Genomic DNA, 115,343 nt, shown 5'->3' with positions numbered 1-115,343 from the left:
GTGCTTACGACAACGAATGAAAGGCGCACACTTCTGCGCCTTATCTTATGCGTTTATTTAACTGACCAGTTTACTGACAATGGTCGCCACGTGTTTACCCTGATGCACGGCAATCCGCAGCTCTTCTGCACTTGGCTGACGTGAACCGTCGCCACCGGCGATAGTGGTCGCGCCATAAGGCGTCCCGCCGCGGACCTGTGAAATATCGAACAATTCAGGGGTGGTGTAGCCGATTGGCACGATGATCATGCCGTGATGAGCAAGTGTGGTCCAGGTGGAGGTGATGGTCATTTCCTGGCCGCCGCCGGTGCCGGTGGAACTGAATACGCTGGCGACTTTGCCTGCCAGTGCGCCTTTGGCCCACAGGCCGCCCGTTTGATCGAGGAAAGTGCGCATCTGGCCGGTCATGTTGCCAAAGCGGGTTGGTGTGCCGAAAATGATGGCATCGTAATCGCCAAGTTCTGCGGGGGAGGCGACTTCCGCCGTCTGACCGATTTTGCCACCGGCAGCCTTAAAGGCTTCTTCTGGCATCGTTTCAGGAACGCGTTTTATCGTGACTTCAACACCTGGAACGCTGCGTGCGCCTTCTGCAACACTCTGCGCCATTGTTTCAATATGACCGTACATAGAATGATAAAGAACCAGTACTTTTGCCATTTTAAACTCCTCATGAGGTGATGTCTGTTCCGTACTTTGTTCCGGTTTCTGACCGGCAATACGGGCGAACAATCCGCTTAAAAATCCCACATTAACTCCTCCGCCAGCACGGCGGTTGTGGTGAGCAAGAGACTTCATCGTCTGCGCACAGGCAGTCAGTTACAAACGCAAATTTTTGAACAGGCTCATCAATTAATTAGGGCAATGAAGCTGGCAAGGCGTATTTCGCACCTCTACATTCTAGGATAGAAGTGCGGTTTTGGCAGGCGGAGGGAGGCATATAAAAGGTAGTCAGAGTGCATTATTCTCTTTCTTTTTCCCAGCTGACCAGTACTGAGACTTCATCCGGTTGAGCGATGAATTTACTGAGTGTGGCGGTATGACCATCTTTCATTATCACCGACACCGCAACGCCAGTGACACCGTGAGACAAGGGTGTTTCTTCAACACGTTGCAACATTTTCAGGCAAGTAAACTGCTGCTCGGGCGCAAGATGTTTGAACTGGTCGGTGTGGTGTTTTTTCATATCGGCGTCCTTCCGTAAATCTGTCCGTTACGCATTAAAACCAGCTTATGGGTACGCTTGTAATAAATCGCTGTGAAAATACCTTTGCGATAAACCTGAGCATCCGCGTTATCTTCATCAAGGTATGCGGCAGTCCCTTCGATGTACCCTTGTTTATCTGCGGGAAAGATTTTGACATCTATCCCCTTAATGCGGGCATGCACAATTTTCTTAGTGGCCTGAGCATATTGCTTCGCCGAGTTTTCCATCGCCTGCTTCAGCGCTGCACTCTGAATTGCGGTCTGACGGTTCTGTTCCGCCATATAACAGGTATCTTTAGATAGGCCTTGCGACTGACAGTCCGCCATTCTGGATGCCTGGGTGGAGCAGCCGGCGAGTAACAGAGTCAAAGTGATAAGTAATTTTTTCATCAAAGATCGCTCCCGTGACTTAGTGGAGTTTTACCCGCGTATAAAAATTCTGCATGTTCAAACCAGCTGCAGTTTTCAATTTCAATTTTCATGTTATCCCCCGTAATAAACCTGACCGTGTGAGTACTTCTTATTGTCAGTGATTTCAGAAAAGGCAGCCCGCAGACTGCCAGAATCACTCTTTTACCAACCGTAAGAAACACCGGCAGAAACACCAAAGTTCTGCTGTGTATCACCTGTCACCGCTGTCTTGGTAACGACGTGATCATTCACACGGGCGGAGAATCCAACTGCAACTGAGCTTTCGCCGTTATAAGAACCCGCGCCCGCACCTAGGGCGAAATGCTGTGAATCCGTGACTTGTGGGATACCGGTAGCGGCCAGTGCAGAGGCAGATCCTGCTGCGGCATCTTTTTTGTTGTCATCAACCTGAGATTTCAGGTCAGAGAATTTCTTATTGGTGTAGTCGTTCGCCTGATCCAGCGTATTAGCGTCACCTACCGCGCGACTGTGTGATTCGGCTAGTACTTCCGCGTGAGCCTGCCCGGCTTCATCATTAAGCGCGGTGATCTCCTTGTCGTAATACGTTGAGCGAACTTCTTGTTTGACCACCGGTTGTTGAGCAGGTGTTGAAGTGACTTGCTGTACAGTATCTTTGTCGGATGCATTCTGCTCGATAGCTTCATTGCGGGCTGACAACATACGTTGAGCATGTTCATTAGTTTGCTGGTCAAGAACCTTCGCTGTTCCTTCAGCAACCTTTAGAACATTTTTGTCGGTTTGTGCGGCATCATCAGTCACCGCAGATAGCAAAGCGACGTGCTGTTGTGCTGTACGGTCACGATTTGCCTGAGCTATTTCTTGCCCATGAATTTCATCAGCATTTTCTTGATTCAGCTTTTGGTCATGTTGCAAACCAAGAGTATTCGCCTCAATGGAATTATCTTGCTTGGCATCATGGGCGTACTGACCTTGTTTCTCTAAAGCGCCTGCATATTTGTTATCAGTTAACAGCCGCTGTTTTGCTTGTGCTTCGTCAGTCTGAGTATCCGGGACACTATTGTACCGGTCAGCGTGAGCCTTGAATTCTCTGGCCTGGGCAAATTTAATTCTCAGGTCATCCTGCTGGCGCTGCTTAACGTCGTATTTGTCAGCCGTCAGGGCAGCCTGAGCCTGTTCGGCTTGTCCCTGAGTTACGGCGTTATATTTTAAGCGGGTCAGAACACGCTCATGCGCGGCATTGGCGCGACCTTCAAAGGTTTCCGGGATAACAACATTGTACCGGGCAGCGTGAGCCTGGAATTCTCTTGCCTGGGCAAATTTAATTCTCAGGTCATCCTGCTGGTGAACATCATAGTTGGCAGCGTTCGGGGCAGCCTGTGGTGTCAGTTGCACGATCTGCGCCGGAACCGTCGGGATTTTTGTCGGTGCGAGTAGCGGTGTGGCCTGTGGTATCAGTTGCACGATCTGCGCCGGAACCACCGGGATTTTTGTCGGTGCGAGTAGCGGTGTGGCCTGTGGTGTCAGTTGCACGATCTGCGCCGGAACCGCCGGGTTTTTTGTCGGGGTGAATTGCGGTGTGGCCTGCGGTGTCAGTTGCACAATCTGCGCCGGAACCGCCGGGATTTTTGTCGGGGTGAGTTGCGGAGTGGCCTGCGGTATCAGTTGTGGGATCTGCGCCGGAACCGCCGGGTTTTTTGGCGGCGCAATTTGCTGTATGGCCTGTGGTGTCAGAACGGGTGTTTGATTGACCTGATATAACGCATCAGTTTTTAACCAAGGAAATTTGGCGATAATATTTTCCTGCGCAGTCCGGTCAAGCGTGCCCCAGTACTCTATTACCTGAGGGGAATTCACGCCTTTACTTGAAATTAATTGTTGGAAGTCTTGTGTTGCATCAGCATGTGCAGCTGAGGCTGCAGTCATTCCCATCACAATTCCCGCCAGAACTCTCCGTACTGTAGAAGCGGACACACCAAAGTATCGCGCCAATTCCGTTTTATTAATGTTCCCTGCTGTGTAAGCAGCAATGATTTGTGCGTTGCGTTCTGTTACCTGAGCGTTCATGAGTTTTTTCCGACATTGAAATAAGTATCTGTTAGCGACAATTAAGAAGCGTTAGCAGAACGCTGTTTTTGTCTCTTTTCGAAAATCATACATGCCGTGAATGTGACTTGCTTCACGCATTCACCGGTCATTTGACTTATGTCAAGAAACGTAAAGTTATAGCGCTACATGAAGATGTTTCACTTAGCGCGCTTATTTGTAGCTATTGGACACAAATCGGCGTATCTGAAATGTAAAAACATAGGAATTTTCGTAGCGAATAGCGACGGGATGAAATATCTACGGGATTCTTGTACAATGTTCGGGGTTTATAAAACGGGAGATAAGTGGATGGCAGATAACGCAAATGACTTCCTGGACTATGTTCAGCGGCTGGGAATCGAACAACCCGCGTTGTGTATTCTGCTGGGGTTGCCACGCAGCACTTTAAACAAGTGGATAAACGGCACAGTGACACAAATTCCTCAGGTGGCCGTAACGGCAATCAGAATGCTATGGTTTATGCGTGAAAGTGACCCTGAGATGTTTGAAAAGTGGGCCATGGTGCAGGATTTTGGTGTGACGGCGGAGTATGCGGTCAACGACAAGGCGCAGGTATTTTTACATACCATCAGGCGCGAACCGAGTGCTCCTATCAAACGGTTACTGACGAAGTAATTTCTGCTGAAGAAACTTGCGTTAAAACGCTCATAAAGACGGCCACTCTGACCGTCTTTATCAGTAAAAAAGGGTCAGGCACTTTTAGGGACTGTGGAAGGCATTTTGCGTAACTCTTCCATTAATTCGCGGATACTGTTCTTTAATTCGGCGATTTCAATATCTTTCATTGCATCTATTTTTTCATGCAGCGCATAGAGTTCAAGGTCAGTTTTAACGTTGACGTTGGATTCCATTTCGGCGCGGCGACTGTCGTTAATATTCTGGCGTTTCTGGCTCATCATAATTGCCGGAGCCGTATATGCCGCCTGGAATGACAGGAACAGGTTTAATAAAACGAACGGGTAGGGATCGAATCCAGTTTTTTTAATCGCAATATTATAAGTCGTCCAGCCGATGATAATAGCAGTCTGGATGAGTATGAAAGTCCAGGTAGCGATACCGCCGGTAATTGCATCGGCCATGCGCTGACCGAAAGTCTTCTCCTGCTCGCAGTCAGCGGGGTCTGCCAGCAGTTCTTCGTGTTCCTTCTTACTTTGTTTTCTTAATACAGTGAGCTGACGCCGCGATTTTGTATCCATGATGGTGCTTTCATACGGTGATTAGGTTATTTAATCGTAGTCAATAACACCGGATAAAATAGCGCGCAGCCCGCAAAAAAACTTTAATAAGCAGAATAAAGTTTTACAAGGTGTAACCTCTATTCTGACTTATTGTTTTATCGATAAACGTTGACGGCGCGAAGCGTTTTATGTGATGAAAAAATGCCGGTCAGACAACCACGTCAAAAATCATCTTCACCGCTTCGATATTGGTAAAGTTCGCCACGTCTGCCACGAAATCCTCCACATTTCCCTCCATGCCTTTAGCGAAATCTTCCATCGAATGGCAGTAAATATGGCAGGCAGCGATGAACGGGGTATCAGCAGGTGCGCCCGCCTGGATTTTATCGATAGAGTAAGAATGACAATATTCACCCATACGGCTTTTGATCAGCGGCAGATGCACGTCGCGATAGTAATCGTGATCAAAGTAGCCGTTTTCAATGTTTGGGTATAACACGCTGTATTTAATCAATTTCAGTGCAACCTTTTTTCAGGATAAAAATTCATTTTAGCGTACAGGTAACAGACGCGCCGCGCGATTTGTGCCCGATGCACTTTATCTGAAAAATCACCCAGTTGATGACATGTACTAAGCTTAAGAGATCAATACTTATTATGGGTTACGCATGGGATTTTTAGGTTGGACAGCGGCAGTCGGAGGATTGCTCTTGATTATGTCACTGGCGTCGGGATGGATTTCCCGCGGACCGGTGACGACTTTTGGATTGTATCTGGCGGCGGGGATTGTCTGCGGCCCCTGGGTTTTAGATTTACTTCATGTCGATCTGGTAGCGTATTCAACGCTCACCGCGCGCTTTACTGAAATCGCGATGGCGGCTTCGCTCTTTATTACCGGCCTCAAGCTCCGGTTGCCTTTCCGTTCGCAAAGCTGGCGCGTCGGCGCGGTGCTGGCGTTCCCCGCGATGCTGCTGACGGTGTTATGCGTGACCGTGATTACGCATTACATCACCGGAATGTCCTGGCCACTGGCGCTGGCGTTGGGGGCGATTATCGCGCCGACGGATCCGGTTCTGGCGAGCATGATTGCGGTCAACGATGCGAATGACGATGACGGCCTGCGGGTTGCATTGTCGAGCGAAGCAGGAATGAATGACGGCTCGGCGTTGCCGGTTCTGATGCTGGCGTTAATGCTGTTTACCGCGCACGAAGGGTTGTCATCAGAAGCCATCTGGCACTGGGCGTGGCGTGATGTTGTCTGGGCACTGCTCGGCGGGCTGGGGATTGGTTTTGCGATGGGGAAACTGGTCGGGCTGAGCGCCACACGTTTTCACAGCAGGCAGCGCACGGTTGCGCCGAGTGATTTTCTTGCGCTGGCGCTGATTGCGCTGAGCTATGCCGCCGCGCAAAGCCTTGATGCGTCAGGATTTTTGGCGGCTTTTGCCGCGGGTGTCGGTTTGCGCAGCGCCGAGGTGCGCGTGGTGTCGCAGCATCCGCCGGAAGATCTGGAAGAAGGGCGGCGTCCACCGCCAGCGGAAGGGATGGTGAATCCGCATCAGCGCCACAATATGCAGGCGGAAATGCCGCAAAATTCTATCGGGCTGATGGTTGGCGATGCACTCTCATTCGGCGATACCATCGAACGGTTGTTTGCCGCCGGGATTGTGATGGTGCTGGGGATTACGCTGGCGGAACACTGGGAACCAATGGGCCTGCTGATCGCCGCGATTTTGTTTATCGTTGTCCGCCCGCTGGCCGTTTATCTCACGACGCTTGGCATCCGCGTGCCGCACGGACGGCGGCTGATGATTGGCTGGTTTGGTATCCGTGGGATCGGCAGTATGAATTACATCGCTTACGCCTGGACGCACGGACTGCACGGCGCAGAAGCCAATTACATGACCAACATTGCCTTTACGGTGATTGTTGCCAGCGTGGTGATCCACGGACTGACGGTGTCGCCGGTGCTGCACTGGCGTCAGGCGAGGCAGGCGGCGAGGGCGCATAAAGAATAATAAAGAAGATACAAATGAAAACGGACGCTCAGGGCGTCCGTTTTTACAGGCGTTTCTGCAATGATGTTACCGTCAGGCAATCTGCTTTTTGCCGAGGCTGAGCATAAACAGCACGGCGGCGGAAAGCACCACGGACGGGCCCGCCGGTGTGTCGTAGAAAGCCGAAAACGTAAGCCCCGCGGTGACGGCAACAATGCCAATCACAATGGCGACTGACGCCATTTGTTCCGGCGTTTTCGCAAAGCGGCGCGCCGTGGCGGCAGGAATAATCAGCAGCGACGTGATGATCAGCGCACCGACAAACTTCATCGCCAGACCAATTGTCAGCGCTGTGACCAGCATCAGAATAATCCGCGAACGTTGCAGGTTTACGCCATCGACATGCGCCAGTTCCGGGCTGATGGTCATGGACAGTAACGCCCTCCATTGCCAGCAAAGTACCGCAATCACGATGGTAACGCCGGCGGCAATCATCCAGATATCGCTGTACGTTACCGAGAGCAAATCACCGAACAGATACGCCATCAGATCGACGCGAACGCCGGACATCAGGCTGACCACCACCAGACCGAGTGATAATGCGCTGTGCGCCATAATCCCCAGCAGGGTATCGACGGCCAGATGCGGTTTGCGTTCCAGCGCCACGAGTAAAACTGCCAGCAGTAAAGTCACAGCAATGACGGTGTAAAATGGATTAACGTTGAGCAGCAGCCCAAATGCGACGCCGAGCAGGGATGCGTGAGCCAGCGTATCGCCGAAATAGGACATACGGCGCCAGACGACGAAAGAGCCCAGCGGACCGGCGGCAATCGCCAGCAAAACACCGGCGATCCAGCCGGGTAATAACAGCGCGATCATGCGTCACGACCTCCGGTGTTGCGCAAAATAATCTTCCCTTTTAAGTCGTGGCGATGATTATGGTTGTGGCGGTAAATCGCCAGTTGCTCCGCGCCCCGGTTGCCGAACATGGCAATAAATTCAGGATGCGTGGACACCACTTCCGGCGAGCCGGAACAGCAAATATGCTGATTCAGGCACAAAACCTCGTCGGTTTTCGCCATCACCAGATGCAGGTCGTGCGACACCATCAGGACGGCGCAGCCAAGCTCACAGCGCAGGTTGTCGATAAGGTTGTACAGCGCAACCTGGCCGTTGACGTCCACACCTTGCGTCGGTTCATCTAGCACCAGAAGCTGCGGGCTGTTCAGAAGCGCACGCGCCAGTAAAACGCGCTGGTTTTCACCGCCGGACAGTTTTTGCATCGGCTGATCGAGAAGGTGCGCCGCCTGAACGCGCTTCAGCGCAGGCAAAATGTCGCTTTTCTTCACGCCCGGTTTCAGGCGCATAAACCGACTGACGGTCAGCGGCATCGTCGGATCAAGATGAATTTTTTGCGGAACGTAGCCGATCCGTAAACCCGGCTCGCAGGTCATCGTGCCTTCTGTTGGCGCAATCAGGCCAAGCACAACGCGCACTAACGTTGATTTCCCTGCGCCATTCGGGCCAAGCAGGGTCAGTATTTTTCCGGGTTGCAGGCTCAGCGATATGTTGGACAGCACGCGGCGAGAACCGAAAGTTACCGAGATATTTTGAAGCGTAGCTAATGTGGGCATGTCATAGGGTCTTGCAGAACAAATCGGATGTTATAATATTGCGTTTCGCGAAAAATAACCAGTTTTCCCCCAACACGAAGATGAGTTCACCCCGCATGATACAGAAAAAAAGCGTTAAACGGATGTTACTGGCAGCCGCAATCCTCAGTTCCGGTGCGGTTTACAGCGCTCAGGCCGCCGTTCTGGCCTCCGTTCGTCCGCTGGGATTTATTGCCGCCGCCATTGCCGACGGCGTAATGCCGACCGATGTATTATTGCCGGATGGCGCGTCGCCGCATGATTTTGCGCTGCGACCTTCGGATATTCAGCGTATGCGGACCGCGGATCTGGTGGTGTGGGTGGGGCCGGAAATGGAAGCGTTTATGACCAAATCGGTCGCGCAGTTGCCGCCGAACCGTCAGGTGGAAATCGCCGCGCTTCCGGCGGTGAAACCGATGCTGATCAAAGGCAGCGATGATGATGAACATGACCACGATCATGACGACGGGGACCATCATCACGGCGAATACAATATGCACGTCTGGCTGTCGCCGGAAATCGCCCGTGAGACCGCCATTGTCATCCATAACAAACTCGTGCAGCTCGTGCCGCAGAAAAAGCAACAATTAGATGCAAATTTGTCGCATTTTGAAGAGGGCTTGACAAAAGCTGACAAAAACCTTGGTAGTATTCTGCAACCTGTTCAGGGTAAGGGATATTTTGTTTTTCACGATGCCTATGGCTACTTTGAAAAACACTTCGGCCTTTCGCCACTTGGTCACTTCACGATCAATCCCGAAATACAACCTGGCGCACAGCGTTTACATCTCATTCGAACACAGTTGGTTGAGCAAAAAGCGACCTGCGTTTTTGCTGAGCCACAATTCAGGCCGGCCGTCATAACGGCTGTTGCCCAGGGAACAAAAGTGCGTATGGGCACATTGGATCCGCTGGGGAGCGGCATTGTACTGGGCGCGGACAGCTACGTGAACTTCCTGTCACAGCTGACGAACCAGTATTTGAGCTGCCTGAAGTAAGCTAAAAGGACAGAATTTAAGTGCAGCTGATAGCCCGATCTATCGCTCTGGCGTATAGCAACCTTCCACGGCCCCACCGCATTATGCTGGGGTCGCTGACCGTCGTCACACTGGCCGTCGCCGTCTGGAAACCGTTAGCCTATCACCCGGACAATGACCTTTCCGACACCAAACCGCTGGTTAAAAACATCACGTTAGATAACCAGCAATTGCGTTCGCTGCTTCCCGAAGCCAGTGAACCTATCGATCAGTCGCCTCCGGCTGACGATGATATTCCTCAGGACGATCTGGACGATAAAACCGCGAACGAAGCGGGCGTTCATGAATACGTGGTTTCTACCGGCGATACCCTCAGCAGCATTCTGAATCAGTACGGTATTGATATGTCTGAAATTGCTGCGCTTTCGGACGCTAACCGTGATTTGCGTAACCTGAAAATCGGCCAGCAATTGTCATGGACGTTAAACGATGCGGGCGATTTACAGCGCCTGACGTGGGAGAAATCCCGCCGCGAAACGTACACATTTGACCGCTCCGGCAATACCTTCAAATCTTCACTGGAAACCCTGAAAGGCGAGTGGAAAGACTCGGTCATTAAAGGCACGCTGAACGGCAGTTTCGTGACCAGCGCCAAAGCGGCCGGGCTCACCAGCGGTGAAGTCAGCGCGGTTATCAAAGCGCTCCAGTGGCAGCTCGATTTCCGTAAATTGCAGAAAGGCGATGATTTCGCGGTACTGATGTCCCATGAAGTGCTGGAAGGGAAAAACGAGCAGAGCGAATTGCAGGCTGTGCATATGCGCTCCGGCGGCAAAGATTATTACGCCGTGCGTGCCGAAGACGGTAAATTCTACGACCGCACCGGCAGCGGGCTGGCGAAAGGTTTCCTGCGTTTCCCGACCGGTAAACAGTATCGTGTTTCCTCTAACTTTAACCCGCGTCGTCTGAATCCGGTCACGGGCCGCGTGGCGCCACACCGTGGTGTCGATTTTGCGGTGCCTGTCGGCACGCCGGTGCTTGCGGTGGGCGACGGCGAAGTGGTGGTTGCGAAAAACGGGGGTGCGGCCGGTAACTATGTCGCTATCCGTCATGGTCGCCAGTACATGACCCGTTATATGCACCTGCGCAAACTGCTGGTGAAACCGGGCCAGAAAGTGAAACGTGGCGACCGCATTGCGCTTTCCGGTAATACCGGCCGTTCAACCGGCCCGCATCTGCATTTCGAAATGTGGATTAACCAGCTGGCCGTCAATCCTCTGACTGCCAAATTGCCTCGTACAGAAGGGCTGACAGGTAAAGATCGCAGTACTTACCTGGCAACCGTCCGCGAAGTCGTCCCTCAGCTGAAGCTGGACTGAACCTCAGGTTTTACTGATTCGCTGCCGTGATTTATTGCAAAATAACTCACGGCACTTATCATTGAACCAGAATTTGTCATAAGAGCCTGAGCATGCAGCCAGAAAAAGAAAAACGATCATCCGTAGAATTTATTCCGCAATTTCAGAAAGCCTTTTACCATCCGCGCTACTGGGGCGTCTGGCTGGGCGTCGGAGCGATGGCCGGTATGGCTTATCTGCCCGCGAAAGTCCGCGATCCGATTTTAGGCAGTCTGGGCCGTCTGGCCGGAAAGTTTGCCAAAGGCGCACGTCGTCGCGCGCAAATCAACCTGCTGTATTGCCTGCCTGAAACGCCGGAAGCGGAGCGCGAACATATCATTGACGAAATGTTTGCTACCGCGCCGCAGTCAATGGTGATGATGGCGGAGCTGGCACTCCGTGACCCCAAAAAAATCACCCAGCGTATCCACTGGCACGGCAAAGAAATTGTCGACCAGATGCAGCGCGAAGGCAAAAATGTGATTTTTTTGGTGCCACACGGCTGGGCTGTGGATATCCCGGCGATGCTGATGGCAGCCAGTGGTCAGCCTATGGCCGCCATGTTCCATAACCAGAAAAATCTGCTGACGGATTATCTGTGGAACAGCGTGCGTCGCCGCTATGGCGGGCGTTTGCATGCCCGAAATGACGGGATCAAACCGTTCATCAGCTCCGTGCGTCAGGGTTACTGGGGATATTATCTGCCGGATCAGGATCACGGCGCGGAACATAGCGAATTCGTTGATTTCTTTGGAACCTACAAGGCGACTTTGCCTGCGGTAGGGCGTCTGATGAAAGTCTGCCGCGCGCAGATTGTTCCGCTTTTCCCGGTGTATAATGGCAAAGAGCAACGTCTGGACATTTTTGTGCGGCCACCGATGGATGACCTGGCGACGGCTGACGATAACCAGATTGCGCGCCGGATGAATGAAGAGGTGGAATTGCTGGTCGGGCCTAACCCTGAGCAATACACCTGGATCCTGAAATTGCTGAAAACGCGCAAACCGGGTGAACCGGAGCCGTATTCCCGCAAAGAGCTTTTCCCGAAAAAGTAAGCGTCAAATATCGGACAGACAAAAGAGGCTGAGCAAATACTCAGCCTCTTTTGTATTTGTTATCCTGCTTTTACCGCGCGTTTCAGAAATAGCGCAATCAGCAGTGTTCCCGCTGTACCGGACAGCAAACCAGCCAGCATGAAAATGCCGTAGCCCTGTGCGAAATAAAGTTGTTTCGCCAGTTCAATCCCTGTCGCAAAAACCAAAATGGTGATCAGCCCGAGGGCCGCCGCTACCGTGCCTTTGCCCGTCGGGCTGGAGAACAGCGTCAGCCGGTAAAGCCCGGCATTGACCAGCCCCGAGCCCAGCGCATACAGGCTCAGCCCCGCCGTTATCCAATACCAGGCATGCACCATAAACAGCGCCGCATAAGCGCTGATGCAAAGCCCGAGCACAATCGGCAAAATTCCCAGCCAGACCGGCGTGCGGATATGCACTTTGCCACTGAGTTTACTCAGCGCAACGTTGCCGATGATAAGCCCTGTGAATACCGGAACCTGAAGCCAGCCGTATTGTAACGGCGTCATACCCGCGTCCTGAATAAGCAACACCGGCGACTGCGCCACCCAGGCCAGCAGCGGCAACGTGATCAGCCCGATCGATAACGAGCCGGTGACCACGCCAGTATTGGTGAACACCTCGCGGTAATCCGCCAGTAAGCGGCGCATCGAGAAACGCCCGTCACGACCTGACGCCGTTTCCGGCATGCCGCGCCACAGGCCCCAGAATGACAGTGCGGAGATCAGCGCAAAAAGCGCAAACATCGCTTTCCACGGCGCGTAGTGAATGAACGCCGCACCCGCCAGCGGCCCGAGCAGGGGCGCGATCAGCGTGATATTGGCCATCAGCGCCATCAGCTTTACGCTCAGGGCTTCGCTGTACGCTTCCTGAATGGCGGCGTAACCCACCGCGCCGATAAAGCACAGACTCATGCCCTGTAAAAAACGCATCAGAATAAATTGTTCGATGCTTTGCGTGAATACCGTGAGAAAGCAGGTGACGGTGAAAAAGGCCACGCCCGTCAGCAAAACCGGCCTGCGCCCCAGCCGGTCAGAGAGCGGCCCGAGCAGCCATTGCAGAAGAATTCCGCCACATAAGTAGGCGGTCAGCGAGGTGGAAACCCAGTCGGCGCTGGCGCTGAAGTCGCTGATCACCTGCAGCATACCCGGCTGAATCATATCGTGGGCAATATAGGTGGCGAATTCGAACATCACCAGCGACAGCGGAAACAGCCACTGACGCCAGCTCAGCTGAGAGGCGGGTTCAGAAACGGACGACATAGCAAGACTTCTCCATTGCTCAAAATCAGAAAAGCGCGACCCTCTCAGGCCGCGCTAAAAAACGTGCTTACGTGCGGGACTTAGTATTTATTCGCATAGGCCGCAATCGGGTTTTCCAGCGTCCCGGCAAACTTGAGGTTTTGCGCCGGATCCGACAGGTTGATCATCTGCTGGTTATTCGCCAGTTGCAGACGGTTCAGGCAGGAATGCGTGAACTCGGCGCCAAACATGTCGTAACGGGCAAATTTCTCTGCCAGCTCCGGATACTGAATCTGGTAATCGCGGACCACTTCCGCCACCACCTGCCAGAACTGACCGGCCGGATAATTGCCGTTTTCTTCCAGGATACGGGCGATAAAACGGAACACACCCGCAAACACGTCGGTGAAGATCGACAGGATTTTCAGCTCTTCCGGCACGTCAACGGCCAGTCGTTTGGCTTTTTCCGGCAGATGCGCATCCGGGTTCATCACGGCAATTTCTTCCGCGATATCTTTCATAAAAGCGTTAACCGGAATGTTGTTTTCGAAACGCAGGATCAGGTTTTCGCCGTGCGGCATAAAGACCAGATCGTACTGATAAAAACAGTGCAACAGCGGGCTGAGGTAAGCGTGCATGTAACGCTTTAGCCAGTCGCCGGTCGCCAGACCTGAGGATTTGATCATCTCAACAATCAGGGCGTCGCCGTGTTTGTCGGTATGTAAAAGCGCGGCCATGGTCATCAGACGCTGGTTCGGTTGCAACTGAGCCACCGGGTTCTGACGCCACAGCGCGGCAAACATTTTTTTATACGCGCTGTCGCCCTTAATCGCTTCTTCGAAATAGTGGTTGTGATAACCCAGTGAAGCCACTTCCTGAAGAATGCTGAAGCCGGTGGATTGCAGGTAGGAATCGTTTTCGACCAGCTCCGCCAGCCATTCGTTGATGCCCGGCGTGGTCGCCATGTAATACGGCGAAAGGCCGCGCATGAAGCCCATATTCAGAATCGACAGCGCGGTTTTCACATAGCGGGCTTTCGGGCGGCTGGCGTTATAGAAGGTGCGGATTGATTGCTGCGCGAGATAATTATCTTCGCCTTCACCGAGGTAAATCAGGAACTGGCGGGCGATGTCCGGCGCAAATACCGTCAGTAATTTATTCTGCCATTGCCACGGATGCACCGGCATGAAGTAGTAGTTTTTCGGATCCACACCTTTATCGACCAGATGCTGTGTGAACGCGCAAATCTGCGCATCGCCCAGTTCTTCGGCGATCAGTTTTTCGTAAGGCAAACCTTCCACGCTGGCGAAATGAGCTTTGCCGTGATGCACCGCGACCCAGACCAGTTGCAGCGGATTTGCCGCTTCCGGGGCATAACGCACGTAGTCACCGGCATCAAAACCGATACGGCCATTGTTGGCGATAAAGCTCGGATGGCCTTCGGTCATGCTGGTTTCCACCGTCTGGAAATCAGCTTCAGAAAGTTGTTTTGCGGTCGTGTGATTGTTCGCCAGTTTGTACGCGCTGCTGTAAAGCGTGCTGCTGATTTCTTCCATGTAGGTCGGCAACATCGCCTGTGAAATACCAATCTGACCGGCAAATTCAATGATGAATTTCAGCGCATCCAGCGGTTGCGGCGTGAAGTTATCCAGACGCTGAATGCTGTCGAGATCAATCATCCAGTCGTTCAGCGGTAACTGGCGTGCACGGAAGCGGTATTCAATTTCAGAAGCCGGAACGGCCAGCTGATAATCGGTCCAGGTGCCGCTATTTTGCAGCGCGACCGGCGCGAGCAGGCGTTCGTGCGTCAGCTCAGACAGGCATTTGCGTAACAGCAGGGCATTAGCTTTCGCCCAGATTTCCGGTTGCAGATGCTGGCCGGATTGCAGCTGAGATGAAGTCATGGTGTTTTTTTCCTTCTGGCGGGCCTGCAAAAAATCTTCGCGCTGGCAGAAAGCCAGCCACGCGGTTTTATGAGTCAGTTGAATTTGTTTCTGATAGCGGAAACCTGCACGCTTATTCAGTTTGTGGATCTTTTCGTTACGCACGTCCGGCTCAACCACCACGCGCTTCACGTCAGGCTGGCTGAACAGATATTCCATCACGGCTGAAAAGACCTGCCAGCTGAAACCGGAAACGGGTTTATCCGCCGGAGACAGCAAAATGTGCATGCCCATATCGCCGGGCTGAACGTCGTAGTGTTCGCGTAATGGATCATCCTGCACCGGATAGCATTCGATCAGAAAACGCGGCTGCCCGTCGATTTCGCCCATCAGCGCGGCCAGCGGTTTTCCGGCAGTCAGGTCGCGGTAGAAAACATCAACGTCGGCCACGCTGCTGTTCTGCATTCCCCAGAAATGCGCGTAAGGCTGCGTCATCCACGCATGCAGGATGGCGGCGTCATTTGCCAGATGCAGCGGGCGTAATGTGAGCTGCCCGGCGTCGCGATGGCAGGTGAACAGGGGGGCGGGTATAAGTTCAGACATGGGTTATTTCTCCGTTATCTGTCTGCAAGGCTGCGGGCGCAGAAAGTCTGGAAGGCGATGGATTTTTCCACCGGATAGACTTCCTCGCCGAGCATTTCGCGAATAATGGAACTGTTGCGGTAACACGCCATGCCCAGATCCGGCGTGACGAAACCGTGGGTATGCAGTTCGGCGTTCTGGACAAAAATCTGATTGTTTGCGTCGATGCTGTAATTGCGGTTGACGGCGTAACGGCCGGCGTCATCCCACTGAATCCGGTTGTAAATACCTTCGATAAACTGCGGCGGCTGATAACCGTAACCGGTGGCGAGCACCACGGATTCCGTCTGGTGACGATATTCCTGCTGCTGTTCGTGGTGAAGCAGCGTCATCTCCAGCTCGCCTTTGCGGTTACCCGTCAGCGCGGTCAGTTCCGAGTGCGTGTAGAGATTGACATTCAGCGGGCCGTCGAGGCGTTTGGTGTACATCAGATCGTAGATGTCATTGATCAGGCTGATGTTGATGCCTTTGTACAAGCCTTTTTGCTCGCGGTTCAGCTGGTCGCGCTTGCTCATCGGCAGGGCATGGAAGTAATCGATGTACTCCGGCGAGGTCATTTCCAGCGTCAGTTTGCTGTACTCCAGCGGATAGAAACGCGGCGCGCGGGTCACCCAGGTCAGGTGATAATCGTACTTGTCGATTTCTGAAAGCAGGTCGTAATAAATTTCCGCCGCACTCTGGCCGCTGCCGACCACGGTGATGGATTTCGAGCGCTGCATCCGCTCTTTGTTCGGCAGGTAGGCGCTGGAATGATGAACGTTGCTGCCCGCTTCCCGGGCACACGCCGGCATCCACGGCGACGGACCGGTGCCCAGCACCAGACGTTTGGTGCGGTAAATCTGTTTATCGCCGCCTTGGGTCGAACGCGCCTGCACCAGGTAACATTGCGTTGGCGCGTCCCACGTCACCAGCTCCACGCGCGTGGAAAATTGCAGGCTGGTCAGCTGTTCGCACGCCCACTGGCAATACTGGTTGAACTCTTTGCGCATCATGAAGAAATTTTCACGGATGTAAAAAGAGTACAGTTTTCCCTGCTGCTTCAGGTAGTTGAGGAAACTATAAGGGCTGGTCGGATCGGCCAGCGTCACCAGGTCGGCCATAAACGGCGTCTGCAAATGGGCGCTTTCCAGCATCATGCCGGTATGCCAGTCAAAGCCGTCATTTTGATCTAAAAACAGTCCGTTCAGCGCTTTTACTGGCTCCGTCAGACAGGCCAGACCGAGGTTGAACGGGCCGATGCCAATCGCAATAAAATCGTAGGTCTGTTTATCTGCATTCAGTTCAGGGGAATTAAGGCTCATGGTGCAACTCCTGTTAGCGGTTCTTCGCGGCGCTCAGCGCGGCGGCGGTCAGTTCTTTACCGTAATGCGTGATAAGGCTGATCACATCGGCGACATCTTCCGTGGTGGTGGTCGGGTTGAGCAGGGTGAATTTAAGGTACTGGCGCTGATGTACTTTGGTTCCGGCAATCACGGCGCTGCCGTCGCGGAAAATAGCTTTGCGGATGTCGGCGTTGATGGCGTCAATTTGCTCCTGACTCATCGACATGCGCGGGACAAAGCGGAACACCAGCGTGCTCAGTTCGGGTTTGTGCAACACTTCAATGTTCGGGTTTTGTTCCATCAGCTGATGGGTTTCGGTGGCGCGTTCCAGCAGCACATCGAAGGATTCACCCAGCGCCTGCTGGCCCATGATGCGCAGCGTCAGCCACATTTTCAGGGCGTCGAAACGTTTGGTGGTCTGGATGCTTTTGTTGACCAGATTCGGCGTGCCTTCCAGTTTTGCACTCAGCGGATTCAGGTATTCCGCGTGGTGAGTGACGTGTTCCAGATGGCGGTGGTCGTTGATCAGAAACGCACTGCAACTCACTGGCTGGAAGAAGGATTTGTGATAATCAACGGTCACGGAATCGGCCAGATGAATACCTTCGATACGCTGGCGATGCTGCGGGGAAACCAGTAAACCACAGCCGTAAGCGGCGTCGGCGTGCATCCAGATTTTCTCTTTGCGGCAGATTTCCGCGATTTCATGGAGCGGATCGATACTGCCGAAATCGGTGGTGCCCGCCGTGGCCACTATGGCAATCGGGATCAAACCTTCTGCGTGACAGCGTTCGATTTCCTGTTTCAGCGCGCTGATATCCATACGGAATTTGTCGTCACAGGCGACCGGCACCACGGCGTCATAGCCGAGGCCGAGCAGGGCGGCGGATTTCTGAATGCTGAAATGGCTGACCTGTGAACTGAAGATGCGCCAGCGGTTAGCTTCCGGCGGCAAACCCTGATATTTGATGCTGTGCTGAGGACGCGTGCGTTTGCAGTGGCTGTCGCGCGCCAGCAACATTGCCATCAGGTTTGATTGCGTGCCGCCGCTGGTAAAAATACCGTCCGACTGTGCGCCAAAGCCAATGCGTGCCAGCGTCCAGTCGATGACCTTTTGCTCAATAAGGGTGCCACCTGCGCTCTGATCCCAGGTATCCACAGAAGAGTTGATCGCACTGATAAAAAGTTCGGCCAGTTGCGACGGAACGACGGTCGGGCAGTTGAGATGTGCGAGGTATTTCGGGTGATGGAAATAAACAGCGTGCTGAAGATATAAATCATCCAGTTCTTCCAGCGCCAGCCGCGTTCCGTCTAATGGTTTGGTTAAATCAATATGGCGAAACTGTTCGGCTAATTCGGCAGGGGAGACACCCGAAAAAGGCTTTTCGGTGTGATTAATATGTGACTTAATTAATTCAATACCTTGCTCAATCTGTGCCTGCCAGTCCGGGGTGCTATTTTGATTAAAGATATAACCCTGATTTTTTCTTAATTTTTCCTGAGCAGGTGTAAGGTTATTCGCGCTATCCTGCATTAATTCCCAATTATTTATCTGGCTCATTCTGGATCCTTTTAATCTGACCTTTTCATCGGAAGCAGGCGCGGGGCGGCCTCCCGAATGTATTAAGGAAATTTCAGTGAACGTAAGCGTTAGCAGGCAGGGCTTATGCCCACGCCTGTTAGGTGTATGGTTAATTATTTTTCTTTATCAGAAATTAAAGGTTATTTGTCTTGTCTGATTTCCTTTGTGCGGATTTATACAAGGTTTTAACGATTGGGAATCATTATAAATGCAAATCATTATCATTCAATAACGACATTGAACATTTAGCAAATACCTGTGTTTTTGATGTTTTTATGTGATCTCTGTCACATAAAAATGTAAATTTGGCTTTGGATACTCTTAATCCTATGAGAGAAGTCTGTATTTGTTATTCAATTCCGTGCTCTCACCTGTGGCATTTAGGATACAAAAAGTTATATTTAGCCATAATAAGTGCAGGTGTAATTTGTTTTTATCACGAAGGTATTGTTGAGATGCAGGGGAGTATTTCCACCAGATGGCAAAATAATGATCAAATTAAGAACGTAAATGCCTTCGTACGGCAGGGGAATAAAAGGAGTCAATGCAGGGAAATAAAAAGGCCGATCATAACAATCGGCCATTACGTTATATTTTATTACATTTAGAGATTAATCAACACGCAACAGGCGGCTGGTATTGGTGGTGCCGATGGTGCTCATGACGTCGCCCTGAGTGATAATCACCAGGTCGCCTGAAAGCAGATAACCTTTATCACGCAGCAAATTCACCGCGTCCTGAGCGGCTGCGACGCCGTCGTTAACGCTGTCGAAGAAGACCGGCGTGACGCCACGATAAATGGCGGTCAGGTTAAGTGTGTGCTCATGGCGGGACATGGCAAAAATCGGCAGGCCGGAGCTGATACGTGACAACATCAGCGCGGTGCGGCCAGATTCAGTCATGGAGATAATCGCCGAGACGCCTTTCAGGTGGTTGGCGGCGTACATTGCAGACATGGCGATGGCTTCTTCGATGTTATCGAATTCCACGTCCAGACGGTGTTTGGAAACGTTGATGCTTGGGATTTTTTCCGCACCGAGACAAACACGCGCCATCGCAGCCACGGTTTCTGACGGATACTGTCCGGCAGCCGTTTCAGCAGAAAGCATCACGGCGTCGGTTCCGTCGAGCACGGCGTTCGCGACGTCCATGACTTCCGCACGGGTTGGCATCGGATTGGTGATCATCGATTCCATCATCTGCGTCGCGGTAATAACAGCGCGGTTAAGCTGACGGGCACGGCGGATCAGTTTTTTCTGAATACCCACCAGTTCCGGGTCACCGATTTCAACACCCAGGTCGCCACGGGCCACCATCACAACATCGGAAGCGAGAATGATGTCATCCATCGCCGCGTCGGACGCGACGGCTTCAGCACGTTCAACTTTAGACACGATTTGCGCATTACAGCCGGCATCGCGTGCCAGACGGCGTGCGTAGTTAAGATCTTCGCCCGTGCGTGGGAATGAAACTGCCAGATAATCTACGTCCATTTTGGCCGCAGTAATAATGTCTGCTTTATCTTTTTCGGTCAGGGCTTCAGCGGAAAGACCGCCGCCCAGCTTGTTGATGCCTTTGTTGTTGGACAGCGGGCCGCCAACGGTGACTTCGGTGAACACTTTCATGCCTTGGACTTCGAGCACTTTCAGCTGCACGCGGCCATCATCAAGCAGCAGAATGTCGCCCGGCACCACGTCGGCAGGCAGACCTTTGTAGTCGATACCCACTTTCTCTTTATCGCCTTCACCCTTGCTCATGTTGGCGTCGAGCAGGAATTTGTCGCCGACATTCAGGAACACTTTGCCTTCTTTAAAGGTCGATACGCGGATTTTTGGCCCTTGCAGATCGCCAAGAATAGCCACATGGCGGCCAAGACGGGCGGCGATTTCACGCACTTTGTTGGCGCGCAGAATGTGGTCTTCAGGGGTGCCGTGGGAGAAATTCATACGTACAACGTTTGCACCGGCGGCAATAATTTTTTCGAGGTTATTGTCGCGGTCAGTTGCAGGACCGAGGGTGGTAACAATCTTGGTTCTTCTGAGCCTTCTGGACATGCCTTACTCCGTTAACTGGTGAAGCAATTATTGTGCAAAAAAACAGCGGGTCCACATTGGGTCGAGGTGTAATTGTAATACAAAAGGGTTTCACCTGTGTGACCCGCTGACCTCATGTCTGACATTTGTCCTGCGCACTTTGCGCGTAGATTTTCCGCCAGACTCCCTATTAAATCGTTGGTGCTCAATTAATATGTTTAATGAATGATTTGCAGCCTGCCGCACAGGGTGATGTCATTCAGACAGGTTAGGGACGACAATCCCCTTATCAAAGCGCGATTCTTTCAACGCTTCTTTGACCCGCTTCAGGTTATCTCTGAATTTTGCGCCACGGCGCAAGGTAAAACCGGTGGCGAGCACGTCGATCAGCGTCAGTTGTGCAATTCGCGAGACCATCGGCATATAAACGTCGGTGTCTTCGGGCACATCGAGCAGCAGGGCGAGCGTGGCTTCGTGCGCCAGCGGCGTATTAAAAGAGGTGATAGCAATGACCGTGGCATCGTTTTCGCGGGCAAGGTGCGCGAGTTCCACCAGATTTTTGGTACGCCCGGTGTGAGAAATCAGCACAACGACGTCGCCTTCGCTGGAATTCATGCAACTCATGCGCTGCATAACGATGTCATCGAAATAGACCACGGGAATATTGAAGCGGAAAAATTTGTTCATGGCATCATGCGCGACGGCGGCGGAAGCTCCCAGCCCAAAGAAGGAAATCTTCTTCGCCTGTGTGAGTAAATCGACGGCGCGGTTGATGGCGGCGATGTCCAGGGTGTTTTTCACCTGATCGAGGCTTGCCATAGCAGATTCAAAGATTTTGCTGGTGTAAGCGCTGACGCTGTCGCTTTCATCCACGTTACGGTTCACATAAGGTGTACCGTTTGCCAGACTTTGTGCCAGATGCAGTTTAAAATCTGGAAACCCTTTTGTGTCGAGACGACGGCAAAAACGGTTTACAGTAGGTTCACTGACGTCGGCCATACGGGCGAGAGTGGCAATACTGGAATGAATAGCAATGTGCGGCGATGCGAGGATAACTTCTGCAACTTTGCGTTCTGACTTGCTCAGAATGTCAAGGCTGGTCTGGATTTTTTCCAATGTATTCATAAGCATGCCACTCATAGGTTTCAACGATTTCTTTGAAAAGAGGAAATCGTTCTGATTTGATGAAAATATACTACGCGCTTCAGGCCGTTGGCAGCGTCAGTCAGGCGAATTTACGGCTTTTTTTGTCAGAGTTTGACCGAGATCTAACTTTCAGTATGGTAAATTCTGTTCAGTTTTGTCATAAAATTACAGAATGTGGTCGGTTTTAAGCAGGTCTGGAATTCGTATGATAAAAACAGGGTTTTATCAGCAAGTTATCACGCTGTCAGATCAAGGTTTACGGCTTACGGGCAATCAGAGTACATTGTTGCTGAAATAAAATTACAATATGTACCCGAGATAATTCGAGTTGCAGCTCACGCAAAGGCAACCAGAAATAGATTAGGTATTCCTGCATTGAGGAGAAGAACATGGCGGTAACTCAGACAGCCCAGGCTTGTGATCTGGTAATTTTCGGTGCAAAAGGCGATCTTGCGCGTCGTAAGCTGTTGCCTTCCCTGTATCAGTTAGAGAAAGCAGGTCACATTCACCCTGACACCCGCATCATCGGTGTTGGTCGTGCGGAATGGGACAAAGCGGCCTATACCGAAGTGGTTAAAGAAGCACTGACCACCTTCATGAAAGAAAAAATTGATCCGGAACTGTGGGATAAACTCAGTGCCCGTCTTGATTTCTGTAACCTTGATGTCAATGATCTGAAGCATTTCAAAGTGCTGGGCAAAATGCTTGACCAGCAAAACCGCGCCACCATCAACTACTTTGCGATTGCGCCAAGCCACTTCGGTGCGATTTGCCGTGGTCTGGGTGAAGCCGGGCTGAACAAAGAACCTGCGCGCGTTGTGATGGAAAAACCACTGGGTCACTCTCTGGAGTCTTCTCAGGTCATCAATGATCAGGTTGCGGAATACTTCGCCGAATCTCAGGTTTACCGTATTGACCATTACCTGGGTAAAGAAACGGTACTGAACCTGCTGGCGCTGCGTTTTGCCAACAACCTGTTCGCCAGCAACTGGGATAACCGCACTATCGATCATGTGCAGATCACCGTTGCGGAAGAAGTGGGTATCGAAGGCCGCTGGGGTTATTTCGATGACGCGGGTCAGATGCGCGACATGATCCAGAACCACTTGCTGCAAATTCTGACCATGATTGCCATGTCGCCACCGGCGGATCTGAGCACCGACCGTATTCGTGATGAAAAAGTCAAAGTGCTGCGTTCCCTGCGCCGCATCGACCAGTCAAATGTGCGCGAAAATACAGTGCGTGGGCAGTACACAGCCGGTTTTGTACAAGGCAAAAAAGTGCCGGGCTATCTGGAAGAAGAAGGCGCGAAAAAAACCAGCAGCACCGAAACCTTTGTGTCTATCCGTGTGGATATCGACAACTGGCAGTGGGCTGGCGTGCCGTTCTACCTGCGTACCGGTAAGCGTCTGCCGACCAAATGTTCAGAAGTTGTGGTGTACTTCAAGAGCCCGGCGCTGAACCTGTTCCGTGATTCTTACCAGCAGTTGCCGCAGAACAAACTGACCATCCGTCTGCAACCGGACGAGGGTATTGAAATCGAAGTGCTGAACAAGGTTCCGGGTCTGGAACACAAACATCGTTTGCAGACAACCAAACTGGATCTGAGCTTCACCGAAACCTTCAACGAGCAACACATCGCTGATGCTTACGAGCGTCTGCTGCTGGAAACTATGCGTGGGATCCAGGCGCTGTTCGTGCGTCGTGATGAAGTGGAAGAAGCCTGGAAATGGGTCGACTCCATCATGAATGCGTGGGCAGCGGAAAGTGAAGCACCAAAACCGTATCAGTCCGGTACATGGGGACCGGTGGCTTCTGTGGCCATGATTACCCGTGACGGCCGTTCCTGGAACGAGTTCGAGTAACCGGTCATCCTTTAAAAACGCTGCCTGTGCAGCGTTTTTTTATGACACATCAATTCTTTTAGCAGTTAGGAATAGTAGTATCTCGTCCAATCGGGTGTGGTCGGTTTCTGGCAACGTTTTTTCTTTCTGAAAAGTTGCCAGACCCTGTGGCAGGGGCGCGCCATCAATCACAACGATGCCTGCGGGCATGAACGGAGAACAAGATGAAAAACTGGAAAACAAGCGCGGAACAAATTCTGACCTCAGGGCCGGTTGTTCCTGTGATTGTTATCAACAAACTGGAACACGCCGTTCCGTTGGCGAAAGCGCTGGTTGCCGGTGGTGTGCGAGTGCTGGAAGTGACGCTGCGTACCGCCTGTGCGATGGACGCAATCCGTGCGATTGCCAAAGAAGTGCCGGACGCCATTATTGGTGCGGGTACCGTTCTCAATCCTGAACAACTGGCCGAAGTCACCGAAGCGGGTGCACAGTTTGCGATTAGCCCAGGCCTGACAGACGCTTTGCTGAAAGCAGCCAACGCCGGTTCTATCCCGCTGATTCCGGGCATTTGCACCGTATCGGAACTGATGATGGGTCTGGATGCCGGTCTGCGTGAATTCAAATTCTTCCCGGCGGAAGCCAACGGCGGCGTGAAAGCGTTACAGGCGATTGCCGGTCCGTTCCCGCAAGTGCGTTTCTGCCCGACCGGCGGGATTTCACCGGCGAACTACCGGGATTATCTCGCGCTGAAAAGCGTGCTATGTATCGGTGGATCCTGGCTGGTGCCAGCCGATGCGCTGGAAAGCGGCGATTACGCGCGTATTACTGAACTGGCAAAAGAAGCCGTTGCGGGTGCTGGCGCCGCCGTCTGAATTGATGCGTAAAAACATAAAACCTCCCGCGGGAGGTTTTTTTATGTCTGAAATTCAGCGATTAACGTGCAGCGATAATCTTGATCTCAATTTTGTATTTCGGGTTCATCAGGTTTGCCTGCACGGTGCAGCGAACCGGCGCGTTACCCGGAGACACCCACGCATCCCAGGCTTCGTTCATTGCCGGGAAATCTTCCTTGTGAACCAGAAACAGCGTGGCATCGAGAATTTTGCTCTTGTCTGAACCGGCTTCTGTCAGTACGGCATCGATGATGGCCAGCGTTTCAGCGGTCTGATCTTTTGCATTGGCATCCAGATTTTCCGGCACTGCAGTGTAATAAATGGTGTCGTTGTGGATGACCACATCAGACATGCGCGGCTCAGGTCGGATCCGTTCGATAGTCATACTTTTGTGCTCCTGTTAGTCACTTTTTATTGATGGCGGTAAGGGTAACACAAAGGTTTGCTGCGTTGGATTGGCAGATGGCGGTGGCGGTGAGGGCGTTCGGTTGGCATAATCACTGCTGATCCGTACAGGTAGAGAGACAGAGTGACAGACGATTTCGCAACAGACGGCGCACTGGCGCAGAAAATTGAAGGTTTTAAACCCCGTGAACCTCAGCGTCTGATGGCGCAGGCCGTCAGTAAAGCCATCAGCGGTAAGCAAGGCCTGGTGGTGGAAGCCGGTACTGGTACCGGTAAAACGTATGCGTATCTGGCTCCGGCACTGCGTTCCGGCAAAAAAGTCATTATCTCAACCGGTTCGAAAAACTTACAGGATCAGCTGTATTCCCGCGATTTGCCCAAAGTGGCCAGTGCGCTGAATTTCAAAGGCCGTCTGGCGTTGCTCAAAGGGCGTTCTAACTATCTGTGTCTGGAACGCCTTGAGCAGCAATCACTTTCCGGCGGCGATCTCGCCAGTCAGGCACTCAGCGAACTTGCGCATCTGCGTCACTGGTCGAGCAGCACGGAAGAGGGCGATATCAGCACCTGTACCGTAGTGCCGGAAGACAGCTTTGTCTGGCCGCTGGTAACCAGCACCAACGATAACTGCCTGGGCAGCGACTGCCCGCTGTACAAAGAATGTTTCGTCGTCAAAGCCCGCCGTAAGGCGATGGACGCGGACGTCGTCGTTGTTAACCATCACCTTTTTATGGCTGATATGGTGGTCAAAGAGAGCGGCTTCGGTGAACTTATCCCGCAGGCCGACGTGATGATTTTCGACGAAGCCCATCAGATCCCCGATATCGCCAGCCAGTATTTTGGCCAGCAGGTAACCAGCCGTCAGTTGCTGGATATGGCGAAAGACATCACCATCGCTTACCGCACGGAAGTGCGTGATTCGGTGCAATTACAGAAAAGCGCTGACCGCCTGAGCCAGAGCACAATGGATTTTCGTCTGGCACTCGGTGAGCCGGGTTTTCGCGGTAATCTGCGCGACGTGCTCAATCAGCCCGCTATCCAGCGCGCGCTGTTGTTACTCGATGACGCGCTGGAGCTTTGTTATGACGTGGTGAAATTATCGCTCGGCAGATCTGCGCTTCTGGATGCGGCCTTTGAACGCGCAACGCTTTACCGTAACCGGCTGAAACGCCTGAAGGATGTTTCCATCCCCGGTTACAGTTACTGGTATGAATGTAACTCGCGTCATTTCGTGCTGGCGCTTACGCCATTGTCGGTTACCGATAAATTCAGCGAGATGATGAAAGAGAAGCCGGGCGCGTGGATTTTCACTTCGGCAACACTTTCAGTGAACGATCAGCTCCACCATTTTACCGAACGTCTCGGACTGGATGATGCCGAAACGTTGCTGCTGCCCAGCCCGTTTGATTACGCCAAACAGGCATTATTGTGTGTACCCCGTTTTCTGCCTGAATCGAACGTGAACGGCAGTTCGAAACAGCTGGCGCGTATGCTGCGTCCGCTGATCGAGGCCAATAAAGGCCGCTGTTTCTTCCTGTGTACGTCACACAAAATGATGCGTGAACTGGCCGAGGAGTTCAGGGCCAGCCTGACGCTGCCCGTTTTATTGCAGGGCGAAACCAGTAAAGGCCAGCTATTAGCGCAATTTGTCGAAGCCGGTAACGCCTTACTGGTCGCGACCAGCAGTTTCTGGGAAGGCGTGGATGTGCGCGGCGATGCGCTGTCCTGCGTCATCATTGATAAACTGCCGTTCACCTCGCCCGACGATCCGCTGCTCAAAGCCCGTATTGAAGACTGTCGCCTGCGCGGCGGTGATCCGTTCAATGACGTACAATTACCGGATGCGGTCATCACGCTGAAACAGGGGGTCGGACGTTTAATTCGTGATACTTCTGACCGGGGTGTGATGGTGATTTGCGACAACCGGCTGGTAATGCGCCCTTATGGCGAAGTTTTCCTCAACAGTTTGCCGCCAACACCGCGCACACGTGATTTGACACAAGCGATCCGCTTTTTACAGAGTGCCGAAGAGCAGAAATAGCCTTCGCGTTGTGTTAGGATAGCGCCCCGAAAAAAGGCCCTAACTTATTCATTTCCCCGCCTGAGGTTTGGCATGTCCACGCGAATTTTAGCAATTGATACGGCGACAGAAGCCTGTTCGGTTGCGCTATACAATGAGGGCGAGACGCTCGCTCATTTTGAACTCTGCTCCCGCGAACATACGCAGCGTATTTTGCCGCTGGTGCAGCAGATCCTCGCCGAAGCGGGCCTGACGCTGAATCAGCTCGATGCTCTGGCCTTTGGCCGCGGGCCGGGCAGTTTTACCGGCGTACGTATCGGTATCGGCATGGCGCAGGGATTGTCGCTGGGCGCTGAATTGCCTTTGCTGCCGGTTTCCACTTTACAGACCATGGCGCAGGGCGCTTACCGCCAGACTGGCGCTGAAAACGTGCTGGCCGCCATCGATGCGCGCATGGGCGAAGTGTACTGGGGCGAATTCTCCCGGAACGCTCAGGGTGACTGGAGTGGTGAAAACACCGAGAAAGTGATCAAACCTGAACAACTCATCGAACAGGCCGGCTCACTGACCGGCCGTTTTGCGACCGTCGGCACCGGCTGGGAAGCTTATCCACATTTGCTGGGTGAATCTCCGGTTGCAGAATTATTTGATGGCAAAATGTTACTACCGCACGCGGAAGATATGCTGCCGCTGGCGCTCCAGCTCTGGGAAAACGGCGTTCGCGTAAATCCTGAAGATGCTGAACCCACTTATCTGCGCAACGAAGTTACGTGGAAAAAGCTGCCGGGCCGGTAAGTTACCGCAACTTGTGTACTTAAAAGTGGTCAAAAAAAAGAGTATGCACAGGAGTCATCGCAATGCGTAAGTGGTCAGCAGTCCAGCAGTTTTCGGTTCAGACAGGTAAAAAATGGGCGTTGAGCGCTGTTGCGCTAAGCGTTCTGGTGTTGTCAGGATGTGTCACCGTTCCGGATGAAATCCGCGGGACCACGGCAACGCCGCAAATGAATTTACAGGCGGTGCAGGGCGCGCCGAGTCTGTATGTCGGTCAGGAATCACGTTTTGGTGGCAAGGTAGTGGCAGTCACCAATTTGCAAAATAAAACGCGACTCGAAATCGCTACAATGCCGCTTGATGACGGGGCACGACCTATTCTGGGCGCGGCGTCGCGTGGCCGCATCATGGCTTACATCAACGGTTTCGTCGATCCGGTGGATTACCGCAATCAGCTCGTGACCGTGGTTGGTCCGATTACCGGCGTTGAAAAAGGCACAGTAGGGCAGTCGTCCTATGATTTCGTGACTATCAGCGTAAACAGTTATAAACGCTGGCGCATCGAACAACAGGTGGTGATGCCGCCTCAGCCGATGGGGCCGTGGGGCTGGGGTTACGGGGGACCGTACGACAGCTGGGGGCGAGGGTTTGGGCCCGGTTGGGGGCCCGGCTGGTATGACATGGGGCCCGCACGGGTCCAGAGTGTCGTCACCGAATAACCGGCACAATCACGGCGCGCCGCCTCCGCACCGGGCTCCACCTCCGGCTGCGATGAGGCCGGCACCGGGACATCCGGTGCCACCGCCGCCGCCGAAAAAGTAAAGACAGACAAGATCGTTGTTAAGGCGGCTTAATTGCCGCCTTTTTCTTTTTAAGCCACGGACGGTTTGGCTAACGAAGGGCGCAGAAAAAGTGACCCGCCTCTCAACCTCGACATTGTTTGAAACACAACTGGTAAGCTGAGTTAAAATATTGTTAAAGACGTGATAAAACTCGTCGAATTGAGATGGCAACAGTACATGATTTCAGGAGTGATACCTTGGAAAAGGTTTGGCTAAAACGTTATCCGGCAGATGTTCCCGAGAACATCGATCCTGACCGCTACAGTTCGCTGGTCGAGATGTTTGAAAATGCCACGCTGCGTTATGCAGACAGTCCGGCGTTTATCAACATGGGCGAGGTCATGACGTTCCGTAAACTTGAGGAACGTAGTCGTGCTTTTGCGGCCTATCTGCAAAACCAGTTAGGGCTAAAAAAAGGCGACCGCGTGGCCCTGATGATGCCCAATCTGCTGCAATATCCGATTGCGCTGTTTGGCGTATTGCGTGCGGGCATGGTCGTGGTGAACGTCAATCCGCTGTATACGCCGCGCGAGCTGGAACATCAGCTCAATGACAGCGGTGCCAGCGCTATTGTGATTGTGTCCAACTTTGCCCACACGCTGGAAAAAGTGGTCTACAAAACACAGGTTAAGCATGTGATCCTGACCCGTATGGGCGATCAGCTTTCTGCGGCAAAAGGCACGCTGGTTAATTTTGTCGTCAAATATGTCAAAAGGCTGGTGCCTAAATATCACCTGCCGAATGCGATTTCCTTCCGCAGTGCCCTGCAATACGGGCGCCGTTTGCAATATATCAAACCCGATATCATCAATGACGATCTGGCGTTTTTGCAATACACCGGCGGAACTACCGGCGTTGCGAAAGGCGCGATGCTGACACACCGGAACATGCAGGCCAATCTGGAACAGGCAAAAGCAGCGTACGCACCGTTGCTGCAACCTGGCCACGAACTGGTGGTAACGGCGCTGCCGCTGTATCACATCTTTGCGCTGACAGTGAACTGTCTGCTGTTCCTCGATCTCGGGGGAAAAAGCCTGCTGATCACCAACCCGCGCGACGTGCCGGGCATGGTGAAAGAGCTGTCGAAATATCCGTTCACCGCTATCAGCGGGGTGAATACGTTGTTCAACGCGTTACTCAATAACGAAGATTTCCGTGAGCTGGACTTCTCGACGCTGCGCCTATCGGTTGGTGGCGGAATGTCAGTTCAAAAATCGGTTGCCGATAAATGGGAAAAACTGACCGGCAAGCATTTGCTGGAAGGTTATGGCCTGACGGAGTGTTCGCCGCTGGTCGCGGGCAACCCGTACGACCTGAAACATTACAGCGGTAGCATCGGTTTACCGGTGCCCTCTACGGAAGTGCGTCTGGTGGATGATAACGGCCAGGATGTTGCGCCGGGTAGCCCCGGAGAGCTCTGGGTGCGCGGGCCGCAGGTGATGCTGGGTTACTGGCAACGGCCTTCAGCGACCGATGAGGTGCTAAAAGATGGCTGGTTATCGACGGGCGATATCGTTACAGTGGACGAGCAGGGCTTTTTGCGGATTGTGGATCGCAAAAAAGACATGATTCTGGTTTCCGGTTTCAACGTTTACCCTAACGAAATTGAAGAGGTGGTTTCACAACATGACAAGGTGCTCGAAGTTGCCGCCATTGGTGTGCCAAACGAGTCGTCAGGTGAAATCGTCAAAATTTGCGTGGTGAAGAAAGACCCGTCACTGACCAGCGAAGAACTTCTGGCACATTGCCGCCGGTTATTAACCGGTTACAAAGTACCGAAGATTGTTGAATTTCGCGATGAGTTACCGAAGTCAAATGTCGGTAAGATCCTCAGACGCGAACTTCGCGATGAGCAGGCAAAACCGAAGGACGATCCTAAGCAGGATGCGGCGTAACGTTTGCCCGCTGCGCTGTGATGGTCACTCTCAACGCCGGATTTGTCCGGCGTTGTCACGTTATAACGCATTAATATTAAGAGAATTAAGATTTGAATTATCAGTTGATCACGACCAATGACGCGCTGGAGCAGGTTTGTCTTCAGGCCAAAGCGCACAGCAAAATTGCGCTGGATACCGAATTCGTCCGTACCCGCACTTATTACCCGCAACTCGGGCTCATCCAGCTGTTCGACGGTGAACGGCTGACGCTGATTGACCCGTTGCCGATTACCGCCTGGCAGCCTTTTATCGATTTGCTGGTCAATCCTGATGTCGTGAAATTTCTCCATGCCGGCAGCGAAGACCTGGAAGTTTTCCTGAACGCTTTTGGCGTGATGCCTTCTCCGCTAATTGATACGCAAATTCTTGCCGCCTTCAGCGGACGTCCGCTGTCTTGCGGGTTTGCCCGTCTGGTGGCAGAAACGACCGGCGTGGAGCTGGATAAAAGCGAATCGCGCACCGACTGGATTGCCCGGCCTCTGAGCGAAAAACAGTGTGTCTACGCTGCTGCCGATGTCTGGTATCTTCTGCCGCTGGCCGACAAGCTGATGCGTGAAACTGAAGAAGCTGGCTGGATGGATGCCGCGCGTGATGAATGTCTGGCGTTGTGCCGCCGTCGTAAAGAGGTTCTTCAACCTGAACTGGCTTATCTGGAAATCGGCAATGCGTTCCAGCTGCGTCCGCGTCAACTGGGTTGTCTGAAGTTGCTGGCCGCCTGGCGGCTCAATCAGGCACGTCAGCGTGACCTGGCCGTCAACTTTGTGGTGCGTGAAGAAAACCTCTGGCAGGTAGCCCGTTATCAGCCTAAATCGCTGGGTGAGCTTGAAGCGCTTGGCCTGAGCGGCCCCGAAATCCGTTACCATGGCCGCACGTTGCTGGCGCTGGTGGAAGAGTCTGAGGCATTGCCGGAAGACGATTTACCGGCTCCTATTTCGAATCTGATTGATCAGCCGGGTTATCGCAAAGTCTTCAAAGACATCAAAGCGCTGATCCAGACCGTGAGTGAAGAAAGCGGGTTAAGCGTCGAGTTACTGGCCTCACGTCGCCAGATCAATCAGTTATTAAGTCGTCACTGGAATTTAAAAGAGAAGGAATCACAGCCGGAATTAATCAGCGGCTGGAGAGGAAAACTTCTTGCTGAAAGGCTGAACGAAATTCTCAGTCAATATTGATGGGCTTACCGCGTTCAAAATAACTGAATACGAAAACTTAAATTAAAAGGCGGAGATTTTCTCCGCCTTTTTGTTTTGGTTAACCGCATATTAAAATAATAGCGCTCGGGTAATGTTCGCGGATGAAATCACATTAAGGATATTAACCGCCAGGCTAAATGGGATGAGTCTTAATCATAATTTCAGATAATAAATAGAGCAGAGCGCGGAACAATCTCGTTAGTGGGGATACATACAGTGGTGTTGCCAGGGGAAATAAGCAGGTGGGCGGAAATCAGGGAAAAAAATTGAGTAGCCCCCTGAGTAAACAGGGGGCGCTATGCTGAAAGAAACACCTGCAGGCAGACTGCTGTCATTTAGGCGCGTCTTCCGATTCTGACTCTGGCAAGGTGACGTTGAGTTCCAGTACGGAAATATCGTCACCTTTTTGCTCGAACTGAACCTGCAACATTTCGGGGTCAATCTTAATGTACTTACAGATGACCGCCAAAATATCACGTTTTAATTCAGGTAAATACGACGGTTCACTATCCCCTCGACGCCGTTCGGCTACGATGATCTGTAGCCGTTCCTTGGCTATATTGGCTGTCGATTTTTTGCGGGACAGAAAGAAATCTAACAATGCCATGGTTTATCCCCCAAAAAGGCGTTTCAGGAAACTCTTCTTCTCTTCCTCAATAAAACGGAACGCACGTTCTTCACCAAGCAGACGGCTAACGGTATCGTCGTACGCTTTCCCTGCATCAGATTCCTGATCCAGAATGACCGGTTCGCCCTGGTTGGACGCACGCAGTACGGACTGATCTTCAGGAATAACGCCGATCAGAGGAATACGCAGGATTTCCAGCACATCTTCCATGCTCAGCATGTCGCCACGGCTGACACGGCCCGGGTTGTAACGGGTGAGAAGCAGGTGTTCTTTAATAGGCTCTAAGCCTTGTTCCGCACGACGGGATTTTGAGGACAAAATGCCCAAAATGCGGTCGGAGTCACGCACGGAAGAGACTTCCGGGTTGGTCGTAATGACCGCTTCGTCGGCGAAATACAACGCCATTAATGCGCCGGTTTCAATGCCCGCAGGGGAATCGCAAACCACGAAGTCAAATTCCATTTCGGCAAGATCGTTAAGGATCTTTTCTACGCCTTCGCGGGTCAGTGCATCTTTATCACGGGTTTGCGAAGCCGGAAGAATGAACAGGTTTTCAGTGCGTTTATCTTTGATAAGCGCCTGGTTCAGCGTGGCATCACCCTGGATCACGTTGACGAAATCATAAACCACGCGGCGCTCACAGCCCATAATCAGATCGAGATTACGCAGACCGATATCGAAATCGATAACAACGGTCTTTTTACCTTTTTGAGCTAAACCGGTAGCAATGGCCGCGCTTGAAGTGGTCTTGCCAACGCCCCCTTTACCCGATGTAACAACTATGATGCGTGCCATGAATGGATTCCTTGTCGAAAGGGCTTAGTTTAAAGGTTGTATGGTTAACACATTATTTATCAGGCTGAGGCGCGCGGCCTGACCGAGATAATCGGTCGGGATTTGATCACTCAGCCAGTATTGCCCTGCGATAGAGACTAGTTCAGCGCCTAAATGGGTGCAAAAAATCTGACAATTTGCATCACCTGCTGCACCAGCCAGCGCTCTTCCTCGCATCATACCGTAGATGTGGATATTGCCATCGGCAATCAGTTCCGCACCTGCGCTGACACTACTGGTCACGATGAGGTCGCTGTTACGGGCGTAAATTTGTTGGCCGGATCTGACCGGAGAACTGACAATGCGGGTTTTCGCCGGAGCATTGTCGGGCACGACAGGAACCGGTGGTTCTGCGGCGATGCGCTGTGCACGGCCTTCACTCAGCAACGGCAAACCGGTGCGGGAAAGTGCGCGTTTCTGCCCTTCGTCTTTACAACCACTGATGCCCACAACGCGAAAACCTGCAGAAGCGACAGCCTGTTGAATGTCTTTCCAGTTTGCTTCGCCGCTCAGCGAGGCAACGTTGATAACAACAGGGGCATTTTTTAAAAAGGCCGGAGCTTGCTCCACTTTTTCCTGTAATGCCTGATAAATAACCTCCGGTTGTGAACTATGTAAATGAACAACCGATAAGGTAAAACTGCTGCCTTTTAGTTCTATTGGCGATTGTGACATCTATCCTGACTCAGTCTCAGCAACTCTAAATCCCCGGAATACCACTCGGGGGGCGATATTCCGATGTACGTTAAGCATGTTATAGTTACAGTTATATCTAGGCAAGCCACCGTTTCAATAAAATAGAGTTAAAAAAATGCTTTGTGTGATCTATAGAAGTACTAAACGCGACCAGACTTATCTGTATGTCGAAAAAAAAGACGATTTCTCTCGTGTACCTGAAGAATTACTCAAAGGTTTTGGCGTGCCGCAGTTCTCAATGATGCTCAATCTGACCGGACGTGAAAAATTAGCGTCTGCGGATATTTCAAAAGTGCGTCAGGCTCTCGAAGAGCAGGGTTATTATCTGCAGGTTCCACCGCCGGTCGAAAGTTTATTGAATATTCATCTGACTGACGCCAGTAAATAACGTATTCCTGACGTTTGTTTCGGCATTTCACGCACTTTCGGACGTCATGACTTGCAATCATCGCTGGAGTACTCAAAGCTTACAGCGATGATTCAATTGCAGATGTGATAAGGAAGAATTTGATGAAATTGTCGGCACTGGCCGTGTTAACACCGCTGATTATCCTCAGCGGTTGTGCAGCGCAGAAGGCAACCTCAGGACAAACCACGCCGCAGACTGCGGCAACGACACAACCTTCAGCCGCCGCGCCGGCTGCGACGCCCGGTAAAACATCGCTGGCCGAACAGGGAAGAGACCCCGCAGAGTTTCCCGCATATGTTGAAAAACTGAAAGCGCAGGCTCTGGCGCAGGGCATCAGCCAGCAAACAATCGACGCCACTTTCGCGAACATCCATTTTGTTGACCGCGTGATTAACTCCGATCGCAACCAGCTGGAAAAGAAAATCACGCTTGATGATTATCTGACCCGTGTCTTGCCAGAGTGGAAAATCAAACAGGGCCAGACCCAATATCAGAATAATTTGCCCGCGCTCCAGCAGGCCAGCGACCGTTACGGCGTTCAGCCGCAATACATCGTGGCGCTGTGGGCGATGGAAAGTAGCTTCGGCAAAATCCAGGGCAAGGAAGATGTGTTCTCCGCGCTGGCAACGCTGGCCTTCGAGGGCCGCCGTGAAGCGTTCTTCACCAAAGAATTTATGGCTGCTTTGAAAATTGTCGATTCCGGTCATGCCACCAGCGATATGATGAAAGGATCCTGGGCTGGCGCAATGGGGCAGTCGCAGTTTATGCCGACGTCCTATCTGAATTACGGTGCGGATGGCAATGGCGACGGCAAAATCGACATCTGGAAAAATACCGATGATGTCTTTGCATCTACCGCGAATTATCTGTCGAAAGAAGGCTGGAAACGCGATCAGGGCTGGGGGCAGGAAGTGAAATTGCCAGCAGGCTTTGACGGCAGTCTGGCGGGCCTGAAAAACAACCAGATGCATCCGGCTACCTATTGGCAGCAAATGGGCATCACGCAGGTAGACGGTAGCCCGCTGGCATCTGCGGCAACCCGCGCATGGATTATCACACCAGACGATACGCAAGGGCGCGCATTCCTGGTTTACGATAACTTCCGTACGATTATGCACTGGAACCGTTCAACCTATTTCGCACTGAGTATCGGAATGATGGCGGATGGCATTATGGGTTCGCAGGCGCCGGTTATTTCAGGTGAAACCGCACCGGCGGCCACCTCTGCGCCTTCCGTACCGTTAGCGCCAGCCCCGCGTAATCCGTTCAGCGGCTGATTTTTCCAAAAGGAGTGGCTGTATGTATCAACACAGAGACTGGCATGGCGCGTTACTGGATTTCCCGGTGAACAAAGTCGTGTGTGTGGGCAATAACTATGCCGATCACATCAAAGAAATGGGCAGTCAGATTTCCGCCGAACCGGTGGTGTTTATCAAACCGGAAACGGCGCTGTGTGATATCCGTCAGCCGCTCGCGATTCCGAAAGATCTGGGTGCGGTACATCACGAAGTTGAGCTGGCCGTGCTAATCGGCACGCCGCTCAAACAAGCCACGGAAGATCGCGTTGCCAATGCTATCGCCGGTTATGCGCTGGCGCTGGATTTAACGCTGCGTGATTTGCAGACGAAATTCAAAGCGGCGGGGCAGCCGTGGGAAAAAGCCAAAGGCTTCGACGGTTCCTGCCCTATCAGCGGATTTATTCCGGTGAGTGAATTTGGTGATGCGCAGCAGGCTGATTTGCAGCTGTTCGTTAACGGTGAAACACGGCAGGAAGGCAATACCCGTAACATGCTGACGCCGCTGTTGCCGCTGATTGCTTACATGAGCCGTTATTTCACGCTGCGCGCGGGCGATATCATTCTGACCGGCACGCCGCAAGGCGTCGGGCCGCTGAAAGCGGGTGACGAAATTGTAGCTACACTTAATGGTAAGTCTGTTTCAACCCGCGTGATCTGAAACAAACCCTCTCTCCGCCGGAGCAGCTTTCCGGCGGCTTTACTTGCATCTGCAGGCTAAAGCGTCTATATAAGCACCCTCATTTTATTTATACCGGATGCACATTATGACTGAACCCGCTTTTTGGCAGCAAAAAACGCTGTCTGAAATGACTGACGAAGAATGGGAAGCATTGTGCGACGGCTGCGGACAATGCTGCTTACATAAGCTGATTGATGAAGATACCGAAGAAATTTACTTCACCAACGTTGCCTGTAACCAGCTCAATATCAAATCCTGTCAGTGCCGTAACTACGAGCGTCGTTTTACGCTTGAAGAAGACTGCATCAAGCTGACCCGCGAAAATCTGACCACCTTTGACTGGCTGCCGCCGACGTGTGCTTATCGTCTGATTGGCGAAGGGCGCCCGCTGCTGCCGTGGCATCCGCTGCTGAATAAAGCCTCTAAATCAGCGATGCACACCGCACAAATCTCCGTTCGTTATATCGCGGTTCGCGAAGACGATGTGGAAGACTGGCAGGATCACATTATGAATAAGCCAAGCTGGGCGAGATAACCCGCTGATAGGAAATAAGAAAGGATTTCAGGCATGAGAGTGTGGGGCAGAGACGGGGTATGGCCCGCTACGTGGAGTTCAAAATCCTTCTGATTCCCTGCCTCTCCCGCGTAACCGGGATGCAATGATTTACTTGAAAATTCCGTAGACTACCATTCCTGCAATAACCCAGAACGCGACACAGGCTGTCACGCAGATTACCCAAACGGCCCAAACGGGGAGTTTGTTTAAACGTTCTAACCCCATATTTGCTATCACCTCTGATTTTAGACATAAAAAAGCCCCGGCGACCGCCAGGGCGTAATTCCTATCATACATTCATTTTTATATTTCTGAATCGGGTCTGACGCCATTTAATGCATTCAGCGCTTCCGCATCCAGTTCCGGATCGGCTTTATCGATCAGTCGCGTAATTTCAATCAGCGCCTGGAATTGTTCAAACAAAAGTGTGGCATCCGATTTAAGCACATCATCTGCGGAATCCAGCACGGAATTGATCGCTTTGTTCACGCTTTCGATGGCTTCCTGCGGACCGCCATTTTTGCCCACGGTAAGGAAAACAGCACTCAGCAAAAGCGACTGAGCCTCAACCTGTGCGGTCAGCTGCTTTGCATCCACCTCCATCCGGGAAATCTTTGCGACCATGCTTAAGATAATATTTTTCATTGCTACCCCTTCAGAGACAAATGTTGAATCGCCTCCACATTTCTACGCCAGGTTCGAAAATCTTCATAATGAAATTTGAAAAAAATGAGCGACCACACAGGCCGCTCACTGATAGGGGTAAACCGGTAGTCGTTTACGATGCGTTTTTATCCGCGTCCGGGTGGTTTTTCCCTTCTTCTATAAAGTCTTCGTCAATCATATCGGTATTATTCTGATGCTCACGCCCGGAAAGAATATTCCAGCAGGCGATGAACAGGGCAGCAATCAGCGGACCGATAACAAAGCCGTTGATACCATAAACTTCCATCCCGCCCAGCGTGGTGATCAGAATGAGATAATCCGGCATTTTGGTGTCTTTGCCGACCAGCAGCGGACGCAGAATATTATCGACCAGGCCGATAACCACCACGAAGAAGACGATGAGGAAAATCGCCTGCCACAACATTCCTGAGGCGAAGAAGTAGATCGTCGCCGGTACCCAAATGATCGCCGAACCGACCGCAGGAATAATCGACAGAAACGCCATCAGCGCGCCCCACAGCAGGCTGCCATCGATACCTGCAATGTAGAATGCCAGCCCGCCGAGCGCACCCTGAACGATCGCAACTACCACCGTGCCTTTCACCGTTGCGCGTGAAACGGCGGCAAACTTCATGAACAGATGATGTTTCACATGGCGGGAAAGCGGCAGGGCTTCCAGCGTCAGATTAACCAGATACGCGCCGTCTTTAATCAGGAAGAACAGGATATACAGCATGATGCCAAAACCGACAACAAAGCCGAACGTGCTCTTACCAATCACAAAAACGCTGCCCGCCAGATACTGACTTCCCTGTAATGCGACGTCTGAAAGTTTTTTCTGAATCTCAGCCGTGCTGTCTAAATTGTGATCGGCAAGGAAATGGCGCGCCCATCTTGGTAAATGGTGAATGGTGTCAGACACCAGCGTAGGCAGCTGCGATTCATTACCCTGAAGTTTGGTGTAAACCGTATTGAATTCTATGGCCAGTGAAGAAGTAATAGTCGCCAGCGGTGTGAAAACAATCAGACAAATAATCAGCACGGTCAGCAGTGAGATCAGGCCGTTGCGGTCACCGATAAATTGCTTCAGCCGGTTTTTCATCGGATTAAAAATTACCGCCAGAATGATCGCCCATAGAACGGAAGAATAATAAGGCCTTAATACATCCAGGAAGGCCAATGTCACAATAAAAAGGATCATAATGAAGAAACCCTTTGAAAACCCTTTAACCACCATATCTCTTCCTCTGTTGAGCGCATAAGCTCTCGTAGCATAGAACTCATTGACGTTTTTACAACTATCGCTCTTTTTTCGTGCGGCAGCTGTTTTAATTTCTGCTGAAAAACGCCATAAAAAAAAGCGCCCTGAGGCGCTTTTATCGTCGACATGTCTGGAATTAACGACCGAACAAATCACGACGTTTTGGTTTTACGAACTGGGCCAGTAACACCAGGATCCCGATGATCATAAAGACGCTGAAGATAACAACCAGCCACTGAGGCATACCCAGAGACAGAAATTCCCACTGTTTTTCAGCACAATCACCGCTGGCGATGAACATCCACGGGAACCATTTGTCCAGTGGCAACCAGGTCGGGAAGCGGGCTGCAAAATCGCAGGTGGCGAACGGAGATGGGTGCAACTGAATCATGGTATGTTCCCATGACAGGCGGATCCCTTCATACGCGCTGTAAAGCCAGATAAGGATACCGGCGTAACGCAACCAGGTCGCCGGGGCTATTGCGCCCACCAGACCCGCAGCCAGTATGCCCATCAGCGCACAACGTTCGTAGATACACATGACGCACGGTTTAAGTAACATCACGTGTTGGAAATACAACGCAACCAGCTCAAGCGCCAGAGCGGTCAGAGCCATCAGAAGCCATGCACCGCGGCCTTGCGAGCAACGGTTAAGATATTGCAACATAGAAATTTTTTCCCTGCAGTTAGCTACTGACACGCAGTGTAAACCAATTGGACCCCGCTGCCAGCCTGTCTCCATCAATATTCGATAAATAATTAATATAAATCGGACAATTCGACTTTAAATTCGGCTATTTTCTGAGTCAGAGCTTAGTCACATAATTACCGACGTGATCCTCGTGCTGATCAATGTAATGGGGAAAATGTCAGCCATCCCATGTCGGTGTACCACTGCGTCATTTCCGGCAGAAGGAATTGCACACAAAGCAGACCTGCGAGCGTCATCACTATTGTGTAAGGCAGTGCCATCCATACCATCCGGCCATACGAAAGGCGGATCAGCGGCGCAAGGGCGGACGTCAGCAGGAACAGAAATGCCGCCTGACCATTTGGTGTCGCGACGGAAGGCAGGTTTGTACCGGTATTAATGGCGACCGCCAGCATCTCAAACTGTTGCAGATTAATGGCACCGTTTTCCAGCGCGGATTTCGCTTCATTGATATAGACCGTGCCGACAAAGACATTATCGGAAACAGAAGAAAGCAACCCGTTGAACAGATAGAACAGCGAAAGCTGATTGGCTGGCGCAGATTGCAGAACGAAATTCACAATCGGGCTGAATAAGTGCTGATCGACAATCACTGCGACTACCGCAAAAAATACCACCAGTAGCGCGGTAAACGGCAGGGAATCCTGAAATGCTTTGCCGATCGCATGTTCGTCCGTCACGCCGCAAAATGCCGTTGCGAAGATAATTACGGACAGCCCGATCAGCCCGACTTCGGCCAGATGAAACGCGAGCGCGATAATCAGCCAGACGCCAATCAGCGCCTGCACGGCCAGTTTGATACGTTCCTGACGTGTGCTGTTTTCGGTGTTTTTCTGGTCGTACTTTTTGAGCACCTCGAAGACCGGTTGTGGCAACCGTGCGCCATAACCAAACAGGCGGAAACGTTCGACCAGGGCGCAGACGATAAAACCGCAAATGAACACCGGCACGCTGACCGGTGACATGCGGATCAGAAAATCAGTGAACTGCCATCCGGCGGCTTTCGCGATGATCAGGTTCTGTGGCTCGCCGACCATCGTCATGACGCCGCCCAGCGCGGTGCCGACGCCGGCATGCATCATCAGGCTGCGTAAAAAGGCGCGGAACTGTTCCAGAACGCCGCTGGTTTCGGCATTTCCGCCCTGAGCGGACGCGACGTTGTGATAAATCGAATAGAAACCTACGGAAACGCTGATGACCACGGCAATGACTGTCAGCGCATCCAGGAAGGCAGAAAGGAAAGCGGCGGCGAAACAAAACGCAAGCGAGAGGGCGATTTTATTGCGCAGATTCAGCAGGAGTTTGGTGAAAACTGTCAGAAGCAGCTGCTTCATAAAGTAGATACCGGCGACCATGAAAATCAGCAGCAAAATCACTTCCAGATTGCCCGCCACTTCTTCGCGAACTCTTTCAGCACTTGTCATACCTATCATCACGGCTTCAATGGCCAGCAAGCCGCCCGGTTGCAGCGGATAGCATTTGAGCGCCATGCCGAGCGTGAAGATGAATTCGATCATCAGTAACCAGCCCGCTAAGAAAGGACTGACCAGAAAGAACACCAGCGGGTTAATAATCAGAAAGGCCAGAATGGCTATTTTGTACCAGCCAGGGGATTGCCCGAGAAAGTTTTTAATAAATGCGTGGCGGAAAGTTGTATCCATAATTCCCAGCGGTCCTTTAGGGTTATTTTGCTGCGGTATCAGAAAGATAGAACAGTGTAATACTCCGGTGAAAAATTTTCTCCTGCAGCGGGGTAATATTAAGTCCTTAAAAAAAGGGAAATTCTGCCAACCCCTGCACAGTTTCAACATTAGTTCCGTCCGGGCGCTATAACCGCTGATTTTCATCTGGTATGATGAGCTCAACTATATCCCTGATAAATGCCTCACACGGAACGACAAACACATGGTTATTAAGGCACAAAGTCCTGCCGGTTTTGCCGAAGAGTACATCATCGAAAGTATCTGGAACAGCCGGTTTCCGCCGGGTTCAATCTTGCCTGCGGAGCGGGAACTTTCAGAACTCATTGGCGTAACCCGAACCACATTACGTGAGGTTTTACAACGTCTTGCCCGTGATGGCTGGCTGACCATTCAGCACGGTAAACCGACGAAAGTGAACAACTTCTGGGAAACTTCGGGGCTGAATATTCTGGAAACGCTGGCACGACTTGATCACGACAGCGTTCCGCAGCTCATCGACAATCTTCTGTCCGTGCGTACCAATATCGCGACCATTTTCATCCGCAAAGCGATGCGAACGAATCCCGAAGAAACACAAAAGGTGCTGGCGAAAGCGGCCGAAGTGGAAGATCAGGCCGAAGCTTTTACCGCGCTGGATTACGGTATTTTCCGCGGTCTGGCCTTTGCGTCCGGCAATCCGATTTACGGTCTGATCATTAATGGGTTACGCGGATTGTATACCCGCGTCGGACGCTATTACTTCTCCAATCCTGAAGCACGTAAACTGGCGATCACTTTCTATAAAAAGCTGTCTGACATCTGCCACGAAAAAAGCTACGAGCAGATTGTGGATTGCGTGCGTAATTATGGCCGTCAGAGTGGTGAGATCTGGCACAGCATGCAGGGTACAATGCCGGGTGATCTGACTGAACAGAAACGCTGATTTTTACGGGTTCTGCTGAAATGAGAAAGGGCGCTTAGCGCCCTTTTTTAATGCCTGAACTTGCCTGCTCTGAACGGTACGCCGGTCAGAGCGGCGTTGGCCGCGGCGGGCAACGTTCCAGCAGTTCCACGCTGCCGTCTTCGTTGAGTTGCTCGATAAACACATCGAAGCCCCACAGCCGGTGAACGTGTTTCATCACTTCACGACGGCTCTTGTCCAGCGGCGCGCGGTCTTGTGGGATATAGCGCAGCGTCAGCGAACGGTCACCGCGCAGATCGACATTCCAGACCTGAATGTTTGGTTCGTGGTTACTCAGGTTGTACTGCGCCGACAGTTCCTGACGGATGGCGCGATAACCCTCCTCATTATGGATCGCTGCGATTTCCAGATAGTTATTATGGTCGTCATCCAGCACGGTAAATAACCGGAAATCACGCATCACTTTCGGCGACAGAAACTGGCTGATAAAGCTTTCATCTTTGAAGTCCCGCATCGCGAAATGCAGCGTCGTCAGCCAGTCTGAACCGGCAATATCCGGGAACCAGTAACGATCTTCTTCGGTCGGTTCCTGACAGATACGTTTGATATCCTGGAACATCGCGAAGCCGAGCGCATACGGATTGATCCCGCTGTAATACGGGCTGTTATACGGCGGCTGATACACTACATTGGTGTGGCTGTGCAGAAACTCCAGAATGAAACGATCCGAGACTTTTCCTTCGTCATACAGATGATTCAAAATGGTGTAGTGCCAGAACGTCGCCCAGCCTTCGTTCATCACCTGAGTCTGTTTTTGCGGATAGAAATACTGGCTGATTTTACGCACAATGCGCAAGATTTCCCGTTGCCAGGATTCAAGCAGTGGCGCGTTTTTCTCCATGAAATACAGCAGGTTTTCCTGTGGCTCAGAAGGGAAGCGGCGCGCCTGTTCAGGGGCATCCACGCTGTCTTTGCGCGGCAGCGTTTTCCACAGCGAATTCACCTGACTTTGCAGATATTCTTCACGACTTTTCTGCCGCGCCAGTTCTTCCTGCAAAGAAATCTTCTGCGGGCGTTTATAGCGGTCCACGCCATAATTCATCAGCGCATGGCAGGAGTCGAGCAACCGTTCGACTTCATCGACGCCGTAGCGCTCTTCACATTCGCTGATATAGCGTTTGGCAAACAGCAGGTAATCGACAATCGAACTGGCGTCGGTCCAGCTTTTAAACAGGTAGTTATTTTTGAAGAAAGAGTTGTGGCCGTAACAGGCGTGCGCCATAACCAGCGCCTGCATCGTGATGGTGTTTTCTTCCATCAGATAGGCGATACACGGGTTGGAGTTGATGACGATTTCGTACGCCAGCCCTTGCTGTCCGTGTTTATACAGTTGCTCGGTTTCAATGAATTTCTTGCCGAACGACCAGTGTGTGTAATTGATAGGCATGCCGATGCTCGAATAAGCATCCATCATTTGTTCAGAAGTGATGATCTCGATTTGATGTGGATACGTCTCCAGCCGGTATGACTTGGCGACACGGTCAATTTCTTCGAGATAGGTTTGTAATAACTCAAACGTCCAGTCCGGTCCATCGCTAAGACGTTTGTCCTCAGTTTTTTTCTTTTGGGTCACTGTCGTCATAAGCCGCACCCTCATTCAGTTATGGACGCTACAGAGTGTTTGATTCACAACCTTTTCTTAAGACTTCGCACGTCCTTTGATAATCGTAGCTCAATCTGAGTGTGCTGCAGGATAAACACCATGAATCCATTCCTCATCAAATCTATATCCTGATGGAAAGAGGCTGTCAATCGGTGCGCGATGGAGACCCAAAGCCGCAAAGAACCGGGCTTTGGGTCAGTTTCAGACAGGTGAGGACGGGGTAAACCCGCTATTAACTGCGGATAAACTCTAATAAATCTTCATTAATCTGATCTTTATGTGTGCTGCATAAACCGTGGGATGCGCCCGGATAGACTTTGCCTTTTCCGTGTGGAAGAAGCTTGAGCGCGGCTTCGCTGGAAGAGGCCGGGGGCACAATCTGGTCATCGTCACCGTAGATGACCAGCGTCGGGATAGTCATTTTTTTCAGGTCTTCACGCTGGTCGGTTTCAGAAAAAGCTTTCACGCAATCATAAAGTGCTTTGATTGACGCCTGCATGCCCTGACGCCAGAAACTCTGACGCAAACCTTCTGAAACTTTCGTTCCTGCGCGGTTAAAGCCGAAAAAGGCATCTGGCAAATCCAGGAAAAACTGCGAACGGTCTTTTTGAACACCATCACGGATCCCGTCGAATACAGAAAGCGGCAGACCGGCCGGGTTGAAATCCGTTTTGACCATAATCGGCGGCACCGCACCAATCAGCACGGCTTTGGCAACGCGCGCCGTACCGTGGCGGCCAATATAACGCGCTACTTCGCCACCGCCGGTCGAATGCCCGATATGCACAGCGTCTTTCAAATCTAAATGGCCAGTGAGTTCGGCCAGGTCATCGCCGTACTGATCCATATTGTGCCCGTCCCACGGTTGCGAGGAACGCCCGTGTCCGCGGCGATCATGCGCAATCACACGGAAGCCTTTATCCGCCAGAAACAGCATCTGATCTTCAAATGCATCGCCGGACAACGGCCAGCCATGGCTGAAAACCACCGGCTGGCCGCTACCCCAGTCTTTGTAAAAGAGTTGAGTGCCATCTTTGAGCTTCAGAAAATTTGAGTTATTCACTGGTGACTCCTTATCGCTGAAATGAACGGTACAGTTTATGAAACTTTCGAAGTGTAGGTCACTACTTGAACGATTGCGATATTGCTCACATTTTGAGCTGGCAATGCAGGCGGACAGTTTTGCCAGAATAAACCTGATACTTAGCAGGGTTAAGATATTGAAACCCGGTTTTCAGAGGGGTAGCATTTATCCGCTATTGTTTGTTACTGATGCTGAGGAGGTCAAAAAATGGTAAATACGTTTACTTATGACAGATATAGAAACCGGATCGGCCAGGGCACCCGCGTCATGGATGCTGAAACAGGCGTAACGGGTAAAATTGCCGCGTTTCGTGTGCAAAACGGTTCTCCGGAAGAACTTCGCCGGGAAAATTGTGTGGAACTGGTAGGGCAAAAAGGCCTGTTTAAACCTGTTTCACTGATGAGACTCGAAGCCACAACAGCCTGAAAATATCTCTCCTGATGTTGTCCTGCACAGCCAAAGGCCACTGTTAAAAGTGGCCTTCATGTTTTCCGATGATGGGAAAAAATTATCCCACCCAGACCGTGCGTGAAAAACTCGCTTTATAAACTCCCTGCAAGCATTAAGCCCGTTTCATGTGCGGAATATCAGGTAATGTCACACACCGCCTTTATATTAGTGAATTGTGCTGAAATATTGCTTGTATACAAGAATAAAAGACCACGGCCAAACCCGGCGCGAAAGTGGAGGCGGCTGATGACATCAATGCAGTCATTGCTATCAAAAAACCATAACTTTCTCTCTGCAAAGCCGGAATGTTGCAAGATATCGTTATTTATTTGCAGCTGTTGAAAAAAATCCCGCCATGAACGATAAATAAATGTGAAACAACTCACGGTTATGAACGCCTGTGTTGGCGATTTTTCGCAGTCAGGTTAATTTCCTGTCATCAGAATATTATGCTTTGTTTTGTCGTGGAGTGGAGTCGATATGCGTGTGGTGATTTTAGGCAGTGGTGTGGTCGGTGTCGCCAGTGCATGGTATCTGGCTAAAGCGGGACATGATGTGACGGTTATCGATCGTCAGTCCGGGCCTGCGGAAGAAACCAGTGCGGGGAATGCGGGGCAGATCTCACCGGGCTATGCTGCACCGTGGGCGGCTCCGGGTGTTCCTGTTAAAGCAATCAAATGGATGTTCCAGAAGCATGCGCCGCTGGCAATTCGTCTGGACGGAACCCCGTTCCAGCTGAAATGGATGTGGCAAATGCTGCGTAACTGCGACATGAACCACTATCAGATCAACAAAAGCCGCATGGTCCGTCTGGCAGAATACAGCCGCGATTGCATGAAGGCGTTGCGCGAAGAAACGGGTATTCAGTACGAAGGCCGTCAGGGCGGTACGTTGCAGCTGTTCCGTACGGCGCAACAGTTTGAGAGCGCGGCGAAAGATATCGCAGTGCTCGAAGACGCCGGTGTGCCGTATCAGTTGCTGGAATCCAGCCAGCTGGCGACGGCGGAACCGGCTCTGGAGCAGGTCGCGCACAAGCTGACCGGCGGTCTGCGTTTACCTAATGATGAAACCGGCGACTGTCAGCTGTTCACCCGTACGCTGGCAAATATGGCGCGCCAGGCCGGCGTAAAATTCGAATTCAACCGGACGGTCGATAAGCTGCTTGTTGAAAACGGCGAGATTACCGGTGTGCAGTGTGGCGACGAACTGGTGAAAGCGGAGGCTTATGTGGTGGCATTCGGTTCTTATTCCACCGCGCTGCTTGCGGATTTGGTGTCTATACCGGTGTATCCGCTGAAAGGCTATTCACTGACAATTCCGATCACTGACCCGTCCTCTGCACCGGTTTCTACCGTGCTGGATGAGACTTATAAAATTGCGATTACGCGTTTTGATAATCGTATCCGTGTCGGCGGGATGGCGGAAATTGTTGGTTTTAACCTGAAGCTGGCGCAGGCGCGTCGTGAAACGCTGGAAATGGTGGTTAAAGATCTCTATCCGAACGGCGGCAACGTGGAGGCGGCGACTTTCTGGACAGGCTTGCGGCCGATGACGCCTGACGGCACGCCGATTGTGGGCCGTACGCGCATTAAAAATCTGTATCTGAATACCGGCCACGGCACGCTCGGCTGGACAATGGCCTGCGGTTCCGGTCAGCTGTTATCGGACATTATGTCCGGCGTGACACCGGCAATTCCTTCTGATGATTTATCGGTTGAGCGTTACAGCCCTGGTTTTATCGCCCGTCCGGCTGGCCCGCATAAAATGCATCCGGTGTCTTAAACCGGTTTTCCTCCCCCCGCACGGTGACTGACGCCGTGCGGGCGTTACTTTGCACTTTGCCGGAGCTGGTATGCCTCGCCCGATTTCAGCCACTTTATCTCTGTCTGCGTTATCCCAAAATCTCAATGTTATCCGCGGCTTTGCTCCTAACAGCAAAGTCTGGTCGGTGGTGAAAGCCAACGGATACGGCCACGGGATTTCCCGTATCTGGAAAAGCCTGTCAGCTACGGAGGGTTTCGCATTACTCGATTTCAACGAAGCGATATTACTGCGTGAATCTGGCTGGCAGGGGCCGATCCTGCTGCTGGAGGGTTTCTTTTCTCCCGCGGATTTAATCACGATAGATCACTATCGCCTGACGACGTCAGTACACAGCGACTGGCAAATTCAGGCATTGGCGCAGGCAAACCTCAGCCAGCCGGTGAAGGTTTATCTGAAAGTGAACAGCGGTATGAACCGTCTGGGATTTGCACCGGCGCGCGTCAGCGATGTCTGGCATCAGCTGCGTGAACTTAAGCAGGTCGGGGAAATCACGCTGATGAGTCACTTCGCCACGGCGGACAGCGTCGAAGGCGTGGATGCGCAGATGGTGGCCGTAAATCTGGCCGGGCAAAATATTTCCGGGCCGCGTTGTCTTGCCAATTCGGCGGCGACGCTCTGGCATCCGTCGACGCATTATGACTGGATCCGTCCGGGGATTATTTTGTACGGCGCGTCGCCGAGCGGGCAGTGGCAGGACATCGCCCAAACCGGGCTGCAACCGGTGATGACGCTGAAAAGTGAACTGATCGCCGTGCAGGCAGTTCATGCCGGTGATCGCGTCGGGTATGGCGGGCGTTATCGTGCCGGACAACCGCAGCGTGTGGGCGTGGTGGCCTGCGGTTATGCTGATGGCTATCCGCGGCATGCGCCTTCCGGCACACCGGTCTGGGTGGATGGCGTAAGAACAAAAACGGTAGGAACAGTTTCGATGGATATGCTGGCGGTGGATTTAACGCCGTGTCCGCAGGCACAAATCGGTGCGCCGGTTGAACTGTGGGGCAGTAATCTGCCGGTGGATGATGTGGCGACGGCTGCCGGTACGCTGGGCTACGAACTGCTGAGCGCGCTCGCGCCACGCGTACCGGTTATAACCGTCGGATAACGTTTTTTAGCTTTCCAGACGGGTCAGCTGACCCGTCGATTTCTTACTGGCACGACGCGCCAGCATCGCCAGACATCCTCCCGCCAGCATCACCAGCGCAAGGCTCAGCTTAGGTTGTAACGGCAACGCCATCGCAATAAAGCCCAGCAGCGCACCACCGGCCATCTGCACCGAACCGACCAGCGCAGACGCCACACCGGCTTCACTTGAGAACGGCTCCAGCGCATAGCTGGTGGCGGGCCCCATCAGGAACGCTAAACCCGCGCAGGCGCTGGCAACCGGCAGCATATACAGCCAGGTCGCGGTTTGTTCTGCCGGTGGCACCAGCGTGATCCCGGCAATCAGCCCCAGACAACCAGCAAACATCAGGATACCGCCGGCTTTCAGGCACACCGGCCGTCCCACTTTGCGGATAATACGGTTGGCAATAAAGCTCACCGCCATAATCCAGAAGCCGTTTGCGCCGAACACAATGGAAAATTCTAACGGTGTGAGGCCTGCCACGTTCATCAGCACGGTCGGCGCCAGCGAGACATAGGTCAGCGCCATGCCCATCGCCCCTGCGTTAACCGCGGCGAAAGTGACGAAACGGGGATCCGACAGAATCCGCGCGTACTGGCGAAACGGCAGCCCGGAGTTGGTTTGGGTGTCCGCCGGGCGGGTTTCCGGCAGTTTGAAAATGACCAGCAGCATGACCGCCACGGTGTAACCCGCCAGCGCCCAAAACGGTGCCCGCCAGCCATAATACTGCGCAATCAGGCCGCCAATGAGCGGTGCAAGCGCAGGGATAATATTGAGCGTCCCGTTGAGGAAACCGTAGGCACGGGCGGCGTCGTTGCCGCTCATGCGGTCACGCACACCGCTGAAAATCACCACCGACGTACAGCACACGGCCAACCCCTGAACCACACGGGATAACAGGAACATCCACGGCGCAACCGACATTGCCGCGATAATTGCGCCCGCCAGATAGACGACAATGCCGATAATCGCGATCGGGCGGCGTCCAAATTTATCCACCAGCGGACCGGCGACCAGTTGCCCTAATCCCATCACCAAAATGAATAGCGAAATCGAAGACTGAATTACCGCTTCGGTGCTTTGCAAGCCAAGGGCAATCGCCGGGATGGCGGGCAGGTACAGATCGATACCCAGAGGGCCGAGCAACACCAAGCTCAGCAGCAGAAAAAGGAATTTTTGCATTGGAAACATCACTGTCAGTCAGTCCGGAAGGGGACTAAGGGTAATGATTTCGTTAATGAATGGAAAGGAACTTGTGATTTCAAAGGCGAAAGGGAGAAGCCGGTAGAAAAAACGGACACGCAATACGTGCCCGTTACAGAGATTGCCGTCAGAAATTATTTTTTCTTCCAGAAATCATCGAACACCGTGATCGGTGGCTGACGTTTATGTTCGGTGCGCAGATACCAGCCTTCGATAATCGCCGCGACGCTGTCATCCACTTTTTTGCCTTCAAGATAATCGTCGATCACCTCGTAGGTCACGCCCAGCGCGACTTCATCCGGCAGAGAAGGGCGGTTTTCTTCCAAATCTGCCGTCGGCGCTTTGGTATACAGATGTTCCGGGCAGCCCAGCGTTTTGAGCAGCGCTTTACCCTGACGTTTGTTCAGGCGGAAAATCGGGTTGATATCCGTGCCGCCGTCGCCATATTTGGTGAAGAAACCGGTAACGGCTTCGGCTGCGTGATCCGTCCCGACGACAACCCCTTTTTTCATTCCGGCAATGCTGTACTGGGCTTTCATTCGCTCACGCGCTTTTTCATTACCTTTAATAAAATCGCTCAGCTCAATGCCAATTTCACGCAATGTCGCTTCGCTTGCCAGCACCGCATTTTTAATATTTACAGTCAGAACCTGATCGGGCTGAATAAAAGTGATGGCGTCCTGACAATCGGACTCGTCAGCCTGCACGCCGTAGGGCAAACGCACGGCGATGAACTGGTAATCATCTTCTTTCGTTTCTGCGCGTAATTCGCTAATTGCTGTTTGGCAAAGTTTGCCGGTAAGAGTAGAATCTTGCCCGCCGCTGATCCCCAGAACCAGTGTCCTGATGAACGGATGGGCCAGCAGATAACTTTTGAGAAAATCGACGCTGACGCGGATTTCCTGTGCGGCATCGATATGCGGTTTAACGTGCAATGCCTGAATAATCTCTTTTTGTAAAGCCATGACCACTCCTCCTGAAGGCTGCCTTCGAGGAACCCGAGGCAAAAAATAAGATGTTATCAGGATAAAACTACCCCGCATCGCTCAAAAGGACAAGATTCAGCGACGAGTTCGGCGGAAATCTGTACGTCGCCAGCTCGCAAGCTCTCTGACGAGAGCGGCAGGGCAAGAAGTCAGTTTGGCGCACCAGGAATGATTACAGAGCTGCATTGAAATAAAAATCAATGAAAGAGAACGTAATGATTTTGTATGTTTCTATTGCCGGAAATATATGTCATTCGGAACTATCTAAAAAAGCCGCTTTATTAAGATATCCCGTGCTGAGTGCGTTATATTTGTTGCGGTAAAAATATTTGTATGTATGTGCCATCGAAACGGAGTTGTCAGGCTTGATTAACGGATCCTAATTAATGGCATAAATCGTGTGGTCTACTCTCGTTATTTGCCTTAAGTCTTATTGGGGAAACAAAATGTTTTTTCGGGTTGTACGTCGTTTACCAGCTTGTGCCGTAATTTGCGGTGCAGCGCTGTTCAGTATTTCAAGCCTTGCAGACACTACCATTTTCACTGCGCTCGATGATCCTGCTCAGGCGAAGAAGCCCTTCGTAGGCAATGTGCAGGCGGGTTACAGTGCACAAACCGGTAACACCAGCAACTCCACGCTGAATGCTGATACCACCATGACCTGGTTTGATACCAACACGGCTTACAGCCTGTGGGGTTCTGCGCGTAATACCTCTTCTTCCGGTGTCCGTTCATCCGAGAAGTATCAGGCGGGCGGTCGTACCCGTTATAATCTGGATAACGCGAACTACGTCTTTGGTCAGGCGAGCTGGCTGAGCGACCGTTATAACGGCTATCGCGCGCGCGATGTCGCAACCATCGGTTACGGTCGTCAGATCTGGAGCGGTCCGGTTCATACGCTGAATCTGGAAGCCGGTCCTGGTGTTCGTCACGATGAATTCGAGCAGGGCGGCCACCAGACCCGTGCTCTGGCATACGGTTCAGGGACTTACGGTTATCAGATCAGCGATACCGCACGTTTCACGCAGGGCTTCTCCGTATTAGCCAACGATGAAACCACACTGAACTCAGAAACTGCGCTGACTGTAGCTATCAATAGCCACTTCTCGCTAAAAGTTGCGTATGACGTAACTTACAACACCAAACCACCAGCCAGTGCGCCGGATAAAACCGACACCGTCACTTCTGTGAATCTGGTTTACGGCATGTAATTTCATTCGCGAAATTGTCGAAAAAGCCAGGGGAGAGATCCTCTGGCTTTTTTTTATGCCGCGATTGGCGGCCGGTGAGTACAAAAAGTAGCAGAAGGAAAAAAACTCAAATGATAACCATTATCACTATTGATCAGAGTAATCCTAGCTGGTAGTCTCTGTATCGCCCCTCGTAGAGCTAACACCGCTTTCGGGTGAGTGCCGGAGATAAGCGCCGGAAGGGGTTGCTTCAGGATGTGTTTCAAAAATGCAGCGATACAAGGATGTACGCAATTTATATACCAGGCCCAATCCATAAAATAATGACCGGGCCTTATTTTGTATCTGCAAATTAACCTTAAATATAATGACTCACCTGAGTCTCAATCCTTGCTGCGGTAGTTTTAAATTCTTTTGCCAATAAAGCGATAAACGCATCGCGGTCGATATGCTCTAGCTTTCCCTCGTGATAACCCTCTGAATACAAAACATAAAGCCCGTCTTCAAACCCGATCTCTACAGGTTCATCTTCAATACGAATTTTTTCCATAATGTATTCCTCAACCCTTTGTTAAAAAAAGTGAAAGAAGTCAGCATCACAGGTGATTGGGGTCTTAAATTTATGGAAGATAGTGTGACGGCTGGCGGGAACGTAATCTGTGATCGTGGGCGAATAACCTTATACGTAGCAGGTTATTGTGAGGATGATTCCACAAAAAAGCCGGCGAGGATTTTGCCGGCTTTTTAATTAACGTCGAACATCAACTGTTCTCAGTTTGTTTGTGGAAGAGTTCCCGGAATACCGGATAAATATCTTCCTGTTCGCGGATATGCTGCATGGCGAAATTATCAAATCTCTCCTGCAACACTTCATATTCACGCCACAGCGTCTGGTGGGCACGGCGGGTGATTTCGATATAGCTGTAATAACGCACCATCGGCAGGATCTTCTGTGCCAGAAGCTGGTGGCACAGAGGGGAATCGTCAGCCCAGTTGTCGCCATCAGAGGCCTGCGCGGCATAAATATTCCACTGCGCTGGGTCGTAGCGTTCCTGAATGACTTCATCCATCAGTTTCAATGCGCTTGAAACGATGGTCCCGCCGGTTTCCTGCGAGTAGAAGAACTCCTGTTCATCCACTTCTTTGGCTTGTGTATGGTGACGGATATAGACCACGTCGACGTTTTTATACGTCCGGCTCAGGAACAGATAGAGCAGAATATAGAAACGTTTGGCCATGTCTTTGGTTGCCTGATCCATAGAACCGGAGACATCCATCAGACAGAACATCACGGCCTGGCTGGAAGGCTCAGGGCGACGCTCGTAGTTGCGATAACGTAAATCAAAGGTGTCGATGAACGGCGTTTTGGCGATTTTCGCCCGCAACTCGGCGATTTCCTTACGCAGCCGTTCTTCTTCCAGTAATTGTGCCGGTTCACTGTGTTCAACCTCGGTCAGCGTCGATTCCAGCTCACGCAGCTCCCGTTTTTTACCCGCGGTCATCGCCGTGCGGCGAGCCAGGGAGTTTTGCAAAGAGCGCACCACACTGATATTCGCCGGTACGCCGTTAGACGTATAACCGGAGCGGTGGGTTTTGAATTCAGTCAGCTGCTTATGCTGATTTTTTCTCAGGTTAGGAAGCGCCAAATCTTCAAACAGCAGATCGAGATATTCGTCTTTGGAGATCTGGAAAGAAAACTCGTCTTCGCCTTCACCGTCCTGACTGGCTTCGCCCTGGCCACTGCCGCCGCCACCGCCCCCTTGCGGTCGTTCGATACGGTCATTCTGCACAAAGTGGTCATTGCCGGGGTGAACACGGTGGCGTAAGCCACCGCGGCCCTGATGGAACATGGGTTCGTTGATATCTGCATTGGGGATCGAAACCGACTCCCCGCTGTCCACGTCGGTAACCGAACGCTTGTTGATGGCCTCGGCAATCGACTGTTTGATTTGCGACTTATAGCGACGCAAGAAGCGCTGGCGGTTCACCGCACTCTTGTTTTTGCCATTCAGCCGGCGGTCAATAAAATACGTCATATTTCCCCCAAACGACGTTGCCAACGATCCCCTGTTACGAGGATTTTCTTACGCGCAGATACCATTCACACAGCAGGCGAACCTGTTTGCGTGTATATCCTTTCTCCATCATTCTGTCGACAAAATCATCATGTTTCTTCTGTTCATCGGTCGACGTCTTGGCGTTAAACGAGATAACTGGCAGTAATTCCTCGGTATTTGAGAACATTTTTTTCTCGATCACCGTGCGCAGTTTTTCGTAACTGGTCCAGTTTGGATTGCGGCCGCTGTTATTGGCGCGGGCACGCAGCACGAAGTTGACAATTTCGTTACGGAAATCTTTTGGATTACTGATCCCGGCTGGTTTTTCAATTTTCTCCAGCTCTGCGTTCAGGGATTCACGGTCAAACAGCTGGCCGGTATCCGGGTCACGGTATTCCTGATCCTGGATCCAGAAGTCAGCGTAGGTGACATAACGGTCGAAAATGTTTTGTCCGTACTCTGAATAGGATTCCAGATAAGCGGTCTGGATCTCTTTACCGATGAATTCTGCGTATTTCGGGATCAGATAGCCTTTCAGGTGTTCCAGATATTTTTCAGCGATGTCCTGCGGGAATTGCTCGCGCTCGATTTGCTGTTCCAGAACATAGAACAGATGGACCGGGTTGGCGGCGACTTCCGCATGATCAAAGTTGAATACGCGGGACAGAATTTTAAACGCGAAACGCGTCGACAGCCCGTTCATCCCTTCGTCCACGCCCGCATAATCGCGGTATTCCTGATAAGACTTGGCTTTCGGATCGGTGTCTTTCAGGCTTTCGCCGTCATAGACGCGCATTTTGGAATAGCTGCTGGAGTTCTCCGGCGTTTTCAGACGCGAAAGAATGGAGAAGCGTGCCAGCGTTTCTAACGTACCCGGCGCGCAAGGAGCATGCGCCAGTTCACTGTTGCTGAGCAGTTTGTCGTAGATTTTCATCTCTTCGGAAACGCGCAGGCAGTAAGGCACTTTGACGATGTACACACGGTCAAGGAACGCTTCATTATTCTTGTTGTTGCGGAACGTCACCCACTCAGATTCGTTGGAGTGCGCCAGAATAATGCCGTTGAACGGCAGGGCAGAGATCCCCTCAGTCCCGTTATAATTACCTTCCTGTGTGGCGGTCAGCAGCGGATGCAGCACTTTAATCGGTGCCTTAAACATCTCGACGAACTCCATCACACCCTGGTTTGCACGGCAAAGTGCGCCGGAATAACCGTAAGCGTCCGGATCGTTCTGCGCGTGGTTCTCCAGTTTACGGATATCCACTTTCCCGACCAGCGCGGAGATGTCTTGGTTGTTTTCATCGCCAGGCTCAGTTTTGGCTATAGCAATTTGTTCGAGAATCGACGGCCAGACTTTCACGACTCTGAATTTCGTGATGTCACCGCCAAATTCGTGCAGACGTTTTGCCGCCCACGGCGACATGATGGTGCCCAGATAGCGCGGAGGAATGTTGTATTCTTTTTCGAGAATATGCGCATCTTCCTGCGGATTAAACAGGCACAGCGGATGATCGTTTACCGGGCTGCGTTCGCCGTTGGCGCTCAGCACATAAATCGGTACACGTTGCATCAGGGATTTCAGCCGTTCGGCCAGTGACGATTTACCGCCACCCACCGGACCCAGTAAATAGAGGATTTGTTTCTTTTCTTCCAAACCTTGCGCGGCGTGTTTCAGATAGGAGACGATCTGCTCGATGGCCTCTTCCATGCCGTAAAATTCTTCAAATGCAGGGTAGCGTGCAACAACACGGTTCGAGAATAAACGCGACAGGCGTGGTTCAAGCGCGGTATCTACCATCACTGGTTCACCGATTGCCATCAACAGACGTTCCGCCGCATTGACATAAGCACTGCGATCTTGCCGTGCAATGGTAAGAAATTCCTGCAGTGTGAACTCTTCGTCCTTGGCAGCCTCATAGCGCTGGCGATAATGGTCAAATATGTTCATACGATGCCCGTCCTTCGTTATTTTACCTTTCGTTTTGAAGCGTTAGCGCAACCTCAAAGACTTGGGTATAGCACAGGTTAATGAGAGCTAAGCCCCCGGAAGAAAGATCTCCCACCTGAATACAGCAACCCTTATGCCAACTTGCAGAACCCCTTTGACGCTGACAGTGGCGATGATTTGAAAACTGTCATAAATCGGTGGGACGGGCGACTGTTCAGGCTAAGTCTTTCATCTATTTATAAGCGTAGTTTGGCATTAGAAAAATTTCCTCTCTGGTTTTGCCGTTTTTTAAGTCATTTCAATGACTCAGTTGTCCGGAATGCTCTGAAAAGCCTTGCAGGACGTGCCTTGCAGACCGGAAGTTGTTTCTTTAGTCATTTTTATTTCATATTTTGCAGATAAATTGTGCGATCGCTTCGATTTTTCAGGTTAAGGTTTTTTAGAGAACGAGAAATGCTAAGCGGGATACTTACGCTTCATTTACACTACCGACGATTTTTTACTTAATGGAATTAAGACAATGAAGATTTTGAACCTCAAAACACTGTCCATCGTGGGCTCGGCAGTGCTTTTCAGTCATGCAGCTGTCGCAGGAACCTGGTCACTCGGCGCTTCGGCTCTGGCGGATGTCAACGCATACCGTGGTTATGACAATAAAATTTTACCCGTGCCGATCGTGTCTTACGACAGTGACGATTTCTATTTCAAATCACTGACTGCAGGCTACTATCTTTGGAAAGACAGCAGCAATAAATTCAGCGTCACTGCAACTTATATTCCATTCGGTTTTGACCCCGATGACTCTGACGATCACCAGATGAAACGTCTCAACAAACGCCGCGGTACGCTGATGGGCGGTCTGGCGTATTCACATGTTGAAGACTGGGGCACGCTGCGTGCAACGTTTAACGGTGATGTGCTCAATAACAGTAATGGCCTGGTCGCCGATGCGGCTTATCTGTATCCGATTCATCAGGACAACTGGGCACTGGTTCCTGGTTTTGGTGTTATGTGGAACAGCAGCAACCAGAACGATTACTACTATGGCGTCACCAAAGGAGAATCGCGTCGCAGTGGCCTGAACAGCTATTCTGCCGATGACAGCTTCAGTCCTTACGCCGAGATTTCCGCTCGTTATAACTTTACCCGCGACTGGCAGGGCTTCTTCACCGGCCGTTACATCCGTTTAGCGGACGAAGTGAAAGACAGTCCGATGGTGGATAAATCTTATAGCGCGATTGTCTGGACCGGTGTGACCTACAGCTTTTAATTAAGCGGGCACTTTTCCGGTGCATACTCTGCACATTCATGGGGCGTTTCGCCCCATTTGCACATTTATAGTTCATCACGAGTTCATCACTCATTTTTGCAGACCCGACAGGAGGAAACAGATGAAAGCGAAAACCGTGCAATTTCCTGATGGCACAAGCGTTCCCGCAATCGGACAAGGCACCTGGTTTATGGGAGAACAACGCAGTGAGCGGCGCGCCGAAGTGGATGCGCTGAAACAAGGGCTGGATGCCGGTATGACCCTGATCGACACCGCAGAAATGTACGCGGACGGCGAGGCGGAAAGAGTGGTCGGCGAGGCAATAGCCGGACGGCGTGATGAAGTGTATCTGGTCTCAAAAGTCTATCCACATCATGCCGGAGGGGAGAAGGCGATAACCGCCTGCGAACAAAGTCTCAAAAGATTGCAAACAGATTGTATAGACCTGTATCTGTTGCACTGGCGTGGTTCGATTCCGTTACATGACACCGTTGCGGCGATGGAAAAGTTGCAGCAGTCAGGCAAAATCCGGCGCTGGGGCGTATCCAATCTTGATACCGATGATATGCAGGAATTGTGGAAGATTCCCGGCGGCCAGGAATGTATGACCGATCAGGTTTTATATCACGCCGCTTCACGGGGCATCGAATTTGACCTTTTGCCGTGGTGCGAAGAACACGCTGTCCCGGTAATGGCGTATTGCCCGCTGGCACAGGCCGGAAAATTACGTCATGACGTGCTGGACAATCCGGTGATGCAGAAAATTGCCGCCGTGCGCGGCGTGAGCAGTTCGCAAATCGCGCTGGCTTGGGTAACGCGCACCCGCAACGTGATTGCGATTCCTAAAGCCGTTCAGCCGCAGCATGTCAAAGAGAATGCGGCAGCGTTGGCGCTGTTTCTGACGGATGAAGAAATTGCGATGATCAATGCTGCCTTTCCGGCACCACGCGGGAAAACCTCGCTGGATATGGTCTGAATTCGCTAAATCTGACGCAGACAAAAGGGGCCGGATGGCCCCTTAGTTTTTACGACGGGAAAACTCTGTCCGGTTATTTGCGGATTGAGAATGTCACTGCAAGACGTGCCGGTGCAGCGGCGGTCGAAACATGCTTGTCTGACACCTGCGCCGTTTCCACACAAACCATGGTTTTGTAACCGTCGTCTGGCATATCGGCCATGCTTACGGACAGCGCAGAACCCGGGTTCCACGCCACAACGTCTGCGTTGTTTTCATGCGCAACAACCAGCGTGCGTTTCAGCACCGGATCCACGATTTCACTGGTCGCCTGAGGCTGGGTGTAGATGCGGTCAGTCTGTCCGGTAAAGGTCAGGTCACCAGCTTCTTCTTTAAGTTTCGCGCCATCGACTTTATCAATGAAGCTGGCACCGAGCCCTTTAACGGTGACATCCGCGATATTGCCGATGTTGAAATAGGTGTGCAGGGCGCTGTTGGCTTCGAAGTCACCGGCAGATTCCAGCTCAATGTGGCAGCTTGCGCCGAGTGTGAAGCGCGCGGTCAGCACAAATTCGTGTGGCCACAATTCCAGACTTTCAGGTGTGCTTTTCAGCGTCAGCGTCAGAACAACGCCTTCAGCGCTTTCTTTGTGATCGGTCAGTGTCCAGGCGAAGTTACGCGCAAAGCCGTGAGACGGTTTACCCGCCGGGCCAAACCACGGCCAGCAAATTGGAATACCGCCACGAATTGCGACGCCTTCTTTGAAAGCGCTTGCGCTGCTCATCCACAGCACAGGCGCTTCGCCTTCAGGCTGCCAGGACAATAAATGTGCGCCTTGTAAGGCTACAGCCGCTTTTACTTTGGGATGAGAAACAACGATCACCGGCAGTTCGTCGATCTGACGCTGGCTGATGGTGGTTGAAATTTGGTTTACGACCGGAAGAGAAAAGAGTTGTTCTGTCATTATCTAAAGTCCTGTCAGGGTTTTAACAATTACGAAGATAAGAACCAAGACTACAGATGAACGTGATCATTCTGTTTGATCGCACTCATATGCCTGATAAAAATGTGCGACTGACAGAAAGCAAAAGGGCGACTTGCGTCGCCCTTCAATCAGTTCATCAACATCGCCAATTATTTGGAAACGTGAGAAATCAGATCCAGTACTTTGTTTGAGTAGCCAGTTTCGTTGTCGTACCAGGAAACCAGTTTCACAAAGTTGTCATTCAGCGCGATACCTGCTTTAGCATCGAATACTGAAGTCAGTTTTTCGCCGTTGAAATCGGTAGAAACAACGTCGTCTTCGGTGTAACCCAGAACGCCTTTCAGGTCGCCTGCTTCAGAAGCTGCTTTGATTACTGCGCAGATTTCTTTGTAGGTTGCTGGTTTTTCCAGACGTGCAGTCAGGTCAACAACAGAAACGTTAGGAGTAGGAACGCGGAACGCCATACCGGTCAGTTTACCGTTCAGAGCAGGGATAACTTTACCTACTGCTTTAGCTGCACCGGTAGAAGAAGGGATGATGTTCTGAGATGCGCCGCGGCCGCCGCGCCAGTCTTTGTGAGACGGGCCATCAACGGTTTTCTGAGTTGCGGTAGTTGCATGAACAGTGGTCATCAGCGCTTCAACGATACCGAAGTTGTCGTTGATAACTTTAGCCAGTGGTGCCAGGCAGTTAGTGGTGCAAGATGCGTTAGAAACGATTTCCTGACCTTTGTATTCTTTATGGTTAACGCCCATAACGAACATAGGGGTGTCATCTTTAGATGGACCAGTCAGAACAACTTTCTTAGCGCCTGCAGTGATGTGTTTACGTGCAGTTGCGTCGTCCAGGAACAGACCAGTCGCTTCAGCAACAACATCAACGTTAACTTCATTCCATTTCAGGTTAGCTGGGTCACGCTCAGCGGTAACACGGATGGTTTTGCCGTTAACAACCAGGTGACCGTCTTTAACTTCAACAGTACCGTTGAAACGACCATGAGTTGAGTCGTACTTCAGCATGTATGCCATGTAATCTGCGTCTAACAGATCGTTGATTGCTACGATCTCGATGTCAGAACGTTCCTGAGCAGCACGGAAAACAATGCGACCGATACGGCCAAAACCGTTGATACCTACTTTGATAGTCATATATTCCACCAGCTATTTTTTTAGTGAATAAAAGGTTGGTTGTAAAATTACAAAAACCTTGCTGAGCGTCAAGCGGAATCGTGTCAATTATTGCTGTAAGTCAAAGCGACGACCTACTGTTGCTCGCTTATTGCACGTTCCGTTTTTTTAATCGGCTCACAACAACATGGGGGCGAAAAACAGAATATAAAGGACAAGAAGATCAGGAGTGTGATCGCCATCACAAGTTGGAGCTGGCTAACGCTGATGCCATACAGTTTAGGACAAAACAGGCTGAATTGTTGTTAATTTTTTGTTATTATAAACTGTTAATTTAGTTGTAATTTAAATTCGTCAGAGAACGATAATCATGAGCAATTCATCCAAATCTGCTTCTGCACCCGAACAACTCACTGAAATTCAACGTTATGTCACCCAGGAACACGGAACCGAGCGCCCTTATACAGGAAAACTGCTGCACAACATTCGCCAGGGCATTTATCATTGCGTAGTGTGTAACGCGCCTCTGTTTTACTCCGAGACTAAGTATGAATCCGGCTGCGGATGGCCAAGTTTTTATCAACCTGTTGACCACGATGCGATAAAATATCTCACTGATAATACGCATAATATGGACCGCATTGAGATCCGCTGTTCCAGCTGCGAGGCACATTTAGGGCATGTTTTCCCGGATGGCCCGCAACCAACAGGTGAACGTTACTGCGTAAATTCTGCTTCGATGAGTTTTACCGACAGCAAAAATGGCGAAAAAACGGCCGGTTAGGCTGCGCTGTAATCTTACCGACAAAATCGATTCAGCTATTATTCAAAACCTTTTGAATAATCCTGTTGAACAGAGGTGCTCAGATGGAAATTAATCAACTCATTGATGTAATGACGCCGGAAATCTACGCACGTCTGGCGCTGGCCGTAGAGCTGGGGAAATGGCCCGACGGTGTGGCGCTGACGCCAGAACAAAAAGAGAACAGCCTGCAAGCGGTGATGCTGTATCAGTCACGTCACAACGTGGATGCCCAGCATATGAGCATCGGCACTGACGGGCAGATCGTTACCAAAAGCAAGCAAGAGCTGAAACAACAGTTCGCTCAGGATGCGCTGATTAGACTCAAACCGGAGTAATGGGAGGGGGTTTGTCTGAGGCATAAAAAAGGCGCATAACGCGCCTTTAAAAAATAATCGTCAGTGGGTTACGCAATCTGCTTGTAGATCAGGTTATCTGTGCGCTGGTTATAGACAACGCAATCATTAGGAACATTTTTATCTACGAAACTCATCGCACCGATGGTGACATTATTCCCGATGCTTATATCGCAACCAATAATGCAACTGTTCGCACCAATGATGACATTGTCCCCGATATAGATCTTGCCGCTCTGGTTGTCATATTTGATACCAATTGTCACATTTTGCTTAATGTTCAGGTTCGAGCCTATTTCGCAACAATCGGCAACCACAATACCAACGAAATGAGAAATCTTCATTCCGGGGCCAATATCAGCGCCCAGATTGATATCGGTACCATATTTATTTCTTAATCTTCTGTTTACCGAAATTGCATATTTTCTGGAAGCCTTGCCGCCGGTTTTATAAAGATAATTAGCGATTCGCCACCAGAAGTAGAATCGCCTGCCCGGGCATTTAATGGCGCGATGCAACGTGCGGAACCAGGAAAAGTCTTTCTCTGAATCCATCACTTCACGCTGAAGACAGCTTTTTAAAATTTGATATTGATATTCTTTCAATCTGATAATCCTTAAGGGTTAGCCTGCTCATCCTAAGCTTGAGTTATTCATTTAATAAAAAGCGGCGCCATCTTATTGGTACGGCCACGCATAGTCCATTCATTATTTATCGATAAAAAATAACGGACACATTGCAGAGTCATTAGCGTGGCATGCCAGTCGTAAAATTATCATGGAATACAGCCAGGTGATTAATGATAGTGTGCTATTTATAACGTATTACGCATACCCAAAACGAGATCTATTACGTGAAGTTTTGTAAAAAATGAATTTGTCCGGAATTGAACATCTTACGGCGGAGACATGGAGATAAGCAGTTTTTTACGCGAAATGTCAGGGAATAAAAAAGGCGCATACGCGCCTTTTTTGCCTCTGAAGAGCAGAGTAATCAGCCGTTCAGTGCGTCTGCCGTCCCGATTTGTGCGCCAGCCTCACGCATTGCTTCAACAGCTTCAGCACTGTCGTGAGGTTCGATGTTCACTCCGCGGCAGCCATCGGTCAGCAGCGTAACCTGATATCCCTGTGACAGCGCGTCCAGGACCGTGAACTTCACACAATAATCCGTCGCCAGACCCATGACATAAAGATGCGAAATCTTTGCGGCTTTCAGCCAGTCGTTCAGCACGGTAGCGGCGCGGTGGCCATTATCGAAGAATGCGCTGTAACTGTCGATTTCAGCGTCCGTGCCTTTTTGGACGACAAAATCTAAAAGACGCGTATTCAGTGACGGATGGAATTCCGCGCCGGGTTCGTGCTGAACGCAGTGAACCGGCCACCAGACCTGCGGCAGCCCGTTCAGTTCACCCGATGTCCAGGCATCCTGATGCGAGTTTGCGGCAAAACTTTTGTGTCCGGCAGGGTGCCAGTCTTGCGACGCCACCACGGGGATATCGCGGCTTTTACACCACAACATCATCTGATTGGCGACGGCAACGGTCGCATCCCCGTCATTAACGGCCAGCGCGCCACCGCGGCAAAAATCGTTTTGCAAATCGACCAGCAACAACGCAGATTTCATATCGCCTCTTATACGGTCAACTATTCCGTCAGTTCGCCACGCAGATTCTGCTGCATCAGTTCGCGGATTTCTTCCGGCGTATGTGACTGGCTGAGCAGGTAATGCAGCTTGGTCAGCGCGGCTTCCACCGTCATATCAAATCCGCTGATTACGCCGGAATGCGCAAGCGCATTACCCGTTGCATAACCCCCCATATTGACGCGTCCGGAGATACATTGCGTCAGATTCACGACCACAATGCCGCGCTCAGAGGCGTCCTTCAGCACTTTCAGCAAATCACCTTTTTGCGGGGCATTGCCGACTCCGTAAGAGCGCAGGATCAGCGCTTTCACTGGCTGCATCAGAAAGTTTTGCACAACTTCTGCGGAAATGCCGGGGTAAATAGTCACCACGCCGATAGGCTGCGGGGTGATGTGATGCACTTTCAGCGTCGAAGCAGGAACGACCGGCAGCGAAGGGGTGGACAGACGGCGGATGTGAATGCCCGCTTCCAGCAACGGAGAAAGGTTGGGTGACGCAAATGCATCAAAACCGTCGGCGTGGGCTTTAGTGCTGCGGTTACCGCGATAAAGACGGTTATTGAAAAACAGGGTGACTTCGTTAACCGGATGATTTGCCGCAATATACAGCGAGTTCAGCAGGTTAATCTGCCCGTCAGAGCGCAGGGCTTCCAGCGGGATTTGCGAACCCGTAACGATCACCGGCTTGCTCAGATTTTCCAGCATGAAAGACAGCGCAGAAGCCGTAAAGGCCATGGTGTCCGTGCCATGCAAAATCACAAAACCGTCGTAATCGTCGTAATGCGCCTGAATGTCGTCCGCGATGTGCTGCCAGTCTTCCGGCGTCATATCGGAAGAATCCATCAGTGGCGCGTATTCCTGAATCGTAAACTCAGGCATTTCAGGGCGGTGGAATTCTGGCATCAGCGCCAGCTGGCGTTGTAAATGGCCGGATACAGGAATGTAACCCTGCTCAGAACGCTGCATACCGATGGTGCCGCCGGTGTAGGCAACGTAAATAGATTTTTTAGTCATCGAAGATGTTCTTTTTTTAGAAAGGTGAAAGCAACTGCGCTAAGTATAAAGGCTTCGCCGCCGCTGTCCCACCAGAAAAGGGCGGTGCCATAAAAAAGCCCGGCGTTCTCTGGGAGAAGCGCCGGGCAGATTTTCATGCCGCAGGGGTTAACGCAATTACTTCACGTCACCACACGTCAGGCAAAGTGCGTAACGGTTTTGCGGATCGTTCATGTTGCTGAACAGGTCAGCTTGTGATTTCAGCTCCATCGCCATTTTGCTCACCGGCGCAGGCAGATAGGCCTGAATAGCGGCGGGCAGCATGGCGTGAACGGACACGCTGACCTGGGAGAACAACATATCGCTCAGACTTGGCTCGCTGACATACCAGTTCAACTGCCATTTCGGCAGTTTGGCCAGATCCGCAGCTTTCTTCACGGCGTCATCGAAATCACCCAGTTCATCCACCAGACCGTTGGCCTTGGCGTCAGAACCAATCCAGACGTGACCCTGTGCAATCTGATCAATCTGCTCCGGCGTTTTATGACGGGAATCCGCCACCAGGCCGAGGAAGGTTTTATACCCATTCTCGATGTTCAGCTGCATCATTTGCGAGAATTCCGGCGGCAACGCTTTGGTCGATGCGATATCGGCCAGCGGGGAAGTCGCCACGCCATCAGTATGCACACCGGCGTAATCAAGTGTGTTCTGATACGTATTGATCACACCAAAGATACCAATGGAGCCGGTCAGCGTGCTTGGGCTGGCAATAATGTAGTTCGCTGGCGTTGAAATCCAGTAACCCCCGGAAGCCGCCATGCCACCCATTGAAACTACCACCGGTTTACCTGCAGCTTTCGCGGCGGCCAGTTCAGAGCGGATCACTTCAGACGCGCTGACGCTGCCGCCAGGACTGTTGACGCGGAAGACAATCGCTTTCACTTTCGGATCCAGACGGGCATCGCGAATTTGCTGTGCGGTGGTATCGCCGCCCACCGCACCCGGTTGCTCTTCACCGTCGTTGATGGCACCGGTCGCGAAGATCACCGCGATTTGCGGATCATTATTATCCGGTTTTGGCTTCGGTGAATAATCGTAAATGCTGGTGTAGTTGAAGTCTTTGGTGGTTTTATTCCAGCCAAATGCTTTCACCATGTCATTGTCTGCGTCGGTCCGTGATGCCAGAGAATCCACCAGTTTGGCTTTCAGCGCGTACTGAGCCATGTCGCCGCCGGTGGCCTGCATTCCCGCAAGAATGCCCGCTGCACCCGGGAACAATTGCTCAGGCGTAATCTGACGGTTAGCTGAAACGGTATTGAGGTAGTTACTCCACAAGCCACCAATCCAGCGGCTATCCGCCTCGCGGGCCGCAGGCGACATATCATCACGGATCAGCGGTTCAACGGCAGATTTATACGTCCCGACGCGAAAGATGTTGGTGGTGACCTTCAGCTTATCCAGCAGAGATTTGTAGTACAGATTATTGGTCGCAAAACCGTGCAAATCGACCGCGCCCTGCGGCGACAGATAGATTTTATTGGCGTAGCTCGCCAGATAATATTGCGACTGATTGTAGCTGTCACCGATGGCGTAAATCGGTTTACCGGCATCACGGAATTCACGCAATGCTTTACCGATATATTGCATGGATGACTGATCGGTACCGGTGAAATCGGTCAGTTGCAACACGATACCGGTGACGTTTTTGTCATCTTTTGCTGAACGAAGGGTATCGACCAGATCAAACAGGGAGTTTTCCTGTAACCGGCTGCTGGATGTCCCCAGAAGCTCGCGGCCCCACTGGCGGACTTTATTGTTGACGGAAGGTTTGTCCACCACCGAGCCGCTAAGATCAACCAGCAGCGCGCCTTTGGTGGTTTCAACCGGCTTATCCTGCACGGCATACCAGATGCCGACGCCGGCCAGAATGATCAGAATAAGAAATACGTTGAGAATGAATTCTCTGACGAAATTAAGAAGACGCCAGGTCCACTTAAAAAAACCGGCGATAATTCGCCACAATGTGCGCATGGTCTCTCCAATAAGACGGTTAAGTCTCGCTATCCTAATGACCTGCCGGAGAAATGTCAGCTTTAAATCATTTCAGAATTTGGCGGTGACGCATTATCCGAAAGCCTGCCGGAGGTTGGAAAAATGCGTTGTGCCTATGTTAACGTAAGGTAAATAGCAATTATTCTCAGGAGATTAAAATGGACGCACTGGATTTGTTACTTAACCGCCGTTCTGCATCCCGTCTGGCGGCTCCCGCACCGGCAGGGCAAGCACTGCAAAATATCATCAACGCAGGGCTGCGTGCGCCAGACCACGGTGCGCTTCAGCCGTGGCGCTTCGTGATTGCAGAAAATGATGGTCTGACGCGTTTCAGTGAGCTGCTGCGCGCGGCGGCGATCAAAGACGGCGCGGACGAAAAAGCCATTGAGAAAGCCACGCAGGCTCCGCTTCGCGCGCCGCAAATCATCACCGTGATTGCGGCCTGCAAGGAAAGCCCGAAAGTGCCACAGTGGGAACAATTGTTGTCCGCCGGTTGTGCCGTGCAGGCGATGCAGATGGCAGCGCTGGCTCAGGGGTTCAACGGCATCTGGCGCACCGGCGCGTGGACCGATCATCCTGATGTCCGCAAAGCCTTCCATTGCGGCGAGAACGATAAAATCGTCGGTTTCCTGTATCTCGGCACGCCGCAGCTCAAAGCAAGTTTGCAGGTCATTCCGGTGGACAGCACACCTTTCGTGACGCATTTCTAAGCCATTTCCTCACGACGGACAGACCGGTTTTTCAGCAGAATATGTTCGGTTGATTCTGATAAACCGGTTTTTCGCTGCCTTTGTGAGCGACCGCCATCCCGGATGTCTCTATCCATCTTACTAATTGCGCCGCCAGCGGCTAACATAGCCACCCTGGATGATGAGGACGTTGTGAATGAAGGATGGGATGATGGAAATTCTTGTAGCGATCACACTCGCGGTCACACTTCAGGACGGTGCGATCTGATGCGTCTGTTTATTGCCGAAAAACCCAGCCTTGCCCGCGCTATTGCCGATGTCCTGCCAAAGCCTCATCGCCGCGGCGACGGATACATTGCCTGCGGTAACGACCAGGTGGTGACCTGGTGTGTCGGTCACTTACTGGAACAGGCCCAGCCGGATGCCTATGACAGCCGCTTCGCCCGCTGGGCACTGGCTGACTTACCGATCATTCCTAATAAATGGCAGCTTCAGCCGCGTCCTTCCGTCGCTAAACAGCTTAATGTCATCAAACGTCTGCTGCTTGAAGCCTCTCAGGTTGTCCACGCGGGTGACCCGGATCGCGAAGGGCAACTGCTGGTGGATGAAGTGCTGGATTATCTGGAACTGACGCCGGAAAAACGCCAGGCGACCCAGCGCTGTCTGATTAACGATCTCAATCCGCAGGCCGTCGAACGTGCCATTGAACGCCTGCGCGACAACCGTGATTTTATTCCGCTGTGCGTTTCTGCCCTGGCCCGCGCCCGCGCTGACTGGCTTTACGGCATCAACATGACCCGCGCCTATACTATTTTAGGGCGCAATGCAGGATACAACGGCGTGCTTTCCGTGGGCCGCGTGCAAACGCCGGTGCTCGGTCTGGTGGTGCGCCGTGATGAAGAAATCGAAAACTTCGTACCGAAAGATTTTTTTGAAGTGAAAGCGCATATCGTCACGCCTGCCGAAGAACGCTTCATCGCGCTCTGGCAACCGAGCGACTCCTGCGAGCCGTATCAGGATGAAGAAGGGCGTTTGCTGCACCGCCCGCTGGCCGATCACGTGGTGGCGCGCATTGCCGGGCAACCGGCGATGGTCACCGGGTATAACGACAAACGTGAAAATGACATCGCGCCGTTGCCGTTCTCGTTATCCACCTTGCAGATTGAAGGGTCAAAAGCTTTTGGCCTGAGCGCGCAGCAGATTCTGGATATTTGTCAGAAACTCTATGAAACGCACAAACTGATTACGTATCCGCGTTCGGATTGCCGATATCTGCCAGAAGAACATTTTGCTGGACGTCACGCCGTACTGAATGCCATCGGCGTTCACCGCCCGGATTTAATGCCGCAGCCGGTGGTTGATACCGATTTGCGAAACCGTTGCTGGGACGACAAAAAGGTCGATGCGCACCACGCGATTATCCCGACGGCGCGCAGCAGTAACGTCAACCTGAGCGATGACGAGCGCAAAATTTATGGTCTGGTAGCACGTCAGTATCTGATGCAATTCTGCCCCGACGCGGTATACCGCAAATGCGTTATCGATCTGGATATTGCAGGTGGCAAGTTTATCGCCAAAGCGCGTTTTCTGGCTGAAGCAGGCTGGCGAACACTGCTTGGCAGCAAAGAGCGTGACGAAGAAAACGAAGGTACGCCGTTGCCGGTCGTGGCGAAGGGCGATGAATTACTGTGCGAACGCGGAGAAGTGGTGGAGCGCCAGACGCAGCCGCCGCGCCCGTTCACCGATGCGACATTGCTTTCCGCGATGACCGGTATTGCGCGTTTTGTTCAGGATAAAGAACTGAAGAAAATTCTGCGCGCCACGGACGGATTGGGCACAGAAGCGACACGCGCCGGGATTATCGAACTCCTGTTCCGCCGCGAGTTTTTATACAAAAAAGGGCGTTATATTCATTCCAGCGACACTGGCCGCGCACTGATTCATTCACTGCCGGACATTGCCGCAAGGCCAGATATGACGGCTGACTGGGAATCCACGCTGACGCGTATCAGTGAAAAAAGCTGCCGCTACCAGGATTTCATGGAACCGCTGGTCGCCACGTTGCAGAACCTCATCATTCAGGCCAAAACGAACCGGGTGTCTTCGGCATTCCGCAGCCTGCCTTCTAAGCCCGCTGCGGCGGCGAAAGGCAAAAGCGCACCTAAACGGCGTAAAGCCAGTCCCAAAGGGAAGGAAGCAAGCAGTGATGAATAACGTACTGATGAATAAGAAGCTGATGCATAAAGCGCTGATGGCGTTACTGGTCAGTTCGTCATTGCTGTCGGCTCCGGCTATGGCGGAGCGTTACGGCAACGGCGCGGACGTCGTGGTACCGCTGCCGCCGCAAATCTGGGAAAACAGCGGCAACGGCAATAATAACAGTGCGCCGACCTGCCATAACTGCTGCATCTACAACAACCAGAGCTACAGTGAGGGCGCGGTGGTCACGGCAGACAGCGTGGTGCTGCAATGCTCGCGCGACCCGAACGTGGTCGGCACCAATGAACTGAAATGGGAAGTGCTGAAAAAATAACCCCGCTCTGAACAGCAAAAAGGCGCGGAAACAGTCACCTGTCCGCGCCTTTTTTATGGAGAAGCGTTAAGCGGCGCCGTGGCTACAAGGCCCGCAGATAGGCGTCAATCAGCGGAATATCCGCCGGTGCCAGTTCAAAGGAACGAACCTCCTGCGGCGCAACCCAGCAAACTTCCGAGTGACACTGTAACGAAATCGTTCCTGTAAAACTGCTGACGCGCCAGCCGTGAAGCCGGATCAGGCGTTCCGGCTGGTGCAGTTCGCTGGTCGCGACAAAACCGGCAACCTGCGCGGTGATGTTCATCTCTTCGCGTAACTCACGTATCAGCGCGGCGGGCTGACTTTCCCCGGCTTCGACCTTCCCGCCGGGGAATTCCCATAAACCGGCCTGATCGCTGCTGGCATCGCGCCGGGCGAGGAGTAATTTCCCCTCACATTCAATCAGCGCGGCAACCACATCAATCGTCTTCATCTGTATTACTTCAGGTCGAATGTTGCCCAGATTGGCGCATGGTCAGACGGTTTTTCCATTCCGCGAATTTCGTAATCGATACCGGTTGCTAAACAGCGTTCAGCCAGCGGATTGCTCGCCAGGATCAGATCGATGCGCAGGCCGCGGTTTTCGTCAAAGCCGCGTGAACGGTAGTCGAACCACGAGAATTTATCGGTCGCTTCCGGGTTAGCGGCGCGGAACGTATCAACGAGTCCCCAGCCTTTCAGGCGATCCATCCATTCGCGCTCTTCCGGCAGGAAAGAACATTTACCGGTGCGCAGCCAGCGTTTACGGCTGTCTTCGCCGATACCGATATCCAGATCGGTCGGGCTGATATTCACGTCGCCCATCACAACCACCGGATTATTCACTGACAAACTGGTGTTCAGGTAATCCTGCAAATCGCGGTAGAACTTCTCTTTGGCCGGGAATTTGGTCGGATGGTCGCGGCTTTCACCCTGCGGGAAATACCCGTTGATGACCGTCAGAATGCCCTGGGGCGTTTCAATGTCGGCCATAATGATACGGCGCTGGGAGTCTTCATCGTCTCCCGGGAAACCACGACGTACAGCTACCGGTTCCTGCTTAGTCAGCATAGCCACGCCATAATGGCCTTTCTGACCATGATAGAACACGTGATAGCCGTACTGGCTGACATCTTCCAGCGGGAACATGTCGTCATGAACCTTAGTTTCCTGCAGACCGATCACGTCAGGCTGATGCTGTTCAATAATGGCGGCAAGCTGGTGCGGGCGTGCGCGCAATCCGTTGATATTAAAGGAGACGAACTTCATAGTCGGGAACCATTTGGCGATGAAATCAGAAGGGCGATAGTAGCAGAAAAAGGGGGTGATGGCGAAGTCCGCGCACCCGAAAATAACAGCAAAAATCACTGCAAAAGCAAAACGCTTACCCGATCAGTGTGGCAAGCGGATTTCCATCCGGGAATTATTTTGTCAACTTTTCGTGACAGTCTCTTCTTCCCGTGTACATGAAAGAGTATTATCCCTCCAGCGATTTCCGCACCGGCAGAAAAAGGTCAACACTGATGCGTCTGGAAGTTTTTTGCGAAGACCGCCTGGGGCTCACCCGGGAACTACTCGATCTACTGGTTTTACGCAGTATTGATTTACGCGGTATCGAGATTGCCTCGATTGGCCGCATTTACCTTAATTTTTCCCAACTGGATTTTGATACTTTTCGCGCCCTGATGGCAGAAATCCGCCGTATCGACGGCGTGACGGATGTCCGTACTGTCACGTTCATGCCTTCTGAGCGTGAACACCGCGCCCTGCGTGCGCTGCTGGTTTCCATGCCGGAGCCGGTATTCTCCATTGATATGAAAGGTAAAATCGAGCAGGCCAACCCGGCAGCGATGGCATTGTTTGAACTCGATGAAGATAAAATCCGCAACGTCACGGCGGCGAACCTGATCACCGGTTACAACGTCACGCGATGGTTAGAAAGCGATAATGCTCAGCCGCATTCCGAGCGAATTGTCATCCGCAGTCAGGATTTCCTGATGGATCTCACCCCGATCCACATTGAGGATGAAAACGAAAAAGGCGGGATCGCCGGTGCCGTGGTCATGCTCAAATCAGCCGCCCGCATGGGTCGGCAGTTGCAGGATCTGACGGTCAACGACGACAGCGAGTTCGACCATATTGTCGCGGTCAGCAGCAAAATGCGCCACGTGCTGGATCAGGCCCGCAAACTGGCGATGCTGGATGCCCCGTTGCTGATCGTCGGTGATACCGGCACCGGCAAAGATTTGCTGGCACACGCCTGCCACCTGCGCAGCGCGCGCGGTAAAAAGCCGTTCCTTGGCCTCAACTGTGCTTCGCTGCCGGATGATGTCGTTGAAAGTGAACTGTTCGGTTATGCCGCTGGCGCCTATCCGAATGCCCTGGAAGGAAAAAAAGGCTTCTTCGAACAGGCCAACGGCGGTTCGGTATTGCTCGATGAAATCGGTGAAATGTCGCCGAGAATGCAGATCAAGTTGCTGCGTTTTCTCAATGATGGCACGTTCCGGCGCGTCGGCGAAGAGCATGAAGTGAAGGTGGATGTACGCGTGATGTGCGCCACGCAGAAGAATCTTGTGGAACTGGTTCAGCGTGGAGAATTCCGTGAAGACCTGTATTACCGTCTGAACGTGCTGAGCCTGACGCTGCCGCCGCTGCGCGATCGTCCGGCGGATGTCATGCCGCTGACCGAACTGTTTGTGGCGCGTTTCTCTGATGAACAGGGGATGCCGCGACCAAAACTGTCCTCGCAGCTGGCAAATTATCTGACGCATTACGGCTGGCCGGGCAATGTCCGTCAGCTCAAAAACGCCATTTATCGTGCGCTCACCCAGCTGGAAGGCGGCGAACTGCGCCCGCAGGACATCGTTCTGCCAGACTTTGATGCCGAAGTGACGATTGGAGAAGAAGCGCTAAACGGTTCGCTCGACGACATCAGCAAGCGTTTCGAACGCTCGGTGCTGACCCGTCTTTATCGCACTTATCCAAGCACGCGAAAACTGGCGAAACGTCTGGGCGTTTCACACACGGCGATTGCCAATAAACTGCGCGAATACGGCCTCAGCGCCCGTCGCGGTGAAACCGGCGAAAGCGAAGAGTAATGCCTGCTGGTCAGTAAATTTTTCATTAAATAAGAAGCAATAAAAAGCAACGGACTGAGCCGTTGCTTTTTTTTCGCCTGTCATCCGAAGATGACAAAACTCAGATCCTTATTTCAGGACAGCCAGCGCAGACTCATAGTCCGGTTCGGTGGTAATTTCGTTCACCAGCTCGCTGTACAGCACGTTGTCCTGACCATCCAGAACGATAACGGCACGCGCAGTCAGGCCAGCCAGTGCGCTGTCGGTGATCGCGACGCCGTATTCAGATTTGAAATCACCGCCACGTAGGGTGGACAGCGTGGTGACGTGGCTCAGGCCTTCAGCACCGCAGAAACGGGACTGTGCGAACGGCAGGTCAGCGGAGATACACAGAACCACAGTGTTCTCAATTTCGCCCGCCAGCTGGTTGAATTTACGCACTGACGTCGCACAAACACCGGTATCAATGCTTGGGAAAATGTTCAGGACTTTGCGTTTGCCCGCGAAGCTGCTCAGGCTGACATCAGAGAGATCTTTAGCGACCAGGCTGAACGGCTTGGCGACGTCGCCTTTTTGTGGGATTTTGCCGGCAACGGTGACCGGATTGCTCTGAAAGTGTACTGTCTGGGTCATGATTATTTCCTATGGACATTGGAGTCAAACGGCTTTCAGTTTAGGGGAACAATTGTAGGTTGGATATAGATTAAATGCTAAATACTTGTATATCTTATATATACCCGTTTGAGTATATACCGAGGAGCCGCTATGAGAAGTGTCCGCTTTTATCCGGAAGCCTGGCCGTTGCATACGACATTTGTGATCTCCCGCGGCAGCCGCACTGAAGCGCGCGTAGTCACAGTCGAAATCGAAGAAAAGGGCATTCGCGGCGTGGGAGAATGCACGCCGTATCCCCGCTATGACGAAAGCGAAACCTCGGTGATGGCGCAAATTGCCAGCGCCGTCACGGCGATTGAACAGGGCGCTACGCGCGAACAGTTGCAACATTTGCTTCCTGCCGGTGCCGCACGAAATGCGCTCGATTGCGCGTTGTGGAATCTTGAAACGCAACTCACCGGCCAGACTCTCTGGCAACTCACCGGCACTGAACCGCTGGCGTCAATCAGCATGGCGCAAACCGTCAGTATCGGCACGCCGGAAGAGATGGCGGAAGCCGCGCTCGCGCTGCAACAAAAGGGTGCAACGCTGCTGAAAATTAAACTCGATGACCGGCTGATAGCCGAACGTCTGGTGGCTATCCGCGCCGCCGTGCCCAAGGCGTCCCTGGTTGTGGATGCCAATGAAGCGTGGCAAAGCGACGGGCTGGCGGCACGCTGCCAGTTGCTGGCCGATCTCGGAATTTTGATGCTCGAACAACCGTTACCTGCGGGTGAAGATTCTGCGCTGGAGAATTTCATCCATCCCCTGCCAATTTGCGCCGACGAAAGTTGCCATACGATTGAAGGGCTTCCGGCGCTGAAAGGGCGTTATGAGATGGTGAATATCAAACTCGATAAAACCGGCGGCCTGACGGGCGCACTGCGGCTGGCACAGGCGGCGCGTGAGCAGGGGTTTGAAATCATGCTTGGCTGCATGTTATGCACCTCGCGCGCGGTGCGCGCGGCACTTCCGCTGGCGGCGGGCGCGAAGTTCATCGATCTTGATGGCCCGACCTGGCTGGCGCAGGACGTTGAACCCGCGATGAAGTTTCACTGCGGCGGAATTGACATCGCCGGTTCCGAATAATTTCTCGCTTGTGGCCGTTGTTTTGTGCGCGAAGGCAAATCTGTAACGATTTCCTGTAGGGGATTGCGGTAACAAATGATAAAACTCCTGAATATTTCAGGGCTCGCCCCTTATGTGTTCAGGAGAATTTATGCCGCAGGGAAAATCGTTTCCTCTCTTACCGTATTCCGCCTGTGCCGCGCTGGTGGCACTCATTTCCAGTCAGGCCATGGCCGCTCAGGTTCCCGCCGGTACGCAACTTGCCGCCAGACAGGAAATCGTCCGTCATATCAAAGATGAACCCGCTTCGCTCGACCCGGCGAAAGTCGTCGGCTTGCCTGAAGCGCAGGTGGCGCGTGATCTGTTCGAAGGTCTGGTGAATCAGGACGCTAACGGGAAAAATATTCCGGGCGTCGCCGAAAGCTGGCAGAACCAGAACAATCAGATTTTCCTGTTCACATTGCGTAAAGACGCCAAATGGTCGAACGGCGATCCGGTGACGGCGCAGGATTTCGTATACAGCTGGCAGCGTCTGGTTGATCCGAAAAGCTTATCAACCGGTTCATGGTTTGCGGCGCTGGCCGGTATTGCTAACGCTGATGCGATCATTGCCGGGAAAATGCCGGTTGATAAGCTCGGTGTTACCGCCATCAGCCCGACGCAACTGCGCGTCACGCTCGACCGTCCGGTGCCGTTTTTTGTCAGCCTGCTGGCGAATTTCAGCCTGTTCCCCGTGCATAAAGCCACGGTGGAAAAATTTGGCGATGACTGGACCAAGCCTGGCAATCTGGTGGGCAACGGTGCGTATGTGCTGAAAGAGCGCGTCGTGAACGAAAAACTGATGCTGGAGCCGAATCCGAATTACTGGGATCACGCGCATACCGTGCTGACGAAAGTCACTTTCGTGCCAATCAATAAAGAATCCAACGCCACAAAACGTTATCTGGCCAATGATATCGATATCACCGAATCCTTCCCGAAAGATCAGTACAAAAAACTGATGCACGATATTCCGGGACAGGTCTACACGCCGTATCAGCTCGGCACCTATTATTACGCGTTTAACACCCGTCGTGCGCCGACCGACGATTCGCGTGTGCGTCTGGCGCTGTCGCTGAGTATCGACCGCACCGTGATTGCCGAGAAAGTGCTGGGCACAGGCGAAAAACCGGCGTGGCGCTTCACGCCTGACGTTACCAACGGTTTCAAAGCAACGAAAAGTGAAATGCAGGATTACTCGCAGGAAGAACTGAATGCGCAGGCGAAAGGGCTGCTGGCGGCGGCGGGTTATGGTCCGAACAAACCGCTGCATCTGACCTTGCTGTACAACACCTCCGAAAGCCATCAGAAGATTGCGATCGCGGTGGCCTCGATGTGGAAAAAGAATCTGGGTGCTGATGTAAAACTGGTTAATCAGGAATGGAAAACCTATATCGACAGCCGCAACACCGGCAATTTCGATGTGATCCGCGCGTCATGGGTCGGCGATTATAATGAAGCGTCAACCTTCCTGTCCCTGCTGACGTCCACGCACTCCGGCAATATCAGCAAATTCAGCAGCGCCGATTACGACAAAGTCATCGCTGAAGCCAGCCGTGAAACCAGCGACGCGCGCCGTAACGACGATTACAACAAAGCCGAGCAAATTATCGCCAGCGAGGCACCGATTGCGCCGATCTACCAGTATACCAATGGCCGCCTGATCAAACCGTGGGTGAAAGGATATCCGATCACCAACCCGGAAGACGTCGCTTACAGCCAGGAAATGTACATCATCAAACACTGATATCCGGTGCCCTCCCAAAATGCAAAAAGCGCCAGTCACGGCGCTTTTTGTTTTTATCTGACGGTCAGCTTTTACGGCTGAACAAACGGACCAGCAGGGCGGCGGCCGCAGCAACGGTGGCCAGCAGAACCACACCCGTCCAGCCACCGGCTTCCAGTGCTTTACTGCCCAGCGCGGCACCGGCGGACATCCCGATAAACACCACGGTAAACAGCAGGGCGTTCAGCCTGCCGCGAGCCGCAGGTTCGAGGCCATAAACCAGTGTCTGATGGGCAACCAGCGTGGCCTGAATACCTAAGTCAAAACCGATGGCACTCGCCACAATCAGCGCAAGTTGCGCATGCGGCGACAACAGCGGCAGCAGGAACATCGCGGCGAATGACACCATCACCAGCGCAGAACCCATTTGTGTGACCCGCGCCGGGCCTTTTTTATCGGCTAATGCGCCTGCCAGCGGAGCCGCCAGCGCACCGGCTGCACCGGCCAGCCCGAAAGCACCGGCCACCGCGCTGCCCAGATGAAACGTATCATTGAGCATAATCGCCAGGGTTGACCAGAAGGCGCTGAATGCGACCGACAGCAAACCCTGAGCCAGCGCCGCGTGGCGCAGCGTTTTATAGTGCTTCCACAATCCGAACATGGAATGCAGCAGTCGGGCATAGCTGATACGCGTGTCCGGTGCGAACCGTGGCAGCACCCGCCACAGCGCAAAACCAATCAGCGCGACGCTGACCGCTGCCAGCTGATACATCACCCGCCAGCCAAAATATTCCGCAACAAAGCCGCTGACCACGCGGGAAAGCAGGATCCCGACCAGCAAACCGGTCATCACCGTCCCGACCGTTTTACCACGCTGCGCCGCCGGAGCCAGATGCGCGGAAGCGGGCACGATATCCTGCGCCATAGTGGCGCCGATACCGGTGATCAGGCTGGCGGCCAGTAAGCCGTGAATGCCCGGCACAAAACCGCACAGCAGTAACGCAGCGGCCAGCAAAATACTCTTGAGCAGGATAATGGTCCGGCGGTCGTGACGGTCACCAAGGGGGATCAAAAACAGAATGCCCAGCGCGTAGCCGGCCTGCGTCAGTGTCGGGATAAGCCCGACCGACGTGGTGCTGGCCTGCAAGTTTCCGCCCATAATACCGAGCATTGGCTGGCTGTAGTAAATCGATGCCACGCTCAGCCCGGCACCGGCGGCCAGCGTAAAAATGATTTTGCCGGAAAGCGCTGGTTCAGCGGCGGTTGCAGAAGTTTGGGTGATGTCTGACATGATGTTTTCCTGATGAATACGTGTGTTGTGTGGAGGTCATGGCACGCATTCTTCACCCGAACGGTTATAAGTGGTAGCCTTTACAAAGGTAAAACTGTTATACGTGAGGCGTATGAATACACCACTCACCAGCGGTATTGACCGCATCGACTTAATGCAGACGTTCATTCGTATCGTCGAAAGCGGCAGTTTATCCGCCGCCGCCGCCCAGCTGGGCACCAGCCAGCCAACGGTCAGCCGCCGTTTGCAGTCGCTGGAAAAAATGCTCGGCGCCCGGCTGATTCTTCGCACCACGCATGCCATGAAACTGACCGACGACGGCGAACGGTGTTACGCGCAGGCCAAATTATTACTCGAACGCTGGGCGTCGCTGGAAGATCAGTTACACGGCGCGGGAGATGAACCGGTGGGCACTCTGCGCGTGCGTGCGCCGCATGCGTTCGGGCAGGATCAGCTGATCGGGCCGCTGACCCGCTATTTACAGCGGTATCCGAACCTTACGGTGGACTGGATGCTCAACGACCGCACGCCGGATTTCCTCTCTGAAGATATCGACTGTGCAATTCAGGTCGGGAACGTTGCGGATCCGTCGATGGTGGCGGTTTTGCTGGCCGAAGTGCCGCGTATCGTTATCGCCACGCCCGAATTGCTGCAACAACATCCGGTGACGCAGGTCTGCGAACTGCCGAATTTACCCTGGGTTGCCCTCAGCACCTTTTACCGTAATGAAGTCATGCTGCGCCACGATACCGACGGCAGAATGGAAAGCTGCATGATTGCGCCGCGCATGGCGACTGACAGCTTATACGCCGTGCGCAAGGCCGTGCTTTCCGGTCTGGGCGCGGGCATTGTGTCAGCGTGGGTGGTGCAGGACGATCTTGCGCAAGGGCATTTACAGCGTGTCTTGCCCGGCTGGAACGCACTGCCGTTGCCTGTCTATCTGGTGTATCCGTATTCCAGCTATTATCCGGCGCGGCTGCGTAAATTCCTGGAAGTGATGCGCGGCGTTATGCCGGATCTGGCCGAAATGCAGGCACCGGGCAGTTTGAAATACTCTGGAAAATTGTGAAACAGTAAAGCGGGCGCTGTTTACATTTTTCACGCCCACTCATGGCATGATCGCTTCGGGATATTGAGGTGAAGGGTTTTCACCTGAGTTGTGTTTTGGAACTTCAAGCACTTAACGCTAAACTTAAAACAGATAACGCAGAAAAAGCGAGGAGTATCGTGGAAGTGATAAAGGGAAATGAACTACAGGTTGCCGACGCCGTTTATTCATTCCAGATGAACGGCGAGGGCGGTGTGAACGAAATCAGCCCGCAGTGCGTGGCGAGCGATGAAAAGCCGTGCTGGCTGCATCTGGATTACACCCGGCCTGAAAGCGAACGGTGGATCAGCAATACACCGGTGCTGCCCGATACCGTGCGTGAAGCGCTGGCCGGTGACAGCGTGCGGCCAAAAGTGGTGCGCGTCGGCGAAGGGACCTTAATCACCTTGCGCAGCGTCAATCTGAATGCGGATGCACGACCGGACCAGCTGGTCACGATCCGCGTTTATCTGACCGATAAAATGATCGTCTCGACCCGTCATCGCAAGGTGTTCTCGATGGAAGAGATGATCAGCGATATGCAAGCCGGCAGCGGCCCGAAAAATACCGGCAGATGGCTGGTGGAAACCTGCGATGCGCTGACCGATCACACCAGCGATTTCATCGAAGACCTGCACGACAAAATCATTGATATCGAAGACGACCTGATGGAACAACAGGTGCCGGAGCGCGGTCAGATGGCGTTGCTGCGCAAACAACTGATTGTCCTGCGCCGTTATATGGCGCCGCAGCGTGACGTCTTCTCGCGTCTGGCGAGCGAACGTTTGCCGTGGATGAACGACGACGACCGCCGCCTGATGCAGGAAATCTCCGATCGTCTCGGGCGAGGGCTCGACGATCTGGATGGCAGCATCGCGCGTACCGCGGTGCTCTCCGATGAAATCAGTTCACTGATGGCCGATTCCCTCAACCGCCGCACGTACACCATGTCGATGCTGGCGATGATCTTCCTGCCAACCACCTTCCTCACGGGGCTGTTTGGTGTGAACCTCGGCGGGATCCCCGGCAATACATCGCCCTTAGGTTTCGGGGTTTTCTGCGGATTTCTGATGTTGTTGGGGGTTGTTGTGGCGTGGTGGCTGAAGAAAAGTCGCTGGCTGTAATGTACTAATTGCCTGAAAAAAGGCAAAAAAAAGCCGGTCATAAGACCGGCGTCGTTCGAATTAAATTGTGCTATGCATTAATTCTAAAAATTTGGAAATAAGACAATATGGAGCACAACGCCCATCGCTTGACGTTGCATTCACCTGCGAAATAGATACTGCACCCAATCAACAGTTCTAATGTTGATTTCGCTCAATCTTTTTGAGGTTTATGCCCCGCAAGGTGCATTCACAGGCACTTTTGCCGGAACGATCTCATTTTCGAATACCCAGGAGTCTGTCTTGCACACCGCCGAAATGATTCAAAAAGCGTATGACGACGCGACCCGCAGAACGCTGGAAATCTGGAATTCTCACCCGGAATCCGGCGTTGTCCGCTCTGAACCTTTCTACCATCCCACCCGTCTGGCGATCACCAGCGGTAACCGCGCCGGACCGGCTATGGCAGGGCTGTTATCGGAACTGAAAGCGGTGACGCAGGGCGACCCGCTGGCCGACGTCGCGCCGCCTGACGGCATGCATTTTACTTTTTTTCCCGTCACGCAGGCGCTGTATGACAAACCCGAAGACGCGCCGGGAACCGGTGAATTAATCGCTATTTTCAGAAAGCATTGCGACGGCCTTATCATGCACATCCGCGATTTGCGGCTGATTGCGTTGCCGGATCAGCTGCTGCTTGCAGGATTTCCTGATGAAGAGAGCCAGCGTGTCAGACAATCGCTGGTGGATGATTTGATGAAAACGCCGTGGGCGGAAAAAATCCGCGAGCGGTTTCCTCATACAGAGATCCCGCCGATTTTCTGGCACAGCACGCTGCTGCGTTACAGCGCACAATACCTGCCGGAACCGCTGCGCGTCTGGTTTCATGAAAATCAGCATCGAAACTTCGGAGCACTCAGCCTCCCGGTCAGGCTGGTGATGACCAACTACAACTGGACCGAAACGTTCACGCTGGTCTGAAAAGCAAAAAGCCCGCATCAGCGCGGGCTTTTCAAACGGTGACTTCCGGACGAAATCTTACTTAATTTCCAGCACGTTCAGACGTTCAACCGGCACAGCCGTTTCGTCGTCTTCAGGCTGCCAGCCCGCAGGCTGCATCGGGATCTCTTCACGGTCAAACGCCAGATCGCCGCCATCAACCACTTCACCGCCATGTTTAATCCCTTTGAAATCAAAAAGATTCATGTCGTTCAGATGTGAAGGCACCACGTTTTGCATCGCGCTGAACATGGTTTCGATACGGCCTGGGTATTTTCTATCCCAGTCATTCAGCATGTCGCCGATGACCTGACGTTGCAGGTTTGGCTGCGAACCGCACAGGTTGCAAGGGATGATCGGGTATTCGCGCGCAACGGCAAAACGCTCAATATCTTTCTCACGGCAATACGCCAGGGGGCGGATCACGATGTGTTTACCGTCGTCGCTCATCAGTTTTGGTGGCATGCCTTTCAGCTTGCCGCCGTAAAACATGTTGAGGAACAGCGTTTGCAGCATGTCGTCGCGATGATGGCCGAGGGCGATTTTGGTACAACCCAGTTCAGTCGCGGTGCGGTACAAAATCCCGCGACGCAGACGCGAACACAGAGAGCAGGTGGTTTTGCCTTCCGGGATTTTGTCTTTCACGATGGCATAGGTGTCTTCGGTGACAATTTTGTATTCCACGCCCAGCTTTTCCAGATATTCCGGCAGGATATGCGCCGGGAAGCCCGGTTGTTTCTGGTCAAGATTCACCGCCACCAGGGAAAAATTCACCGGTGCGCTTTTTTGCAGATTGCCCAGAATTTCCAGCATGGTGTAGCTGTCTTTACCACCGGACAGGCAAACCATAATACGGTCGCCTTCTTCGATCATACCGAAGTCACCGATCGCTTTACCGACTTCACGGCGCAGGCGCTTTTGTAATTTGTTCAGGTTGTACTGAGCTTTTTTATCAACTGATTGAATTTCTGACATTAATAGTAACTCTGACTCAAAAAGGGGCACCAGAAGGGCGTGGTCGTCATAGCGCGAGTTTAGCATTGTGCGTTTCGGTCTGCGCGCAGCTCTTGTCTTCCGGCCGGACGGCGTTGTGGCGCGTATGATACGGATTACGCCGCCGAATGTCAGCGCGTTTTATAGCAGATTAAGAAAGGGAAGGTTTGGCGCTACCGGTGACAGCAAGTTAAAAGCCTGCTGGCTGACCCGTTTAATTGCTCCCCCACAGATTTGTGCTGCATGAATGGTTTTTTCTTGCCCAATCCCTTCATCTAAATTGCCGGCACTTTAGGGCATTGCCGCCGTTTCTAGGTCTGATTTCATAAGGAAAAATGATAGATTGGGATGTTTCTATAACCGAAATTTCTGCTACCCTGAGAGTCTAAACAAGCTCCTTTTGGAAACACCCGATGCTTTTAACTCTCGTTTATCGCAGCCATATCAGTGAACATGTTCACTCTGCTTCACTGATCGACATGGTGTCACAAGCCAATGTTAACAACGAACTTTTGAGCATTACAGGCATTCTGCTTTTCGACGGGATGCACTTCTTTCAGTTGCTGGAAGGGCCGGAAGAGGCAGTGGACGCACTCTACAGTATGATTTGCCAGGATCAGCGTCACCATAACGTGGTGGTTCTCATGCGCGACTATGCACAGTCACGTCGCTTCGGCAATGTAGGGATGGAGCTTTTTGACCTCAGGCATCATCACGAAGATGAGGTGCTTCAGGCGGTGCTCGATAAAGGAACATCGAAATATCGTCTCACTTATGAAGACCGGGCTCTTCAATTTCTGTGCACCTTTGTGCAGGCCCGGGAGAAGGAAAATTATCTCGAAATTCTCCCGGCTGATTCCTGGTCTTTCATCGCCGATGAACCTCTGAAAGCAGAAGTAGAATTTATCTTTCCCGAGATGCAGGACTACTGTTTTGCATTCCAGCCGATTGTTGACCCGCTGAGCCGCGAGATTATTTCTTATGAAGCGACAATCCGCGGGCCGGAAGGTGGCTCAGCGATGGAGTATTACGCCCGGCTGTCCGGAACAACGATCTATGAGGCGGATCTCAAATCCAAAAAGCTGGCTTTTGCCATGGCGCAAAAAATGGGGATCGGCGACAAAACGATTTCAATTAAGCTTTTGCCTATGACACTTGTCATGGTGCCGGATGCTGTGGAGTCTCTGGTTAATGACATCATCGCCGGCGGCCTGGTTCCTGAACAAATTGTGGTGGCAATCACAGAAAACGGCGTTATAACCCGTGAGGACAAGTTTTCAACGGCGATGAAACAACTTAAAGCCTCGGGAATGCGTCTGGCGATTGATGATTTTGGTGCGGGTTCTGCGGGATTATTGCTGCTGACGCAATGCCAGCCGGACAAAATTATGATTGATCGTAATATGATTTGTGACATCCATACCAGCGGACCGAAACAGGCCGTCGTGCAGGCTATCATCAGGTTCTGCTCAGCGTTAGAAATCTCTGTTATCGCGACAGGCGTTGAAAAAACCGAAGAGTGGATGTGGCTGGATGCGGCAGGGGTGTGTAATTTCCAGGGCGAGTTATTTGCTGAGCCAAGACTGAAGGGCACGCCGGTAGTGACCTGGCCGGAAGTCAGCTACGAATATCAGTCTGGTAATCAGGCTCTCTGAGAACTTGCAGGCGGTATGTAAGCTTTAGACGCATGAGCCCGGCAGATAATATTAGCCGGGCTCATTTAAAATGATTTGCTGTGGATTTATACAATATCATCATCAGGTGTGCGGTAAACGACGTATTCAAGCGCTTCCAGATAAATATCCTGCTTATCGGTATCACTTTCCTGCTCAATCTTCTGAATCAGACAAAGAATAATATCTTTGTGAGTAACCACTTCTTTTTGTTTCTTTAAGTTTTTATAAATACGGGTGACTGTTTCGTTTTCAACAAGAAGTTCAGGATCTTCTGTCAGAATATAATCAGCCAATGTCACATGAGTATAAGACACGTCATGCATTTTAATACCCTCCGCGTTTGTATTAAGAATAGATAATTTAAGATCCCGCACCCGGCTGTAATGACCGGGCGGGAGGAAAATAATAAAAAAGTGGATCTTTCTTCAAAGATCAGAATACGGAATCATCGGGCGTCATGCCCACCACCATTTCAAGTGCGCCGCGCAAAATATCCAGCTGCACAACGTCTGACGTGGTTTCAAGCTGATTAATCAGGTGGAGCATGATGGCCTTATTGGTCACCGTACCTTTATTCGCAAGAATAAGACGAATTGCGGCACCCAGAACTTCAGCTTCACTGGAGTAAAGTTCACCAGCTTTAGCGAAATGTTTATAAATGCCAGAGCTATTGACAGTGTCTGACATCGGCTGAGATGGATTTGATACAACCGAGTCGTTGTGACTTAGTACACATTGGTTTGATGCATCAATGTTTTTTCTGGTCATTGGACGGCCCTTCAGCATTGAAAAAGTGTCGTACATTGTCGACGTCCCGGACCTCATAACTGACACGCGCACGCTTATCAGCCTGGTCGTGGCGCATCTCATTGATGATCTGCTCCAGGGCACTTTTTCGATTTGAGTTTTCAGCACTCGCAGCCATAAACTGTAACTGCTTAATGAGTCTGTCGATTGATAGTAGACTTTTCGATTTAAGTAAGGAGATTACAGCCTCACCAATGAGTTTGTCCGTTAATTTTTCTTCATTACTTCTATACATATTATCAGCCTCTGAATATATGCTGGCCAAAGGTCTGGGCAGAGTAGCTTCAGGTTCAGAGTTATGACTTCATACCGCAGGGTATTACGCTAACGGAAATAAAGCATTGGTTGGCTATGAATTAATCAAGCCCGCATAATATGTCAAACCGAATTTATATGAAGCCCATTTTTACTCTGTGAATTTAATAGATCATGAATCACGTTCAAGAACCAGACGGATAAGCTTCATATAATGCTTTTCCTCTTCTTCGCTGCCAGCGGATTCTACACGATTCAAAAGTTTCGAACACAACGCTTTGCGATTTAGGTTCCTGCCTGCTTCCAGAATTTCAACCACAACGCGCCCCATTGTTTCCTCTTTAGAAAAACCCTGTGTGTAGAGCGAAGGGGAGGTTTCTGGTGACAATCCATCGTGCTTATTCTGACGCATGACATATCCTCTTGTTAATGTGTGCGTAGTTAATGATTACTTGTGTGACTATAAAGTTATACAAGATGTAGAAAGTTGTACAGGTATTTTTAGAAATAAATGACAGGAATACAGAATATTCTTAAACGCTTAACGGCTGAATCGGGACAGTTTGCCACCGGCAGAGGTCCACCAGGCTGAGAAAATTTCCGTTTGTCCTATTTTTCAATGCCTCCGGCAAAAGTGCCTATACTTAACTGACTAATTGTTAAGACAGAACCCCTTTAAGGAGGAAGTGTATGAAGAGGAAAAACCTTATTGCCGCGTCGCTGGCTGCTGTTTCCATTTTATTCGTAGCCGGGTGTGCGTCGAATCAGGCGATTAAAACCACGGACGGAAAAACCATCGTCACGGACGGTAAACCTCAGGTTGACAGCGATACCGGCCTGGTATCGTACAAAAATGCTGAGACAGGAAAGACTGAGCAGATCAACCGCGATCAGGTTAAAAACATGAGCGAACTGGATAACTGAGTTGCTCAATAACCGGTAGACAGGAGAGAAATATGAACAGGACTTTGCTTTTGCCATTAGCCGCATTAATCAGTGTCGCAGCCTTATCGGGCTGTACCCGGACGAGTTATGCTATTCAGACCAATGACGCGAGAACCATCGTCAGCGACGGTAAGCCAAAAGAAGCGCCTACCGGATTGCTTGAGTATACTGATGCCAATGGTGTGAAACAGCAAATCAACAAATCCGAAGTGAAACAGGTAACGGAGTTGCCTAAATAAGCACCGTGTTTCTGATTCAGTTTCCTGATTATTTCTTAAAAACCCGCTGATGAAGGCGGGTTTTTATTTTTGCGCAGCACTTCTCAACTCTTCCCGACTCCCGCCACAGCGACGCCAGATTATGGTATTTTTTAGCGCGCACAATAGTTTCAAACAAAGTCTAAAACAAGGAAAGTCATCATGCGTCAAAGAACCATCGTTTGTCCGTTAATTGAACATGAGGGAACGTATCTGCTGTGTAAAATGGCCTCCGGGCGCGGCGTTTTCCCGGGCCAGTGGGCGCTTTCCGGCGGCGGAATGGAAGCGGGCGAAACCGTTGAGCAGGCGTTATTGCGCGAAGTGCGGGAAGAGTTGGGCGAAGCGCTGGAACTGACGCATATCACGCCGTGGACGTTCCGCGATGATATCCGCCTGAAGACGTATCCCGATGGAACTCAGGAAGAAATCTACATGATTTACCTGATTTTCACCTGTCAGGCGAAGAACACTGTGATCACGCTGAACGACGAATTTGAAAGTTACGCCTGGGTACGTAAAGAAGATCTGCTGAAGTTCGATCTCAACGAAGCCACACGCATCACGTTAAAACAGCGCGGGCTGATTTAAACGAGAAACAGGACATTCCATCCAGAATGTCCTGCATCCCTATTACCTATTACGGAATAGTTATCTTCGAATTATAGATGAACAACGTTTTATCTTCATAGGTCAGAACTTCATCAGGAATTCCAACCTGCTGTTTGATCGCGTCTAATCGGCGGTTCATTTCAGAATCTGGCTGCGAATTCTGTATCGCCGGGATAGAAATGAATTGTCTCTGAGGCGCTTTTTCAAAATAAGTGGGTGTTAACCATGTGCTGAATGTTTGAGAACGAACTTCGTCGAACTGAATACGATACGTTTTCTTATCGAATAGAACAGGTGAAATATGTATCTCATTATTCGATAGCCAGTTAACGGTATTAGAGGAAAGCCAGTAATCTGAATATCCAAAGAAGAGTTTGTGCTCTTTTAAAAAATCAATATAAGACAGGGTTTGTTTTTCCTGATCATATAAAGGTGATTTTATTACAGTGTAAGAGTATAGCGAAGAGAAAACAAATAGGGTGAATGCCAGAACGATTAAAATGTTCCTTTTATAACTGAAGCATAATGCTCCAATGACAAAACTGAAACAAATTGCGTTTATAAAGAATCTGGCGCTAATATCCGCGGGGGTGGTGTAACTGATAATAAATGACGAAATAATGCCAGCAATGGTAAGTGCACTGAATATAGCAATGAATGTAGATTCTTTTCCACGCTGCAAACAATCATATATCGAGTATATAACTATCAACGACCAAACGATAAAAGAGCTTACATAAGCAATTTGGGCATCAATAAAGAAAATATTCATACTGCGGCCGATGATTTTCACCATCCATGCAGCATTTTCTGCCCATAAATCAAAGGGGACAAGCTTAAAGTGCTGAACAGGCAGTCCCAATATTCTGGGGATGACATGAGTCATAGCGAGAATAAATGTTATGCCGAATATTACTGTATTTTTCCAGTTCGATTTTTCCTTCCAGGAGAAATAGATTTGCACCAGCAAAATAGGTAAGAAATAGGTTGCCAAAAACCAGGGGTCGGATACTGCAGATAGAAGCGCTATCAAGCTATATAATATTGTTATTCTGGTAGAGTTTTTCTTAATATTATAGAAACAGAGAGCGAAGGTGAATATGCCAAAAAAATTGGTAGAGTTATGAGAAAAAGGGTGCGCTATAAACCCAAACGTGTAGACGTAAGCCGGTAAAAAAATCAAAGCACTCATTGCAAGGAACGATGCCTTGCTTTTATTTGTCGAGTTCAGTATCCACGTTATGATAATGGCGGAAAGTGAAACGAAAAGAGATGTTGATATTATTAAAGGGATCTTGCCATCATCAGAAAGTACAAAGAAGAAGAAAAAATTGATTGGATAGACAGTAAAATACCAATTGTCAGGGGTCGGTTTCCAGTACTTAATTACTGAAAAGCCATTTTCCAGCATTTCTCTCCAAACTAGTGGGCTGTTTGCCGCATCTGGCTCGATAGGGAAATAACGGTTTGTGAGAAAATAGGCACAAATTATGCTTAAAATAGTAACTGCAAAATAAATGAACACGTCGGAATTTATTATTTTCTTCACTGCATTTTTTCCCTGGCATGGTATTGATCATCATTAATTTAAAACCCTAATGAAGATCAGTTAAGTAAATTCATATTTCAGAATTTTACCAGTGGTGCCCGTCGAAGGAAAGTGTTTGTAGTTTCTAAAAAATGCAGTGCGTTTGCCTCACAATGCGCTGCATTTTCTTGAAATTCGATTTCTATCCGCACGATTACCGCTGTGAAGTCGCGATGTTGCGTTTCGCGGCCTTGCCTTCTTTTGCGGCTTTCATGCCTTTCTCCGCACTGCGATGTAAAACCCAGCCGAAGACAAGTATCGACAGCGCGCAAATCAGGAAAAGAACGCGGCCCCATAACGGGTTAGGCACCAGCACCATCAGCAGCAAACCGGCCCCCATATACAGGGATATCCGGCCAATTTTATCGCGTTGCAGCCGGTCGAATTCATCCTGTTCGTTATCGGCATACACCGGCGTTTCCATATCGGTGAAAAACTGCTGACGCTGAGTTTCACGGGCTTTCGCATTCTCGCGGTAGAACAGGGTGGTCAGGCAGAAAAACCCGCCGGTGAAGACCAGATGCGAGAAGATATTCCACATAATCGCTACATCCAGCATCTCGCGCGTGGTCAACGTAATACCCAGTAAACGGGCGACATCTGGCGCGGTAAACACGTTAGCGATGATGTAAGACACACATAATCCGAACAACACCGTGGCCCACGCCGCCCAGTCCGGCGTTTTGCGGATGAACACGCCAAGAAACAGTGGCACGATAATCGGTGCCTGCATCAGCGTGCCGACCTTCATCATCAGGTCGAACAGGCTGACGGTCTGCATTGTGTGCATATACTGCGCCACCAGGATCACGAGTACGCCGTTGACCACGCACGTGGCCTGACCGACGCGCAGCTGATACTTGTCGCTGCGTTCTGTGTTGCGGTTAACAATGGGCGTCCAGAAACTGCGTACAAAAATCCCTGAATTACGGTTCAGCGCGCAGTCCATCGACGACATCGTCGCGGCAAATAATCCCGCCATCAGCAGGCCAACGGTGCCCACCGGCATCGCGCGTTCGGCGAAAATCAGATACACCGCATCGGTAGCATTTTTCCCCAGCTCCGGGTGTGCGGTTGCGGCGTCAGGATAAAGAATAGCCACCGCCCACGGCGGGATAAACCAAATCACTGTGCCAGTCAGCATCAGAATCAGCGCAAACAGCGCCGCTTTTTTGGCGTTAAAACTGTCTTTGGCATTCAGAAAACGGTAAGAATCTTGCAGGTTATTAATGCTCTGCACGTTCTTGATAAAGAAAAACAGGAAACAGGCGACCAGCAGGGAAATGTAATGCGGGCCGACGTCCGGGCCGGTGAAAAAGCCGGACGGGAATTCTGTCACCAGTTTGACCGGGCCACCGACCTTGAACAGCGCGACCACCGCACAGGCAATCGAAATAATCGCCACCACCAGCGTCTGCACAAAATCACTCGCCACCACCCCCCATGCGCCGCTCAGTAAAGAAATCACCAGTACCACCAGACCGGTGACCCACAGCGTCAGCGTAATGTCGTGCCGGAACACCGCGCTGGCAAACACCGCCAGACTGTTCAGCCATACGCCCGCGCTGAGAATGCTCGGCGGAATAATCATCCAGGTGAAAAACTGTTCGTTACCTTTGCCGAATCGATGGTTGATGGCCTCTGTGGCAGTATCGACCCGAAGCTGGCGGAAACGGGCGGCGAACCACCACCATGCCACCAGATAGCCGAACACGTTACCGGCGAACACGCTCACCACGTTGAAACCGTAGCGGTAAGCCTGTCCGGCGGCACCGGTGAAAGTCCAGGCGCTGAACTGAATCATGAACGCGGTGGCGCCCACCATCCACCAGAGCATGCGCCCGCCGCCGCGGAAATAGTGGCTCGACGAGCCGGAAGCCATCTTTTTGAACGCATAACTGATGGCAATCATTAAAACGAAGTAACCGATCATGACCAGAACATTGATATCCATTGTCGTTACTCTCTCGTTTGCAGGGGAGGTTTTTGGTTATGTATTGAGCAAGCGTAGAAGAGGAGATTTAAATTAAAAGTCCGACAAATAAGAAATGCTTAGTTTGTTATCGATTTGTGAGGCTGGTCACTTGTTGGGCTATTTGTGTGCTTTTAAGCCCATTCTGACTGGCGCTTCGAATCATTCATTGCTTTATTTGTATTACTAAAGCGCGCTAACCCTTTTTAATTCCGGAGAAAGCATGACGTTTATTCAGTGCCGTACCGCTGATGTTAAACAGCTCGCCGTCGTGGCGATGATGGCGTTTTGCAGCGCAGGTGCGCTGGCGGCAGAACCGGCATTTCTGAACACGGCGCAGCTGAACGTGGTTCGCCAGCAACTGCATGAAAATACCGCTGCACCGCAAACGCAGGATGCTTACCGGCACCTGCTGGCGGCGGCGGATTCCGCGCTGAAAAAGCCCGACCTGAGCGTGACAGACAAAGGCATGACGCCGCCCTCCGGCTCGAAGCACGATTACCTCAGCCTGAGCGCTTACTGGTGGCCGGACAGCAGCAAAGCGGACGGGTTGCCGTGGATCCGTAAAGACGGGCGCGTCAATCCGGCGAGTAAAAACGAGCAGAGTGACGGCGTGCGGCTGGCGGATTTCACCGCGCGGGTGCAGAACCTGACGCTGGCCTGGTATTTCTCCGGCGAACAGAAGTATGCCGATAAAGCTGCCAGCCTGCTGCGGGCGTGGTTTATTACGCCGGAAACGCGCATGGATCCGAACCTGAATTATGCGCAGGGCGTGCCGGGTATTTCAGCCGGACGAAACGCCGGTGTGCTGGACGGTCGTTACTTCTCCACGCGCATTGTGGATTCGCTGGTTTTGCTGCACGGGAATCGGGCGTGGACGGACAATGACGATCAGCAAATCCGCGTCTGGATGCAGGATTATCTGACCTGGCTTCAGGGCAGCAAAATCGCTAAAAAAGAGGGCCTCACGCAGAACAATCACGGTAACTGGTATGTCACTCAGGTGTCCGGCATTGCGTGGTATCTCGGCGATAAAGCGGTGATCCGCGATATGGCAAAACTGATGGAAAGTAAGCTGGATATTCAGCTCAAGCCCGACGGCACGCAGCCCGCTGAACTGGCGCGCACCCGTTCGTTCCATTACAGCTATTTCAATTTGCAGGCGATCAGCATGATGGCGGTGCTGGCGCAGAAAAACGGCATCGACCTCTGGCACTACAAAACACCACAAGGCGGCGGGCTGCTGACCTCGCTGGATTTTATGGCGCGTTACACGGACTCGTCCGTGCCGTGGCCATATAAAACCATCGACCAGATCCGCGTGCGGCCTGTGCCATTACTATCGTGGGCGGATAACGGCACTGGCGGGCAACGTTACGAACAGCAAATCCGCCGCGCCAGGTTTGAACTGCCGTCTGCCGGTAAACCCGCCGCGGGCGGGTATCATGAAGACGTCACGCGCGGCGCGGTGATGGAGGCGGAACGCGAAACCTGGCTGTTATCGCTGCCGGCGTTTTCGGCCGGTTATGTCGCACCGCAGGTCGCCGGAGGCAAAAAATGAGACTCTGGAAACCGCTGCTGATAAGCCCCGACGATGCCCAACAATTACGGGCGCAGAGAGACGCCGAAACGCTGCCTGGCGCGGTGCTTCGCGAAAACATCGCCGCACTGGAAACGTTCATGGCGCAACCGGCGCCGGTACCCGGTCACGGCGAAGCGGGCGGCGCGGAACATCATCAGCACAAACAAAATTACGTCTACATCAATCTGGCCGGACGACTTTTTTTGATCACCGGCGAGCGGCGTTACCGGGATTTCGCGCTTTCACTGCTGAACGGTTACGCCGATATTTACCCGACCCTGGGCAGCGCGACCAGTAAAGACAGCAACGCGCCGGGCCGGATTTTCCATCAGACGCTCAATGAAAATATGTTCTGGCTGTACGCCGTCGAAGGCTATCACTGCCTGATACCGTCGCTCAGGCAGCCTGAGCGTTCGCACATCGAAGACCACCTGTTTCGCGTGATGGCGGATGACGCACTCAGCCGCCATGCGAAAGATTTCGATATCGTGCATAACCACGGGATCTGGTCGGTCGCGGCGGCCGCCATCAGCGGGTACGCGCTGCAAGATGATTCGCTGGTTGAAAAGGCGCTGTACGGGCTGAAAGGCGACAGCGAAAGTGGCGGTTTTTTTGCGCAGCTCAGCCAGCTGTTTTCGCCGGACGGTTACTATATTGAAGGGCCGTATTACCATCGTTTTGCACTGCGTCCGTTGTTACTGCTGGCGGAAGTGATTGATCGCCGGCAGCCGGAATTGCAGATCTTTCAGTTCCGCGACGAGATTATCCGCAAAACCTGCGAAGCATTAATCCTCACCGCATTCCCCGACGGCACCTGGCCTGCGCTCAATGATTCATCGAAAACGATCAACATCAGCGACGACGGCGCGGTGATTGCTGCCAACGTCTGTTATCACCGTTATCATCAGGATCCGCGCTGGCTCGCCGTCGCACAAAAACAGCAAACCGTCTGGCTGAATGCCGCCGCGCTGGCGCTTTCCGCTGCGTTATCTGATTCACCTCCGCTGCCCCTAAACCGTGAAAGCGTTGAACTTCGCGACGGGCCGGAAGGGCAACACGGGGGGATCGGGATTTTGCGCAGTGGTGAAGAAAACCAGACCATGGCGCTGATGTGGTACGGCCAGCATGGCAGCATTCCGCGCCTGCATTCGGCGCTGAACCACGGGCATTTCGACGGGTTGCATCTGAGCCTGTTTAATCACGGGCGCGAGTTCTTGCGCGACTACGGATTTGGCCGCTGGGTTAACGTCGAGCCGAAATTCGGCGGGCGTTATATTCCCGAGAACAACACTTACTGCAAGCAAACCGTCGCGCACAATACGGTCGTCGTTGACGGTCAGAGCCAGAACGGCGGGCAAAGTCTGCAAGCTGAAAAGCGTTCCGGCCAGCGGCATTTCTTTGTCACGCAGGCTCAGGCCGGGCAGGGCATGAGTGCACGTTTGCACGATTACACCCCTGGTGTTGAACAGCAACGCACCGTTCTGCTGCTTGATTTACCGGAGTTTTCCTCCCCGCTAATCGTCGATGTTTTCCGTCTTACCAGCGACCAGCCGCATCGTTACGATTATTGCCTGCATCATCTCGGCCAGTTTGTGCGCAGCGATACAACGCTGAAAGCCGCTGGTGAACTGAAACCGCTGGGCGAAAACCACGGCTATCAGCATCTCTGGGATTGCGCACGCGGCGCAGTGCCCGCCGGTGATTCTGCGCTGTTCAGCTGGCTGGACGGCGGAACTTACCGGACGCTCATCAGCGCATTCCCCGACGGCGGCGAACTGATCGTCGCCCGCACCGGCGCAAACGATCCGCATTTCAACCTGCGCAGCGAACCGGCGTTGCTGCTGCGCACGCACGGTTCTGATGCCATTTTTGCCAGCGTATTTGAAACCCACGGTTATTTTGACGAAGCGACTGAAACCTCGCTCGACGCAAGAGGGAAAGTCTTACAGGTCCGCGTGGTCAGCCACGACGACCGTCAAACCGAACTGAATATTCTGTGCACCGGCAACCGGACATTAAATGTCCTCATCAGTAACGGTCCGACACCGGATGCGGAAAACGCCTTCAGCACGGCGTGGCGAGCCGTCTCATCTCTGAACATTCCCGAGTCATAAAGGAGTCATCATGTTTAACGATCTGAAAGACAAGCGAGTTCTGATTACCGGTTCAACGAAAGGCATCGGTCTGGCAGCGGCGCAGGCCTTTGCGGCAGCAGGGGCGAAAGTCGGAATTAACGGTCATCGCCACGATGAGAGCCTCGGTAAACTGGCTGCCGCTATTGCCAAAAATGGCGGCGAAGTGGCGTACTTTGGTGCCGACGTGACGAAGTCTGCGGAATGCGAAGCGCTGGTCGCCAATTTTGTCGAACGTTTTGGCGGCATCGACGTGCTGGTCAATAACGCAGGCGGGCTGGGCGGTCGTCAGGGGTTAGAAAATATCGACGACGAATTTTATGACCACGTTATGGATCTTAACGCCCGCTCGGCGCTGATGGTGACGAAATTCGCCATTCCGCATTTGCGCCACGCGGCAAAACAAAGCGGTAAAACCACGTCAGTGATCAGTACCGGTTCGATTGCCGGACGCGAAGGCGGCGGGCCCGGCGCGAGCTTGTACGCGGCGTCCAAAGCCTGGCTGCACAACGTCCACCGCAACTGGGTGAAGGAATTCACCAAAGACAATATCCGCTTCAACGTCATTGCACCGGGCACTATCGACACGGTTTTCCACGCAGATAAAAGTGCGGAGGTGCGTGAGAAAATCGCCGGTTCTATTGCCATGGGGCGCTTTGGCACCAGCGAAGAACTGGCACCCAGCTTTCTGTTTTTTGCTTCCCATGCGTGCAGCGGTTACATCACCGGCCAGATATTAGACGTCAACGGCGGGCAGATGGCGCCATAGCGCACAGTTTGTGAGTTTAGCGCGACGCCCGCATGCAGCGCGGCGTCGCCTGAACTATGATGTCGGCAATCTGCACAGAAAAAGGGAAGCGAATGACGATGCAGTTTGAAACCGCCGCAGGCATGACCCGTGGCCTCAACACCCACATTGCCCGCGATATTGCCCGCAAAATCCTCTCCGGCGAACTGGCACCCGGCGCCATTTTGCCCAGCGAAATCGACCTCGGCGAACAGTTTGGGGTCAGCCGCACCGCGCTGCGTGAAGCCCTGAAACTGCTGACGTCAAAAGGTTTGCTGGAATCTCGCCCGAAAATCGGCACCCGTGTTAAAGAGCGTCCGCAGTGGAACATGCTCGATCCGCAACTGCTGGAATGGATGCAGGGCATGGAAGCCACGGAAGAGATTTATCATCAGTTTCTTGAATTCCGCAAAGCGATCGAACCACATGCCACGGCGCTGGCAGCGGTGAACGCCAGCAAAGAGCAACGCATTGAGCTGTCACGGATTTACCGCCAGATGTGCCACGTTTCCGAGAATTTCAATGCGCAGGCGTGGGTAAATATCGATACCCAGTTTCACCGGATGATTTTCATCTCCTCCGGCAACTGTTTTTATGTCCCGTTCGGTAATGTGCTGACGACGATTTTTAAGTGGTTTTTCGAATACTCGTCGAAGGAAGGCGGCATGTGCCTGAACGAGCATAAAAAGATTTACGAAGCGATTATGGCAGGGGATGAGGGAGCCGCGTATTCGGCTTCGCTGGGGTTAATGAAGGGGCATAAGCATCGGCTTCAGCGGGAGTAATTTAGGTTTTCAATTGCAGTGATCGCATCTCATAAATCAAGACCTTGGGTTGCCACCCAAACCGGCCTCAAGGAGCACCTGTCGCCGCACTCCCAAGTCGGTGTGGGCTGGCGCCCACGACCTTGATTTTAAAGACCCAAAACTTACGACTCAGACTCGCTCTTCTTCCCCGCGAGCATCGCCAAAAAGTCATATTTCTGCTGCAATTCCTTCTCCGCCGCGGCATACAACTGCGCCGCCACTTCCGGTTGTTGCGCATTAAGCCTTCTGAACCGCTGCTCATTATTGAGCGTATCGGTCAGCCCGCTGGAAGGCGGCCTTGAATCGAGTGCCAGCGCCGGTTTGCCTTCTTCCACGCGACGCGGATCAAACCGGTACAGCGGCCAGAAACCGGTGGTGGTCAGCTGTTTCATCTGATCATGGCTGAGCGCCAGATCGTAGCCGTGCTCTTCGCACGGGCTGTACGCGATGACAAGCGACGGCCCCGGATAAGCTTCGGCTTCCTGAATCGCCTTCACCGTCTGGTTGAGCTGCGCGCCGAGGGAGATTTGCGCCACATACACATGACCATACATCATCATGCTCACACCCAGATCTTTACGGGATTTGCGCTTGCCCTGTTCGGCGAATTTCGTGACCGCACCCAGCGGCGTGGCTTTCGACTGCTGTCCGCCGGTGTTGGAATAACACTGGGTATCGAGTACCAGCACGTTGACGTTTTCCGTCAGGCTCAGGACATGATCCAGCCCGCCGAAACCGATGTCATACGCCCAGCCGTCGCCGCCGATCAGCCAGATGGATTTATCCACCAGATAATCCGCGTCGGTCGCCAGCTGACGCGCGTCTGGTGTATCAATGTCGGCCAGAATTTTACGCAGCGCGGTGACGTGGCCGCGTTTAACTTCCGGCGTGGACGTTTCATCGCGAAGGCCGCCCAGCACATCGGCCGGAATATGCGGTTCCAGCGATTCCACCAGACGCAGCACGCGGCGGCGATGCTGATCGACCGTCAGACGGAAGCCCAGCCCGAACTCGGCGTTGTCTTCAAACAGTGAGTTCGCCCACGCCGGACCGCGGCCATCGGCGTTGGTGGTGTAAGGTGTTGACGGTAAATTACCGCCGTAAATGGACGAACAGCCGGTGGCGTTGGCAATCAGCAAACGGTCGCCGTACAGCTGCGTCAGCAGTTTGATGTAAGGCGTTTCGCCACAACCGGAACAGGCACCGGAATACTCAAACAGCGGCGTAATCAGCTGCGAGGTGCGGATATCAATGCGTTCCAGCGTGGTTTTATCGATTTCCGGCAGCCTGAGGAAGAAGTCATAGTTGGCGCGTTCTTCTTCCAGGTGCTCAATGCGGTCAGCCATGTTAATGGCTTTAATGGACGGATCCTGACGGTCTTTCGCCGGGCAGACTTCCACGCACAAATTACACCCGGTGCAGTCTTCGGGCGCGACCTGCAATACGTATTTCTGGCCGCGCATGTCACGGGATTTAACGTCCAGCGATTGCAGCGCGGCAGGGGCGTTTTCCATGGCGTCCGGCTGAACCACTTTGGCGCGAATGGCCGAGTGCGGGCAGGCGGCGACGCAGTGGTTACACTGCGTACACAGATCCGGCTTCCAGATCGGCACTTCTTCAGCAATGTTACGTTTTTCCCACTGCGTGGTACCGGTCGGCCAGGTGCCATCCGGCGGGAAGGCAGAAACCGGCAGGGCGTCGCCAAGCCCGGCCAGCATGGTGGCGGTGACGGTTTTGACGAAATCCGGTGCATCGTCGGAAACAATGGGCGGACGTTTGCGCGGATTTTCCGGAATGGCCTGCAACGGCACGGCAACCAGTTCTTCCAGCGTGGCGGCCAGCGCCATCCAGTTGCGCGTGACCACGTCTTCGCCTTTGCTGCTGTAACTGCGGGCAATCGCGCCCTGCAATTCTTTCAGCGCTTCGTCACCCGGCAGGATTTGCGTCAGGTGGAAGAACGCCATCTGCATGACGGTGTTAATGCGCGCGCCGAGTTTGCACTCGCGGGCAATTTTCGCCGCGTTAATCACGTAGAAACGGGCTTCGCGCTGAATCAGCGTCGCCTGCACTTCCAGCGGTAACCGCACCCAGACTTCATCGGCGCTGAACGGTGTGTTAAGCAGGAAAATCCCGCCATGACGCAGACGTTCTGCCATCTGATACAGATCGATAAACTGCCACTGGTGGCAGGCAACGAAATGCGCCTGACTGACCAGATACGCGGATTTGATCGGCTTTTCACTGACGCGCAGATGCGAAACCGTCAGGCCACCGGCCTTTTTGGAGTCGTAGACGAAATAACCCTGCGCATACATCGGCGTGCTGTTACCGATGATCTTGATGTTGTTTTTGGTCGCCGATACAGAACCGTCGCTGCCCAGCCCGTAGAACAGGGCTTCGAGTGAGGCGCGCTCAGACAACTCTTCTTCAACCACCGGCAGGGAAAGCCCGGTGACGTCGTCATAAATGCCGACGGTGAAGCGCGGACGCGGTTTGCTGAGCGCCAGCTCGCGGAACACCGACAGTACGCAGTCCGGCCCGAATTCTTTTGACGATAATCCGTAACGGCCGCCGATCACTTTCGGCAGCGAATCGCGCTCGCCGCTGTTATAGGCCTCAGCCAGCGCGGTCATGATATCGAGATACAGCGGTTCGGCCAGCGCGCCCGGCTCTTTGGTGCGGTCCAGCACGGCAATGCTTTTCACGGATTGCGGCAGTACGGCCAGCAAATGTTCAGCGCTGAACGGACGGTATAAACGCACTTTCAGCACGCCAACCTTCTCACCGCGCGCATTCAGGGTTTCGATGACTTCTTCGGCGGTGCCGATCCCGGAACCCATCAGCACGATCACGCGTTCTGCCTGCGGATCGCCGACGTATTCGAACGGCTTATATTCGCGGCCGGTGAGGGCGGCGAACGCATTCATGGCGTCGATCACGTGCTGGCAGGTGGCGTTGTAATACGGATTGGTGGCTTCGCGTGACTGGAAATAAGTGTCAGGGTTGGCGGACGTGCCGCGGATCACCGGATGATCCGGTGACAAGGCGCGGGCGCGGTGTGCGTCAATCTGCGCCTGCGGCAGCATCTGCTGGAGCGTGTCGTCGCTCAGCGGCGCGATTTTATTGATTTCATGTGAGGTCCGGAAACCGTCGAAGAAATGGATAAATGGCACGCGGCTGTTCAGGCTGGCGACCTGGGCAATCAGCGCGAAATCCTGCGCTTCCTGTACGCTGGCGGCAGAGAGCAGGGCGCAACCGGTCTGGCGCACGGCCATAACGTCGGAATGATCGCCGAAAATAGACAACGCGTGCGTCGCAACGGTACGCGCCGCAACGTGCAGGACAAACGGCGTCAGCTGACCGGCCAGTTTGTACAACACCGGGATCATCAGCAACAGACCCTGCGACGAGGTGAAAGAGGTCGACAGCGCGCCGGTTTGTAATGCGCCGTGGACGGTGGAAATCGCACCGGCCTCAGACTGCATTTCCATTACCGTCGGGACATCGCCCCACAAATTTTTCTTCCCTTCGCCAGACCAGGCACCGGCAATTTCGGCCATGGTAGAACTGGGAGTGATCGGGTAGATGGCAATGACTTCGTTGGTGCGATAAGCCACGGAAGCGACTGCGTTATTACCGTCAGTGGTGATCATGGAATACCCTTTGCTTTGCTCACAAAAAGGCCGGAAAACAGTAATTTTCACCGGCAATAATTATAAAAGCTTAGCAGAGGGGGGATTAATCAATTTATCCTGATTGTGTGCAGGGGTTTTTAACCTTGCTTTTTAGAGGGTTATGAGCAACGGGGCGGTTTCAGGAATAGTCGTAGCCGCTGAAAGGAATAACCGGAGAGTCAGCGGCGAAATAGGGAAATTCGCGCGGTGAACGGCGTTTAATTAATATCGATGCGTTTTATTCCTTTCACCGACATCAGTGCTTCATAAAGTTTGTCGACGCTTTGTTTAGGCCGCAGGATAACGTCCAGAATCAGTTCACATTTGCTTTCATCTTCATCGCGCTGATTGATTTTGATATGGCCGGGGCGAATACGCATCTTCTGTAATGCGACTAAAACCGCAGGCACACTTTCCGGCAATAAACGTATTTCGATTAAATGGTGATGACCGACCCAGTGATTGCTGATCTGGCGAAAAACTTCCAGCACAATTAAGGTCATAAAAGCGCCATATATCCCGATCTCATACAGACCGCTACCAATCACCAGACCGATGGCGGCAGTGACCCATAATCCGGCGGCGGTGGTTAATCCCTTAACAATTTGCTTCTGGATAATGATGGTCCCGGCCCCGAGAAAGCCCATCCCGCTGACCACCTGCGCTGCCACGCGGCTGGGGTCAAAACTAACGTGCGTTTGCATCAGAATATCGGCGAAGCCGTATTTCGACACAATCATAAACATGGCGCTGCCAATCCCCACCAGAATATGAGTACGTAATCCGGCTTCTTTGGCGCGTAATTGACGTTCGATGCCGATCAATCCGCCCAAAGCACCGGCCAGGGCGATCCGCAGTAAGAAATCTGTCAGCATGTATTGCTCCTTTATCGTTATATTTCCCGTTCTAATTCAGGAGGAAAAGCGGTTAATCACTCTCTATTTTATGAGTCAAAGAAATAACCAGACGAAATAAAATGTGTCGGAGTGTTTAATTTTGGAATTATTTTAGGAAAAAGTTGATGTTATTTCGCCAACAGGCTCGACGCAGGTGAAAAACCTCGGATATGATGGCGATTCGAAAAAATTCCCCGCATTACCCAAAATCATTCAGGAGCAGGACAGATGATCACTGCGTTTCGCGTGTTACTGGCCGCCGGTGTGCTGGTGTTAGCCGCATGCAGCAGCCACGACGATTCGGCTGACGTTCCCCAAAAAGGCAACAGCGTGAATGTCGGTCAGCGTACCGTCAATATGGACAGCCCGGCCTATGCAGCCTGTTCAATGGCGGGCGGGCAACTCAGATTAGCGCCACAGCTCGATGGCAGCCGCGTCGGGATGTGCTCGATGGCGAATGGTCGTCAGTGCTCTGAAGCCGCGTTGATGCAAGGGCGTTGTACTGCGGGTTAAAATAGCCAGACGTGTGTCTGGCTTTTTCATGATTACATCCGGTCTTTCAGGCGGTAAACCAGCGTATGTTTACCCTGTTTCAGGACCATCTTGTTCTCATTCAGGGAAACGGCCGCGCCGTTGTTCAGCACGTCGCTGATCACGTGATCCCATTTGTTCAGGTTCTCGTCCGGACACAGCATCATGGTTGAGGCCAGACCTTTCACCGTCAGCACGTTATTTTCCAGATTGCCCTGACCCATAAAGCGGTTACACATCTGGCCGGAAACATGCAGGTTTGAGCCGAACTCAATTTCCGGAATACGGCCCTGTGCGGCCGGAACCGTCTGACCATCCACACTCAGCAACTCAAAACGATGATGCTGCAAATCAGTTTGCTTCACGCCGGTCTGGCTGCTACATGCGCTGATAGTGATGGCGGCTGCCAGAACAAACAGTGACTTCTTCATGTTCTCTCCTGAGAAATATTCCATATGTGTCATACATATCGTTATATTCATCTTAATATATTACGTATTGCATCGCAATTATAGCGCGGGTGAATACATCGTCAGAACACTGCCCGATGCCCAAAAAAAAGCCTGCGACCTTCCTTTTCAGGATGATCACAGGCTTGGGCTTTTGCGTACTTTACTCAGGCATTACGCCGTATCAGCGTGACGGATGATTCACTTCTACCGGACGCAAATCAAACAGCAACACTTCCGCCTGGTCGCCGTCGGTAAAGGTGACGCTATCTTCATTGCGGATACGCGCGCCATCGCCGGTTCTGAATTCGACACCGTTCACCTTGATGCTGCCGCGGGCAACGTGGATATAAGCATAGCGATCCGCATCGAGGGCAAACGTCGCCTGTTCTGCACCGTCGAAGAAACCGGCGTAGATTTTCATATCCTGACGCACGGTCAGCGAACCGCCGGTACCCGATGGTGAAACAATCAGGCGGAATTTCCCGCGTTTTTCCGCTTCCGCGACGGACACCTGCTGGTATCCCGGTTGGGTGCCATTTTCTGACGGCACAATCCAGATTTGCAGGAAATGCACGTTTTCTTCACCGGAGTGGTTAAACTCACTGTGCGTCACGCCACTGCCTGCGCTCATCAGCTGAACATCGCCGGGGACAATCACGGAACCGGTGCCCATGGAATCTTTATGTTCCAGCGCGCCTTCGAGCACATAGGAGATGATTTCCATGTTGCTGTGCGGGTGCGCCCCGAAGCCGCGACCCGGTGCGACCTGGTCATCGTTAATCACCAGCAGGTCAGAGAAACCGACCTGTTTTGGATCCCAGTAATTGGCGAAAGAAAATGTGTGACGGGAATGCAACCAGCCGTGGTCACCTAAGCCGCGTTGTTCAGAGAGACGTTGTTCGATCATGGTGTACTCCTCAGTGTTGTCAGGGGGAAAGTGCGTTTGCGCTTCCGATGAACAGAGAATACACGTAAACTAATTTGCTCAACAATGAGGTGGAATGACTATCACTGTCGCATTTTGGTTGACAATAACAGGTTGTATTCCTCAGGGCGAAACTGACATGCAGATTGAAGATCTCCGTATTTTTGTGGCGGTAGTGAAAGCCGGGAATTTCACCGCAGCGGCCGAACAACTGCTGCTTTCTAAACAATACGTCAGCCGCCGGATGGCCGCGCTGGAAGCTTCGCTGAGCGTCAGGTTGCTCAACCGCAATACGCGCAAACTGTCGGTGACCGAATCCGGCCAGCTTTTTGCACAACATGCGCAGCGTATTCTCGATGATATCGAAGAAGCCGAAAGGGCGGTTTCACCTAAACGCCAGGCGCTGCAGGGCTCATACCGCATCAGTATTCCGATGTCATTTGGCATCAGCCATCTCTCACCGCTGATTGCGGAGTTTTTGCAGCAAAATCCGGAGATTCAGTTTCAGGTGGAACTGGTGGACAGGTATGTCGATCTGGTGGGCGAAGGCTTTGATATTGCCATCCGTATTGGCAATCTGGCGGATTCTTCGCTGGTGGCGCGCCGTCTGGGGCAGCTTAAACGCGTTATCTGTTGCAGCCCCGGTTATCTTGAGCGGCGCGGCACGCCGGAAACGCCGGACGATTTACTCCGGCACGATTGCCTGCGTTATGGCCGCGAAGGGCAAAATGGTTGGGAGCTGGAGCGCCACGGCAAACTGCGGATTTTCGACGTGCGCGGGCCGGTGCTGAGCAACAAAGGCGAAGTGCTGCGCGACGCCGCCATTTCCGGGCTGGGCATTGTATTGCTGCCTGAATTTATCGTCGGTCCGGCGCTCGAAAATGGCTCGCTGGTACCCATCCTTGACGCCTTCCAGCCCGGCTCGCTCAGCCTGCATGCGCTCTATCCGCAGCATCGCCAGCGCAGCGAAGTCACCCGCGTGTTTCTCGATTTCTTACAGGAAAGGCTGAAAGCGCAGCGGGTGTCGTAAGCTTTGCCACCCGCCTCACATTCCTCTTTGAATCACACAAATATCCAGCTCTTTGTAGGATTTGCATCGTTTATTCCTATAAAAAATGCCGTACTTTTGTGTTGCATAAACGTTAACTGAAGAGGTGGGAAATGATAAATTCATCTGAGCAATACCTGGACGCCCTCGGCGCAACGCAGTCGCTTACCGCAGAACAGACCGCTGAGCTGGAAACTAAGGGTTACGTTATTATTCATAACGTGATCGACAAAGACTGGCTGGAAGATATGCGCGTGACCTTCGATGCGCTGGTGGAAAAAGAGGGTGACAATCTGGCCGTTGAGCATCATCAGGAAGCCACCGCGACGCGTATTGCGAACATGATTAACAAAGGCACGGTCTGGGAAAAAGTGTGGTCGCATCCGCTGATCCTGTCCGTTTGCCGCCACATTTTCCGCGGCGCGTTTAAGGTGTCGAGCCTCAATGGCCGCGAAGCGCTGCACCGTGGCGGACATCAGCCGCTGCATGCGGACTGGAAAAAACCTCGTCCGGACTTCCCCAAAGTGCATCTGGTGAACTCCATCTGGGCGATTGATGATCTCAGTGCGGCAAACGGCGCACCGCGGATTATTCCGGGGACGCATCACCGGCCTGAACTGCCGGAAGATGTTCTGGCGGACGTCGGATTACCACATCCTGATGAAGTGGTTTTCGAAGCTCCGGCCGGAAGCGTGATGATTTATGATGCGCACGCCTGGCACGGCGGCACCAACAATACCGTCGGCACACGCCGACGCGTGCTGCACAGTTTGTACATTGACCGTGAAGATGCGCAGCAGCAGGATCAGCGCAAATGGCTTAAACCGGAAACCGCCAGCCGCCTGACACCGGCGCAAAAATGGCTGCTGGATGTGTTGTAAATGCCACACCGGTCAAAACCGTTGGCGTCGGCTAACACCGGTCAAGACCTGGGGCCAGTTTGGGTGGCAACCCAAGGTCTTGACCTTGATGGCAAGATTCAATGCAATTGAAAAACTGAGAGAACGCCATGCTGCCCGTTGTGATAGACACTCTTTTCCGATCGTTTTGTGGCAGTGAAGCGCAGGCGGTGCGCTTTCCGGATAACACACAACCCATGCCCGAACTGGCGTTGCTGGTCAGCTTCCCGCGCATCGAATTTGTGGTCAGAGGCCACGTTCATGACCGCAGTCTTCCGGCTGAAAAGGGCTTGCTCAAAGAGGGTGACGCGCTGTATATCCCTGGTGGAAAATGGAATCTCACCCAGTGGAGCGCGCCCGCCGTGCTGCTGAGCATATTGTTCAGCAAAGAAAAGCTCGGTTTCAGCCTGCAATCCTGGGACGGCAACCGGTTTTCCGAAACGGACAAACAAAGCGTCGCCCGGCTGGGGCCGCGGGTCGGCTCGTTTTTATTGCAGGCCATGAATGAAATCGTTTCAAACCCGGATGACCAGCAAACCGCCCGCTGCGTGGTCGCCGGTTTGCTGAGCCATTGTCAGGAACAACTGGCGAACCGCACACAAATTCTGACCCGCAGTGGCGCGCTGTTTGAAGTGATGAAAAAATATATCGAGGAAAACGCCTCGCTGCCGCTGACCCGCGAAAACGTGGCAAAGCGGTTCCATATCACGCCGAACTACCTCTCACATCTTTTCCGAAAATCCGGCGATACCGGCTTCAGCGAATACCTTAACCATGTCCGGCTGGAACGGGCAAAACTGCTGCTGAAAGGCTATGAACTGAAGATCAAAGAAGTGGCGAGCAGTTGCGGATTTGTCGACAGCAATTATTTTTGCCGCGTGTTCCGTAAAAGTACTGCGCGTTCGCCTTCGCAGTACCGTAGTCAGTGGCTGAGCCAGCATCCGGACATTAAAAAAGGGTAGTGCTTTGCCCTGATTTTCTGATCTAAATGGTGAGGGTGGAAAGGTATTGAGGAAACGGCCCCTTACGGAGCCAGTGTCTGAAACGCGCGGTTGAAGAAGTCTTCGCTGCCAAAGTTGCCTGATTTCAACGCCAGCGCCATGGGTTGTGCATTGCGCATGGCCAGCAGTGCCGGAACGCCGGTGCTGATTTCTGCGCCAATCACCACCGAACCGAGTTGCAAGCCTTTCACCACCGCGCCGGAGGTTTCGCCGCCGCCGACGACAAGTCGTTTTACGCCCGCGTCTGCCAGAGCAACCGCCAGTGTGGCAAAGAAATCTTCGATGGCGTTCGCCACTTTTTCGCGGCCATAACGTTCCTGTAAAACTGACACGCTGGATACGTCGCCCGAGGTCGTAATCAGCGGTGCGCGGTGCTGGTTTTGTTCAATGAAATCCAGCAGTGTTTCACGGGATGCTTTTCCCAGAAGCAAGTCTTCCGCGTCAATCTGCAAAACGGCATGACCGGCGGCGTGCCGGGCAATCTGGCGCAACGTCATCCGCGAACAACTTCCCACCAGAATTGCGCCTTTTCCTTGCACGCCGACGCGCTGTGGCACATTGCCCTGCGCGTCGCCCCGGGCAATGAAATTATGCGGCAACCCCTGCGCGATAGCCGAACCGCCGGTAATCAGCCGTGCTTCATTGCAGGCCGCGCCGAGGGTGACCAGATCGGCGTTCGTGATGCTGTCGGTCACCACCAGGCAGCGGCCTTCTTCCGCCTGCGCCAAAAGCGCATCGCGCACTGACGCGCTGCCCGACTGAACCTGTTGCCACGAAATAAATCCCGGCGGATTTTCAGACTGCGCGGCCAGCACGCGGCGGATATCCGGGTCGGTCATCGGCGTGAGCGGGTGATGTTCCATGCCAGATTCATTGAGCGGGCTGGAGCCGACAAACAAATGCCCCTGATACAACGTCCGCCCCATATCGGGAAACGCCGGACACACCACCACGCCGCGTGCGCCAAGCCGGTTCGCCAGCGCTTCCGCCACCGGGCCAATATTCCCGGCGGGCGTGGAATCAAACGTCGAGCAATATTTGAAGACAATCTGACAACAACCTTGCGCCAACAGCCATTCACAGGCTGCCAGCGATTGTGCGACGGCTTCGGTGGCGGGCAGCGAACGGCTTTTCAGCGCAATCACACCGGCCTCAATGTCCGGCAACGCCGCATTTCCCGGCGTGCCCATGTACAGCGCCGTTTTCATGCCGCCTTCGCCCGCCAGGCCTTTCGCCAGCGTCACGCCTATATCGCTGGCGCCGGTGAAGTCATCGGCAATCACACCCATCAACATGATGTCTTTCCTTCATTATGCAAAACGCGCTTTTTCATCTCACTGACCGCCGCCTGCGGAGCCGCCAGAACCGGCACGCAGGTGACGGCCTGCACGGCTTTCAGCGCACGCGAGGTGGAGAAATGTGCCAGCATGATGGCGTCGCAGCCAGTCAGCTGCTGCGCATATTCCGCCACCAGCCGGTGGTGAGTTTCATCGTCACCGGCACGCAGCGCTTCAATCGCACCTTCGGCGCATACCGTCTTCAGTGAGACCGTTTTACCCAGACGCACGGCCATGTCGCTGAACTCTTTTTCCATTCCGGCGATGGCAGGGCGGAAAGTGGCGATCATACCCACGCGGCTTCCTGCATCGAGTGCGGCTAAAAACATGGCTTCATTGGGTTTCAGCACAGGAATGGTGAGCTGGTCAGCAAGTTTTTCCAGAGCTTCGCCAAACGCGGAGCAGGTCGCCAGAATACCGTCTGCGCCGGTATCACTGGCGTATTGCCCGAAGCGGATAAAACGTTCGGTGAGTGCCTGTGTCAGCTCAACATTTTTGGCCCGCTCAATGGACAACCCGTCATCGAGCAGATTTACCGGGATGGCGTCGGGCCATAATTCCGCCATTGCGACGCTGACGGGCTGCATTGCCACCGGCGTGGCGTGCAGCAGGACAATCGTTTTAGGCATGTTCTTCTCCTGTGGCTCAGGGGTTAAAACCGGCAATCAAGGCCGAAACGGGCGTAGGCCTCTTTTGAGGCTTGCGCAGTGACAATGTCAATCAGCGCGGCACCTTCGTTTTTTAGCGGGGAGGCGCTGAACAGCGCAATGGAAAACGACGTCACTTTTTGCAGTTCCTCCGGCAGACGACCAGCGATTTCAATGCCTGACACCACCAGCAGTTCGCTGATTTGCTGAACCGCCAGACTGGCTTCGCCGGTAATCAGTTTTTCTGCCGTAAATCCTTCCGGGATCGGGCTGGCTTTGGCGTCCACTTCTGCCTCAATGCCCAGACGGGTGAGCACGGTTTTAAAATGAATGCCGCTTGCGCCGCCGATGGAATAACAAACCGAACGTGTTTCCAGCAAGGTTTTTTTCAGCGCTTCTGGGGTGGAAACGTCTGGTCGGGTGTCGCCCTGTTTTACCGCGAAACCGATGCGCGAGACGATCAGCGGTTTACGGCTGGCGGCGTCCACTACGCCAAGTTCGATCAGCTCATCCATCGCCTGATCGGTCACAATGACTACGTCGCCGGTTAGCCCGCTGGCAATGTTTTTCATTAACACCGTGGTTGGCGTCCAGGTGATATCAATGTCGCCGTGTGACTGGCGGTATATGTCGAGCAGCGTGGCGTCAAACGGCGAGCGGACAACTAACGCGCTGTGCAGCGTAAGGTTTTTTGAAGAAGACATGCGTGACTCCTGGTTTCAGATAAAAGTGATGAACTTCAGGTACAGCGTTAATAATCGTAATCTTGAAAATTACAACTACATGGCCAGCCAGATGGTGAGTGGCACGGTGACCACTGCCAGGATTGTGCTCAGCATGATGGCGAAGGCGGCTTTCTCAGGGTGAACGTCCAGCGCTGACGCGACGGCGGCGATGTTGGCAGCGAGCGGATTACAGGCCAGCATGACCATCACCACATATTCATAGTGATTCAGATTAAACAAGCGGAATATCGCGATGATGACCAGCGCGTACAACCCTTGTTTCCACAGAATCGAGGCGATGGCGAATTTCCAGTCGGGAATTAATTTATCGAAGCGTGCCAGTGACATACCGATAATCATCATGCCCAGCGTGGAGTAACCGCCGACAAATCCGTCGACGCTGCTTTTAATCACGTCCGGCAGTTCAAAGTGGAAGTATTTCAAAATCAGGGCAAGAATGGCCGCGTGCAGTGTCGGCATTTTCAATACCATGATCAGGCTGTTTTTAATGGAGTACCGGCCACGCGCGGTGATGTAATACGCGGCCGTAAATTCATAAATACTCGAGGCGACTTTGGCGAAAACCACGATGCTGATAGCTGCGGCGCCGTCCGGTGTACCGCCGAGCAAGCCAATGGCCAGTGGTAAGACAAAATAACCGACGTTACCTTGTCCGCCTGCTGCGCCGAATAAATTCGCGCGGTTGTCTTTCCATAATAAACGCCCGACCAGATACGCCAGAAAAGCGGCGATACAGGAGACAACATAAAACACTACCGAATACATGGCGTAATTAATGTTCGCCGGTGAGTTCAGGATAAGTACAAAACAGACTATCGGTGAGAAAATATAAATCAGTAATTTGGCAATATCCTGCGAGTTAACTTTAAACTTCCGTGTTGTATACCACCCCAGCATGGAGACGGCGATTAAATAGGCCACCCGCGGCATGATTTCATATGCGGTCATTTTATTTACCTGTAATAGAGTAAGGGTAAGAGATAAATTATTATTATTACCAGTGGCAGCCGAACAGGGCGCACAACTCGTTAATTGCCTCATCCGGCAGCGCAATGACTTTTCTTTCTGACTTTAGCCATAATTTGGCGGTTTCTTCCAGTTCTTCGAGAATATAGCTGGCGTGTGCCACGGAATGTCCCCAGACTACCGGCCCGAGCCGTTCCAGCATCACCCCTTTCACATGATTTGCCAGCGTCGCAACGCGTTCAGCCACCTCCTGCGCGCCGGGGCGGTGATAATCAATCAGCGGGATTTTCCCCACTTTCATCACCTGATACGGTGTGATGGGCGGCAATATGGCCTCCGGAGACCAGACGCCGCACAGCGTCAGCAATACCAGATAGGTGGAATGCGTATGCGTTACACACTGCGCGTCCGGGTTATTCTGATAAATACCCTGATGCAGTTTCAGGGTTTTCGACGGTTTTTCGCCATTGATCCATTCGCCCTGAAGATTCACTTTGGCTATTTTTGCCGGATCCAGATTGCCCAGACAGGCGTCGGTCGGCGTAATCAGCCAGCCGTCGTCCAGGCGGGCGCTGATATTACCGGAAGAACCGACGGTATAGCCTCTTTGAAAAAGGGATTCCCCCGCAAAGCAAATATCTTCGCGTATTTTATTTTCCGATTTCATTATTTTCTCACATTATAAAATATCGACAAATGTCACTTTGGGTGAGGTCAGGTTTGACAATGTTTGTTTGCATTCTTTCGACACTGAATCGGTAATAATCTCATCCACCGTGTTCAGCGGGCAGACGGAATAAAAGCCGTATTTACCATATTTGCTGCTGTCGGAAATTAATATGCTCCGGTTAGCAACAGAAATAACAGTCTGCTTCACTTCGGCTTTGCCTTCATAAGGTGTCGAAATACCGTGTTTTAAATCCCATGAACTGGCGCTGAGAAAAGCCAGATCGATGTTCAGCGCTTTAATAAAATTAGCCGCACTTAGCCCGACGCAGGAATAGTTGCGTTTATCGACCCGCCCGCCGACATGAAATAAATCAATTGCCGGATTATTCATCAGTAACTGGGTGATGGAAAAATCATTGGTCACCACCGTTAACCGGAAATTTGCCGGAATGCAGCAGGCAATCTCAAAGGTGGTGGTGCCCGCATCCAGATAAATAATGGTGCCTTCGGCAATTCTGCGCATCGCGCACTGGCCGAGTTCTTTCTTGATCTTATGGTTCAGGTATGACTTTTCCTGCCATGGCAGTTCCTGATGCAAAAACTCGCTGAGTCGCACACCGCCGTTGACGCGCAGCACTTTCCCTTCACGTTCCAGCAACGTCGCATCGCGGCGAATGGTCATGTGCGACACATTCATCAGCGACGCCAGTTCGTCGTAATAGGCAATCTGGTTTTCATGGATGTGCCGGTAAATAAAATCGCGCCGCTCATTTGCACTCAGCATGCTGACCACCCGATAAATTGATTAACCTGATGCCTCTCAATGTTTAACAGTGTAGGCATTTCAATTTCACATTAAAAGTTGCGAAATCACAGAAAAATGATTGGGGATATGGCGGAGTATTTTATATATGTTATTTAATTTTAAGGATAATTTTCGGAAAGTGCCGCAAAGAAATTTTCACATCTGCGTGTGAACTGTGATTCTTTATCGCACAACGTCGCTAAGCGGCGAAAACTGAACAGAATCAGGCAAGGATTCAGGAGGACTGTGGCTTGTGGCTTTGAGGGTAAATTCTATAGTGAAGGGGTCACTATCAACTCAGGAGTTTACCGATGAAAACTGTTGGATTTGCAGCGTACGATCCGAAAAAACCGCTGGCACCCTACGCATTTGAACGTCGCGGCCTGCGTGAAAATGATGTTGCAATGGAGATTTTGTATTGCGGCGTCTGCCATTCTGATTTGCATACCGCCCGGAATGACTGGGGCTGGAGCTATTATCCGATTGTCCCCGGCCATGAAATCGTCGGTCGCGTAACGCAGGTAGGTAATCAGGTTTCCCGCTACAAAGTGGGTGACCACGTTGCCGTCGGTTGTATGGTGGACAGTTGTCAGGAATGTGACCAGTGTAAAAAGGGCGAAGAACAGTTGTGCCGCGAAGGGAACACCGGCACGTACGCGGGTTATGACCGTTTTACCAAAGAGCCGACGCAGGGCGGATATTCCAAGCACTTAGTGGTGCGTGAGGAATTTTGCCTGCGGATGCCGGAAGGGTTAGATCTCTCCAAAGCCGCGCCGCTGTTGTGCGCCGGTATCACCACCTGGTCGCCGCTGAAAACCTGGAATGTCGGGCCGGGCAGCCGTGTGGGCGTTATCGGGTTGGGCGGGCTGGGCCACATGGCCGTTAAACTGGCCGTCGGGCTGGGCGCGGATGTCACCGTACTGAGCCGTTCCAATGCCAAAGAAGCTGACGCACTGGCTCTGGGCGCGAGCCGTTTGCTGGTCAGCGCAGACAGTGATGCCATGGCGCAGGCGCACGATCACTTCGATTTGATTATCGATACTGTGCCGGTCAGACACGACATCACGCCATATATGCCGCTGCTGGATGTGGACGCGACGCTGGTGCTGGTCGGGCAGGTCGGCCCGATGGAAGAGTTCAACACCGTGCCGCTGCTGCTGGGCCGTCGCCGCGTGGCGGGTTCGCCAATCGGTGGGATCCGCGAAACGCAGGAAATGCTCGACTTCTGCGCTGAGAAAAACATTCTGCCGGACTGCGAGATGATCCGTATGGATGAAATCAACGCGGCATTCGAACGTATGGAAAAAGCGGATGTTCGCTACCGTTTTGTGATTGATATGGCCTCGCTGGAAGCCCCGGCGGCAGTCTGATTGCGTGTGATTTTTGCCCAAAAAATGGCCCTGCAAAGGGCCATTCTTCTTTCAGGCCGATGTCAGCACCGGCCTGCTTCTCAGCGGAACGGTGATGAAAATGAGGCAGGCGACCACCAGCCCGATGCCAGTCCAGCCCATTGCGGGCAGGCGTTCGCCGACAATCAGCACTGCCAGAACCGCCGCCACCGCAGGCTCGAGCAGCGTGATAGTGGTCGCCAGGCTGGCCGGAATGCGTGCCAGCGCATAACCGAAACACACATAACCGGTAAACATTGGGATCAGCGCCATGTAAGCGCCGACCGCGGCGTTATTCCACGAAGCCAGCAATGGCGCGCCGGTCACGAATAATACCGGCATCAGCAACAGGCCACCGAGGCCAAACGTTGCGCCCATCGACACACGCGAAGGAACGCCGCGCTGCATCAGCTGACGCGCCGCCCACGCATAAAGGGCGTAAGTCAGCCCGGCGACCAGACCGAGCGCCATGCCTGCCAGCGCGTGCGGCTGCTGACCTGAAAGGGCGTGCGTGCTGCTTTCGGCCAGACATAACAGCACCATTCCGGCCACACCGATGGCCGCGCCCGCCATCCAGCGGCGGGTCAGACGCTGGCCCTCGAGCCAATATTCAATCAGCGCAGAAAGCAGCGGGGCGGAACCAATGGAAATCACCGTACCCACCGTCACGCCCGCAAGGTGCATCGAGGCATAAAAAGCCAGCGGATAGATGCCGACGGACAGCCCGCCGGTCAGTAAGATCCGCCAGTGCAAAGTGAGCGCCCGGCGGTGTCTGAGAATGCCGCGTGCGGCAATGGCCGCCTGCAAAAGGCCGCCGATGCCCATCGCCACTGCGCCAATCGCCACCGGGCTGACCTGCGGGGCGAACGTCGCTGCCGTGCCCGTTGAGCCCCATAACACTGAGGCAAAAACCACGGCCAGAATGCCGAGTAACCGTTCTGCAGGCGAGCTTGTCACGGCGCCTCCATCATGGCGTCGGCCATCGCCATCGCCTGACGTACACAGGCACCGTTGCCTTCCAGTCCGGCGCGGGAAATTGCCCCTTCGAGCAGGAATGAAAAATGCCGCGCCAGTAATTGCGCTTTCGCTTCATCGCCGGCAAACAGCTCCAGCAAATGGGCAGACACAATGGATTCCACCTGTTCCTTGTGGCCGCGCACCGCCAGTCTTCCGGGCGCACCGGCAGGGAGTTCGGCGGCGGCATTGAGCAGCCCGCAGCCGCGAAATCCGCGCTCGTACGAAAATTCAGCGTGATCGTCATACGCGCGGAAAACCGCCAGCACTTTTTCCTTCGGGCCGGATGCTTCCTCCTCGCGGCGTGCATACAGCGCCAGCCATTCGTCGTGGCGAATGGTGATGTACGTCGCAACCAGTTCCGCTTTTGATTCAAAATTGTTGTAGAGGCTTTTCTTCGCCACGCCCGCTCTTTTCACGATGGCGTCAATGCCCGTAGCGGCGATGCCATCGTTATAAAACAGGACGCGTGCCGCGCCGAGCAGGCGGTCGCGGGCGCTTTCCGCTGGCGTTTCAGGTTGTGACATAACGTCGCTCATCTTAGTGAATCATTGAGTAGGTAGCCCAGTCTACCTACTCAATTTCCAAAAAGAAAGAAAACAGAAAACCTGACGTTCCGAAAACGCGGAGACATTACCCGTGCCTTTATCAGGGGAAAAGGACATAATCCGGTAAAAGCCGTGAAGAGACAGCAGGTTGAAGTTGTCCGGCGTACCGCATTGTCGTTAACTTTAGAAGGAATAAAACATGCTTCATGAGTGGCTGAACACCCTGCACATTATCGCAGGGATATTGTGGATCGGCGGAATGCTGGCGATGGCGCTGGTTTCCATAACGTTTTCTAAAACCGTCGGAATACAGGATAACGCGGGCAAAGCGGCGTTGCTCGATACTGTCCGTAAATGGAATCGCTGCGTCACCAGCCCGGCGATGATTGTGCTGTGGATTGCCGGGATTGTGATGATTGTCAGCCACGGCCAGATCCCGCACGCGTGGCTGCTGATTAAGATCCTCGTGGTGTTCTTCCTTTCCGCGCTGCACGGGCTGCTTTCCGGCGATTTACGCAAACGCGCCACCGGGATGCCTGCAAAAAATTACGCATTACTGCGCAATGCCGCGGGAATTATCGCTCTCTGCGTCATCATTATCGGGATTCTGGCGATCATCCGTCCTTTCTGAATCACTGACAGCGTGACAACCGGTCCACGCCACGGCGTGGATTTTTTTGCCGGCAGGAGAGGGAAGCGGGCGCGTGAGGCAATTTTGTAAGGTGACTAATAGTTTCGTATGTTTTGTTACACTCTTCAAAAGGGCGCAATCTTCCCGACAGGCTAAAATACTGTTTTAAAATACGCTGAGCTGTTGATTTAAAAATGAAATGGTTAACAAAAAATGCGCTCTTGTTCTCCGTCAAAACCTGTATAGCGGCATTTTTAGCCTTATATATCGCGCTTGAACTCAATCTCGATAAACCTGCCTGGTCAATGGTTTCGGTTTACGTCATTTCCCAGCTCTATTCTGCCTCGACACTTTCTAAAGCCACGTACCGTTTTCTGGGCACGGTGCTCGGCGGGATTTTCATCTTTCTGGTCTATCCGTTTACGGTCACCGATCCGATGCTATTCAGCCTGAGCGTGTCGCTGTGGGTGGCTTTCTGCCTGTATCTTTCGCTGCACGACCGCACGCCGAAGGGGTACATTTTTATGCTGGCCGGATACAGCGCGGCGATCATGGGATTTGCCGACGTCGATACGCCGCTTTCCATCACTTACACGGTAATTTCGCGCGTCGAAGAGATCACGGTGGCGATTGTCTGTAGTTCGCTGATCCACATGCTGGTGTTCCCGGTGCGTATGCGCAATCTTCTGGAGAGCAGCGTCAGTAACTGGTACGACAGTGCCAAAAAACTCTGTTCAGAGTTGCTGACCGTTACGCCAAAAGAGACGTCGCCTGAGCGCGAACACATTCTCGTGCAGATGGCGAACTACCCCATCAGCGTGGAAACGCTGATTACGCATTGCGTGTTTGAGGGCGATTCCGCGCGCCGGTTAATCCGCCTGGTGACCGCGCAGTATCAGCATTTGTCGTATCTGATCCCGACCCTGACGGCGATTGAAAAACGTCTGAGCCTGCTGGGCGAGCAGGGCATTGCGTTCCCGGATTTTGTCTCCGCGACCTTCAGCCAGTTTTTGCTGTGGCTGAACAGCCCGGAGCAAAGCGGCAATGCGAAGGCGATTCAGGACGATATCCGCGCGTCGCAGGAAAAAATTAAAACGTGCTACGAGCGGGGCGAAATGACGCCGGAAGAAGGGCTGTTGTTTATCGGTTTGCTGGAGCGTTTGCAGAATTTCATTCACATTGCGGAATCATACTTTGGCGTGACCGAACGCGTCAGCCAGTTCAGCAAAGAGAAAAAACGCAGCAAACTCAGGCTCATCAGAAAGCATAAAGATGAAGGGATGATCCTGTTGTCGGCCTTCAGCGCCTTTGCCGCCACCATGGTCGGTTGTCTGTTCTGGATCGGCACCGGCTGGCGTGACGGGGCTTCCGCGCCGATGATGGCGGCGGTTATCTGTTCGTTCTTCGCCTCGCTCGACAGCCCGATTGCCTCGATCCACGTCTTTCTCAAAGGCGTGCTGATTGCGATTCTGATCAGCATTGTTTATGCCGCCGTGTTTATTCCGCTGACAGTGACGTTTGAATCACTGATTATCTGCCTCGCGCCGGGTCTGCTGGCGCTCGGGCTGGTGATTGCCAATCCTTCCACCAACTTTATCGGCCTGATTATTGCCACGCAGATCCCCGGTTTTATCGGCATGAGCCATGATTTCAAACCTGACCTGCTGGTGATCGTTAACGCAGCGATTTCCACGCTGGTGGGGATTGTGATTGCATTGCTGACCACGGCACTTATCCGCAATAAACGGCCTTCATGGACGGCAAAACGCGCGTTGCGCAAAGGCATTAAAGAATTATTGCAGTTTACCAATGCGATCAAAATTAACGCGTCGTCACTGCGCGGGCGTCAGCAGTACGTCGCGAGTATGCTCGATAAAGTGAATATTATTTTGCCGCGTAATAAAGTTGATCCGGTGCCGAATGTCGCGCTGGGCGGAAATTTGATTACGGAAATCTGGCTGGGCGTGAATTGCTATGATTTTTATGCCCGCCATCAGGCTATTTTAAAAAGTCATACGCTGGAAACGGACGCGCTGATGTTTGAAATTAATCAGTACATCAAAATGCGGCTGAAAAATATTTATATCGCGCCGCCGCAATCCCTGCTTGAGGAATTAAACCGCGTTTTGTTAAATCTCGAAGCGCTGTGCCGTTCGGACATGACGCTATTTAAACCGCTGTTCCATCTGTTCAATATCCGTATGGCGCTGTACCCGAAGGAACGCTGGCCGGAAGGGCTTGCTGCCTGAAATTTCTCTTCATTTCTGTATAAAAAAAACCACGCCGTGACGTGGTTTTTTCACGATCATATTACTTATTTTTTCTTATACACGTCAGCAGTGCCGTGGATTTTATTGTTGGTATTGCCGGACGTTAATACAAAGACGTCACCGCCTTTTTTATCGGCTTTTTTAGACAAGTCTTCAATTGCGCCTGACTGCGAAGTTTTATTCGACGTAGTGACCGAACCGACTTTGGTATATTGCGAGGCGACTTTTTCAAAATCTGCTTTCTTCAATAGCTGAGCAGAAAATGCGCTAAAGGAAAGACCACCGGTTAACGCCACAGCCAGCAACGCGTGAGATATTTTCATTTTTGCCTCAGAAGTATGAGTACCGGAAATCCGGCGGAAGAACATCGTGATACGCCTGTTTTTTAATTACCCTGTTAAGTAATAAGCCGCTGCAAAAACAGCGGT

General features: G+C 52.4%; 107 protein-coding genes. 49 read left to right on the top strand and 58 right to left on the bottom strand.

The window, feature by feature from the left end:
* Positions 1-57 precede the first annotated feature (57 nt).
* The 4 genes from wrbA to GW579_RS04575 form a co-directional block, all read right to left on the bottom strand.
* A complete protein-coding gene (gene wrbA, locus GW579_RS04590; protein ID WP_165057815.1) occupies positions 58-657 on the bottom strand; it encodes an NAD(P)H:quinone oxidoreductase in 600 nt (199 codons plus the stop codon).
* Positions 658-958: 301 nt separating this feature from the next.
* Positions 959-1,183, bottom strand: a complete 225-nt coding sequence (locus GW579_RS04585; RefSeq protein WP_152327044.1) for a hypothetical protein — start codon at positions 1,181-1,183, stop codon at positions 959-961.
* Entirely contained in the window at positions 1,180-1,593 is a 414-nt protein-coding gene (locus tag GW579_RS04580; RefSeq protein ID WP_165057813.1) for a hypothetical protein, read from the bottom strand. Before GW579_RS04580 ends, GW579_RS04585 begins: the two co-directional genes overlap by 4 nt.
* A gap of 183 nt (positions 1,594-1,776) precedes the next feature.
* A complete protein-coding gene (locus GW579_RS04575) occupies positions 1,777-3,660 on the bottom strand; it encodes a YadA C-terminal domain-containing protein (RefSeq protein ID WP_165057811.1) in 1,884 nt (627 codons plus the stop codon).
* Between the two features lie 330 nt (positions 3,661-3,990).
* Here GW579_RS04575 and GW579_RS04570 point away from each other — a divergent pair, with 330 nt between their 5' ends.
* Complete coding sequence (locus tag GW579_RS04570) at positions 3,991-4,317, top strand: hypothetical protein (RefSeq protein ID WP_152327046.1); 327 nt, start codon at positions 3,991-3,993, stop codon at positions 4,315-4,317.
* A gap of 74 nt (positions 4,318-4,391) precedes the next feature.
* On the opposite strand, the gene GW579_RS04565 is transcribed toward GW579_RS04570, so the two are convergent.
* Together GW579_RS04565 and GW579_RS04560 are read right to left on the bottom strand one after the other, a co-directional pair.
* Positions 4,392-4,898, bottom strand: coding sequence for a DUF1003 domain-containing protein (locus tag GW579_RS04565; protein ID WP_152327047.1), 507 nt, complete (start codon positions 4,896-4,898; stop codon positions 4,392-4,394).
* A 190-nt stretch (positions 4,899-5,088) separates the two neighbouring features.
* Entirely contained in the window at positions 5,089-5,394 is a 306-nt protein-coding gene (locus GW579_RS04560) for an EthD family reductase (protein ID WP_152327048.1), read from the bottom strand.
* Positions 5,395-5,548: 154 nt separating this feature from the next.
* On the opposite strand from GW579_RS04560, the gene GW579_RS04555 reads away from it, so the two are divergent.
* On the top strand, positions 5,549-6,895 hold the full coding sequence (locus GW579_RS04555; RefSeq protein WP_165057809.1) for a cation:proton antiporter: 1,347 nt from the start codon (positions 5,549-5,551) through the stop codon (positions 6,893-6,895).
* Between the two features lie 72 nt (positions 6,896-6,967).
* Here GW579_RS04555 and znuB read toward each other — a convergent pair whose 3' ends face one another.
* Both znuB and znuC read right to left on the bottom strand, forming a co-directional pair.
* Entirely contained in the window at positions 6,968-7,753 is a 786-nt protein-coding gene (gene znuB / locus GW579_RS04550) for a zinc ABC transporter permease subunit ZnuB (protein WP_152327050.1), read from the bottom strand.
* On the bottom strand, positions 7,750-8,508 hold the full coding sequence (znuC, locus tag GW579_RS04545; RefSeq protein ID WP_104921747.1) for a zinc ABC transporter ATP-binding protein ZnuC: 759 nt from the start codon (positions 8,506-8,508) through the stop codon (positions 7,750-7,752). Before znuC ends, znuB begins: the two co-directional genes overlap by 4 nt.
* Positions 8,509-8,603: 95 nt before the next feature.
* Between znuC and znuA the strand changes: the two genes are divergently transcribed.
* The 3 genes from znuA (at position 8,604) to lpxM (ending at position 11,952) form a co-directional block, all read left to right on the top strand.
* Complete coding sequence (gene znuA / locus GW579_RS04540) at positions 8,604-9,524, top strand: zinc ABC transporter substrate-binding protein ZnuA (protein WP_165057807.1); 921 nt, start codon at positions 8,604-8,606, stop codon at positions 9,522-9,524.
* Positions 9,525-9,544: 20 nt separating this feature from the next.
* Complete coding sequence (gene mepM / locus GW579_RS04535; RefSeq protein WP_165057806.1) at positions 9,545-10,879, top strand: murein DD-endopeptidase MepM; 1,335 nt, start codon at positions 9,545-9,547, stop codon at positions 10,877-10,879.
* A gap of 92 nt (positions 10,880-10,971) precedes the next feature.
* Positions 10,972-11,952, top strand: a complete 981-nt coding sequence (lpxM, locus tag GW579_RS04530; protein ID WP_165057804.1) for a lauroyl-Kdo(2)-lipid IV(A) myristoyltransferase — start codon at positions 10,972-10,974, stop codon at positions 11,950-11,952.
* Positions 11,953-12,011: 59 nt separating this feature from the next.
* On the opposite strand, the gene GW579_RS04525 is transcribed toward lpxM, so the two are convergent.
* From GW579_RS04525 to GW579_RS04500, 6 genes are all read right to left on the bottom strand, one after another.
* Positions 12,012-13,232 (bottom strand): MFS transporter, encoded by a 1,221-nt coding sequence (locus GW579_RS04525; RefSeq protein ID WP_165057802.1) that lies wholly within the window; start codon positions 13,230-13,232, stop codon positions 12,012-12,014.
* Positions 13,233-13,312: 80 nt separating this feature from the next.
* Positions 13,313-15,697 carry a GNAT family N-acetyltransferase gene (locus GW579_RS04520; protein WP_165057800.1) on the bottom strand — a complete coding sequence of 795 codons (2,385 nt, stop codon included), beginning with the start codon at positions 15,695-15,697 and terminating at the stop codon, positions 13,313-13,315.
* Between the two features lie 14 nt (positions 15,698-15,711).
* Positions 15,712-17,037 carry a lysine N(6)-hydroxylase/L-ornithine N(5)-oxygenase family protein gene (locus tag GW579_RS04515; protein ID WP_165057798.1) on the bottom strand — a complete coding sequence of 442 codons (1,326 nt, stop codon included), beginning with the start codon at positions 17,035-17,037 and terminating at the stop codon, positions 15,712-15,714.
* Between the two features lie 13 nt (positions 17,038-17,050).
* The gene (locus tag GW579_RS04510) at positions 17,051-18,619 is read right to left on the bottom strand and encodes a pyridoxal phosphate-dependent decarboxylase family protein (RefSeq protein ID WP_165057797.1); all 1,569 of its coding nucleotides are present in this window, start codon (positions 18,617-18,619) and stop codon (positions 17,051-17,053) included.
* 632 nt (positions 18,620-19,251) lie between these two features.
* A complete protein-coding gene (pyk, locus tag GW579_RS04505) occupies positions 19,252-20,694 on the bottom strand; it encodes a pyruvate kinase (RefSeq protein ID WP_152327058.1) in 1,443 nt (480 codons plus the stop codon).
* A gap of 234 nt (positions 20,695-20,928) precedes the next feature.
* Entirely contained in the window at positions 20,929-21,798 is an 870-nt protein-coding gene (locus tag GW579_RS04500; protein WP_152327059.1) for a MurR/RpiR family transcriptional regulator, read from the bottom strand.
* Positions 21,799-22,208: 410 nt separating this feature from the next.
* On the opposite strand from GW579_RS04500, the gene zwf reads away from it, so the two are divergent.
* The gene (zwf, locus tag GW579_RS04495; RefSeq protein ID WP_152327060.1) at positions 22,209-23,684 is read left to right on the top strand and encodes a glucose-6-phosphate dehydrogenase; all 1,476 of its coding nucleotides are present in this window, start codon (positions 22,209-22,211) and stop codon (positions 23,682-23,684) included.
* A gap of 203 nt (positions 23,685-23,887) precedes the next feature.
* Positions 23,888-24,535: a bifunctional 4-hydroxy-2-oxoglutarate aldolase/2-dehydro-3-deoxy-phosphogluconate aldolase gene (locus tag GW579_RS04490; RefSeq protein WP_152327061.1), complete on the top strand. Its 648-nt coding sequence runs from the start codon at positions 23,888-23,890 to the stop codon at positions 24,533-24,535.
* A 61-nt stretch (positions 24,536-24,596) separates the two neighbouring features.
* Here GW579_RS04490 and GW579_RS04485 read toward each other — a convergent pair whose 3' ends face one another.
* Positions 24,597-24,941 carry a RidA family protein gene (locus GW579_RS04485; RefSeq protein ID WP_101080008.1) on the bottom strand — a complete coding sequence of 115 codons (345 nt, stop codon included), beginning with the start codon at positions 24,939-24,941 and terminating at the stop codon, positions 24,597-24,599.
* Between the two features lie 144 nt (positions 24,942-25,085).
* Here GW579_RS04485 and GW579_RS04480 point away from each other — a divergent pair, with 144 nt between their 5' ends.
* From GW579_RS04480 to rnd, 5 genes are all read left to right on the top strand, one after another.
* Positions 25,086-26,999, top strand: coding sequence for a DNA repair helicase YoaA (locus GW579_RS04480; RefSeq protein ID WP_165057795.1), 1,914 nt, complete (start codon positions 25,086-25,088; stop codon positions 26,997-26,999).
* 72 nt (positions 27,000-27,071) lie between these two features.
* Positions 27,072-27,773, top strand: coding sequence for a tRNA (adenosine(37)-N6)-threonylcarbamoyltransferase complex dimerization subunit type 1 TsaB (gene tsaB / locus GW579_RS04475; RefSeq protein WP_165057793.1), 702 nt, complete (start codon positions 27,072-27,074; stop codon positions 27,771-27,773).
* A gap of 62 nt (positions 27,774-27,835) precedes the next feature.
* Positions 27,836-28,468: a Slp family lipoprotein gene (locus tag GW579_RS04470; RefSeq protein ID WP_152327064.1), complete on the top strand. Its 633-nt coding sequence runs from the start codon at positions 27,836-27,838 to the stop codon at positions 28,466-28,468.
* 320 nt (positions 28,469-28,788) lie between these two features.
* Positions 28,789-30,486: a long-chain-fatty-acid--CoA ligase FadD gene (gene fadD, locus GW579_RS04465; protein ID WP_165057791.1), complete on the top strand. Its 1,698-nt coding sequence runs from the start codon at positions 28,789-28,791 to the stop codon at positions 30,484-30,486.
* A 92-nt stretch (positions 30,487-30,578) separates the two neighbouring features.
* Positions 30,579-31,700: a ribonuclease D gene (gene rnd, locus GW579_RS04460; RefSeq protein ID WP_165057789.1), complete on the top strand. Its 1,122-nt coding sequence runs from the start codon at positions 30,579-30,581 to the stop codon at positions 31,698-31,700.
* A gap of 352 nt (positions 31,701-32,052) precedes the next feature.
* Here rnd and minE read toward each other — a convergent pair whose 3' ends face one another.
* The 3 genes from minE to minC are packed head-to-tail and all read right to left on the bottom strand — an operon-like array spanning position 32,053 to position 33,858.
* A complete protein-coding gene (gene minE / locus GW579_RS04455; RefSeq protein WP_152327067.1) occupies positions 32,053-32,328 on the bottom strand; it encodes a cell division topological specificity factor MinE in 276 nt (91 codons plus the stop codon).
* Positions 32,329-32,331: 3 nt separating this feature from the next.
* Positions 32,332-33,144, bottom strand: coding sequence for a septum site-determining protein MinD (minD, locus tag GW579_RS04450; RefSeq protein ID WP_013575324.1), 813 nt, complete (start codon positions 33,142-33,144; stop codon positions 32,332-32,334).
* Positions 33,145-33,168: 24 nt separating this feature from the next.
* Positions 33,169-33,858: a septum site-determining protein MinC gene (gene minC, locus GW579_RS04445; protein ID WP_152327068.1), complete on the bottom strand. Its 690-nt coding sequence runs from the start codon at positions 33,856-33,858 to the stop codon at positions 33,169-33,171.
* Between the two features lie 136 nt (positions 33,859-33,994).
* Here minC and GW579_RS04440 point away from each other — a divergent pair, with 136 nt between their 5' ends.
* The 4 genes from GW579_RS04440 (at position 33,995) to GW579_RS04425 (ending at position 36,800) form a co-directional block, all read left to right on the top strand.
* Positions 33,995-34,267 (top strand): YcgL domain-containing protein, encoded by a 273-nt coding sequence (locus GW579_RS04440; protein ID WP_152327069.1) that lies wholly within the window; start codon positions 33,995-33,997, stop codon positions 34,265-34,267.
* Positions 34,268-34,389: 122 nt separating this feature from the next.
* Positions 34,390-35,565, top strand: a complete 1,176-nt coding sequence (locus tag GW579_RS04435) for a lytic murein transglycosylase (protein WP_165057787.1) — start codon at positions 34,390-34,392, stop codon at positions 35,563-35,565.
* Positions 35,566-35,587: 22 nt separating this feature from the next.
* Positions 35,588-36,244 (top strand): fumarylacetoacetate hydrolase family protein, encoded by a 657-nt coding sequence (locus GW579_RS04430; RefSeq protein ID WP_165057785.1) that lies wholly within the window; start codon positions 35,588-35,590, stop codon positions 36,242-36,244.
* 106 nt (positions 36,245-36,350) lie between these two features.
* Positions 36,351-36,800: a YcgN family cysteine cluster protein gene (locus GW579_RS04425; protein WP_101080018.1), complete on the top strand. Its 450-nt coding sequence runs from the start codon at positions 36,351-36,353 to the stop codon at positions 36,798-36,800.
* A 324-nt stretch (positions 36,801-37,124) separates the two neighbouring features.
* Here GW579_RS04425 and iraP read toward each other — a convergent pair whose 3' ends face one another.
* The 4 genes from iraP to nhaB all read right to left on the bottom strand — a co-directional run bounded on the left by iraP (position 37,125) and on the right by nhaB (position 41,121).
* Positions 37,125-37,466, bottom strand: coding sequence for an anti-adapter protein IraP (gene iraP / locus GW579_RS04420; RefSeq protein WP_152327073.1), 342 nt, complete (start codon positions 37,464-37,466; stop codon positions 37,125-37,127).
* A 133-nt stretch (positions 37,467-37,599) separates the two neighbouring features.
* Entirely contained in the window at positions 37,600-38,724 is a 1,125-nt protein-coding gene (locus tag GW579_RS04415) for an AI-2E family transporter (protein WP_165057783.1), read from the bottom strand.
* 160 nt (positions 38,725-38,884) lie between these two features.
* Complete coding sequence (gene dsbB / locus GW579_RS04410; RefSeq protein WP_152327075.1) at positions 38,885-39,415, bottom strand: disulfide bond formation protein DsbB; 531 nt, start codon at positions 39,413-39,415, stop codon at positions 38,885-38,887.
* Positions 39,416-39,597: 182 nt separating this feature from the next.
* Complete coding sequence (gene nhaB / locus GW579_RS04405) at positions 39,598-41,121, bottom strand: sodium/proton antiporter NhaB (RefSeq protein ID WP_152327076.1); 1,524 nt, start codon at positions 41,119-41,121, stop codon at positions 39,598-39,600.
* A 244-nt stretch (positions 41,122-41,365) separates the two neighbouring features.
* Here nhaB and fadR point away from each other — a divergent pair, with 244 nt between their 5' ends.
* Complete coding sequence (gene fadR, locus GW579_RS04400; RefSeq protein ID WP_165057781.1) at positions 41,366-42,085, top strand: fatty acid metabolism transcriptional regulator FadR; 720 nt, start codon at positions 41,366-41,368, stop codon at positions 42,083-42,085.
* 85 nt (positions 42,086-42,170) lie between these two features.
* Here the strand turns inward: fadR and GW579_RS04395 are convergent, their stop codons facing one another.
* Positions 42,171-43,706 (bottom strand): SpoVR family protein, encoded by a 1,536-nt coding sequence (locus GW579_RS04395; RefSeq protein ID WP_152327078.1) that lies wholly within the window; start codon positions 43,704-43,706, stop codon positions 42,171-42,173.
* Between the two features lie 253 nt (positions 43,707-43,959).
* Positions 43,960-44,790 (bottom strand): alpha/beta fold hydrolase, encoded by an 831-nt coding sequence (locus GW579_RS04390; RefSeq protein ID WP_152327079.1) that lies wholly within the window; start codon positions 44,788-44,790, stop codon positions 43,960-43,962.
* A gap of 228 nt (positions 44,791-45,018) precedes the next feature.
* Here GW579_RS04390 and ydfZ point away from each other — a divergent pair, with 228 nt between their 5' ends.
* The 3 genes from ydfZ to dadX all read left to right on the top strand — a co-directional run bounded on the left by ydfZ (position 45,019) and on the right by dadX (position 48,187).
* Complete coding sequence (gene ydfZ / locus GW579_RS04385; protein WP_152327080.1) at positions 45,019-45,237, top strand: putative selenium delivery protein YdfZ; 219 nt, start codon at positions 45,019-45,021, stop codon at positions 45,235-45,237.
* A gap of 504 nt (positions 45,238-45,741) precedes the next feature.
* The gene (locus GW579_RS04380; protein WP_165057779.1) at positions 45,742-47,043 is read left to right on the top strand and encodes a D-amino acid dehydrogenase; all 1,302 of its coding nucleotides are present in this window, start codon (positions 45,742-45,744) and stop codon (positions 47,041-47,043) included.
* Positions 47,044-47,113: 70 nt separating this feature from the next.
* Complete coding sequence (gene dadX, locus GW579_RS04375) at positions 47,114-48,187, top strand: catabolic alanine racemase DadX (protein ID WP_165057777.1); 1,074 nt, start codon at positions 47,114-47,116, stop codon at positions 48,185-48,187.
* 6 nt (positions 48,188-48,193) lie between these two features.
* On the opposite strand, the gene GW579_RS04370 is transcribed toward dadX, so the two are convergent.
* Together GW579_RS04370 and nadE are read right to left on the bottom strand one after the other, a co-directional pair.
* Positions 48,194-49,390 carry a multidrug effflux MFS transporter gene (locus GW579_RS04370; protein ID WP_152327083.1) on the bottom strand — a complete coding sequence of 399 codons (1,197 nt, stop codon included), beginning with the start codon at positions 49,388-49,390 and terminating at the stop codon, positions 48,194-48,196.
* Positions 49,391-49,545: 155 nt separating this feature from the next.
* Entirely contained in the window at positions 49,546-50,376 is an 831-nt protein-coding gene (nadE, locus tag GW579_RS04365; protein WP_165057775.1) for an ammonia-dependent NAD(+) synthetase, read from the bottom strand.
* A gap of 467 nt (positions 50,377-50,843) precedes the next feature.
* Here nadE and GW579_RS04360 point away from each other — a divergent pair, with 467 nt between their 5' ends.
* Positions 50,844-51,608, top strand: coding sequence for a DUF481 domain-containing protein (locus tag GW579_RS04360; protein ID WP_152327085.1), 765 nt, complete (start codon positions 50,844-50,846; stop codon positions 51,606-51,608).
* A 337-nt stretch (positions 51,609-51,945) separates the two neighbouring features.
* Here the strand turns inward: GW579_RS04360 and GW579_RS04355 are convergent, their stop codons facing one another.
* The 3 genes from GW579_RS04355 to yeaG all read right to left on the bottom strand — a co-directional run bounded on the left by GW579_RS04355 (position 51,946) and on the right by yeaG (position 55,592).
* Positions 51,946-52,137 carry a hypothetical protein gene (locus GW579_RS04355; protein WP_165057773.1) on the bottom strand — a complete coding sequence of 64 codons (192 nt, stop codon included), beginning with the start codon at positions 52,135-52,137 and terminating at the stop codon, positions 51,946-51,948.
* 211 nt (positions 52,138-52,348) lie between these two features.
* A complete protein-coding gene (locus tag GW579_RS04350) occupies positions 52,349-53,623 on the bottom strand; it encodes a YeaH/YhbH family protein (protein ID WP_152327087.1) in 1,275 nt (424 codons plus the stop codon).
* 34 nt (positions 53,624-53,657) lie between these two features.
* A complete protein-coding gene (gene yeaG, locus GW579_RS04345) occupies positions 53,658-55,592 on the bottom strand; it encodes a protein kinase YeaG (RefSeq protein ID WP_165057771.1) in 1,935 nt (644 codons plus the stop codon).
* Between the two features lie 520 nt (positions 55,593-56,112).
* Here yeaG and GW579_RS04340 point away from each other — a divergent pair.
* Both GW579_RS04340 and GW579_RS04335 read left to right on the top strand, forming a co-directional pair.
* Entirely contained in the window at positions 56,113-56,862 is a 750-nt protein-coding gene (locus GW579_RS04340; protein WP_152327089.1) for a MipA/OmpV family protein, read from the top strand.
* 121 nt (positions 56,863-56,983) lie between these two features.
* Positions 56,984-57,838, top strand: coding sequence for an aldo/keto reductase (locus tag GW579_RS04335; protein ID WP_165057769.1), 855 nt, complete (start codon positions 56,984-56,986; stop codon positions 57,836-57,838).
* 73 nt (positions 57,839-57,911) lie between these two features.
* Here the strand turns inward: GW579_RS04335 and GW579_RS04330 are convergent, their stop codons facing one another.
* Positions 57,912-58,781: a D-hexose-6-phosphate mutarotase gene (locus tag GW579_RS04330; RefSeq protein ID WP_165057767.1), complete on the bottom strand. Its 870-nt coding sequence runs from the start codon at positions 58,779-58,781 to the stop codon at positions 57,912-57,914.
* A gap of 170 nt (positions 58,782-58,951) precedes the next feature.
* Positions 58,952-59,950 (bottom strand): glyceraldehyde-3-phosphate dehydrogenase, encoded by a 999-nt coding sequence (gene gapA, locus GW579_RS04325; protein WP_165057765.1) that lies wholly within the window; start codon positions 59,948-59,950, stop codon positions 58,952-58,954.
* 349 nt (positions 59,951-60,299) lie between these two features.
* Here gapA and msrB point away from each other — a divergent pair, with 349 nt between their 5' ends.
* On the top strand, positions 60,300-60,713 hold the full coding sequence (gene msrB, locus GW579_RS04320; protein WP_165057764.1) for a peptide-methionine (R)-S-oxide reductase MsrB: 414 nt from the start codon (positions 60,300-60,302) through the stop codon (positions 60,711-60,713).
* 83 nt (positions 60,714-60,796) lie between these two features.
* Complete coding sequence (locus GW579_RS04315; RefSeq protein ID WP_152327094.1) at positions 60,797-61,069, top strand: YeaC family protein; 273 nt, start codon at positions 60,797-60,799, stop codon at positions 61,067-61,069.
* Positions 61,070-61,137: 68 nt separating this feature from the next.
* Here GW579_RS04315 and GW579_RS04310 read toward each other — a convergent pair whose 3' ends face one another.
* The 4 genes from GW579_RS04310 to sppA all read right to left on the bottom strand — a co-directional run bounded on the left by GW579_RS04310 (position 61,138) and on the right by sppA (position 65,754).
* Positions 61,138-61,692 (bottom strand): serine acetyltransferase, encoded by a 555-nt coding sequence (locus GW579_RS04310; RefSeq protein ID WP_152327095.1) that lies wholly within the window; start codon positions 61,690-61,692, stop codon positions 61,138-61,140.
* Positions 61,693-62,080: 388 nt separating this feature from the next.
* The gene (pncA, locus tag GW579_RS04305; RefSeq protein WP_165057763.1) at positions 62,081-62,710 is read right to left on the bottom strand and encodes a bifunctional nicotinamidase/pyrazinamidase; all 630 of its coding nucleotides are present in this window, start codon (positions 62,708-62,710) and stop codon (positions 62,081-62,083) included.
* Positions 62,711-62,730: 20 nt separating this feature from the next.
* Positions 62,731-63,744 (bottom strand): asparaginase, encoded by a 1,014-nt coding sequence (ansA, locus tag GW579_RS04300; protein ID WP_165057761.1) that lies wholly within the window; start codon positions 63,742-63,744, stop codon positions 62,731-62,733.
* Between the two features lie 156 nt (positions 63,745-63,900).
* Positions 63,901-65,754 carry a signal peptide peptidase SppA gene (sppA, locus tag GW579_RS04295; RefSeq protein WP_152327098.1) on the bottom strand — a complete coding sequence of 618 codons (1,854 nt, stop codon included), beginning with the start codon at positions 65,752-65,754 and terminating at the stop codon, positions 63,901-63,903.
* A gap of 179 nt (positions 65,755-65,933) precedes the next feature.
* Here sppA and GW579_RS04290 point away from each other — a divergent pair, with 179 nt between their 5' ends.
* From GW579_RS04290 to GW579_RS04280, 3 genes are all read left to right on the top strand, one after another.
* On the top strand, positions 65,934-66,485 hold the full coding sequence (locus GW579_RS04290) for an NAD(P)H nitroreductase (RefSeq protein ID WP_152327099.1): 552 nt from the start codon (positions 65,934-65,936) through the stop codon (positions 66,483-66,485).
* Between the two features lie 246 nt (positions 66,486-66,731).
* Complete coding sequence (locus tag GW579_RS04285; protein ID WP_165057759.1) at positions 66,732-68,678, top strand: DNA topoisomerase III; 1,947 nt, start codon at positions 66,732-66,734, stop codon at positions 68,676-68,678.
* Positions 68,679-68,700: 22 nt separating this feature from the next.
* Positions 68,701-68,997: a DUF1496 domain-containing protein gene (locus GW579_RS04280; protein ID WP_193333189.1), complete on the top strand. Its 297-nt coding sequence runs from the start codon at positions 68,701-68,703 to the stop codon at positions 68,995-68,997.
* 82 nt (positions 68,998-69,079) lie between these two features.
* On the opposite strand, the gene GW579_RS04275 is transcribed toward GW579_RS04280, so the two are convergent.
* Complete coding sequence (locus GW579_RS04275; protein ID WP_152327100.1) at positions 69,080-69,469, bottom strand: pyrimidine (deoxy)nucleoside triphosphate diphosphatase; 390 nt, start codon at positions 69,467-69,469, stop codon at positions 69,080-69,082.
* 5 nt (positions 69,470-69,474) lie between these two features.
* A complete protein-coding gene (xthA, locus tag GW579_RS04270) occupies positions 69,475-70,284 on the bottom strand; it encodes an exodeoxyribonuclease III (protein WP_152327101.1) in 810 nt (269 codons plus the stop codon).
* 254 nt (positions 70,285-70,538) lie between these two features.
* On the opposite strand from xthA, the gene tyrR reads away from it, so the two are divergent.
* Complete coding sequence (gene tyrR, locus GW579_RS04265) at positions 70,539-72,113, top strand: transcriptional regulator TyrR (protein WP_165057758.1); 1,575 nt, start codon at positions 70,539-70,541, stop codon at positions 72,111-72,113.
* A 108-nt stretch (positions 72,114-72,221) separates the two neighbouring features.
* Here tyrR and tpx read toward each other — a convergent pair whose 3' ends face one another.
* A complete protein-coding gene (gene tpx / locus GW579_RS04260; RefSeq protein WP_152327103.1) occupies positions 72,222-72,725 on the bottom strand; it encodes a thiol peroxidase in 504 nt (167 codons plus the stop codon).
* Between the two features lie 132 nt (positions 72,726-72,857).
* Between tpx and ycjG the strand changes: the two genes are divergently transcribed.
* Entirely contained in the window at positions 72,858-73,835 is a 978-nt protein-coding gene (gene ycjG / locus GW579_RS04255) for an L-Ala-D/L-Glu epimerase (protein WP_165057756.1), read from the top strand.
* 208 nt (positions 73,836-74,043) lie between these two features.
* On the top strand, positions 74,044-75,600 hold the full coding sequence (locus tag GW579_RS04250) for an ABC transporter substrate-binding protein (RefSeq protein ID WP_235937345.1): 1,557 nt from the start codon (positions 74,044-74,046) through the stop codon (positions 75,598-75,600).
* Between the two features lie 64 nt (positions 75,601-75,664).
* Here GW579_RS04250 and GW579_RS04245 read toward each other — a convergent pair whose 3' ends face one another.
* On the bottom strand, positions 75,665-76,870 hold the full coding sequence (locus tag GW579_RS04245; protein WP_152327106.1) for an MFS transporter: 1,206 nt from the start codon (positions 76,868-76,870) through the stop codon (positions 75,665-75,667).
* 112 nt (positions 76,871-76,982) lie between these two features.
* Here GW579_RS04245 and GW579_RS04240 point away from each other — a divergent pair, with 112 nt between their 5' ends.
* The 3 genes from GW579_RS04240 to GW579_RS04230 all read left to right on the top strand — a co-directional run bounded on the left by GW579_RS04240 (position 76,983) and on the right by GW579_RS04230 (position 80,041).
* Positions 76,983-77,939, top strand: coding sequence for a LysR family transcriptional regulator (locus GW579_RS04240; RefSeq protein WP_165057752.1), 957 nt, complete (start codon positions 76,983-76,985; stop codon positions 77,937-77,939).
* A gap of 158 nt (positions 77,940-78,097) precedes the next feature.
* Positions 78,098-79,081 carry a zinc transporter ZntB gene (gene zntB, locus GW579_RS04235; RefSeq protein ID WP_165057750.1) on the top strand — a complete coding sequence of 328 codons (984 nt, stop codon included), beginning with the start codon at positions 78,098-78,100 and terminating at the stop codon, positions 79,079-79,081.
* A 282-nt stretch (positions 79,082-79,363) separates the two neighbouring features.
* On the top strand, positions 79,364-80,041 hold the full coding sequence (locus tag GW579_RS04230) for a hypothetical protein (protein ID WP_165057748.1): 678 nt from the start codon (positions 79,364-79,366) through the stop codon (positions 80,039-80,041).
* Positions 80,042-80,098: 57 nt separating this feature from the next.
* Here GW579_RS04230 and ttcA read toward each other — a convergent pair whose 3' ends face one another.
* Positions 80,099-81,034 carry a tRNA 2-thiocytidine(32) synthetase TtcA gene (gene ttcA, locus GW579_RS04225; RefSeq protein WP_165057746.1) on the bottom strand — a complete coding sequence of 312 codons (936 nt, stop codon included), beginning with the start codon at positions 81,032-81,034 and terminating at the stop codon, positions 80,099-80,101.
* Positions 81,035-81,465: 431 nt separating this feature from the next.
* Here ttcA and GW579_RS04220 point away from each other — a divergent pair, with 431 nt between their 5' ends.
* On the top strand, positions 81,466-82,707 hold the full coding sequence (locus GW579_RS04220) for a diguanylate phosphodiesterase (RefSeq protein ID WP_165057744.1): 1,242 nt from the start codon (positions 81,466-81,468) through the stop codon (positions 82,705-82,707).
* An 86-nt stretch (positions 82,708-82,793) separates the two neighbouring features.
* Here the strand turns inward: GW579_RS04220 and GW579_RS04215 are convergent, their stop codons facing one another.
* The 3 genes from GW579_RS04215 to ycgZ all read right to left on the bottom strand — a co-directional run bounded on the left by GW579_RS04215 (position 82,794) and on the right by ycgZ (position 84,202).
* Entirely contained in the window at positions 82,794-83,051 is a 258-nt protein-coding gene (locus GW579_RS04215; RefSeq protein ID WP_152327113.1) for a biofilm development regulator YmgB/AriR family protein, read from the bottom strand.
* Positions 83,052-83,160: 109 nt separating this feature from the next.
* Positions 83,161-83,532, bottom strand: a complete 372-nt coding sequence (locus GW579_RS04210; protein WP_206738752.1) for a biofilm development regulator YmgB/AriR family protein — start codon at positions 83,530-83,532, stop codon at positions 83,161-83,163.
* Between the two features lie 430 nt (positions 83,533-83,962).
* Positions 83,963-84,202 carry a regulatory protein YcgZ gene (gene ycgZ / locus GW579_RS04205; RefSeq protein ID WP_152327116.1) on the bottom strand — a complete coding sequence of 80 codons (240 nt, stop codon included), beginning with the start codon at positions 84,200-84,202 and terminating at the stop codon, positions 83,963-83,965.
* 278 nt (positions 84,203-84,480) lie between these two features.
* Between ycgZ and GW579_RS04200 the strand changes: the two genes are divergently transcribed.
* The 3 genes from GW579_RS04200 to nudI all read left to right on the top strand — a co-directional run bounded on the left by GW579_RS04200 (position 84,481) and on the right by nudI (position 85,580).
* Complete coding sequence (locus GW579_RS04200; protein ID WP_152327117.1) at positions 84,481-84,714, top strand: YgdI/YgdR family lipoprotein; 234 nt, start codon at positions 84,481-84,483, stop codon at positions 84,712-84,714.
* Between the two features lie 32 nt (positions 84,715-84,746).
* Positions 84,747-84,974, top strand: a complete 228-nt coding sequence (locus GW579_RS04195) for a YgdI/YgdR family lipoprotein (RefSeq protein ID WP_152327118.1) — start codon at positions 84,747-84,749, stop codon at positions 84,972-84,974.
* Positions 84,975-85,154: 180 nt separating this feature from the next.
* The gene (gene nudI, locus GW579_RS04190) at positions 85,155-85,580 is read left to right on the top strand and encodes a nucleoside triphosphatase NudI (protein ID WP_152327119.1); all 426 of its coding nucleotides are present in this window, start codon (positions 85,155-85,157) and stop codon (positions 85,578-85,580) included.
* A 49-nt stretch (positions 85,581-85,629) separates the two neighbouring features.
* Here the strand turns inward: nudI and GW579_RS23755 are convergent, their stop codons facing one another.
* Together GW579_RS23755 and GW579_RS04180 are read right to left on the bottom strand one after the other, a co-directional pair.
* Entirely contained in the window at positions 85,630-87,150 is a 1,521-nt protein-coding gene (locus tag GW579_RS23755) for a hypothetical protein (RefSeq protein WP_206738751.1), read from the bottom strand.
* Positions 87,151-87,343: 193 nt separating this feature from the next.
* Positions 87,344-89,143 carry a sodium:solute symporter family transporter gene (locus GW579_RS04180; protein ID WP_165057742.1) on the bottom strand — a complete coding sequence of 600 codons (1,800 nt, stop codon included), beginning with the start codon at positions 89,141-89,143 and terminating at the stop codon, positions 87,344-87,346.
* A gap of 241 nt (positions 89,144-89,384) precedes the next feature.
* Here GW579_RS04180 and GW579_RS04175 point away from each other — a divergent pair, with 241 nt between their 5' ends.
* The 4 genes from GW579_RS04175 to GW579_RS04160 all read left to right on the top strand — a co-directional run bounded on the left by GW579_RS04175 (position 89,385) and on the right by GW579_RS04160 (position 94,447).
* Positions 89,385-90,722: an alginate lyase family protein gene (locus tag GW579_RS04175; protein WP_165057740.1), complete on the top strand. Its 1,338-nt coding sequence runs from the start codon at positions 89,385-89,387 to the stop codon at positions 90,720-90,722.
* Positions 90,719-92,857 (top strand): heparinase II/III domain-containing protein, encoded by a 2,139-nt coding sequence (locus GW579_RS04170; protein ID WP_165057738.1) that lies wholly within the window; start codon positions 90,719-90,721, stop codon positions 92,855-92,857. Before GW579_RS04175 ends, GW579_RS04170 begins: the two co-directional genes overlap by 4 nt.
* A 10-nt stretch (positions 92,858-92,867) precedes the next feature.
* Positions 92,868-93,644, top strand: coding sequence for an SDR family NAD(P)-dependent oxidoreductase (locus GW579_RS04165; RefSeq protein WP_165057736.1), 777 nt, complete (start codon positions 92,868-92,870; stop codon positions 93,642-93,644).
* A 92-nt stretch (positions 93,645-93,736) separates the two neighbouring features.
* Positions 93,737-94,447 carry a FadR/GntR family transcriptional regulator gene (locus tag GW579_RS04160; RefSeq protein ID WP_152327124.1) on the top strand — a complete coding sequence of 237 codons (711 nt, stop codon included), beginning with the start codon at positions 93,737-93,739 and terminating at the stop codon, positions 94,445-94,447.
* 143 nt (positions 94,448-94,590) lie between these two features.
* Here GW579_RS04160 and nifJ read toward each other — a convergent pair whose 3' ends face one another.
* Positions 94,591-98,121 (bottom strand): pyruvate:ferredoxin (flavodoxin) oxidoreductase, encoded by a 3,531-nt coding sequence (gene nifJ, locus GW579_RS04155; RefSeq protein ID WP_165057734.1) that lies wholly within the window; start codon positions 98,119-98,121, stop codon positions 94,591-94,593.
* A gap of 239 nt (positions 98,122-98,360) precedes the next feature.
* Entirely contained in the window at positions 98,361-99,017 is a 657-nt protein-coding gene (locus GW579_RS04150) for an MgtC/SapB family protein (RefSeq protein ID WP_152327126.1), read from the bottom strand.
* A 249-nt stretch (positions 99,018-99,266) separates the two neighbouring features.
* Here GW579_RS04150 and GW579_RS04145 point away from each other — a divergent pair, with 249 nt between their 5' ends.
* Entirely contained in the window at positions 99,267-99,551 is a 285-nt protein-coding gene (locus tag GW579_RS04145) for a putative hemolysin (RefSeq protein WP_152327127.1), read from the top strand.
* 32 nt (positions 99,552-99,583) lie between these two features.
* Here the strand turns inward: GW579_RS04145 and GW579_RS04140 are convergent, their stop codons facing one another.
* Positions 99,584-100,000: an META domain-containing protein gene (locus GW579_RS04140; RefSeq protein ID WP_152327128.1), complete on the bottom strand. Its 417-nt coding sequence runs from the start codon at positions 99,998-100,000 to the stop codon at positions 99,584-99,586.
* 202 nt (positions 100,001-100,202) lie between these two features.
* On the bottom strand, positions 100,203-100,928 hold the full coding sequence (locus tag GW579_RS04135) for a pirin family protein (protein ID WP_152327129.1): 726 nt from the start codon (positions 100,926-100,928) through the stop codon (positions 100,203-100,205).
* A 157-nt stretch (positions 100,929-101,085) separates the two neighbouring features.
* Between GW579_RS04135 and GW579_RS04130 the strand changes: the two genes are divergently transcribed.
* The 3 genes from GW579_RS04130 to GW579_RS04120 all read left to right on the top strand — a co-directional run bounded on the left by GW579_RS04130 (position 101,086) and on the right by GW579_RS04120 (position 103,855).
* Positions 101,086-101,976 carry a LysR family transcriptional regulator gene (locus GW579_RS04130; RefSeq protein ID WP_165058705.1) on the top strand — a complete coding sequence of 297 codons (891 nt, stop codon included), beginning with the start codon at positions 101,086-101,088 and terminating at the stop codon, positions 101,974-101,976.
* A gap of 131 nt (positions 101,977-102,107) precedes the next feature.
* The gene (locus GW579_RS04125; protein ID WP_165057732.1) at positions 102,108-102,875 is read left to right on the top strand and encodes a phytanoyl-CoA dioxygenase family protein; all 768 of its coding nucleotides are present in this window, start codon (positions 102,108-102,110) and stop codon (positions 102,873-102,875) included.
* Between the two features lie 128 nt (positions 102,876-103,003).
* Positions 103,004-103,855 carry an AraC family transcriptional regulator gene (locus GW579_RS04120; protein ID WP_165057731.1) on the top strand — a complete coding sequence of 284 codons (852 nt, stop codon included), beginning with the start codon at positions 103,004-103,006 and terminating at the stop codon, positions 103,853-103,855.
* A gap of 62 nt (positions 103,856-103,917) precedes the next feature.
* Here the strand turns inward: GW579_RS04120 and otnK are convergent, their stop codons facing one another.
* The 6 genes from otnK to GW579_RS04090 all read right to left on the bottom strand — a co-directional run bounded on the left by otnK (position 103,918) and on the right by GW579_RS04090 (position 109,043).
* On the bottom strand, positions 103,918-105,189 hold the full coding sequence (otnK, locus tag GW579_RS04115; protein ID WP_165057729.1) for a 3-oxo-tetronate kinase: 1,272 nt from the start codon (positions 105,187-105,189) through the stop codon (positions 103,918-103,920).
* A complete protein-coding gene (locus GW579_RS04110; RefSeq protein WP_165057727.1) occupies positions 105,183-105,860 on the bottom strand; it encodes an aspartate/glutamate racemase family protein in 678 nt (225 codons plus the stop codon). Before GW579_RS04110 ends, otnK begins: the two co-directional genes overlap by 7 nt.
* 23 nt (positions 105,861-105,883) lie before the next feature.
* On the bottom strand, positions 105,884-106,582 hold the full coding sequence (locus GW579_RS04105; RefSeq protein WP_152327134.1) for a molybdate ABC transporter substrate-binding protein: 699 nt from the start codon (positions 106,580-106,582) through the stop codon (positions 105,884-105,886).
* Between the two features lie 75 nt (positions 106,583-106,657).
* Entirely contained in the window at positions 106,658-107,572 is a 915-nt protein-coding gene (locus GW579_RS04100; RefSeq protein ID WP_165057725.1) for an AEC family transporter, read from the bottom strand.
* 46 nt (positions 107,573-107,618) lie between these two features.
* Positions 107,619-108,257: a 3-oxo-tetronate 4-phosphate decarboxylase gene (gene otnC, locus GW579_RS04095; protein ID WP_165057723.1), complete on the bottom strand. Its 639-nt coding sequence runs from the start codon at positions 108,255-108,257 to the stop codon at positions 107,619-107,621.
* Between the two features lie 12 nt (positions 108,258-108,269).
* The gene (locus tag GW579_RS04090; RefSeq protein ID WP_235937313.1) at positions 108,270-109,043 is read right to left on the bottom strand and encodes a DeoR/GlpR family DNA-binding transcription regulator; all 774 of its coding nucleotides are present in this window, start codon (positions 109,041-109,043) and stop codon (positions 108,270-108,272) included.
* Between the two features lie 332 nt (positions 109,044-109,375).
* Here GW579_RS04090 and GW579_RS04085 point away from each other — a divergent pair, with 332 nt between their 5' ends.
* Positions 109,376-110,434, top strand: a complete 1,059-nt coding sequence (locus tag GW579_RS04085) for an NAD(P)-dependent alcohol dehydrogenase (RefSeq protein WP_165057721.1) — start codon at positions 109,376-109,378, stop codon at positions 110,432-110,434.
* Between the two features lie 51 nt (positions 110,435-110,485).
* Here GW579_RS04085 and GW579_RS04080 read toward each other — a convergent pair whose 3' ends face one another.
* Together GW579_RS04080 and GW579_RS04075 are read right to left on the bottom strand one after the other, a co-directional pair.
* Complete coding sequence (locus tag GW579_RS04080; RefSeq protein ID WP_165057719.1) at positions 110,486-111,409, bottom strand: DMT family transporter; 924 nt, start codon at positions 111,407-111,409, stop codon at positions 110,486-110,488.
* A complete protein-coding gene (locus tag GW579_RS04075; protein WP_165057717.1) occupies positions 111,406-111,993 on the bottom strand; it encodes a TetR/AcrR family transcriptional regulator in 588 nt (195 codons plus the stop codon). Before GW579_RS04075 ends, GW579_RS04080 begins: the two co-directional genes overlap by 4 nt.
* Positions 111,994-112,213: 220 nt before the next feature.
* Here GW579_RS04075 and GW579_RS04070 point away from each other — a divergent pair, with 220 nt between their 5' ends.
* Entirely contained in the window at positions 112,214-112,645 is a 432-nt protein-coding gene (locus GW579_RS04070; protein ID WP_165057715.1) for a CopD family protein, read from the top strand.
* 194 nt (positions 112,646-112,839) lie between these two features.
* Positions 112,840-114,894 carry an FUSC family protein gene (locus GW579_RS04065; protein ID WP_165057713.1) on the top strand — a complete coding sequence of 685 codons (2,055 nt, stop codon included), beginning with the start codon at positions 112,840-112,842 and terminating at the stop codon, positions 114,892-114,894.
* Between the two features lie 65 nt (positions 114,895-114,959).
* On the opposite strand, the gene yahO is transcribed toward GW579_RS04065, so the two are convergent.
* A complete protein-coding gene (gene yahO / locus GW579_RS04060) occupies positions 114,960-115,238 on the bottom strand; it encodes a DUF1471 family periplasmic protein YahO (protein ID WP_101076551.1) in 279 nt (92 codons plus the stop codon).
* Positions 115,239-115,343 lie beyond the last annotated feature (105 nt).

This window comes from Rahnella contaminans (genome assembly GCF_011065485.1).
GTDB classification, from domain to species: Bacteria; Pseudomonadota; Gammaproteobacteria; order Enterobacterales; family Enterobacteriaceae; genus Rahnella; species Rahnella contaminans.
Note: the sequence above shows the minus strand (reverse complement) of the source record. Positions and strands in the feature narration are given on the sequence as shown.

What these genes read in the sequence shown, in the direction of transcription:
- wrbA (WP_165057815.1), bottom strand. Translation starts at nt 657, where the DNA reads ATGGCAAAAGTACTGGTTCTTTATCATTCTATGTACGGTCATATTGAA.
- pncA (WP_165057763.1), bottom strand. Translation starts at nt 62,710, where the DNA reads ATGAAATCTGCGTTGTTGCTGGTCGATTTGCAAAACGATTTTTGCCGC.
- iraP (WP_152327073.1), bottom strand. Translation starts at nt 37,466, where the DNA reads ATGAAAAATATTATCTTAAGCATGGTCGCAAAGATTTCCCGGATGGAG.
- nhaB (WP_152327076.1), bottom strand. Translation starts at nt 41,121, where the DNA reads ATGGATACAACTTTCCGCCACGCATTTATTAAAAACTTTCTCGGGCAA.
- GW579_RS04075 (WP_165057717.1), bottom strand. Translation starts at nt 111,993, where the DNA reads ATGTCACAACCTGAAACGCCAGCGGAAAGCGCCCGCGACCGCCTGCTC.
- GW579_RS04570 (WP_152327046.1), top strand. Translation starts at nt 3,991, where the DNA reads ATGGCAGATAACGCAAATGACTTCCTGGACTATGTTCAGCGGCTGGGA.
- GW579_RS04380 (WP_165057779.1), top strand. Translation starts at nt 45,742, where the DNA reads ATGCGTGTGGTGATTTTAGGCAGTGGTGTGGTCGGTGTCGCCAGTGCA.
- GW579_RS04315 (WP_152327094.1), top strand. Translation starts at nt 60,797, where the DNA reads ATGGAAATTAATCAACTCATTGATGTAATGACGCCGGAAATCTACGCA.
- GW579_RS04415 (WP_165057783.1), bottom strand. Translation starts at nt 38,724, where the DNA reads ATGGTGGTTAAAGGGTTTTCAAAGGGTTTCTTCATTATGATCCTTTTT.
- GW579_RS04585 (WP_152327044.1), bottom strand. Translation starts at nt 1,183, where the DNA reads ATGAAAAAACACCACACCGACCAGTTCAAACATCTTGCGCCCGAGCAG.
- otnK (WP_165057729.1), bottom strand. Translation starts at nt 105,189, where the DNA reads ATGTTGATGGGTGTGATTGCCGATGACTTCACCGGCGCCAGCGATATA.
- msrB (WP_165057764.1), top strand. Translation starts at nt 60,300, where the DNA reads ATGAGCAATTCATCCAAATCTGCTTCTGCACCCGAACAACTCACTGAA.
- GW579_RS04180 (WP_165057742.1), bottom strand. Translation starts at nt 89,143, where the DNA reads ATGGATATCAATGTTCTGGTCATGATCGGTTACTTCGTTTTAATGATT.
- GW579_RS04520 (WP_165057800.1), bottom strand. Translation starts at nt 15,697, where the DNA reads ATGTCTGAACTTATACCCGCCCCCCTGTTCACCTGCCATCGCGACGCC.
- GW579_RS04490 (WP_152327061.1), top strand. Translation starts at nt 23,888, where the DNA reads ATGAAAAACTGGAAAACAAGCGCGGAACAAATTCTGACCTCAGGGCCG.
- GW579_RS04360 (WP_152327085.1), top strand. Translation starts at nt 50,844, where the DNA reads ATGTTTTTTCGGGTTGTACGTCGTTTACCAGCTTGTGCCGTAATTTGC.
- GW579_RS04525 (WP_165057802.1), bottom strand. Translation starts at nt 13,232, where the DNA reads ATGTCGTCCGTTTCTGAACCCGCCTCTCAGCTGAGCTGGCGTCAGTGG.
- GW579_RS04140 (WP_152327128.1), bottom strand. Translation starts at nt 100,000, where the DNA reads ATGAAGAAGTCACTGTTTGTTCTGGCAGCCGCCATCACTATCAGCGCA.
- GW579_RS04395 (WP_152327078.1), bottom strand. Translation starts at nt 43,706, where the DNA reads ATGACGACAGTGACCCAAAAGAAAAAAACTGAGGACAAACGTCTTAGC.
- dadX (WP_165057777.1), top strand. Translation starts at nt 47,114, where the DNA reads ATGCCTCGCCCGATTTCAGCCACTTTATCTCTGTCTGCGTTATCCCAA.
- ttcA (WP_165057746.1), bottom strand. Translation starts at nt 81,034, where the DNA reads ATGTCAGAAATTCAATCAGTTGATAAAAAAGCTCAGTACAACCTGAAC.
- minC (WP_152327068.1), bottom strand. Translation starts at nt 33,858, where the DNA reads ATGTCACAATCGCCAATAGAACTAAAAGGCAGCAGTTTTACCTTATCG.
- zwf (WP_152327060.1), top strand. Translation starts at nt 22,209, where the DNA reads ATGGCGGTAACTCAGACAGCCCAGGCTTGTGATCTGGTAATTTTCGGT.
- GW579_RS04135 (WP_152327129.1), bottom strand. Translation starts at nt 100,928, where the DNA reads ATGATCGAACAACGTCTCTCTGAACAACGCGGCTTAGGTGACCACGGC.
- GW579_RS04220 (WP_165057744.1), top strand. Translation starts at nt 81,466, where the DNA reads ATGCTTTTAACTCTCGTTTATCGCAGCCATATCAGTGAACATGTTCAC.
- GW579_RS04370 (WP_152327083.1), bottom strand. Translation starts at nt 49,390, where the DNA reads ATGCAAAAATTCCTTTTTCTGCTGCTGAGCTTGGTGTTGCTCGGCCCT.
- xthA (WP_152327101.1), bottom strand. Translation starts at nt 70,284, where the DNA reads ATGAAGTTCGTCTCCTTTAATATCAACGGATTGCGCGCACGCCCGCAC.
- fadR (WP_165057781.1), top strand. Translation starts at nt 41,366, where the DNA reads ATGGTTATTAAGGCACAAAGTCCTGCCGGTTTTGCCGAAGAGTACATC.
- GW579_RS04105 (WP_152327134.1), bottom strand. Translation starts at nt 106,582, where the DNA reads ATGTCTTCTTCAAAAAACCTTACGCTGCACAGCGCGTTAGTTGTCCGC.
- GW579_RS04090 (WP_235937313.1), bottom strand. Translation starts at nt 109,043, where the DNA reads ATGCTGAGTGCAAATGAGCGGCGCGATTTTATTTACCGGCACATCCAT.
- GW579_RS04195 (WP_152327118.1), top strand. Translation starts at nt 84,747, where the DNA reads ATGAACAGGACTTTGCTTTTGCCATTAGCCGCATTAATCAGTGTCGCA.
- GW579_RS04245 (WP_152327106.1), bottom strand. Translation starts at nt 76,870, where the DNA reads ATGTCAGACATCACCCAAACTTCTGCAACCGCCGCTGAACCAGCGCTT.
- GW579_RS04165 (WP_165057736.1), top strand. Translation starts at nt 92,868, where the DNA reads ATGTTTAACGATCTGAAAGACAAGCGAGTTCTGATTACCGGTTCAACG.
- GW579_RS04335 (WP_165057769.1), top strand. Translation starts at nt 56,984, where the DNA reads ATGAAAGCGAAAACCGTGCAATTTCCTGATGGCACAAGCGTTCCCGCA.
- GW579_RS04500 (WP_152327059.1), bottom strand. Translation starts at nt 21,798, where the DNA reads ATGAATACATTGGAAAAAATCCAGACCAGCCTTGACATTCTGAGCAAG.
- GW579_RS04350 (WP_152327087.1), bottom strand. Translation starts at nt 53,623, where the DNA reads ATGACGTATTTTATTGACCGCCGGCTGAATGGCAAAAACAAGAGTGCG.
- GW579_RS04215 (WP_152327113.1), bottom strand. Translation starts at nt 83,051, where the DNA reads ATGCATGACGTGTCTTATACTCATGTGACATTGGCTGATTATATTCTG.
- sppA (WP_152327098.1), bottom strand. Translation starts at nt 65,754, where the DNA reads ATGCGCACATTGTGGCGAATTATCGCCGGTTTTTTTAAGTGGACCTGG.
- lpxM (WP_165057804.1), top strand. Translation starts at nt 10,972, where the DNA reads ATGCAGCCAGAAAAAGAAAAACGATCATCCGTAGAATTTATTCCGCAA.
- yeaG (WP_165057771.1), bottom strand. Translation starts at nt 55,592, where the DNA reads ATGAACATATTTGACCATTATCGCCAGCGCTATGAGGCTGCCAAGGAC.
- tsaB (WP_165057793.1), top strand. Translation starts at nt 27,072, where the DNA reads ATGTCCACGCGAATTTTAGCAATTGATACGGCGACAGAAGCCTGTTCG.
- GW579_RS04065 (WP_165057713.1), top strand. Translation starts at nt 112,840, where the DNA reads ATGAAATGGTTAACAAAAAATGCGCTCTTGTTCTCCGTCAAAACCTGT.
- GW579_RS04515 (WP_165057798.1), bottom strand. Translation starts at nt 17,037, where the DNA reads ATGAGCCTTAATTCCCCTGAACTGAATGCAGATAAACAGACCTACGAT.
- znuC (WP_104921747.1), bottom strand. Translation starts at nt 8,508, where the DNA reads ATGCCCACATTAGCTACGCTTCAAAATATCTCGGTAACTTTCGGTTCT.
- GW579_RS04580 (WP_165057813.1), bottom strand. Translation starts at nt 1,593, where the DNA reads ATGAAAAAATTACTTATCACTTTGACTCTGTTACTCGCCGGCTGCTCC.
- GW579_RS04510 (WP_165057797.1), bottom strand. Translation starts at nt 18,619, where the DNA reads ATGAGCCAGATAAATAATTGGGAATTAATGCAGGATAGCGCGAATAAC.
- pyk (WP_152327058.1), bottom strand. Translation starts at nt 20,694, where the DNA reads ATGTCCAGAAGGCTCAGAAGAACCAAGATTGTTACCACCCTCGGTCCT.
- GW579_RS04440 (WP_152327069.1), top strand. Translation starts at nt 33,995, where the DNA reads ATGCTTTGTGTGATCTATAGAAGTACTAAACGCGACCAGACTTATCTG.
- GW579_RS04085 (WP_165057721.1), top strand. Translation starts at nt 109,376, where the DNA reads ATGAAAACTGTTGGATTTGCAGCGTACGATCCGAAAAAACCGCTGGCA.
- GW579_RS04430 (WP_165057785.1), top strand. Translation starts at nt 35,588, where the DNA reads ATGTATCAACACAGAGACTGGCATGGCGCGTTACTGGATTTCCCGGTG.
- GW579_RS04485 (WP_101080008.1), bottom strand. Translation starts at nt 24,941, where the DNA reads ATGACTATCGAACGGATCCGACCTGAGCCGCGCATGTCTGATGTGGTC.
- tpx (WP_152327103.1), bottom strand. Translation starts at nt 72,725, where the DNA reads ATGACCCAGACAGTACACTTTCAGAGCAATCCGGTCACCGTTGCCGGC.
- ycjG (WP_165057756.1), top strand. Translation starts at nt 72,858, where the DNA reads ATGAGAAGTGTCCGCTTTTATCCGGAAGCCTGGCCGTTGCATACGACA.
- GW579_RS04435 (WP_165057787.1), top strand. Translation starts at nt 34,390, where the DNA reads ATGAAATTGTCGGCACTGGCCGTGTTAACACCGCTGATTATCCTCAGC.
- GW579_RS04120 (WP_165057731.1), top strand. Translation starts at nt 103,004, where the DNA reads ATGCTGCCCGTTGTGATAGACACTCTTTTCCGATCGTTTTGTGGCAGT.
- GW579_RS04240 (WP_165057752.1), top strand. Translation starts at nt 76,983, where the DNA reads ATGAATACACCACTCACCAGCGGTATTGACCGCATCGACTTAATGCAG.
- GW579_RS04575 (WP_165057811.1), bottom strand. Translation starts at nt 3,660, where the DNA reads ATGAACGCTCAGGTAACAGAACGCAACGCACAAATCATTGCTGCTTAC.
- GW579_RS04565 (WP_152327047.1), bottom strand. Translation starts at nt 4,898, where the DNA reads ATGGATACAAAATCGCGGCGTCAGCTCACTGTATTAAGAAAACAAAGT.
- GW579_RS04555 (WP_165057809.1), top strand. Translation starts at nt 5,549, where the DNA reads ATGGGATTTTTAGGTTGGACAGCGGCAGTCGGAGGATTGCTCTTGATT.
- GW579_RS04280 (WP_193333189.1), top strand. Translation starts at nt 68,701, where the DNA reads ATGCATAAAGCGCTGATGGCGTTACTGGTCAGTTCGTCATTGCTGTCG.
- GW579_RS04330 (WP_165057767.1), bottom strand. Translation starts at nt 58,781, where the DNA reads ATGACAGAACAACTCTTTTCTCTTCCGGTCGTAAACCAAATTTCAACC.
- GW579_RS04340 (WP_152327089.1), top strand. Translation starts at nt 56,113, where the DNA reads ATGAAGATTTTGAACCTCAAAACACTGTCCATCGTGGGCTCGGCAGTG.
- GW579_RS04125 (WP_165057732.1), top strand. Translation starts at nt 102,108, where the DNA reads ATGATAAATTCATCTGAGCAATACCTGGACGCCCTCGGCGCAACGCAG.
- GW579_RS04275 (WP_152327100.1), bottom strand. Translation starts at nt 69,469, where the DNA reads ATGAAGACGATTGATGTGGTTGCCGCGCTGATTGAATGTGAGGGGAAA.
- minD (WP_013575324.1), bottom strand. Translation starts at nt 33,144, where the DNA reads ATGGCACGCATCATAGTTGTTACATCGGGTAAAGGGGGCGTTGGCAAG.
- GW579_RS04210 (WP_206738752.1), bottom strand. Translation starts at nt 83,532, where the DNA reads ATGTACGACACTTTTTCAATGCTGAAGGGCCGTCCAATGACCAGAAAA.
- tyrR (WP_165057758.1), top strand. Translation starts at nt 70,539, where the DNA reads ATGCGTCTGGAAGTTTTTTGCGAAGACCGCCTGGGGCTCACCCGGGAA.
- nadE (WP_165057775.1), bottom strand. Translation starts at nt 50,376, where the DNA reads ATGGCTTTACAAAAAGAGATTATTCAGGCATTGCACGTTAAACCGCAT.
- ansA (WP_165057761.1), bottom strand. Translation starts at nt 63,744, where the DNA reads ATGACTAAAAAATCTATTTACGTTGCCTACACCGGCGGCACCATCGGT.
- GW579_RS04145 (WP_152327127.1), top strand. Translation starts at nt 99,267, where the DNA reads ATGATCACTGCGTTTCGCGTGTTACTGGCCGCCGGTGTGCTGGTGTTA.
- nifJ (WP_165057734.1), bottom strand. Translation starts at nt 98,121, where the DNA reads ATGATCACCACTGACGGTAATAACGCAGTCGCTTCCGTGGCTTATCGC.
- GW579_RS04250 (WP_235937345.1), top strand. Translation starts at nt 74,044, where the DNA reads ATGGCCGCTCAGGTTCCCGCCGGTACGCAACTTGCCGCCAGACAGGAA.
- GW579_RS04100 (WP_165057725.1), bottom strand. Translation starts at nt 107,572, where the DNA reads ATGACCGCATATGAAATCATGCCGCGGGTGGCCTATTTAATCGCCGTC.
- nudI (WP_152327119.1), top strand. Translation starts at nt 85,155, where the DNA reads ATGCGTCAAAGAACCATCGTTTGTCCGTTAATTGAACATGAGGGAACG.
- GW579_RS04290 (WP_152327099.1), top strand. Translation starts at nt 65,934, where the DNA reads ATGGACGCACTGGATTTGTTACTTAACCGCCGTTCTGCATCCCGTCTG.
- GW579_RS04425 (WP_101080018.1), top strand. Translation starts at nt 36,351, where the DNA reads ATGACTGAACCCGCTTTTTGGCAGCAAAAAACGCTGTCTGAAATGACT.
- otnC (WP_165057723.1), bottom strand. Translation starts at nt 108,257, where the DNA reads ATGAAATCGGAAAATAAAATACGCGAAGATATTTGCTTTGCGGGGGAA.
- GW579_RS04470 (WP_152327064.1), top strand. Translation starts at nt 27,836, where the DNA reads ATGCGTAAGTGGTCAGCAGTCCAGCAGTTTTCGGTTCAGACAGGTAAA.
- GW579_RS04160 (WP_152327124.1), top strand. Translation starts at nt 93,737, where the DNA reads ATGACGATGCAGTTTGAAACCGCCGCAGGCATGACCCGTGGCCTCAAC.
- yahO (WP_101076551.1), bottom strand. Translation starts at nt 115,238, where the DNA reads ATGAAAATATCTCACGCGTTGCTGGCTGTGGCGTTAACCGGTGGTCTT.
- minE (WP_152327067.1), bottom strand. Translation starts at nt 32,328, where the DNA reads ATGGCATTGTTAGATTTCTTTCTGTCCCGCAAAAAATCGACAGCCAAT.
- znuB (WP_152327050.1), bottom strand. Translation starts at nt 7,753, where the DNA reads ATGATCGCGCTGTTATTACCCGGCTGGATCGCCGGTGTTTTGCTGGCG.
- gapA (WP_165057765.1), bottom strand. Translation starts at nt 59,950, where the DNA reads ATGACTATCAAAGTAGGTATCAACGGTTTTGGCCGTATCGGTCGCATT.
- dsbB (WP_152327075.1), bottom strand. Translation starts at nt 39,415, where the DNA reads ATGTTGCAATATCTTAACCGTTGCTCGCAAGGCCGCGGTGCATGGCTT.
- GW579_RS04130 (WP_165058705.1), top strand. Translation starts at nt 101,086, where the DNA reads ATGCAGATTGAAGATCTCCGTATTTTTGTGGCGGTAGTGAAAGCCGGG.
- GW579_RS04110 (WP_165057727.1), bottom strand. Translation starts at nt 105,860, where the DNA reads ATGCCTAAAACGATTGTCCTGCTGCACGCCACGCCGGTGGCAATGCAG.
- GW579_RS04355 (WP_165057773.1), bottom strand. Translation starts at nt 52,137, where the DNA reads ATGGAAAAAATTCGTATTGAAGATGAACCTGTAGAGATCGGGTTTGAA.
- GW579_RS04170 (WP_165057738.1), top strand. Translation starts at nt 90,719, where the DNA reads ATGAGACTCTGGAAACCGCTGCTGATAAGCCCCGACGATGCCCAACAA.
- ycgZ (WP_152327116.1), bottom strand. Translation starts at nt 84,202, where the DNA reads ATGCGTCAGAATAAGCACGATGGATTGTCACCAGAAACCTCCCCTTCG.
- ydfZ (WP_152327080.1), top strand. Translation starts at nt 45,019, where the DNA reads ATGGTAAATACGTTTACTTATGACAGATATAGAAACCGGATCGGCCAG.
- znuA (WP_165057807.1), top strand. Translation starts at nt 8,604, where the DNA reads ATGATACAGAAAAAAAGCGTTAAACGGATGTTACTGGCAGCCGCAATC.
- GW579_RS04200 (WP_152327117.1), top strand. Translation starts at nt 84,481, where the DNA reads ATGAAGAGGAAAAACCTTATTGCCGCGTCGCTGGCTGCTGTTTCCATT.
- GW579_RS04070 (WP_165057715.1), top strand. Translation starts at nt 112,214, where the DNA reads ATGCTTCATGAGTGGCTGAACACCCTGCACATTATCGCAGGGATATTG.
- GW579_RS04175 (WP_165057740.1), top strand. Translation starts at nt 89,385, where the DNA reads ATGACGTTTATTCAGTGCCGTACCGCTGATGTTAAACAGCTCGCCGTC.
- GW579_RS04285 (WP_165057759.1), top strand. Translation starts at nt 66,732, where the DNA reads ATGCGTCTGTTTATTGCCGAAAAACCCAGCCTTGCCCGCGCTATTGCC.
- GW579_RS04150 (WP_152327126.1), bottom strand. Translation starts at nt 99,017, where the DNA reads ATGCTGACAGATTTCTTACTGCGGATCGCCCTGGCCGGTGCTTTGGGC.